The sequence below is a fragment of the Eikenella sp. NML070372 genome, assembly GCF_001648415.1.
In the GTDB taxonomy this organism is placed as follows: domain Bacteria; phylum Pseudomonadota; class Gammaproteobacteria; order Burkholderiales; family Neisseriaceae; genus Eikenella; species Eikenella exigua.
Genome location: NZ_LXSN01000005.1, coordinates 1 through 110,078 on the forward strand (window position 1 = coordinate 1; position 110,078 = coordinate 110,078).

Genomic DNA, 110,078 nt, shown 5'->3' on the forward strand with positions numbered 1-110,078 from the left:
CCGATTTGGCTATACCCTGCCCCAGGCTGCCCGAATTGTCGGGAACAACGGGCAAGGCAATGCTGCCGTGGGCGCTGGAAGTGGTGCATCTGTATAACGACTGTGCGGCACGGCATGACGGGTTGATAAAGGCATGGCCGAGGTAGCCAAAAGCACTTTGACAAAACTTTGACAGCATTGGGCTGTTTTAGCCATTATTTGGCATAGTTTAAGCAAGCGATAATATAGCAAAATCAAATAGTTAAAATAAAAATACCAGACTCATAATCCTTTGGTCGCTGGTTCGAGACCAGCCAGACCCACCAAAAATAGCCAGCAGGCTGCACGCAGTTGCAGCCTGTTTTCTATTATTGCAACAGCCTAAAAGCACGGTTTCTCCACCCTGCTGTATGGCCAAATGAGACAAATCGGCGAACCAACACAGTACCCTTCCTATTTGGAACAGCTACACAAAATAATGCTGTTCAAATTCGCAAAAAACCTGTATAGTGCGCGCTTCCTAAACTGGAAGCGTGGCAGAGTGGTTTAATGCAGCGGTCTTGAAAACCGTCGTGGGTTAGGCCCACCGTGAGTTCGAATCTCACCGCTTCCGCCAAATTGAAAAACCTTTGTTTCGCAACAAAGGTTTTTTATTGCCTTTTGCTCTCTTGCAAAAGGCTGCCTGAAAGGGCAGTTTCACGAAGTGAGTTTTAATTGCGTTGCAGCTGTGATTTCAGGTAGCTCCATTTTTATTTCAGGTGCCTTTTCCTTATTCCAACTACCTATCCAGCCCCTGTTGTACCATTTCGGCGGCAGGGCGGCGCTTTGGTGCAGTTGTTCGCGCAAGGCTTCTGCGAAGCCAAAATGAAAAAGGCTACCTGAAAATCTTGCGTTTGGTATCTTCAGGTAGCCTTTCCGGCAGACTTACTCTTCCGGATGTTCGCCGTCGGTCTTGTCGCGTTGCCCTTCGGTAATCTCGATATTGATACCGACCTCCTTGCGGATTTGCGCTTCAATTTCGGCGGCCACTTCCGGGTTTTCCTTCAGCCACACGCGAACGTTGTCTTTGCCCTGGCCGATTTTGTCGCCGTTGTAGCTGTACCACGCGCCGGATTTTTTGATGATGCCGACTTTGTCGCCCCAGTCGATCAGCTCGCCTTCGCGGCTCACGCCTTCGCCGTAGAGGATGTCGAACTCGGCCTGGCGGAACGGCGGCGCCACTTTGTTTTTAATCACTTTCACGCGGGTTTCGTTGCCCAAGATGTCGTCGCCTTTTTTAATCTGGCCGATGCGGCGGATATCGAGGCGCACGGAGGCGTAGAACTTGAGCGCGTTACCGCCGGTAGTGGTTTCTGGGCTGCCAAACATCACGCCGATCTTCATGCGGATTTGGTTGATGAACACCACCAAAGTGTTGGTTTTCTTAATGTGGCCGGTGAGCTTGCGCAAGGCTTGGCTCATCAGGCGGGCTTGCAGGCCCACGTGGCTGTCGCCCATTTCGCCTTCGATTTCCGCTTTCGGCACCAGCGCGGCCACGGAGTCGATCACCACCATGTCCACACCGCCGGAGCGCACCAGCATATCGCAGATTTCCAGCGCCTGCTCGCCCGTGTCCGGCTGCGACACCATCAACTCTTCCACCTTCACGCCCAGCTTGCGCGCGTAAATAGGGTCGAACGCGTTTTCCGCATCGATAAAGGCACACACGCCGCCGTTTTTCTGACATTGCGCGATGGTTTCCAAACACAGCGTGGTTTTACCAGAAGATTCCGGGCCGAAGATTTCCACAATACGCCCGCGCGGCAAACCGCCCACGCCCAGCGCCAAATCCACGCCCAAAGAGCCGGTGGAAATCACTTCCAAGTTTTCATCCTGATGGCTGCCGTCCATCTTCATGATGGCGCCTTTGCCGAAATTCTTTTCAATCTGCGCCAGCGCGGCGGCCAGAGCCTTTTTCTTATCGTCTTCAGGAGTAGACGCTTTATCTGCCTTGTTTTTTGCTTCTGCCATAATCAATCCCTGTTTCTGAAGTGTGAATAAATCTAGCGGATTATCGCACAAAGCACAGCCGCTGTGTTTGCCGGAAAGCGGTTGAAACTTGAGCGCCCCGCCCGATGCTGGCAATATAGCACCATTTGATCCACACATTGCAGACACCCAACATGACCCAATCCGATGCCCAACACGAACAACACCCGCGCAGCATCAAATCTTTCGTTTTGCGCCAAGGCCACATGACCCCCGCCCAACAGCGCGCCATCGATGAAAACTGGCCGCGCTTCGGCTTGGATTTCCAACACGCGCCTATTGATTTAAACGCCGCCTTCGGCCGGGAAGCCCCGAAAATCCTCGAAATCGGCTTCGGCATGGGCACCGCCACCGCCGAAATCGCCCAAAGGCTACCTGAAAAAGATTTTCTCGCCATCGATGTGCACGGCCCCGGCGTGGGAAATTTGTGCAAACTCATGGCCGAGCAGGATATTGCCAATATCCGCGTGATGCGCCACGATGCCGTGGAAGTGGTGGAAACCATGCTGCCCGATGCCTGCTTGAGCGGCATCCACATCTTCTTCCCTGACCCTTGGCACAAAAAACGCCACCACAAACGCCGCCTGATTCAAGCCCCCTTCGTGGCCAAACTGCTGCCCAAACTCAAAAGCGGCGGCTACATCCACCTCGCCACCGACTGGGAAGAATACGCCGTGCAGATGCTTGAAGTGCTGAGCAGTTTCCCCGAGCTGCAAAACACCGCCGAAGCCTACGCCCTCACTCCCGCCTACCGCCCCGAAACCAAATTTGAAGCACGCGGCAAACGGCTCGGGCATGGTGTGTGGGATTTGGTGTTTAAAAAACGCTGATGAGTGGGTTTCAGGTAGCCTTTGGTTTACCATAGCTAAAACCCTTACTCTCTTCATACCGCGTTGGCTTGGCTTTCCGTATTACTCATACTGCCTGCGGTTCGCCGCCTGGTATAAAAAAATAATTGTTTCAGCTATAATCTTGCGCCCACACACTAGCATTTGCATACCCAACTCAAAAAAAGCTACCTGAAAACGAATGAAGTAAGTTTCAGGTAATTTCTTACCATACCCTCAAATCTTCCCCAACCATGCCCTTCACCCTTGCTCACCCCGTTGCCATGCTGCCCTTTGCCCGCCACCGCCGCGTTCACTTCCCGGCCATGGTTATTGGCAGCCTCGCACCGGATTTTGTGTATTTCCTGCACGGCCGCGCAGTGCCGGGCGGGCATGGTTTGGCCAATCTGCTGTGGCCGAACCTGCCGCTGTGTTTCGCCATCTACGCGCTCTATCTCGCCTTATGGCACCACACTTTGCGCAACTTCCTGCCCAACTGCCCCAACGCGGCCTACAGGCTACCTGAAAATACCATAGCCGCCGCACCGCAAAAACGCCGCCAAATGGCGGCCGTGCTGTTTGCCTTTATGGGCAGCGCCCTGTTCGGCATGGCCACCCATCTGTTTTTGGATACCTTCACCCACCCGACCGGCTGGTTTGTGCAGCATTTTGCCCCGCTGCAGCAGCTGGTGCTCGCCCTGCCAGCCTATAAGTGGCTGCAATATGGCGGCGCGGTGTGCTCGGCTTGGGCGGCTGCCTGCTGTTTGCGCTCTATACCGCCCGCCGTCGGCCGCACCGTTCAGCCAAAACCGCGCAGCAGAAAAGCCTCTTCATGGGCAGGCTGCACCCTGCTGACGCTCTCCGGCTGGGCACTTTGGCAAACTGCTGGCCCATGCCGCTACGCAAACAATCCGCCTCATCGACTGCGGCGTGCTCAGATTATCACTGCTCTGCACGGCGCTTTGCTTTCAGGTATCGCTAACGCACTTCTCTTCTCTTACTGCGTTGGCTCGCCTTGCTGTACTTTTGTACTGTCTGCGGCTCATGGCCTGGTAGGAGAAGATGTTGCTTCAGCTATAGCCTGAATGGAGTTGAGAGGGGCGGGATGTTTGTTTGACGCTGGAGCCTGTTCCATAAGTTTGGCTGCATGCAGGCGCTTTATAGTACAGTGCGGCCACTTTTTTATCTGTTGGGTAATGATGAATATGAAAGAAGTTTCGTGGTTCCGGCTGTGGCCGTATGCTTTGCTGGCTGCTTTGGTGGTGGTGGTGGATCAGTGGAGCAAATTGTGGGTGTTGGATCATATCGTGTTCAACTGGCGCGAACCGGTTATCGAGGGGTTTTTCGATCTGACACATGTGTACAACCCCGGTGCGGCGTTTAGTTTCCTGGCCGGTGCCTCAGGCTGGCAGAAATATTTGTTTGCCGGCTTGGCGGCGGTGGTTACGCTGTATTTGGCATTGGGTATCCGTTCTGGGAAATTCGGCCGTTTGGGTGATGTGGCAGCAGCGATGATTATCGGCGGCGCCATCGGTAATGTCATCGACCGCATCAACTACGGGCATGTAATCGATTTCTTGTTGTTTTATTGGAATAATCGCTACTATCCGGCGTTTAATGTGGCCGATAGTTTTATCTGTATTGGCGCAGTATTGTTCGTAATTGACGGTTTCTGTCAGGGCAGGCGAGATCAAGCTACCTAAAGATAGCAACAGACACACACAGAGGAAAAACATGGTGAAAACCATTATGCTGGCCAATCCGCGCGGTTTTTGCGCAGGAGTGGACCGTGCCATCAGTATTGTGGAACGGGCATTGGAGCTGTTTGGTGCGCCGGTTTATGTGCGGCATGAAGTGGTGCACAATAAATTCGTGGTGGACAATTTGCGCGCCAAAGGGGCGATTTTCGTGGAGGAGTTGGAGGAAGTACCGCCCGGCGCTACACTGATTTATTCGGCGCACGGCGTATCCAAGGCGGTGCAGCAGGAGGCGGCGGAGCGTGGTTTCCGTGTGTTTGATGCCACTTGTCCGCTGGTAACCAAGGTGCACCGTGAAGTGGCGCGATTGGACGAGCACGGCTACCAAATCATCATGATCGGCCATGCTGGCCATTCGGAAGTGGAAGGCACGATGGGGCAGCTGCCGCCTGGCAGTATGCTTTTGGTGGAAACGGCGGCGGATGTGGCCGATTTGGAAGTACACAACCCCGATAAGCTGGCGCACGTGAGCCAAACCACGCTGTCGATTGACGAAACCAAGGAAATCATCGATGCGCTGCGGGCGCGCTTTCCCAATATCCGAAGCCCGCACAAGGAAGACATCTGCTATGCTACCACCAACCGTCAAGAGGCGGTGAAGCAGCTGGCGGCGGCCAGCGATGTGGTGGTGGTGGTAGGCTCGCCCAATTCTTCCAACAGCAATCGTTTGCGCGAAGTGGCCGCGCAGCATGGCGTGGATGCCTATATGGCGGATAATGCAGGCTACCTGAAAAAGGAATGGTTCACCGGCAAAGAGCGGGTGGGGATTACTGCTGGGGCCTCTGCACCAGAGGTGCTGGTGCGAGAGGTAGTGGATACCGTGCACAGTTGGGGCTATGAAACGGTGCAGGAAAGGGAGGGCAAGAAAGAGAGCATCGTGTTTGTGCTGCCCAAAGAACTGCGTGGGTGAGTGTGGACAGATTGGGCAGCAGGTAATGCCGGAATGTATGTGTTCTCGGGAAAACAGATACTCTGGTTTTGGCTGTATTGAGGTAAGGGCAGATTTAAGCAACCAGTATGGCAAAGGTTGCCCGAAAATGGGTTTTAGATAGCCCTTTGTTTGGCTTGTGTTGTAAAAGATTTATAGCCAAATGCATTGATTTCTTTATACGGCGTAGACCTACCTTGCCGCACTCTTGTACTGTCTGTGGCTTGCTGCTTTGTATGAAAAATGTACTTTAGCCATATACTACGAATCATGCAGGCAAAAAGCAGGCTACCTGAAAAATCAAGCAGCCTAAAAGAACAGCTAGAGAGTAACTTTACTGGGTGCAGATGCTTTCGATAGCCTGCGGGATATCGCCGGCACAAGCCCAAATCAATTGACCCTGCGACTGCATTGGCAGCAGGAGAACCGCACGTTCGGCAGTGCTGCCGGCAGGAATAGCAGTAATCGCGCCTTGACTAAGAGTGATACTCTGCCAGAACTCCTCCTGACCAGCAGGAACGTCGATTGCTTCATTGATTTCATTCAAGCGGGTACCTTTGGCCAGGCGGGTTTCCACCCATACTTTCGCCATATTCAGTGCTTCAACGGCTTTCGGATCGGTGATGGTGGGGGCAGCAGGCACTTGCGGGGCGGTTGCGCCCATACCGCTTTCATTGGCCGGTTCGGCCAAGCCGACAATGGATTTTGCCTGCTTGATGATTTCCGGGTTTATATAGGCATATACGCCGCCACCCACTAGAATCAGAGCCAACAGAAGGCCGACTGAACGCAATGCGCCGCCGCCATTCCTGCCGCTGCGTTTGCTGCGGGATTTGTTGTTACGGGATAATTTTCTCACTGCTGTAGCCATTTATTTGGTGTCCTAATAATTGTTGGATAGTTTAGATGGGTAGAAAAAGAAATTTCGATGGTGGATAAGCATAAAGCGTGCCAAAGTTTGATGTTGGATTAAGTTTGGCGTGATGAATTTTCATTTTGATTATTATTTGTTGTTATATATAGAAATTTATTTATAGAGAATATGCGGATTAGTGATGGGGAAGAGGCTACCTGAAAACGCAGCGCAGTGAAGTTTCTGCGAAGCTAAAATTTCAGGTAGCCTTTAACGGCAAACGGCAGGCAAGAAAAAGCACCCTCAGGCGAGGGTGCTTTTGCATGGCGTTGGGACAATTACATCATACCCATTCCGCCCATGCCTCCCATTCCGCCCATGTCCGGAGCGGCGGGCTTGTCTTCCGGAATGTCGGCTACCATGCATTCGGTGGTCAGCATCAGGCCAGCGATGGAAGCGGCGTTTTGCAGCGCAAAGCGGGTAACTTTGGCCGGATCGATTACGCCCATTTCCAGCATGTCGCCATAGCTATCGTTACCGGCGTTATAGCCGAAGTTACCGCTGCCTTCCAGCACTTTGTTCACCACCACGCTCGGCTCGCCGCCGGCGTTGGCTACGATTTGGCGCAGCGGAGACTCAACCGCACGCAATACGATTTGCACGCCGGCTTCTTGGTCGGCATTGGCGGTTTCCACCGATTTCAATGCCGCACGCGCACGCAACAGGGCTACGCCGCCGCCGGCCACCACGCCTTCTTCAACGGCGGCACGGGTAGCGTGCAGCGCGTCATCCACGCGGTCTTTTTTCTCTTTCATTTCCACTTCGGTGGCCGCACCCACTTTGATTACGGCCACGCCGCCGGCCAGTTTGGCCACGCGCTCTTGCAGTTTTTCCTTGTCGTACTCGCTGGTGGCGGTGTCAATCTGGGTGCGGATTTCGACCACACGGGCTTCTACGGCGGATTTGTCGCCCAAACCATCGATGATGGTGGTGTTTTCTTTGCCCACTTCGATGCGTTTGGCTTGGCCCAAATCTTCCAGCGTGGCTTTTTCCAAAGACAAGCCCACTTCTTCGGCGATCACAGTGCCGCCGGTGAGGATGGCGATGTCTTGCAGCATGGCTTTGCGGCGGTCGCCGAAGCCCGGGGCTTTCACAGCCACGGTTTTCAGGATGCCGCGAATGTTGTTCACCACCAACGTGGCTAAGGCTTCGCCTTCCACATCTTCAGCGATAATCAGCAGCGGACGGCTGGTTTTGGCCACTTGCTCCAGCACGGGCAGCAGGTCTCGGATATTGCTGATTTTCTTGTCAAACAGCAGAACAAACGGGCTGTCCAGCTCGGCCAGTTGTTTTTCCGGGTTGTTGACGAAATAGGGGGAGAGGTAGCCGCGGTCGAACTGCATGCCTTTTACCACTTCCACTTCGTTTTCCAGCGATTTGCCGTCTTCCACGGTAATCACGCCTTCTTTGCCCACTTCGTTCATGGCTTGGGCGATGATGTTGCCGATGGATTCGTCGGAGTTGGCGGAAATAGAAGCCACTTGGGCGATTTCCTTGGATTTCTCCGGCACGGGCTTGGCAATGTTCTGCAATTCTTTTACCAAAGCGGAAACGGCTTTATCGATACCACGTTTCAGATCGGTCGGGTTCATGCCGGCGGTAACGTATTTCATACCTTCGGCCACGATGGCTTGTGCCAACACAGTAGCGGTAGTGGTACCGTCGCCGGCCACATCGTTGGTTTTGGAGGCGACTTCTTTCACCATCTGTGCGCCCATGTTTTCAAACTTGTCTTTCAGTTCGATTTCCTTGGCCACGGTAACGCCATCTTTGGTGATGTGCGGGCCGCCGAAAGTGCGGTCCAACACCACATTACGGCCTTTCGGGCCGAGTGTTATTTTCACGGCGTTAGACAAAATGTTTACGCCGTTTACCATCTTCTGGCGGACTTCATTGCCAAATTGTACATCTTTTGCTGCCATATGTATGACTCCTAAAATAAAAAATCAGAAATTATTATCTTGACGAGCTTGCTTATTCCACGATGCCGAAAATGTCTTCTTCGCGCATCACTAGCAACTCTTCGCCGTCTGCTTTCACGGTTTGGCCGCTGTATTTGCCGAAAATCACGCGGTCGCCCACTTTCACATCCAGCTTACGGCGCCCGCCGTCTTTGGTGAGCTTGCCGGCGCCCACGGCCACTACTTCGCCCATATCGGGTTTTTCAGCGGCAGAGCCGGGCAAAACAATGCCGGAAGCGGTTTTTTCTTCGGCTTCCAGGCGTTTGATAACCACACGGTCGTGCAACGGACGAATTTTCATAAATCTTCTCTCCAGAATTGAATTTGATGATTTGTTGCTACCCGATTGAGGGTAAACAGAAATATGCCGGGCAGGGCACGGCACACCACTTGTGCGGGCTTGAAGATAAGGCTGGTGACGTTGAATTCAAGAGTGGGGTGGGAAAAATATTTGGCTGAAGGAGGAGAGGATGGCAGAGAGCAAACTCTGCATGTCCCCCCCCCCCGGCCACAGCTACCCCATCCACATCGGCTTTCGCCTGCTTGATAATCTGGCCGAACACATCCGCCCACACATTAGCAGCAAAGCCGCCATCATCAGCAACCAGACCGTTGCCCCGCTCTACCTTGCTCCTGTTGAAGCCGCCTGCCGACAACTCGGCATCAGTACCTGCAGCATCATCCTGCCCGACGGCGAACAATACAAAAATAACGAATCCCTCCAGCAAATCTACACTGGATTGTTGCAGCACCATGCCGACCGCCGTACCACCATCCTCGCCCTCGGCGGCGGCGTAATCGGCGACCTTGCAGGCTTTGCTGCTGCCACCTATCAGCGTGGTGTCCCCTTTATCCAAATCCAAGATATCTGCCTAGATACACAAATTCGGAGGTGAACATTGAGTTCAACTGTTGAAATTACTGAGCTGTATTTCGCCGCCCTGTGCGAGCAGGCAAAGAAGGAAAAATCCACATCGCCGAAGGCTGGGTCACGGCAGCCTTATACGAACAATTTTCACAGCAATACAGCTTTACTCTATACAACAGGAACGTGTGCGCGTGGCGGTACATGCTTTTGCCGGTTGAGAGCAGCTGATTGTTGCCAACGACATCGTGGCCTTTATCCCTCCGGTAGTAGTAGGCTGAATATTTGATTTGAATGAATAAGCAATAGAAAGCCAAGCCCTGCACCAACAGTTTTAATAAGGGGCTGTACTAGATTAGCCCTAAATTCCACACCACTTCCGCAGCGTTTTAAGCTGCCGGGATGGTGTGCCGAAGTTAAGCCGGAATTCGCATTCTTTCAAGAATAGCAGGAAAGATTTGCGGTCGATTCCGTTGTATTTGCGTAAGGCGCGTTTTGCCTGATTCCAAAAATTTTCGATGCCGTTGATGTGGTTCTGACGGTCTGCAAACGCTTTGGCATGATTGATGCGGTGATAGATAAAACCACTCACATCCAGTCTGTCGTAGCTGCTTAGGCTGTCCGTGTAAATGATGCTGTCAGGGATAATTTTTTATTTGATGACAGGCAGTAAAGTTTCATACTTGTCGTTATCTGCAACCACCGTATAGGCCTTATCATGCTGTTTCAGAATACCGGAGACGACCACTTTGCCTGCCGCCACGCGACCGCGCCTACCCTTACGCCGTCTGCCAAAATAACTTTCGTCCAACTCAACTGGGCTATCAAAAATCTCATTAGTAGCCAGTGCCAGATGATGGCTGATGACTTAGCGGATTTTGCGGTAGAACAGGGCTGCCGAATTGGGATGGATACCTAAAATATCGGCAGTGGCACGGGCAGTAACTTCCAGTACAAAAAACGGATCAGTTCTTTCTGTACTTTTTCTTTAATTTGCAGTGTGTTATCTTCATACTCTGAGGGTAACATAGATTGCTAATCTAGTACGGTCCCCTTGAATAAATGAGCAATGCGGCGCTTTCCTCAGCTTCGAAGACTGGATACGCCGTCAAAACGACGGGTAGCGCGTGAATTATTTGGTGTACGGCGTGTATGAAGAATTGGCGTGCTGCCAAGGGCAGGCTGTGATTGAAGAGGCCAAACGCTGCTTTGGCTTGGAAGCAGCCGTGTGCGTGTACCACTACAGGTGGCTGGAAGTGGGTGGCATGGCGGTGTGGGTGGGTGTAACCACCTGCCACCACGATATGGCCTTCGCCGGCTGCCGCTACGTTATCGACATGGTGAAAGCCGAAGAGCTGATTTGGGAATAGGAATTCTATAAGCGTCCAAGTTGTTGTCTCATGATTTGGATAACCAAACGGCGGGTGGCGAACGACAACAGGTCAAATAGCGGGTTGCAGTCATAAACAAGCTACTTGAAATTTCATGTAGCCTTTTGCCTTGTGTGGTTTTTTAGCCAATCGCATCCGCCACGCGGATTTTGGAGCGGTCGATAATTGAGGCAGGCCAGTAAAATCTGTAAACTATAGCAGAATAGGGCGGCAGGTTTGGAATAATTGCCCACATCCTTTCGCCCTGTGCCGTTTCAGTCTGGCCGTCGGCGCGTTTTTTGCCGAATTTAATTTAAAACCGAATGGTTGTCGTGTCCCAATGGCCTATTGTAGTGCCAACCTGGCATTGGCAGCATTCGGTTTTCAGGAAAAACACCATGCGAGGCTATCAACTCAACCCCAACCAACCCGTAGGCGGTATTATTGCGGAGGATGCTGACCAGCAAATCGTGCAGCTCAACCTGCAAAAAGGCAATGAAGTGCCACCCTATTCGGCTGAAGCCATCATTACCATCACCGTCCTCTCTGGCGCGGTGTGCCTGAAAACCGAGCAGGGGCAGATTGATTTGCAGCCGATGACCCTGGCGCGGCTTGAACCGCAGGAAACCCATGCCCTCGTGGCTTTGGAGGATAATACCTCCGTACTCGTGGTGAAACAGCTGTGCTACCATGCCCTGTTAAACCAAAAACTGCGTTTTGGCCGCTGCTGCGTTTAACCCTAATCCTTCCCCCCATATCAGCAGCCTGCTGGTATGGAATTATTTTAAAACTATAGCTTTACAACACAACTCTTGGAGATGAACCATCATGATTAAAGGCATTCAAATTACCCAATCCGCCCAACACCCCGCCCTGGTGCGCTCTTTCTGGCTGTTGGACGACGAAACCCAGCAGGCTCGTTGCCTGTGCAGCAAGGACGAGCATTTCGCTGCCGACCAAATCGTTGCCCTGAGCGATTTGGGCGATGTAACCTACCAAGAAGTGGCTGTAGACAGCTACATGCGCCCGAAAGTGGAAGGCGGCCAGCACCTAAACGTGAACGTGATGAGCCGCGAAATGCTGGAAGACGCAGCTGCCAACCCCGATAAATACCCGCAGCTCACTATCCGCGTGTCTGGCTATGCCGTGCGCTTCAACTCCCTCACTCCCGAGCAGCAGCGCGATGTGATTACCCGCACCTTCACGCAGCATATGTAAGCTGGAAACAATACAGCCCCGCCATCTAAAATGGCGGGGCTGGTTTCTTTTGTGCGTGAGAGAAAATAGTTTTTGGGTTTTATAGCGAATCAAGTTTAAAGCAGAACAAGGCGGTGGGCTGCAGATAGTGAGAGCAGCACAGCAGGGTGAGCCAACGCAGTATTGGTTTTGATTCATCCGCTATCAAAAAGGTTTCAGCTAGCCCGATCAGGCAACAGGAAGGTTACCTGAAATTCAAAATCGTTTGATTATATTGAAGATATTTCTTTCAAGTGGCCTCATGCAGTCGAAACTTTAAGCTCCGGCTTATTTTTTCTCTTTCTCCGGCCGCACCCAGCCGGAGATAGTGGTTTGACGAACGCGAGTGAGGGTGAGTTCTCCTTCGGGGCAGTTGCGGGTGAGCGTGCTGCCGGCGCCGGTGGTGGCGCGGTGGCCGATGGTGAGCGGGGCAACCAGCATATTGCCGGAGCCGATGCGCACTTCGTCACCGATAACGGTTTGGTGTTTGTGCACGCCGTCGTAGTTGCAGGTGATGGTGCCCGCGCCGATGTTGCTGCGGCTGCCGATTCGCGCGTCGCCGAGGTAGGTGAGGTGGTTGGCTTTGCTGCCGCGGCCGATGGTGCTGTTTTTCACTTCCACGAAGTTGCCGATGTGCACTTCGTCAGCCAAATCGGCATTGGGGCGCAGGCGGGCGAAGGGGCCGATGCGGGCGCTGCTGCCGATGCGGCAGTTTTCGAGGTGCGAGAAGGGCTCGATAACCGTGTTGTCGCCGATTACGGCGTTTTTAATCACGCAGTTGGCACCGATGGATACATTGTTGCCGAATTGGTTTTCGCCTTCCAGCACCACGTTCACATCAATCACCACGTCTTGGCCGTGCCGAAGGCTGCCGCGCAGGTCGAAGCGGGCCGGGTCGCGCAGGGTGAGGCCGGCTTGGAGCAGGCTTTGTGTCTGTTCGCGTTGGAAGATGCGCTCGAGTTCGGCGAGCTGGATTTTATTGTTCACCCCGGCGGCAAGGTAGGAGGAGGCTACCTGAACGGGATGCACGGCCACGCCGTCGGCGCGGGCAAGGGCGATGACGTCGGTGAGGTAGTATTCGCCTTGAGCATTGTTGCTGGAGAGGCTGCCCAGCCAGCGGGCAAGGTGGGCGTTGGGCAAAACGAAAATGCCGGTGTTGGTTTCGCGGATGGCTTTTTGCTCGGGCGAGGCGTCTTTTTCTTCCACAATGGCGGCCACTTGGCCGTTGGCCTCGCGGATGATGCGGCCCAGCCCGAAGGGGTTGGGCAGGATGTCGGTGAGCAGGCCGATTTCGCTGCCTGCGGCTTGCAGCAAATCTTCCAGGGTGGCGCGGTTAATCAGCGGCACGTCGCCGTAGAGCACGAGGGTGCGGCCTGTGTTGCCAAGGTGCGGCAGGGCGGTTTGCACGGCGTGGCCGGTGCCGAGCTGTTCGGTTTGCTCCACCCAGCGGACACCTTCGAGCCGCACTTGCTCACGCACCTGCTCTTTGCCGTGGCCGATCACCACATTGATGCTTTGCGGGCTGAGGCTTTGCGCGGTATCGATAACGCGCTCGAGCATAGTTTTGCCGCCGATGCGGTGCAGCACTTTGGGCAGTGAGGAATACATGCGCGTGCCTTTGCCGGCGGCGAGGATGACGATATGGAGTGGCTGGTGCATGGGCGGGCTTTCTAGAAACGATTTCTTTGAAATGATGGTTTTCAGGTAGCCTGCGTGGGGCTACCTGAAAAAGAAGGATTCAAACTGCCGATATTAATGGCTGCTTGGCGCTTCGGGCACGCTGTCGCCGCTCCAGGTGGTGCGCGGCACGCTGTGTTGGTGTTGCTCGCGGGTAACAGGCACGGGCACGGGGCGGTATTCGTTGTAGCGTTGGTCGCGGGCGAAGGTGCCGTCTTGGTATACCACGGGCGTGCCGGGGGCATAACGCTGGCGCAGGCCGGTTTTGCCTTGTTGGTCTTGGTAGGTTTCCCAAGCGCAGGCGGAAAGGGCGATGAGGGCGAGCAGTAGAACGGCGGGGCGCATGGCTTTATCCTTTTTCTGTTGTGAGACGGGTGTTGCTTTTGATGCCAATTATAACGCGAACGGCCGGGGCTGGCTGTTGGTTTTTAGGCTTTGAGGGAGGTAGGAAGTTGGGGCCGGCTGTGTGTCCGTTGTGTTTTCAGGTAGCCTTTGGTTGGTGTAGGGTGGTTGCCGGTGTTGAGGCTACCTGAAAGATTGGCCAATATATCGGCTTAATGGTGTAGAGTAGCGGGAGGCAATCGTGCCGTTCAAACAATGGGAGAAAATCATGAAGCGTTTGGGTTTGATGTTGGCCGCTTGTGCGGCGATGAGTGGGGCATATGCTGCTCCGGCATGGGATACGGGCTATGCCTATGGGGCAAACCATTGTTATGGTTTCCACGCGCCAGCAGGCTGGACGCAGGATAACCGGCTGCTGGCCGATAAGGGCGTGCCGATGGTGTTTCTGCCGCAAGACGGCAGGCTGCGTGCGGCGCGGGTGATGATTTATGCGGGCAGCATCGGCCGCAAGCCGAACGAGAACTTTACTGCAGCCGTACGCGGGCAGGTGAATGATGTGGTGGCGCAATATGCCCAATCGAATGAGCGCATACGGCCGGCCATGCTGCGCCGTATCCGTGCCCGCGACGGGGTGAGCGGTGAGCTGTGGCGGTTTACCGGCTACAGCAACGGCGGGCAGGAGCTGGTGGCTTATCTGCCGGGCAGCCGTTCGGTGAATTATTTTGTGGCACAAATCCCCGCGCAGGCAGATGCGGCGGCTGTGGAAACCGCTATCCTGGCTTTGGCTGCCAGCTACCACGAGCGGCCGTCGTGCCCGCCATGCCGTGGCGAAGGATGTGCATCGGAGTGATGATAAGCAAGAGGCTACCTGAAAACGAGCTTTGTGAGTTTTCAGGTAGCCTCTTGCTTTGTCTGGCATAAATTCTAATCGCTGCTTTTGCTTTGCGGTTTGAGCCGGTAGGCGCAGATGATGGTGAGGATGCCTACTGCCAGGGCAAAGCTCATGCTCAGGTGGATGCCGTTGAGCATGGCCTGCTGCGGGCTGTTGCCGCTGGAGAGGCGCTCGCCGATGTTGGTGGTGCCCACGAAGAAGGCTGCGCCGATGGCGCCGGCGATGGGATTGATGGTGGTGATGATGGCGGCGCCGTGCGGGTTGAGGTGTTTGGGCAGGGCGTTGAGGCCGTGGGTTTCGCCAGTGATGCAGGCGGATACGGATACGGCCATCAGGGCAAACATGGCGGAGAGGGCGGTGGTTTGGGTGTCGATTTTCAGGTAGCCCCACAATACGGCCAGGGCGGCGGTGAGCATAATGGTGGCGGGCAGTACCACGAAGCGGCCGCCTTTTTTATCCAGCAGTTTGCCAAACAGCGGGGCAGCCAAGGCCTGGGCGATGCTGGCGGGCATGAGGATGAGGCCGGTGGCGGTGCCGGAGAGCAGCAGCACTTGCTGAGTGTAGATGGGAATCATCAATTCGAAGCCGAGGAAGAGGAAGCCGGCGCAGGCAAGGATGGCGAGGCAGAGGCTGAATTGGCGGTATTGCAGGGCGCGCAGGTTTAGAAGCGGCGTGGCGATGTGGAACTGGCGGCGCACAAACCAGCCGATGAGTACCACCGAGCCGGCCAAAAGCAGCACGAATTCGGCCAGGGGCAGGCTGGCGAAGTTGCTGCAGGCATACACCAAGCCGCCGATGGAGAGTAGGGCGGAGGGAATGTCGATTTTGAGTCGGGTGATGGGGCTGAGGTTGACGCTGAGGTATTTGCCCACGAGGAACATGGCCACGAGCATAAACGGCGCGGTGGCGGCGAAGATCACGCGCCAGTGGGTGTGGTCGATGATGATGCCGGAGAGGGTGGGTCCGAGCGCGGGGGCGGCGGTGAACATCATGGTGATCACGCCCATGGCCGTGCCGCGCCGGTTGGGTGGGAAGATGTTGAGGATGCCGTTGAACAACAGCGGCACGAAGAAGGCGGCGGATATGGCCTGCACTATGCGCCCGGTCAGCAACACGCCGAAATTGGGCGCGAGGGCGCAAATCAGCGAGCCGGCGAGGAAGGTGGCTTGGGTGATGAGCACCATTTTGCGGGTTTCAAACCATTGGATGACGCCGGCGGTAATCGGCGTGAATGCGCCCATCACCAGAAGAAAGCCGGTGGTGAGCCATTGGGCGGTGGTTTTATCGATGTGGAAATCGCGCATGATGGGCGTGAGCGCCACGTTGAGCAGAGTGTCGTTCAGGTAGCCGAAGAAGGCGCCGATAAAGAGCGTGGCCACGATGGTTTTGGCGGGAAAGCCGGGGCGGTCGGCGAAGTATTCGTGTTGGGTGTCGGCGGAATCGGTGTGTTGCATGGGGTGTTCTTTCTTGTTATTCGATTATGGCCAAGAGGCTACCTGAAAGCGTGAGCTTCGGCCGGACTAAACAGGCTACCTGAAATCTGAGATTGGAATGCAAGAGCCAGATTTTACATGATTTCGCCAGCTAGAGCCGGCAGCTCGCACATATCGCGGGCGATATGGTCGGCACAGGGCTGCGGCTGTGCGCGGTTGCCGAACCACACCGTGCGCAGGCCTAAAGCTTTGGCCGCTTGCAGATTGGCCGGGCTGTCGTCCACCAGCACGCATTGTGGCGGCGGCACGGCCAGCGCGGTGCACACCATATGGAAGGCTTGCGGCTGCGGCTTGTAGTGCAGGGCGAGGTCGTTCACGCCGAACAGGGCTTCAAAATGGCTGCCCAGCCGCATGGCGTCGATTAGGGCGCGCACATAAAATGCAGGGCCGTTGGAAAACACGGCTTTGCGGCCGGGTAGGGCGGCGAGCGCGGTATCGATGTGCGGCATCGGTTGCAAAGTGGCGATGAGTTCGGGCAGATGGTGGCTTTGGCGCAGGAATTCAGCGGGGCAAACCTGCGGATGGTGTTGCTGCAAACCGCCGAGCGTGGCGCCGTAACGCCGCCAATAGTGTTCACGCAAATCGGAGGCTTCGGGCAGGCTCAGGCTCAGTTCGCGTGCCATGAATTCGGTCATGCGGCAGTTGATAAGGCGGAAAATGCCCGCATCGGCACGGTGCAGGGTGTCGTCTAGGTCGAACAGCCAAACGGGCTGGGAGGGCGGCATGAGGCTACCTGAAAAATAAAAAACCGAATTATATAGCTGCAAATGAGTATTCTACTGCTTTGCCCGCTTTACCATACTTGCCACTACGGCCTGCTGCCATACCCAATTTGAATTGGTGGAACTCACACTCCCGCCATCGGGGCGGTTTGCTGCTATAATCCCACTGATTTTCACAACCAATTATCATTCAGGAGATTGCTATGGCTCTGGTATCCATGCGCCAGCTTTTAGACCACGCCGCCGAACACGGCTACGGCCTGCCCGCTTTTAATGTGAACAACTTGGAGCAGATGCGCGCCATCATGGAAGCGGCCGACCAAGTGAACGCACCCGTTATCGTGCAGGCTTCCGCCGGCGCGCGCAAATATGCCGGCGCCCCCTTCTTGCGCCACCTGATTTTGGCGGCGGTGGAAGAGTTTCCGCACATTCCCGTGGTGATGCACCAAGACCACGGCGCCTCGCCCGACGTGTGCCAGCGCTCGATTCAGCTCGGTTTCAGCTCCGTGATGATGGACGGCTCGCTCCTGGCCGACGGCAAAACCCCGTCTTCCTACGAATACAACGTGGACGTTACCCGCACAGTGGTGAACTTCTCCCATGCCTGCGGCGTGTCGGTGGAAGGCGAAATCGGCGTGTTGGGCAACTTGGAAACCGGCGAAGCGGGCGAAGAAGACGGCGTGGGCGCAGCGGGCAAATTGAGCCACGACCAAATGCTCACCAGCGTGGAAGATGCCGTGCGCTTCGTGAACGACACCGGCGTGGATGCGCTGGCGATTGCCGTGGGCACCAGCCATGGCGCCTATAAATTTACCCGTCCGCCCACAGGCGACGTGCTGCGCATCGACCGCATCAAAGAAATCCACGCCGCCCTGCCGAACACGCATATCGTGATGCACGGCTCCAGCTCTGTGCCGCAGGAATGGCTGAAAGTAATCAACGAATATGGCGGCGGCATCGGCGAAACCTATGGCGTGCCGGTGGAAGAAATTGTGGAAGGCATCAAACACGGCGTGCGCAAAGTGAATATCGACACCGACCTGCGCCTGGCCAGCACGGGGGCAATCCGCAAATTCTTAGCTGAGAACCCTGCCGAATTCGACCCGCGTAAATACCTGGCCAAAACTATTGAAGCCATGAAAGGCATCTGCCTGGCCCGCTATCAGGCCTTCGGCTGCGAAGGCATGGCCGGCAAAATCAAACCGATTTCGCTGGAAAAAATGGCCACCCGTTATGCCAAAGGCGAATTGAACCAGGTGGTGGCGAAATAGCCGCTTGGTTTAAGTGGAAAAAGCAGGCTACCTGAAAACGCTTAAAACTTTCAACTTCGTTGAAGCTGCGCTTTCAGGTAGCCTTCTCTTCAGCCCACCATGAATTTCCCCGTCCCATCCGCTATTATCGATAGAGATTAACCACTCCAACCAACTTTCTGATTTATTAACCCACCCGCTTTCGTGGGCATCGTTACCCCGCAAACCATTGCATTCGAACAGCCCTTTGCCCTGCAAAACGTCGACACGCTGCTGCGTTTTGATTTGATTACTGAAACCTATGGCACGCTCAACGCCGATAAATCCAACGCCATCCTGATTTGCCACGCCCTGTCCGGCATGCACCACGTGGCCTGCCGCCACCATCCGGACGACGAACACCCCGGTTGGTGAGGCAACATGGTCGGCCACAATAAACCGGTGGATACCAAGCTTTTTTGTGGTCGGGCCCAATAACCTGGGCAGCAGCAGCCCGTTGAGCATCAACCTCGCCACAGGCAAACCTTATGGCTCGGATTCTCCGATGGTTATCGTAAAAGACGGGTGCGCTCGCAAGCCATGCTGGCCGACCATTTCGGCATCAAGGGGCGGCAGTCTCGGCAGTATACAGACCTTGCAATTGGCAACCGACTTCCCCGAACGTGTGCGTCACGTGCCGGTGATTGCCTCTGCGCCCAAATTGTCCACTCAAAACATCGCGTTTAACGACGTGGCCCGCCAGGCCATCCTCACCGATCCCGACTTCCACGAAGGCCACTACTCCAGTCGCTAAGCCGTGCCCCGGCGCGGCCTGAAGATTGCCCGCATGATGGGGCACATCACTTATCTGGTTGAAGACGGGCTGGGCAAAAAGTTCGGCCGCCAAATGAGGAGCGGCGAGCTGCAATACGGATACGGAATTGAATTTGAAGTAGAAAGCTATCTGCGCTACCAGGGCGACAAATTCGCTGACCGCTTCGATGCCAACACCTACCTGCTCATGACCAAGGCGCTGGATTATTTCGACCCCGCCGCTGATTTCGGCTACTGGTACAACCGTTTTCAGGTAACCTTCGGCGGGCACATATGCTCGTGAGCAAGGGCATGTTTTAGTGATTGGTACGACACGCTGAACATCCATATGGTGCATCCTGGGCTATTTCGATCACCTATGCGCGAGAAACCGCATCCACGTACTGGAACGCGCAGTGACAGTTGGCAGCCAGCGTATTTCCTACCTGCCGAACCTGCTGGGTGGTTTGGTGTCTTATCGCGAGGGTCAAATGATATATTTGGTTTTATAATTCAGCCTGTTGCCTATATTAACTGGGAGATTGTTTAAACATACCTAATTCGCCATTTGTTTGATTTAAGTCAAATATATCGCACCCACAGGCAATGGTATCGCCTGTGGGCAAAACGTATAATCAAGTTAAATTTTTTAGACATTTTGTAATGTCAGGGGGGAAAGCAGTATGTTGCGCAATTTTTCAGACAAATTTTCCGGCAACGATGACAAGGGTGACTTCGAGCTGCAATGCCTGATGATGATTATCGAAGACCCGGCACGCCGCCAATGGGCGGCGCGTTTGAAAATCACCAAAAAATACGATGTTAGCAACGCCCGCACCATATTGTTGGAAAAATTCGAAAAAGGGTTTGAAAAAGAACATGATGCCCAGCTGTTTGTGTTGGACGAACTGGATGAGTTTCCGATATTCCGTGTTAAGGTGTTGGAGGGTTTCCGACAGTAATTGAGTTGTTGATTTATACAAAAGGCTACCTGAAAGCTGGATTAGGCTTTCAGGTAGCCTTTTTAGGAATGTTGAGCAAGTAGGTAAATTTTATCTTCGTGAGGGCAGGCAATACCAGGCTACCTGAAACACTGTAGCAGCTGGGTTTGCACCCATCAGCTGTACCAGTTGAGGCTACCTGAAAATGGTGCCGTCTTGGCAAAACGCATTCGGCTCCGTATAATTTATACTTTCTACGGCGGGTCTCCCCGCATGCAGGTTTGGGACAAGGGGTCAGGTGCGGAAGCAAGCAGCCCACCCTGAATTCAGCAGTGCCGGGGCTCCGGCTCGCCACCTCATATAAAAACCGCTCCGGTGTAATACCGGAGCGGTTTTGCTATATATGGCTGAATAGCTGAAGCTATTTCAGCAAGAGCTTATTTGTAAAAACGCTCAATAGAATGAATTTTAAACGCGCTTACTTGGCATTTGTCGGCCACGAATTTTTTAAATTCGGCCTGGCTCAGATAGCGCACTTCCTCGCGTGGCAGCTGCAACAAAACCTGGCGGTTTTGGTTGCTGTTGATGGCATCAGCAATGGTTACAACGTAGTTGGTGGTTTTTTTTGTCATAATTTACTCTCTTTAAAGCTGTTATTTTCTAGTGCAAACAGAATTTTTATTATCTGATAGATTGCTTTTGTGAAAATGGTAAATTATCTATTCTGATTGTGCAAGGTTCAGGAGGGTAAAGATATGCAGGGCTATGTAAATGCAGTAATGTCGGTAGGCGGCCTCAGAGGTTTACCACTTGTTTGTGGATAGTTCATCGGTCAGCTGTTGCAGAAGCTGTAAGCGGTCGGCACGGATATGGCCGGCTTCTGCAGCGGCTTTGATCGCGCAGTCAGGTTCTTGGCGGTGGCTGCAGTTGTGGAACCGGCATTGGCCGATGAAGTCGCGCATATCGGGGAAATAGTGGGGCAGGGAGGCTACCTGAAGATGGTGCAGGCCGAATTCCTGCAGGCCGGGGGAATCGATGATGTGGGCGGTTTCGTTTAGGTCGTAGAGCTGGGCGTGGGTGGTGGTGTGTTTGCCGGAGTCGAGGGCGCTGGAGATTTCGTTGGTGTGGGCGATGCTTTGGCCGAGCAGGGCATTAATCAGGGTGGATTTGCCCATACCGCTTTGGCCAAGTAGGATGCTGGTGTGCCCATTCAACACTGGCAGCAGGGCGGCGGCATCTTGCATGGCGCTAACGGGCAGCACGGGGTAGCCCAGGCCTTCATAAAACTCTAGTTTGCTGCGCCATTGTCCTGTTTCCTGCAAATCGGTTTTGTTCAACACAATCACTGCGCCGATATCGGCTGCTTCTGCCGCCAGCAGGGCGCGTTGTAGTAGCAGCTCGCTGGGTGTAGGCACAGCAGCCAGCACAATCAGCAGTTGGCTCACATTAGCGGCAATCAGCTTGGTTTTCCAAGCATCTTGCCGATAGAGCAGGCTGCGGCGCGGCAGGAAATCTTCAATCACCGCTTGCTCGGCATTCAGCGGCGTGATGTGTACTTGGTCGCCGCAGGCGAAGTCTACCCGCTTTTTGCGGGTGGTGGCCTCGAAGGTGTGACCGCCGGTGGTGCGTACAATAAAGCGGCGGCCGTAGCTGGTAATGATTTGGGCGGTGTCGGTCATGGCAGTGTGCCGGGTGGGAAAGTGTCATCATAGCAAGGATTAGCATGCTGATGCCAATTTGCCTGCTGTGCCGGGCAGAATGGCTATATAATCCAGCTTTATTTATCCCGATCAATAGGGAATCGCCACACCATGACTACCACGCCGCTTCTCGATACCATCGACTACCCGCAGGATTTGCGCCGTTTGCGTGAAGACCAGTTGCCGCAGCTGGCTGCTGAATTGCGTACCTTTCTGCTCGACAGCATCAGCAAAACCGGTGGCCATTTTGCCAGTAATCTGGGCGCGGTGGAGCTGGCTGTGGCGTTGCATTATGTGTACGATACACCTAATGACCACTTAATTTGGGATGTCGGCCATCAAAGCTATCCGCACAAAGTGCTCACCGGCCGCCGCAACCGCATGCATACCATGCGCCAATACGACGGTTTGGCCGGTTTCCCAAAACGCAGTGAATCGGAATACGACGATTTCGGCGTTGGCCATTCTTCCACCTCCATCGGCGCGGCATTGGGCATGGCGGTGGCCGACAAACTTTCAGGTAGCCCTAACCGCAGCGTGGCCGTTATCGGCGATGGAGCCATGACTGCTGGTCAAGCTTTTGAAGCACTGAACAATGCGGGCGATATGGACATCGATTTGCTGGTTATCCTCAACGACAACGAAATGTCGATTTCCCCCAACGTGGGCGCTTTCCCCAAATACCTTGCCGGCAGCCAGGCCAAAGACTGGCGCGACACCCTGCGCAGCATCAAACACAAATCCGAAAAAGTGCTCGACAAATTGCCCGGCGCGCTACACATCGCGCAGAAAGTGGAGCAGCGGCTGAAAAGTGTGCTCGACGGCTCGCGCATCCGCCCCGATTCCCTGTTTGACAACTTCGGCTTCACCTACACCGGTCCGGTGGATGGTCACGACGTGCGGCAACTGGTGGCTGTGCTCAAAGAGATGAAACAGCGCAAAGGCCCGCAGCTTTTGCATGTGCTCACGCAAAAAGGGCAGGGTTACAAACTGGCTGAAAACGATCCGGTCGGTTTTCACGCCGTGGGCAAATTCAATCCCGACCAAGGCCCGGTGAGCGGCGGCGCTGCCCCGTTGAGCTACACCCAGATTTTCGGCCAATGGGTATGCGACCAAGTCGCCGTAGATAACAAATTAGTCGCCATTACCCCCGCCATGCGCGAAGGCAGCGGATTGGTGGAATTTGAGCGACGCTTTCCCGAACGCTATTTCGATGTCGGCATTGCCGAGCAGCACGCCGTTACCTTTGCTGCCGGCCTGGCCTGCGGCGGCATCAAGCCCGTGGTGGCGGTTTACTCCACCTTCCTGCAGCGCGCCTACGACCAGCTGGTGCACGATGTGGCATTGCAAAACCTGCCGGTATTGTTCGCCATCGACCGCGCCGGTATCGTCGGCGCCGACGGCCCCACCCATGCCGGCGCCTATGATCTGAGCTTCCTGCGCTGCATTCCGAATATGGTGCTGGCTGCCCCCAGCAGCGGCGAAGAATGTCGCTTGTTGCTTTCCACCTGCTACGCGTTGGATTGCCCGACTGCCGTGCGCTACCCGCGCGGTGCCAGCGGCAGCACGGCAATCGGCAGCGGCTTGGATACCGTGCCGGTAGGCAAAGGCGTGGTGCGGCGGCAGGGCGGGGAAACCGCCGTGTTGGCTTTTGGCAGTATGGTGCAGCCAGCGTTGCAGGCAGCGGAACAGCTGGATTTAACCGTGGCCGATATGCGCTTTGTGAAGCCGTTGGACGAAGAACTGATTGCCGATTTGGCCGCCACCCACCAGCGGCTGGTGTGCATTGAAGAAAACGCCGTGCAAGGCGGAGCCGGCAGCGCGGTGTTGGAGGTGCTGGCCAAACAAGGTTGCCGCTTGCCCGTGTTGCTACTGGGCATCGAAGACATCGTTACTGGCCACGGTGACCCGACCATCCTGCTGGACGACTTGGGTTTGAGTGCTGAGAAACTGACAGCACGGATTGAAACATTTGCATAATTAGTTGGCTGAATACAGCTGAGAGCAGCTATTGTGATGGGATGAATCATAAAATGATGGTAAAAAGGCTACCTGAAAATTTCAGGTAGCCTTTAATTGCGGTTGAACAAAAAGGGTTGTAATGTATTGGTTATTGCCAAAGCACTTTACTTCCTACTATGTTGGCTTACCTTGTTGTATTCCTGTATTGTTTGTGATTAGCCACCTTGTATCAGTTTCAGTAATTCCGATAAAGCAATAACAGATAATTGTAGCAGCTATAATACATAAAACATAAATAAAAAGAACTTAACTTTGGAAACAAAGTTAAGTTCTAAGGTCATTATTTTTTGTTATTCCAAAGCCCAAAATTAACTGAACTCTTGAAATCTTGGCACGCCGTACTTTCCGTACTACGAACTCAGAAAATGCACATCCATCTCCCCGAAATCTTTCACACCAAGAAATCTAACTCTCGCTTTTGGCGATAATCTTGTAAATCTGTGAAGGGTGAATCCTCTCTCCCAAATTTTCAGTAGCCTTTTTAGCTATCTTTGTCATTCCAACCCCATCATTATTTTTGTGCAGCATCACAATATGCCGATTCCTCAAATAACGGCGATAGGATTTAAAGGCGCGGATTTTTACCATAATCCCGCCCCAGTCCGTCCGCAAATGCTCGTCGTTGTCCAAAATTTCCCACATCTTTAAAAAATTATCTACGCCGATGGTGGCGGCCACTTTTAGCAGGGTCGGATTCAGCCCGATTTGGTGCAGGTCTTTTAGCCGCGGGTCGATTTTTTCGGCAGCATAATCCGATTTTTCAAGTTCACAAAACCTGTAGGTATCTAGGTACCCACCCCCCTGGGCGGGAGGCTGCGAGGTGTCTTGCCGAGCCCCCACCCCTGCTGACCGTGCAGTTCCGTGGCTATGACTTCGCTTTTCTGTCGGTTTCATCTTCGTTTTGTCCTTGTGTTGCTGTGGCTGAACTTCGCTCTTTGGTGTTATGCGAAGTGTTGAGTTGTAGGAATCAGTTTGTTTTAGCCCGTTCTTAGGGTCAGTTTGTGGAACTGCTGGAAACACCGTCTATCATAGATTGGTGGCAAGAAAGTGGTTCAGCCACTATGAGTTGTAGGAATCAAAAGAGACCTAAAAGAGGCTTCTATGGACGTGGTAATTTCCCGAGCAGTTCTGTAACTGGCGTTTTAATTTTTGCCAGAGGATTACCGCGGTCAACATCACCTGTCAGCTTCCGGGTGGCGAGGTGGGTGTAAATCTGGGTGCTGCGTGGGTCACTGTGCCCGAGCAGTTGCTGGCGGACGCCATCCTGCACGTCGCTCTCGGCCAGCTCGGTGCCGTACAGGTGGCGCAGGGCGTGTGGGTGCAACTGGTTGGCTGGGATGCCGGCACGCAGGCCGAGGCGGCGAATCATGGCATGCAGGCCGCGGGTGGTGAAGCGGCGGCGCTCGCCGTGGTATTGGTGTTCGGGGCAATGGCGGTTGTTGGTGGTCACGAACAGCACCCGGTCGCCGTCCGGCAGGCTGCGGTCGATACTTTTCAGCTCGTCATGCTCCAGATAAATACGCAGCAGCAGGTCGGCTTCGCGCGGCACAGGCAGCAGGCGCTCTTTGCTGCCCTTTTCCAGTGTGCGCAGGCACAGGCGCGGCTCGCGGTCGATGATCTGGGTCTGCAGGTTGCTCTCGTTCAAGCCAACCACCCCAGCCACGCGCAAGCCGCAGCCGAGCAGCACGGAGATGATGGCCGCATCCCGCACGCCGGTGAAGGTCTCTAAATCCGGCGCCCAGATCAGCTTTTCGGCATTATCGAGCGTGAGGAAAGTAGGCAGCTTGCGCCCGGTTTCCGGGTAGTCGAGATTTTCCGCTGGGTTGGCGGGGATGCGGTGCACCACACTGTGCAGCCAGCGGTAAAACTCACGCAGGCAGGCAATGTATGGTCGGCGGCTGATGGGTCTGAGCTTGCTGCGGTGCAGATACGGGCCGGTGAACACCAACAAGTCGTCGGCACTGACACTTTCAGGCAGCTTGCCGTCGAGCCAAGTGTCGAAACGCTGCAGAATGTCGCGGTAGGCGGCAATGGTGCGGTCGGCTTTACCTTGGTTTTCGGCTTTGAATAATAAGAAGGCTTCGTAGACGGTTTGCATACTGTTTCGGGGAACCACTAGCAAAAACGGCCGTGATTCCGTGGATAAAGGAAAGATTACAGATAATATTATATTTAATCAGCAGCTTACAATCTACGGAAATCCACAAAAAACCCGTGGATGCACCAACAATTCCGTGGACTATTTTTTAAGCAACCCTATTTTCCGTGGACACACCATTTCCTATTTTCTCCGCTCTTTATCTCTTTATCTTTTTGAAAAAATTAAAATAAATAATGATAAACGGGCAAAACGGCGCAAAACCCATCCACATACAAAATGTCGAAACTGTGGAATATAGAAGCGAAACTGTGGATTAAAAAGCAAAACTGTGGAAGCTGATTTACAATAAATCAATCAGTTAAGTGAAAACAAGGCGAAAATCCACAAGTTTTTTTTGAAACTGCGCCAATCTTTTGGCGATAACGGCCTTTTTAGCCTGTTTTTTATGCAACAGCCCGCCAAAGCCGAAAAAGCCGAATGTAAAGAATGGTAGGAAAAGCGAAGTCATACCCTAAAAAAGAAGCGCCCGGGCTTCGGGCGCATTTGGAAGGAAGTTACCAATTACAGATGGCTAGCTCGCGGCTGGCCTTCCCCGTCTTTTCCCGGCTGATTGAATAAGCCAGTTCCAGCTCTATAGTACGGAAACCGGCAAACAGCGCGCGGATGTCGGGATGGTCGTTAATTGACAGCAGCAGGCGGCCCTGCATGGTGCGCATACGCGCAGCCAGCGCCTCATAGTCTTGCCAAGAGAACGAAGATTCGTAATCAGCCGCCTGCCAATACGGCGGATCGGCATAAAAGAAGGTGTGCGGTCGGTCATATCGGGTCAAACAGTCCTGCCACCGCTCATGCTCGATATACACCCCGCCCAGCCGTTTCTGAGCCGCCTGAATCTTATGGCGCACATTGGCCGCATTAAACGCGCGGTCGGTGGTGGCCGTGCCAAAATGCTGCTTGTGGGTTTTCCCGCCGAAAGCCGTGTGCTGCAGGAAGAAAAAGCGCGCAGCCCGCTGAATATCCGTCAGGCAGCCTGCCGGCGTAGCCTGACAAAGTGCAAAAGTATCCCGTGCCGTGAGCACACAGTCGAACTGGCGCACAAACTCATCGAAATGATGCTGCACCACCCGGTACAGGTTCACCAGCTCGCCGTTGATGTCATTCAACACCTCCGTGCGTGCTGGCTCCGGGCGCAGAAAGAACAAGGCTGCCCCGCCGGCGAAAAGCTCGACGTAGCAGCTATGTTCGGGAAATAAAGGCAGCAGCTGTTTGGCCAGCCGCCGTTTACCACCCATCCAAGGAATCAGGGGCAGCGGTTTATACGATAAAACGCCCATAAAGCGTCCTTTCATAAAAAATGACGCTCACGGGCGTTCTGGTTAATTGAATGCAGCGAGGAAACCGCAGCGGGTGCATTTAATCTGCACCACCGCCTTGCCCTGGCTGCAGCGGGCCAATAATTTACCACAGCGCGGGCAGCGGAGTTCGCGCACAAGTCTATACTGCATTGGCGTGATTCCTTCTATTGGGTTAGAATCAGGCCGCCTGATCGGGTGGCGGCCACGGGCTGATGCAGGCTCGCTCTGCTGAGGCTGGCGGAAGGCGTGTTCGCGCACACCAACCGCCGCCGTCTTATTCGTGATGGCTCTTTAAGTGAATATTCTCCTTTCATGCGTTTATTTTCTGTAACATTGCAATTTCGCGTCCGCTATCCAGCGGGCGCGTTTTGCTTGTCCGGCTGCCGGCAGTGCCTGATAGCGCGAACAGGCCGGATGGCGCTGCGGCAGGTAGTTCCACGGCTCGCCCAGGGCGCAGGGCGCCATATCATGGCGCAGCATCGGCGTAGGGCGGTCCACTTTATCCGAGCCTTTTTCATAAGTGCACCAATGCAGGCAGGATAGGCAGCTGCTCATTCCCCCAACCCCTTTACCTGTGGGCCTATAGGCAGCGGCATCCAATAGTCGGGATCAAAGCTCACTTCCACCATGTCCCAGTCATTATCATATTCCATATAAAAGAATTTCTTCCCGTTAAACTGGCAGATCCTCGCTTCACAACCGGCAGCACTGACTAAATAATCGCCTTCTTTTTCAGGCAGCCTGTATTTCACACCAATCCAGCTCCAATCTTTCAATCCATCGGCCACACCGGCCAAATAAGCATGGTTGCATTCATGTGCCGTCCGTTCCGCCTGCTCACTCCACGCCTTCCATGCAGTCTCCATCACGTCATTCAAAGCATCCGGCTCATATTTAACCAGCGCATTGAACCATATTTCAAAAACTTGGCGCGCCAAGCTGGGTATTTCCTGTTTTGCTGCATCTCTTTGAGGTTTATTTTCCATTTTCAAGGAGCCTCCTTCATGAAAGTAAACCAATGCGTCTGTGTTTGGTTTCGTTTGTGTTTCATGGTGGTATGCCCAAACAGCGGCTGTTGGTCGGTCAAAGCCAATATCTCTTTCACGGGGATTTGGTTTTCGTTCCATTTGAAAATCAGCACGCCACCGTCTTCCAACACGCGGAAACATTCGGCGAAGGCGCGGTGCAGGTCTTCGCGCCAGTCCGATCCAAGCGTACCGTATTTTTTGGCCAACCATGATTTCCGCCCGGCATGGACAAGGTGAGGTGGGTCGAGCACCACTAGCTTAAACTGACCGTCCGGGAACGGCAGCGCAGTAAAGTCGAGCTGCACGTCCGGGCGGATTTCCAAATGGCGGAGATACTGGCGGTCTTTGAGCAGATGGGTTTCGGCGCGGGCGTCACCGAACAGGCAGCGTTGGTCTTGCTTGTTAAACCACATCATGCGGCTGCCGCAGCAGGGATCTAGGATAGATGGCATTTCAGGTAGCCTCTGATTCCGCGGCGGCCTGCTCCTGCATGGCGGCATCGATATTCGCCCGCAGGCAGGGCTTTAGTTGGACGGTGTTGCCTAGTGTGATATCGATATCGTCTTGTGCGGCTAGCCAGTCGATGCGCTCGGTGTCTGGATGGGGGATGGGTTGCAGCCGGTTGGTTAGGTAGTCGTAGGTACGGCCGTCCTCTCCCGCTACAGTACAGCTTGATAGGAAGCTGCGCAGGAAAACAAACTGCTTGCCGTCTGCATCTTGTACACGGTCGCCGAATTTGAATTGATTCATCGGAATACTCCTTTTAAGCAGTTTTAATAAAAGCATCAAGGTTGACCAGCGCCACGCCGAACAGGCGGCGGAAGTCGGCCACGCGTGCGGCGGCCTGGCCGGCCACGCTTTTCAGTTGGTCGATGGCCTGCAGGTAGATTTGTTTGTGCCGGCGGGCGGCGGTGAGCGTCCACGGCCGCGCGAAATCCACCTCAGCCCACAGTAGGTTGTGCAGCTGGTGCAGCATGATCAGGCAGTTTTTCTTCAATTCCGCCTGTCCGGCGCCGGCCTGCTCGGCAGCGGCCTTCAGTGTGCCGCCGGCAAGCAACTGTTTCAGCGCGGCGGCGGTGTAGTCCGGCAGGGCGATGATGACGGCGATACAGGCCAGCTGGCCGCAGGCGGCGGCGTGGTCGTTGCATTCCACCAGCAGGGTGGCACTGGTATGCTCCATTTCGCGGTCGAAGCTGTTTACCAGCGCACTCAACCACGGGAAGCGGCGTGGCCCGTCTTGGGGGCTGGCTTCCAGCTCCTGCTGCGCCTTATCGGCGGCATCTTTGTATTTCGGACGCTCCTGCAGTAGGCACATGGTGCGGATGTGGTCGAGGAAGTGTTGGAAGTAGCGCACCCCGTCCACATCGTGCGCCTGTTTGAGCTGCAACAGATACAGATGCAGCTTGATGCGCGAATCGAGCAGGGCGGTTTCAGGCAGCTTTTGCGGGTTTTTCAGCAAGAGCAGGCGGTTTTGCGCGTGCGGCTGGCGCAAGGTACGGGCTGGCGCGCCCGGTTTGCGCGCGGCCTGCCGTTCGGCTTGGCGGCGTTGCAGGCGGTTCATGACTGTCCCTCCTCCAGCAGTTCGGCGTCTTCAAATTTGATGATGCTGCGGAAGGTGTCGTCTTCTGGCTGCTCGTCGCGTTTTACCAGATAGCGGGCTGGCTCGTATGCGTACAGGGCGGTGATGGTGGCGGTTACTCTTTCAAACCCATATGGAACCCGCACGCGGCTGCCGATCGGGAATGGCGGCTGGATTTGATGCTCTTCCGCCCATTTTTTTTCTTCGCGTAGCAGGAAGCGGTCAATATAAATGTGGTAATCCTCCAATTCCTCCACTATATCCGACGTGATGTCCCAGCCAGCGTGGTACTCTAGGTGTTTGGCCAGCTCATAGCCGTCCCAATATTCGTCGCCGCACATGGCGAGGTCATCAGCAGCGCGATTAAACGCGGCTTCATCATCCGTATCCGGTCGTAGTTTGGGGCTGTTTTTCAGCAGCTCGCAAGCGGCCTGCAGTTTGATTTCGTAATTCACGCTGGGGCGTGGTGGGTTGTATGTGATTTTCATATTGCTTTTTCCTGTGTTAAATAGCGGGTTTTAATTCGGTTCGACTTGGCCTTCGTATTCCGTGTTTTCTACAATTTCGAATTCTTTGTCATATATTTCCCTAATCCACGATGACTTAAGCAAAATGCCGCGTGAACCATCTAGCGGGATATAGCCCTCTGCCTTATTGAAAGATTCGACTAAATCATCATGCCACCAGTCTTCGCCTATCGTGTTGTAGAAACAGTAGTTGGCTAGTTTCTGCAGCCACGCCTGCAGGTGTACCTCAAACGGTGCATCGGCACTTGGGCAGCCGTGCCAAAATAAACTCATACCAATGATGTTTTTCCTTACGTCCGGCATATCGAAATCAATCGCTACTTCGATTTTGCATAAATCACCTGATTCGCCGCCCAAACAGACTTTAAAAAGCTGTTTGCCGGTGGTTTTTAATTCGCTTGCTTGCATTCTTTCTATCTCCAAATAAAGCCTGAATCCTTCAGGCGCGGTGGCGGCTAAATACCGTCTTTCATGGCCGGTTCCCACGGGGTGGCATACAGGCCGAGTTTTTCCAGTTTGGCCAGCGAGATGCCGGTCAGGTGGGCGGTGCGTTTGCCTTGTATCGAGCGCTCCACGTCTTCCAATCCCGGCACCACCACGCCGCTGGCCATCAGCTGGCGTTTGAAAATGCGCCCGGTTTTGATGGGCAGGTGGTTGAACTTGTCGCGCAGGTGGTTGGCGGTGCCGATGTGGTCCATCACGTGGTTGGGGCGCAGGAACAGCACCCAGCCGTGCTGGTGGTCGCGCTCCCATAAGAAGGGGTGGTCGTAGCGTTTGGCGTCCAGCTCGGAGAGCAGGATTTCCATAATCCACACCCACGGCAGGCGGGTGCCGTCGGTGTCCATCAGGTGGCTGTTCATTTCGGCGATGGTGTCTTCGATGAAGCCGCCCTGTTCTTGGGCGAAATCGGCATAGTCGGACAGCAAAGCCCAGGCAGTCAGCACCGCGGCGTAGTTTTCCTGCATACGGCGCGCGGTGGCGTCGGTGCTGTCGCCGCTGGCGCGGGCGGCGCAGTAGTCCGTCCATTTGCCGTGCAGGTTGCGGATGGTTTCCGGGTCGACCGAAGCGAGGTATTGCAGCCATTGCCACACCGGGAACTGCGGCAGCTTGTGCGGGATGATTTTGCCCTGCTTGGCCACGCTCAATGTGCTGCGGCAGGTTTTCGACTGCAGGCTCTCCACGTCCACCTCTTCGCCGGCCAGCAACACCGGGCTGCACATCAGATAGGGCGTGAGCGCGGCGCCAACGCGGGTGAATTCGAAGCGGTAGGTGGATTGCAGCAGGCCGTCGATGTCGGAGAGTGCGGATTTCGGCAGTTTGGAATATTCGTCCCAGCCCACCGGGTGCGAGGTGTAGGACACCGAAGCACGGCGGCGGTGGTCGGTTTTCAGCATCTGGCCGGAGAGCACCTGAAACGCCAGCGAAGCCTGCAGGCTTTCCAGCAGTTTGGATTTGCCAGAACCTTTCTCGGCCTGCATCTGGAAGTGTGGATAGAAGCCGAGCACCGCTTTCAGGTGGCAGCCCAACGCCCAAACCAGCGCAATGGCGGCGGCGTTTTCTTTGAAGGTCTCTTGATAGGCTTCCACCACCATGCGGGCGTGCTGCTGCGAGCCGCGCGGGAATACCATGTTGTGGTACAGGCACTGTTTGGCCGGTTCGGTGAAAAAGGTGTCCTGCCCTTCCATTGCCGCCAGATGCCCGTCTCGCCACGCCAGCCCCACAAAATTCACCACGTCGCGCGCCGCCAAGTCGGCACTGCGTTCCATGATGGTCAGCATGCGGGTGAACTGCGCCGGCTTCCACACCGGGCCGAGCCGTTTCCACCAGTCGAGGTTGTAGAGTTTTTCACTCTGGATGACTTCGCGGGTGAGCGTGATGCGGCGCGGTTGCTGTACCGATATGCAATACACCTCTTCCGGCTGGGTGTCGGTGCTGCCGTTGATGGTGGCAAGGTGGCCTTGGATGTTCAGGCGGCTGGTGGCGGCCAGCCGGAAGCCGCACAGATCGCCCAGCGTCTCGCTGCGCTTTTCTTCACCGGTGTCTTCGTCGGTGCTGGTTTTGAATTCGTCCACAAACTGGGTGAAGTCGTCGCTGATGCGGTAGCGCCAATACACGTTCCAGTCTTGCGCCGGCAGCATGATGCGGCGGCGGCCCTTGCCTTTTTCCACTTGATGCGCCGGCAGGCTGGGCATACCGGCAATCAACCAGCCGTCGAGCCGTTTCAGGCGTTTCAGCAGCTCCTCCGCGCCGTGCCGCTGCAGCACGTCGTTGATGTCTTCGCCTTCCTCCCAATCAATCATATCCACCATACGCGCGGCCACATCGGCGGCGGTCAGCGCGTCGTAGAGCCGGTAGGCGGCATCCATGCCGGGGCGTTTGCCGGTTTTCGGGTTCACGGCGTCGGTGTGGTCCAGCGCAATCAGCGCCCGTTTACCGCGCAGCAGCGACCAATCGATGTTGTCCACATTGGCCACGCCACGGATGGCCATCGCCGCCACACGCGGATGATGGGCAAAGGCGGTCTCCACCGATAAGGCATTGATGGGTGATTCCACGATGTATACCGTACCGGCGGCAGCCAACCGGCGCGGGTCGCTGGTCCAGTAGTGGCCGCTTTTTTCGCCCTGGCATTGGGTTTTCACATTGCCGTTGAGCTCGGCGTCGGCATAGCGCAAATCCACTGCCACACACACGCCGTTGCGGTCGTACACCATGAAGGCGGCGGCGGGGCCGCCGTAGCCGGGCGAACCGGCGGCGACTTTGGGCGATGTCCAGGTATTCCAACCGGCGGTGCGGCGGCTGATGGCTGCCTGAATCACGTCTTGGGCAATCCCGCGGCCGGCGAGGTAATCGAACAGCGGCTCGGGCATGGCCAGGCATTTCTGCGCAATGAAACCGGCCTTGGTCAGCTGGCGCGGTGTTTGGTTTTCCGGCGCCGGTTTGGGCAGTCCGAACCAGTTACCGAGCAGGGTGGCGGCACTCATCGGATCGTTGGCGAAGCCGCCGTAGATTAAGAGGTCGATGGTGCTGCCGCCTTCGTTGGTGGCATGGTCTTTCCAGCCTTGGCCGTATTTGCCCTGCTTGTGCAGGCTCAGGCTGTGGTGTTTGTCCGGGCGGTTGGGGGAGCGGTAGTTGCCGTGGCTGCCGTCGCGCTCCAGCCCCATTTTCTCGGCCACTTGGTGGATGTCGAGCATCTTCAGCTGCTCGAACCACTGGCTCATGGCAGGCGATTGGCTCATGACTGCACCACCTTATGCACATAGTCGTTGCTGATGCCCAATCGCAGCCCGTCCGGCAGGCTGAACACCGTGGCGGCGTACTCCGGCAGCGGTGCGCTGAGGAAACTGCGCTCGGCAATGCCCAGCGAGAGCAGCAGCGGCGGCACAAACAGGTCGGCATCGAATCCGGCCGGGGTGTCGGTCTCCACGTCCAGCACACTCCAAATTTCGTGCCACGGCACGGGGCAAACCAAAGGCAGGTTTTTCAGGCAGCCTGAAATCATAATTTCCGGCACCGCCACCACCATGCCCGGGATGGCGGCCACCACATGGTCGAAGCAGCGGTGCGGTGTGGCAAAACGGGCGAGAATGGGAAGGGGATACATGCTTATTCTTTCGGCAGGAGGTAGATATCGAAGCCGGGGCCGTCGCCCTCTTCGGTGTAGATACGCCGGCAGAGGCCGTCGTTCCGGCTCACCATGCCAACCAGCAGGCTGTGCTTTTTGCACAGATCATCAATACCGATAGCCTGCAGCAATTCGTCATACGTCCAATCGCGGTCTTGTGCCAACACCACCAAGGTTGGCGCATCTTCAATAGCCATAGCTAGATGACACAGCATGTTTTTTTCCGTAAATGCTTGCCGGAGTATGTCCATCACCCAAACCAGCTTCAATGCGGTTGCTACCCTCCTGTTGAGTCGGTTCTGTTGGGCTTGAGCGCACTCCAGAATCTGCCGTGTTAGGTCGCCAAAGTAGGGATGGATGGCGGCGCGGTTCATTTTTCGCCCTCCTGCAAATCCTGCTCGCGCATCCGCTCCGCCCAGGCATCCACCTGCCACAGCGCCGCTTCGTAGCTTTCGGCGTAGAACCATTGGGTGTAATAACAGCCCCACGAATAGATCACGCCGCCGCCAGCACCTCTCTTACTCACCGGCGTTGCGGCCTGCACCAACCAGCCCATCAGGCCGTTTTCGTACAACAGGCTGAACACTTCATCGTGGTCTGGATAAGCACCGTCTTCAATGGCATCGAGCATACCGAGGAAATCTGCCCGCCCGGCCTGTTCTGCCAACATCTGCCGTACCCGCTCTTCAGGGAGCTCATCATCGATAAATTGGGCGAAGTCATCGCAGATGTGTTCGGCCTGTGCCGCGATGTGAATAACGCGTTCGATGCCGTAGCTTTTCTCTTCACTCATCGTGCGGGATAAATCCTGATTGAAAGTAGTGATACCCAGCGCCTCTTCGTCCAGCTCCGGCAAATCAGGCATGGCCTTCAGTTCGTCCAAATAGCATTGCGCTGCGGCCACCGCTTCGGAATAGGTTTCAAATTCTCCGTCTAGCTGTATTCCTCGCAGGAACGGCGCGAAATACGAACTATTGAAATCAAAGCCTCGGCTCATCTGCTGCCCTCCCGGCTCGCCTTTGCGCAGCCACGCCTGCTTTTCCGGCAGGGAGGCGGTTTGAAAGAAACGTTTTTGGGCTTGGTTGAAATACATGGTTTAGTTCTCCGTGTGAGGGGGTGTTGAATTTTCAGGTAGCTTGAATGGCGGCTGCTTATTCGGTGGGTTCATAAACCACGCCGCGCATTACCTCATAGTCATTCATCTCTTCGTAATGCTTGGCCAGCTCGGCGGCTTCGGCCTCGGCTCGCAGTTCGGCGGCCTGCAGCAGTTGCCGGGTTGGGTAGTCGGCGGGCGGATTTTGCGGTTGCAGATAATGGTCTTGCGCGTCCAAGCTGGGGGCGGCCAGCAGGGCGACAGCTAAAAATAAGATGGTTTTCATGCTGCGGTTCTCCGTTGGTATTCGCGGCGCAGTTGCGCCAGCGTGATGCGGGGCTGCCGGCCTTGGTCGGCGGCGTTCATGGCCTCGGCCACTTCTTCGCGGCTGGCCTCGGTGTAGATCGACGTGCTGTTAATGTTGCGGTGGCCCAGCGCCGACTTCACCACGCGCAGCGGCTCGCGGGCGCTGCTGTGCCGCAGCAGGTTCATGGCGGCGGTGTGGCGGAAGTAGTGCGGGGTGATGTCGAGATGCGCGAGCCCGGCTTCTTTCGCCCAGGCTTTCACCCGCTGCTGCAGGTTGCGCGCGCTCATCGGGGTTTGGTCGTTGCGCCCGGCCACCAGATAGTGTTCGGCATCGGTGCTTTCGCGGATGGCGAGCAAGCTGCTCAGGTCTCGGCGCAGGGTTTTGGTTAGGTACACGCTGTGGTCGCGTTTGCCGCCTTTGCGGTTGGCGGCGGGAATGTAGAGGTAGTTGGTATCCAGCGCGGCATACACGTCGCCCACGGTAACCAGCAGGAATTCGCCGATGCGCAGCCCGCTGGCAATCAGCGCGGAAACAATATGGAAATCGCGCTGCGCCTTTTCTTCACGGTATTGCCCGATGGTGGCCAGCAGCTTGCCTTGCTCGGCTTCGGTCAGATAATGGTTCATGCTTGTTCTCCTACCGGCAGGGTCAGCATCAGGGGCTGGCTGCCGCTTAAACTGAAAATAATCTCTGGTTGTCCGTCTTTGATAATTTCCAAGCGGCACAGGATGCCGCCTGTTTCAAACTGATTGGTCTTCCGCGCGGGGAACCGGTCTTTGCCGATTTCTATGTATAGCTGCCCGTTTTCACGCGGCAGGCTGAGGGTGGTGATGTGGTTCGCTCCGGCCAAAATCATTTGAAGGCCCGGCTGAATGGCGATTTCTTTCATGGCATTCCTTTGATTCTTCGTTACGGGGTGCCGGCACTGCGGCGAGAAACTCCTCACCGAATAAGTCGGCCAGCAGCTCGGCGGAAACGGAAAGCTGCCCGCCTTGAGCGTTATCGCAAACAAGCCGAATGCCATGCTTCTGCAGGAAGTCAGGTGCTTCTTCTTTCATTCACAATCACCACCATGTTTTTAAATCGCCGCCGCAGTGCCACGATGGCAGCCACCCATTGCCTGCATTCCAAATCGTAGGCGCTGTATTCCTCTTCGCTTACCTGTCCGTCCGCCAGCGCCTCGGCCATTACCGTATGCGCGCGGCCGCCTTGAACATAAACCTGATTCACCATATCCAGCAGCGCGTCGTCGCCCATCTGCTCCATTTGCGGCAGCGGGAATACCGCGTGGTCGAACAGCCCTGCCAGCCCATGCAGCGCGGCGGTATCGCCGGTGATGCCGAGGATGGCGATGAAGTCCTGCAGGGTCAGTTTGTGGTGGCTGCAGCCCTCGTCGTTGTTGAGCTTGTTGTAGAGCGTGCCGGGAGCCAGCCCCATCTTGGCGGCCAGCTTCGGCACGCCGTAGTGGTAGGCGCTCTGTCGGATTAACTCGAAAACATCGTTTTTAAACATGTGTGAAACCTTGTGTGTTTGTCATTTGTAGCGGATGGCGTGACGGCGGATACTGCAGTTGATGGCTTACTCTGCCTGATTGCCGGGATACAAAATATCCATCGGCGAAAGCCCAAGCAGCTCAGCCAGTTTCTGTGCAATTTCCGGGGTTGCCCGCTGCCGGCCGATTTCGATGTGGCTGATATTGGTTTGAGTACACCCAACCTGTTCCGCCACATAAGCCTGTGTGAACCCCTTTGCTTTCCTTGCCTTGAGTAATTTGCTTTCCATGTTTTTGTTTAACCCTTGGTGTTTGCTGTGTGCGAATAATAGTATCACTATTAAAATAAGTCAAATAGCAATACTAAGTTTTCTGTGTAATAGTTCAGCTATTAAAATTAAGCCTATGATTGGAAATAGAATAAAGTTGGCAAGAAAACAGCGCGGCCGTTCTCAAAAATGGCTGGCTGATGAGGTAGGCGTCCACCAAACCGGTGTCGCTCAATGGGAAACCGGGCGGACAGATCCCGCCACGGAGAACTTGTCGCGCATTGCCCAAGTGCTGGATGTGAACTTCGAATGGCTGGCTACTGGCAAAGGTGAAATGACCGGCATCGTGTATGAGCCGGCCAGTGTCGTATTGACTGAAGCCCTGCCTGAATACAACAGCTATACCGAAGAGCAACGCGAGTTCTTGCGCCTGTTCGACAAGCTGCCCAAAGGTAAGCGCGAAATCCTGCTCACGTTTATGCGGGAGTGGGTGAAGTGAAGAATTTGGAGCCGGTAGAGTTTCTGGAATATCAGGAAGCCTGCAGGTTTTTGAGTTTCATCCGCTCGCAAACTCACGAGCTGGCGCTGCGCGATTACTGCGCAGTTTTTATGATGCTGGAATATGGTTGGAAAATCAGCGAGCTGCTCAATAAAAAAGTATCTGATGCCTTACAGCTTATCGAAGAAGAGAATGTCGGGCATAAACCATTAAGGGAATGGTGTTTAGGCCGCCCGCCCGGATCTTTCCTTTTCCCCGGAAAAGATGGACGGGAGATGACGGCCAGAAATATCCAGCAGCGGCTACTTATGTGGTCTTATATCGGAGGGTTCAAACCTATCACTCCTTCTATCCTAATCAACACCCACAGGGTAGCCAAGCTAGCTGCTATGTTTACTGGGGAATATTTCGAATGGGATGGGAAATAACAAAATTACACCTTCCCACCATCCGTAATTTTCAGGCTGCCTGAAATATAAAAACCGCCGATTCAATCGGCGGTTTCTTGGTTTAGCTCGCTATTCGGCAGCCTGTTGATTCACGCGGCCATACGCCTGCCACTCGGCTGAATCGTTCCTTAATTCGTCGGCGTCTTTAGCCACCGCTGCATATCTTTCCGTGCATTCTCCGAATAGCTGCCAGCCGGCGGCAGCTGTTTCGCCATCAGGTGTGCCGGCGGCTGCAGCGGTTTGGGACAGGGCGCGGCGATGTGCGTCGGTGGTTTGGCGCACGCGGCCAAGCTCAGTATACAGATCGGCAATAGTAGTTTTCGCATGTTCTCGTTCCTTTTCGATTTCACTTTGTGCGGCAGCCAGCTGTGCCTGTTGCCGCCTCTCTTTGGCTAATACGGCCTCTGCCTGCTCTCGTGCCGCTTTTTCCTGCTCTGCTTGTAGCTTGGTCTCAGCCGCCTTGTAGCCGGCGCTGTAGCGCTGCTCGCCGTAGTAATACTCGCCGCCGATAATGGCGGCCAGCAGCAGCGCTGGCACCCAATATTTCCAATATTTAATCAAGATACCCATATCTGCTCCTTTAAGGATGTAGCCCAGGCAGATAGCGGGTTTTGCCGTTATTGCCGCGCTTGGTGGCAGTCAGAATCTGATTGCGCTCTGCCGAATGGTGGCGGCAGCCGAAATGTATCCAGCCTGCCTCGCCGCGTTCCGGGAACTCGTAAATCAATTGGTCGAAGGCAATCGCGCCCTCGTCGCGCATTTGGATAATGTCTTTCGCCAGTTGCAGGTTGCTGATGCCGGATGCATCAATATCCGCCGCACTGCCGAAACGGTGGGCGGAGGTTTTCGAGCCGCCGACGGCACGGTTCACGGCTTCGCTGCGGTAGCAGGACAGCACATAAATCCCCACTTCGCGCCCGTATTTCTTGCCCAGCCAAGCACGGATTTTTTCTAGGCGCTCGGCAGTCTTTTTGATGTTTGCCAGCTCTTGCTCGTTTGGTGTATTGCTTAAGCCTAAGCGCCTACCGGTCGCGCTATTGGTAAGTTCGCGGTAGGTAAAGTGCACTGTGATTTTGGTTTCCGGTGTCATTTCGTTTCCTTTCTAATTTCCAGGCAACCTGAAATTTTGCCGTCTAGCGGCGCGCCTTGAAGGCGGGATTATCGCGGCAGCTGTCAGCAAACTCCTCCAGCCTCTTAGCGTATACGGTGGCGGTGTGCAGCGATTGGGTCAGCAGTTCCAACGCCCTGTCTTGGCTGGTACCGGCTCTGATTTGTGCCGCCGCCAGCCGAGGGGTATCGGTTTTGGGTTTTGGTTGGCTGCACACGGTCGGGTAGCCGGCGAGATTGGTGCAGGCTGACAGCCACAACAATGCAGCAGTCAGGATTACTTTTGCCATAATCGGTTTATCCTCCTCACGTTGTTAGCGGTGGCTCGGCCGACTTTTTCAGGCGACCGGTAAGCGGTGGACGGGTGTTTGGCAGCCAGCTCTGCCCGCATCTGCGCCAACTGTCGCGTGTGGGCTAGGATTTCCGCCTGACTGCCGGCATTATCCAGTTTGGCGTTTTGCAGTGCCTTGGTCTGGCTCTGTATCAACCCATCCTGCGCCACCATAATTTTTAATAATTCGTCCCGCTCGGATACCAAGGCCGCCAATTCGGCGTTTTTCGACGCCAGTGCGTCGGCAAAACCATACCACGAATAGCCGGTAAATCCGGCTAACGTGCCACAAATCACAATGCTGGCGATGTAGCGTTTAGGGAGTCCCCGTCTCATGCTTCACCTCCTTGTTCGGGCGGCGATATGGCAGGACGTTTACTCAATATACTCAGAGCTTTGTTGGTGCTGTTCGCGCCGTAGCTGGCGCAGATGTAAGCTAGGAAGAAATCAAAATGCAGGTTGTTGGTATAAGCCTGCCAACCAATAATGCAACTACAGACCAGATGTCCTGAAAACATCACAACCTTAGATAAACTGGCAGCTTCGCTACCAAACCCCGTTAATAAACCTTTCATAGATACGCTCCCAGTCTCGCGGCAGCGGTCTCCAACTGCGCCCGCGTCGCCGCGTCCAATTCCCCCTCCGCATACACGGCGAGATACCCCGCCACGCGCCCGCCTTTTTTGACCGGGTAGCGGTATACCCGCCGCACGCCGTAGCCGTGCGCCAGCAGGTCGGTATTCAGGCTAGGGGTTTCATCCGCCGTGCCGTCGGCAAAGTAAAAACCCTGCTTCTCCGGCTGCCACACCGACACGTTGGGCTGCCCAGCGAGGATGCGCTCGACCGTGGCCTTGCCGCTCAAAATCGGCAGCCACGACAGCCCGATTTCTGACACCATGCGCTGCTCGTCCTGCTTGGTCTTCGCGAACACTAATAAACGCCCCTGATATTCGTAGGGGTTGCTGCTCGGCACGAACTTGTAGCCCAAAATGGCTTGTACGTTCTCCATTGCCACTCCATCCGCCGCGTGCTCGGCGGCTTTATCCTCTACAAACCCGTTCGGCGTTTGCACATAAGGGGTAGTCAACCCATCCTTGTGCACTCCCTCGATAACTACTCCGGCGTTTTTCTGGCTGAACCGGTCGATCAGCGCGATGGGGTCGGCTTTCCACAGTATCAACACCGTGACCCCGGCGAGAAACAACAGCAAACCGCGCCGAAAACCGACCTGCTTGAGGAAATCGACAATGGTTTGGTATTTATCCTGTTCCGGCATTTCATTCTCCGTTTTCAGGCAGCGCCGCCCGTAGGTATCCGGCCAGCGCGGCCGGGCTGTAGTGCTCGGGTTCAGCCAACCCCAAAGCTGCCGCGCACCACTCGCTGCAAAACCATTTGTGTTGGTCGTCACGCCAGTGGGTAATCACGCCAACGGCACCCAGCCAGTCGTAGCGCTGCCCGTGCGTGGCGGCGTAGTGCTTGAGCGTGTCCGTATAAGCGTTACTTTGGAGAACAGGGATTAAGTCCCATTTATCCGCCGGCAGCGGCATGGGTTTGGTGCGCACGCCGCCGTCGCGGATACTGGACGAGTAGCAGGCGTATTGCACTGCACCGGTTTCATTTTTTTCAGACAGCCTAACGGCCAATTCGCAATGGCTGTATAGGCTTTTGGTGAGCGTGCGGATCAGCCAATCGCAAAGGCGGGCGGCGGCCACTTTTGGGTGGTACCACGAACCGTCTCTGCGCCCGCGGTATAAAGCCAAATAAATCGGTTGCGTGTTCATTTGGCAGCCTCTTCCAATTCGGCGGCCGCCTGCTCAAAAGTCTGCGTCCAGCCTCCGCTGTAATCATATTCGAGTGGGTGTTCAGCCTGCTCCATCACCGCTTTGTGGCGCTCAGCATTTTTATAGTCGGCCTGCTCGTCTAGCAGCAACTTAATAGATAACTCGTCCAGCAACTCCTTGGTCATGATGACAAAGCTGTTGTCCATCGTTTTCCAAGACAGGTTTTCGGGTAGTGTTTTCAGGGTGCGCATAAAGGTGTACTGCTGGCGGCTCTCGTCGTTGTTGTGGAACCACTTATCAACGGATTTAATGTACACCCCGCCGCGTAGGTTTTCGTGGCGTTTGATCTTGATGCGCTCCCACATTTCCGCCTGCTGCTCGGCCTTAAGCCGGGCGGCGCACTCGGGGTCGATGTGCCACTGCTCGCCGTCCCAAGTGCTGGATGGGCAGGGCGGCTGCTCTGCCAGCACCGGCTTGCCGTCTTTGCCCGGCATAATCACTTGTCCGCCAGACTGCCCCGCCAGCAGTGCGGCGTGCTGCTCGGCGCTAATCGCCACCGCATCTTCAGGTAGCCTGCTGTGTATTTGGTCGTCGTAAAAACCGCCGGTGGATTGTGAGTAATACAGTGTCATGAGTTATCTCCCGTTATTTGCCGATGGCACGCCATAAAAAGCCCTGGAAATCATTGGCCGCCGCACCTTGAGCCCATGTGTTAAGCATGGCGCTAAAGCCGGTGGCCGTTATCTCTCCCGCGCCGATGGTTAAGTCAGTGCCCACCGAGCCCGACCGGCCGCTGCTTTTGACGGTGATTTGCACGTTGTAGCACTCGGAGGTAAACGCAATCGGAAACACCACTTTCACCGGCCCTTCTCCCTGCCAGCCCGTCAACACCTCGCCCCATTGGTCGATGAGGCCGTTGGCCTGTTTGGTGTAGCCGTTGGTGCTGGCTTGGTGCGGCATGGCGGCGGCGAGCTGCTGCTTAACCGCTTCGCCCAAGTCGCTGATTTCGGCGGCGCGGTGGGTATGGTTTCTGTCGGCCTTGTCCTGCAACTGTGCGGCCAGCGTGGAGGCATCCAGCGCTCCGGCATTGGTTACTTTGCCGTAAGCCTTAATCCACATCACCACATCATCTAGGCTGTCTTTGGCCTTGATGCACAGCACCATGCCGATGTATTTCGGCGTGTTGTCCTGATAATAGGGCTGGGGCGTGTATTGGTCGGTGTAGGCGTGGTCGTAAGTGATGGGGACAGCGTGTTTTTGGTGGTATTTGCCGCTGCCGGCCTGCACATGCTCCTGCCCAAACATATCTGTGCCGTTGTTTTTGCCCTCGCCGCCGCCCAGTTGTCCGTAGATGACAAACATCGGGTCGCCCGCTTTGATTTGATTGGGGTAATACTTATCCACCGGCAGGCGTTTGAGCAGCAGGTCGTCGTTGCCGTAGGCCACAAGCCCCAAAACATGATGATGGTCGCCTACTGTCCACGGGTATTGCTGGCCGATTTGGCCGCTGCTGCCCACGTTGCGCACAAAGTAATCATCTACCGGCTTGACGTTGGCAATGCTGCCGTATTGCGCCACCAGTTTGCGGTAGAGCTCTGGATAGGCGGACTGGGTAACTCTAGTGGCAATCTCGTCGTATTTAATCCAGCCGTCCGGGATGTCGCCAAACGGGAAATAGGCGGTCATGCCGATGTCGGAGCGCGTGAGGTTGGGCAGCTTGTTGCCGCCCAATACGCGGTACAGGTCGGGATAGGTGGCCTGGGCAAAGGTGCTGCCGTCGGCCTTTAAAAAGCCTTCTTGGCTGGTAATCGCGCGCGGAAAGCCGATTACCGCGCCAACGGGCAGGCCTTTGCCGCCGGCTTGCTCGTCGATGATTTTGCGTAATGCGGTCAGCATTTGGTTGTACTGGCTCGGGTCTACCGTCAGCCCGGCCGCCTCGATTACCGCGCAAATCTCTTCCTGCGTGTGGTCGAACCACGCCGCCCCGGGAATGGTTGGCAGCAGGCCGCCTGCAGGGTTGCCGCTTTGGAATCCGTGTTTGCCCGCGCCGAATTTGTCGCGCTGGGCGCGCTTTTCTAGGTCTGCCCGTTTCATGGTCTCATCCTATGTATTTGAAAATCAGTTGGGTATGCGCCTGTTTTTCTCGGTTCAGTACGCACTCGATATGCGTATTCCCCCAAGTAGCCAGCGGCTCTTCGCAGTGGCTCTGACAGGTGGCTTCGATATATTGCTTGTCGGCCTTGAGCGATATCGACCAAGTAAACAGCCAGTCGGGGTGGTCGAATACCGCAAATTCACAGTCACTCTCGCAGGTGTGCAGAGTGAACCGTTCTATTTGAGCTTCACTCTGTCCCAATCTCTCCAGAATCGCTAAATAGCGGGTACGTCTTGCGCCGCCGGTATCCACCAATTTGTTGTAAACCGCCTGCCGCCGTTCGGCGACGGATTGGATGCCTACCGTGCAGCGGTCGGGCAGGTTCAGGCTGTGTTCGTATTCCACCAACAGCAGCGTAGCCAACCTAGGATCAATCTCCTGCCAGAGCGTGGTATCTAAATCGTCCACCGCCTCCAGTTCGCGGGCGGTTTTTTGTAGCAGCTCAGCCGGTTCATCTGCCTGTGGGTCGAGCGCGATGCCGGGCGGCAGCAATTTGCCTAATGCGTTCAGGTAGCCCATTCGATTTGCCCCAAACTAACCAACTCTCCTACTGCCGGCGTGATATCGCCGGCGGGCAGTAGCAGCTGGTGGTCGTATTCGCCGGCTGCGTTGGATATGGCCTGCGTGAGGTGGCTGCGCGGGATGGCGTGGCCACGTGCCGGCAGTTCCAAATCGCCGGCCGCGTCATAAGCCACAGGGGAAGCGTTGGCATCCAACACTCGGCTCAATTCCACTTTCACCGCCGCCCGCACTTCCGGCGTATCCGGTGTAATCTTGATTTTGAAATTCACCGGCTTGGGCAGTGGTGATACCACATGGATTTCGCCGTTCGGCAGCGCACTGTGCTCCAAATGCTTCTGCACTTCGGCCAGTTCGGCGGCATCGGGGAAGATGTTGCTGTCGTGGTCGCGCACCACATACACGGTTACCGTGCCCAGCCCGCTCAATTTTGGCGCCGGCCACACACGGGTGATGCCGGGAACTTCCTTCGCCCAGCGTATCCAATCGGCTAATTTGCCCACCTGTCCGCCGAGGTTGCGGCTTTCCACCACCCTGCGGCGGAGCTCGGGCAGGCTCTCGATGTCCGAGCCGCCGCTTAAATAAGCAACGGTGGCAGTGTTCTCAATGCCGGCTATCGGGTTGGCGAAACGCAACATGGCGCCGTTGTCGGTATTGCCGGCTGCACCGGGCTGGGTGGCGCACACCCGCAGCGTGGTACTGCCGCCGCTATCGGTAATCACCCCCTCCACCACGGCAAACTGCACCGAATCACTGCGGTTGAACAGGGTGCCTTGCGGGATTTCGATCCCGCCCGCGCCGCGCACCACCACCCTGCCCACCGCAGGCACGGCCGCACGGCGTTTGCTGCCTTGCAGCCATAACCCAACGTGCAGGTTTTCCAGCACATCGTCATCGCAGGTTTGCGGGAACATCTGGCGGGTGCGCCAGTCGATATGCTCGTGGATGCCGTGCACCGCTGCGGCCAGCGCCCGCGCAAACGGGGTGAACAGGTTGCGGCGCAGCGCCGGTGAAGCGTTGGCGCGCGGCAGCTCGGTTTCCAGCCGTCGATTTAATTCAGGCAGGCTTTCTTTATCGTAGGGCATGGCGCACTTCCAAATTCAGCGTGGTATCGTCGATTTTTACCTGTAGTCCAAGTACGGTAGGTCGTGGGGTATATGCGGTGATGGATACGCGGCGGGCTACGCCGTCCTGCGTCAGCCAGGCCAGGGCAGTTCTGGCGTAGTCCTCCGCCAACCGTAGGGTTTCGTGGATTTCCTTACTGCGCTGCAGCTCCCACAGGCGGCTGCCCCAGCGGTCGTTTTCGGCGAGGCTGTCACCCCACCATCCGCGCCCCGGGCTGCCGTCGGCTTCAATGCCGCGTGCATCGCAAAACAAGCTCAGCACCACCGCACAAACTAATTCGTCTTCCAGCTGATTAAACGGGATGCCCAGGTTCAAATCCAGTACCAGTTTTGTCATTTAACCGGTCCTCCGGTGTTATCTCCGCCGCTCTGCACGCCGCTGTGGGCATGGTCTTCCAGTTTCACGCCGTCGGCGCTCACCGAATCCGCGGTTACGGTGTCCACATTAAAACCGCCTTCCATATGGCTGCCTGCCGTAGCGCTCATATTCAGCTCGCCGCCAGCCTTCTGCTCAACGTTTCCGGCAGCCTGCGTAGAAACATTGCCGCTGGCCTCGATGGAAAAATCCTTGCATTTCAGCGTTACGTTGCCTTGCTCGTCCATCTTGAACAGCTGCCCGAATTGGGCATACATCGCGCTCTCGCCGGATTTCAAAGTCGGCGAATACTGCGGATGCTCGCAGGCCACAACGATCATGTGGTCGCGGCTGCCGCCCACCGCCACCGCCACCAAGGTGGAACCGGCGGGCGGATGGCCGCTGTGGCCGTAGTTCTGCACCCGCTCCACCTCATCGCGGGTTTCGCCTTCCAGCAGGCTGATCTGCATCATCTGCAGGCCGCTGGTGCGCAGCAGGTTAAGTACGCCGCGCGCTACCAGCAGCCGGATTTTTTGCAGGGGATTCATTGCGCTTCCTTCTACCGCGGCGCTTACCGTGGCCGCGGCCTTGTTTTTGTCTCGGTTGTTCGGCCAGCTGGTCGTAAGCATTTGGGTCGGCCAGCTGCAGTTTGGCAATCGTGCCTTCCTGGTCGTTCAGGATGTATTCGATTTCGGAGATCACCATCTCCTCGTTGTCTTTATGGATGCGCGCCGCCTGCACCTGCACGCGCAGGCCGGGGAGCCATAAGTCGCCCTGGTCGCCGGCCTGCCGCCAGCTCTGCACGGTTATTTCCGCACGGTCTGCCTTGCCTTCGCGCATAGTGGCTTCGTGCTTGGCGCGCGCCGCCGGGCTCTGGCTTTGGTCTTCCGCTAGAATCAGCAGCGGCCGGTAGCGCTTCACTGTGGCATCGGTAGCGTTGCCTTTGCCGTCGTGCTTGCCGCGCCCTTGCGATTTCACGATGTATTCGCTGTATTGCTCGCTCTCATCCTGCGTGCTCTCCGCGCTCAGGATGTTCTGCCCTTCCACTAGCGCCGTTCCGGCCGGCGTTTGGTCGGGCAGGTCGATAACCAGGCATCCGCTGCCGTTGGTCCACATCATCAGCGCTTTCATACGCAGCAGGCGTTGCAGCGCATCCTGCACCGTTTCGCTGTCTTCCAGCGCGAAGCTGGCAATGGTTTCGTTTGCCGCTTTCTCGCCGCGCGCGCCGATAAACACTTCAATCCCGAACGGCCGGCACAGGTCGGCGGCAATTTGTTTCAGGCTGGCGCTTTTCCATTGCCCACTTTTATGGATGGCCGAGCAGTCGGTCAGGTCGGCAGTTTTATCCCGTCCTTCCACCGAAAACCATGTATCGGTGGCACTGTAGCCCTGCCGCGTGCGGTTCACATAACCGGTCACCACCGCCACCCCGTCAATTTTCACCACGCAGCTGTCGCCAGTTTGAATCGGACGTACCTCCAACTGCCCGGGCCATCGCTCGGTAACCGTTAAACTAAAACTGCCGCTCATCTGCTCGATGCCGCGCTGGATGGATATCTCCGTCCAGCCGCCAAAAATCTGGTTATTGACCCATAACTCACATTTATTCGCCATCGCGTAGCACCTCGACCCGACCCGCTGGCACAAACAGCGGGTGGCGCACATGGTTGCGCGCCACGACGTCTTCATACGCCTCAATGCTGCCGTTGACACGGTATGCCACCAGTAGTGCAGGCAGGTTATCCAGTGTTTCTACCACCGCCAGCTCGCGGATAGTGGGTAGCCTTGCCTGGGCGGTGCGTACCACTTGTGCCTGCACCGCATCCAGCGCGCGGAACAGCCGCCCGCTGGCCTGCTGCATTTCGTTATGCAGTGCGGAGAGGGCTAGGTCGCGATCAGACAGCAATTCGCTTTGGCTGGCGTAATCATGACTACCAATGCCGCGCGCCTGTTCCAACACCAACGTGCGGCGTACTGCATCAGCCAAGCTGGGCGGCATCGGCGGCAAGTCCGTTTGGTTGCGCGGGGAATAGGGCAGTGTCCACTGCGGTCGCGCGCTAATTTGTGGCTCGCGCCCGCGCAGCGTATCCAGCATTGCCCGGTCTCTATCCGGGCGGCTGGTTACCTGGAAAGCCGGCATCTCGGCCAAATTACCCGCACTCTGGCTTTTGTCTGCCTGCCATGAGCTGCCTGTATCCCGCTGGAACGGGGCGGCAATCTTACGGATCAGTCCGGCTACGCGGTAATACAGCTCTATCGGCTTAGCCAACAAACCACGGCCGCCGGAAGTCAGCCTCTCTACCCCCGCCAAACCGCGCTCGAGCGGCGTCAGGTAATATTCAAACCCTTTCATCAGCTCGTCTGCCCGCTGAGCCGCCACGTCCAGCCAACCGTCGATATCGCGCAGCCATTCCGCTTCAAACTTCATCCCTACCTGTGATAGCGCATCATCTACCAAGCCGGATAGCAGGCCGCCGGCGTCTTCCTGCACGTCCGGCTCGTTGTTTTCGCCCGCCTCCACAAACGACAGCCGGAAATCAAACCGCCCGCCCTCAGCACGCGGATAAGTTACCGACTGCTGCCCGTCGTGCTGCACAAACACGCTGCCATACCACGGATGAATCAGCGTGCCGGGTCCTTCGCTTTCCAGCGCATCCACCAGCGCGTCATATTCGGGCTGCGTCAGCACAAAGGCATGCACAGAGAAGCGTCGCACCTCGCGTCCCAAGTCTTCGGCGAACGGCAAATCCCGATACGGATACTGGTGCAGCACATTGCGCCGCCCGAATTGGCCTTCCGTTTCGTCTACCTTAAACGGTACGCCCTTAAACGATGCTTCACGTAACGCCATTACTGCGCTCCTGTATTGGTTCGGCCCACATTCAACTTGGTCTGCGGCGTACCGACTGCCGTGGTGGATACGTTCAGGGTGGCCGGCGCACTCACCATCACCTTAATTTCCCCACCTATTTTCGCCGCCGAGATGCTCTGTGCGGCAGCATCCCCGGATGCTTTCACCGCTTCCGCGGCCTGCTGTGATGTGCCGTCCAGCACCGCCTGGCTACGCTGCCGCTCGGCCTCCATCTGCCGGTTGATTTCCAGTGCCTCGATTGCCTCTTTATTGCCGTGCCATGCCTGAAAACGCGCCACCAATTCGCCGATCACGTTCTCATCGCTATGTTCACGCGCATACTGGGCATCCTCATTCCCAAACCAAGACAGTACCGTTGCTACCGTCTGCCCCACCGCACTATCGAACTTCTGCCCGGTTTCGGTTTGCAGATAGGTTTCGCGGGCTGCCGTGCCGACCGCCCAACCTGCGCTGAATGCGGTTACCGCCGCGGCGGCGATGTTGGCCGCCTGGGCGAATTTACCCAGCGCACCGGCGGCCCCGGCCGCTTCGCCACCCAAACCACCCAAGCCACCCAACCCGGGTAGTGCGCCGCCACCAAAACCGCCACCCGGCATATTCACCACAAATACCGGCTGCACCCCGGCCGCATGCTCCATCGCTTTAGCGGTAGCCAAATTACCGCCGATCCCGAGCAGGCCGCCACCACCACGCAGGCCGCGCGTCAACCTGATAGCCATTCCGCCCAGCAATGCGGCCGATAAGGCACCACCGCCGATTTTCAGCATCGATTCCCCACTCAAACCCAAGCCGCCCTGTTCTTTCGAATCCATCATGAAGCCGACCACGTTGGTGAATGCGTTATCCAACGGCCGCATCACGCCGTCTTCGATTGCTTCATGGAACGCGCCTTTCAGGCGGTTGGCTTGGGTCACGGCATTGTCCATTGCCGTGCCGAGGTCGCGGTCTACTGTGCCGGTAGCGTTGCGTAGCTGGCGGTTGAACTCGTCGATTTTGTCTAATGTGCCGTCATCCATCGCCTTGCGCAGACCGCGCTGGGTGTCTAAGTCCATCTTGCCGAAAGCGGACGTGATGAACTGGTTGCGCTGTGCATCGGTGGTCAGCTTGTCATAGGCCGTTTTCATGTCGCGGATAACGGCCAACGGGTCGCGCCGTGCGCCTTTGGCATCGAAGAAGCTCACGCCAGTGGCTTTTTCCGCCTGCTGAATATATTTACCGTTGGTAAAGATTCGCAGAGTGCTATCCACCAAGGTCGCTAGGCGTTCGGCCTGCGGTTCGGATTGCGACAATGCCTCAGTCAATGCCAAGGTCTGATCCAGCGTAAAGTTGGCATCCTTGGCGCGGCCGCCCACGCGGGCGAAGATATCCGGCAGGTTTTCCAGCTCGGCATTACCCAAGCGCCCGGCCACCACCATCCTATCCAACAGCCCTTCCACCGCCGCCTTGTCGGTAATGTCAATGCCGAACTGCTCACGCGCCACACCCAGTGCCTTACCCAGTTGGTCGGCATTGGTTTTGGCTACCTGTAATGTTTTGGATACCGGCTCGGCCGCACCGCGGATGGCGGTGATGTCCAACCCTGCAGCCTGCAGGCTTTCTGCCAACTCTTTCTGGTCGGTGAGTAGTGTGCCGTAGCGTTTTTGATTGTCGTAGGCTTCGCTGCGCCACGATTCCATTTCCGCGCGGCTGGCGCCGAGGTTTACCTGTAGGCGGCGCATATCGCGCTCGAATTGAGCGGTATCTACCGCCAGCTTGATACCGCCCACGGTAACGCCGATACCGGCCAATATCCCTTTCAGGCTGCCCAGTGTGCCCTTCACCCGCTCGAATTCGCCGCGGATGCCGGCAGAGAAGCGGCGCGTGCCTGCAGCGGCTGTATTCATGCCGCGCAGGTAGCCTTGCGCATCCGCGCCGATGACTACTTTCAACTCTTCCCTGCTCATTTATCTTTCCCGGTTAAGATTTCGATATAAAACTGGAAGCGGGCTACCGGCAGGTTCAAAATATCCTGCTCGCGCCAGCCGGTCTTCATGGCGATGAGGAACACGCAGCGCCAGAAGTTTTTCGGCCGCCCGCTTATTCTTCCCCCTCGTCGCCCTCCTCCAGCTGGGTAAGGGCATCAGAGAGCCGTGCCACATCGACCGGTTTCAACTCTTTCATCATGCCCATCGTCACTTCGCCGTCGAATCCTTCCAGCTTTTCGATCAGGCGCGAAATCAGCGCCACCTTGAAGGCATACTGCCGATACACCGGCGCGTTCACTTCCGCGGCGATATAGTCCGCCACCGTCGGTTCGCGCAGCACCACATCCTTCAGCCGCTGCTCGTTGACTTTGAATCCAAGTTTTAAGGTTACAAGTTGGGTACGCATAAGAATCTCCTGTGTTGTCATAAAGGGAAATACATCAATGGCAGGCTACATTTTCAGGTAGCCTGCCATGACAAAACAGGGGCATTTTGGGCAAAAGAAAACGCCCCCGCAGGGCGTTATGCACAGGATAGATAAACGTTAATGAGCCGCTCGGTTTCGGATAGAAAAATATCCTTGGTTATCCACATCAATAGAAATAGAACCGCGGTCGATGACGGCCATTGGCGCTTGCGGAATATATGGGTAGAGCCCGGCCCGCTCCATCAACAAGCCGGGTACATCTTCGTTTGAAGCGACTAGCTTACCCACTATCCCATTAAAAATTTCGACACATCGCCCGTCAGGTGCCCACCCAGCAGAATTCCCGTCGGTAGAGTATTCCATACAATGCCCGGATAAAACGCGCACATCTTGCTGATTATCCCCAACCGCCTCCAACATATTGCTCTCGTCCATTCCTATAATTTGCCAGCGGCGGCGTTTAAACCCATCCCCGCTTTTATCAACCGTAGGCTTATTGACTGGCAATCCAACAGTCAGCTCATCCGAGTTAAGTTTATCAGTGGTGAATTCAAACGCTGTTTCCGGCGGCCTGATCTCGGATGAAGCGTGAGAAGCCACAGCGGGCTGCTCAACTGCCGATGTGTCTTGCCCGCCGCAGGCAGACAGGAAAACAGCGAGCATTAAAACAGAATAAGTCTTCAGCATAATTGCTCCATAAATAACGAAAAGCGAAGTCATTATACCCGTGCACAATAAAGCCGCCCACGCGGGGCGGCTGCTTGCTTCACACACAACACACACAGGAGGGAAATCTATACGCGCTCGGCTTCCTGCCCGCCGATGGTTACGTCCACTTCGTGGCCGGAAAGCTCTACCGCATCCACCACCGAAGCATTGCGGATCAGGTAACGCTGGCCGCTGTCGGTTTCGAAGGTGGCGGTAAAATTGCGCCAACGCTGCACGGCGGTGATGTCCAAATCGCCGGTGTGTACGATTTTGGCTTTAATTTCGGCAGCCTGCAATTCTTTTGTGGCCGCGCCCACTACCCCGGTGACCGCGGTCACCATCTCGGCCACCGGGCCGCCCGGTTTCAGGGTGGCGCCTTCTTTCGATTGTAGGCGCTGGCCGTTCACGCGCACATAGCATAATCCGGTTACATTACTCATAACTTATTCCTTATAAACGATATTGCACAACCGCAGCGAAGGTGCGGAACTGGTTCACCAAATTCGGCGGCAGCACTGCGTTCACACGGTCCGGGTCGGTTTTGCTGCGCAATACCAGTCGGTTTTTCTTGCTGGTATCCACATCTTCCACGATACCCATTTCTTCCAAATCACGCTCCAGCGCGGTGATTTCGTCGCTGATCATCTGCGGGGTTACAAATTTCTGCCCCGGTCCGATATTGGTGCCGTCGTTCACCAACTTGTGGCGCGGGAAGCGCAGGGCGATGCGGGCGCGCACCTGATAACGGTAGTAATCCACCGTCCACTTCGCTTCCAAACTGCTCAGGCTGGTATCGTCCAAGCCCAGCGCATTCTGCTGGTAGTAGGTAACCACCCGCTCTAAATACACTTCGCCGGCCGCGTTTACCGTGGTGGTGGAAATACCGTCTCGCACCAGCAAGGTGCGCTCGCCGTAATTGAAACGGTCTTGCAGGCGCGGTGCACGCACCCCGGGCACCTTCACCGCCTTCAGCGGCAGGGCCGGGTCTTGGTTGCCGTAGTATTGGCAGGTCAGTCCGAAGCAGGTGGCGCGTACCGGCGCCCAAGTCGGGCAGCCTTTCAAGCCCCAGCCGCTGCCGTGCGCACTGTTGCGCTTGTTGCCGAAGGTAGTCAGCTCGGCATGGGTGCCGTTTAACGCGTTGAACACATGGCCTGTCTTCATGTTCATACCGCCCCAGCGCCCATTCATGTCGGCTTCAATTTTGGCAAGGTTGTTCTGGTCGGTATAAGGGCTGATGATGGTATAGAACCATTGCTCGTCCACCGCCGCCAGCGCGGCGGCCACATCCGGCGCGCCGCTGCCGCCGGCCAACGCCCCCACGCCGTTGCTGCCCCCGGAAATAGTGACGGTGATGCCGCGCGGCAGGCGGTCGTCGTCGAAATACTGCCACGCCACTTCCATGCCGTTGCCGGTTTCGCCTTTATTGCGCGCCGTCAGCGTAACCACTTTGTCTTCCACCGCGCTGCTGACGGGCAGGTCGGTACGGGCGGCCAGCACTGTATTGATTTTTTTTGCGATGGCGGCGGCATCCTCGCCACTGGCCACCACCACCTGCACCTGCTCGCCGGCGATATACAGGTTCAATACCCGGCTTTCAATCGCCTGGCCGGCCACGGTAATGGTGGCGCTGGCGGCCACGCCAGTATCTTCGAGCGCGATGGCGGACACATCCAAAAAGCCAACTTCATCAAACACAGCCTGCATACCCAACGCCATGCGGTGCAGCATTGAACCGCGTCCGAACTGTACCTCCGCATCCTGTGCGCTGGTGATGCGGCGTGGCGTGAGCAGCGGGGTGGTGCCGCTATCCAGTTTTTGCCCCATCAATAACACTTTACGCTCTACTGCCACGGGCCCTTCCAATGCACGGGAGGGATCGATTTCCAAGAAGATCCCGCCAAGCGGGGTATCGGAAGGAATCGTATCAAATACAATATTATCAGCCATTTTTATTTGCCTTTCGCTTTCGCTTCAGTTACCTCAATCAAATCCCCGTCGGACAGACGGCGGCGGTAATAGGCCGTTAGAGGCAACAATTGGCCTTCCGCGTCCACATAGCCCATACCGTCTTCCAGCCGAACCAACAGCCCGTCTTTCGGTTTTAAATATTTCTGTTCCATCACTTCAGCTCCACATTTGTTTTCACATCTGGCTGGCTGGTTGATTCGTCGCCATCCAACCACTTATGATGCTCGACCGCGCTTTCGTGCGGCTCAATATCAATTTTCACATCCACGCCGGAGAGCCGGCTGATGGCCTGCTCAACCTGCGGCGGATACATCGCTTCCGGCACATCGCCGCCGCCGAAATCCCAATCCAGGCAAGCTTCGTTCAACGGTCCGTAATCCGCCCGCAACAGAAACCAACCGAACGGCGGTTTGCTCTGCGCCGAAAACTGCACCTCGCGCGCCTCGATATGCGGCAGCCCGCCGGTGTTGCGTAGATAAGCGCGTAGCCGGGCATACAAGGCGATTTCTGCTTTCTCGATTACCGCACCCAATGCCGCCTGCTCTTCCACATCGCCCGGACGTCCCGGCACTTCCAGCTGGCCGGTAATCAGCAGCCGCAGCTTGCTGCGCCAGTCGCCATCGTTCTCAATCCGCTCCAACAGCACCGTGATCACCCCGTTTTGCAGCTCGTCGCGGCGTAAGGATTCGTGGTCAATCAGCGAGCCGCGCACGATTATGCCCGGCAGCGCTTCGGCAATCCCGCTTTTCAAGCGGTCGATTTCGGCCTGAAAAATATTCATCCCAATACCTCCCGCACACCGCGCCGTACTTCATCACGGATAATTTGCACCATCCGCGGCGCCGCATCCTCAAAAGCCGGCTGCCAAAACGGATGGGCCTTGGTGCCGTGGCGCTGGATATGCTTTTGCAGCCTGAAAACCGCCCGTTCCGGCTCCGCCGCCCGACGGGTTCTCAGCCAAGCCAGCAGCGGCGCAGGTGCCGGGCGGTAACCGGCGCGGGTGCCTTTCTCCAGATGGATAGCGTAATCGGTACCTGGCAGCACTTCCCGCTCCAGCGTGCCGGTTTTCTCAACCGTGATTGCCTGAATCAGCGTGGAAAGTGCGAGGCTGTCGTTTTGTCGAAGCTTCTGCCTGGCAGTCTGCACCATCTGCAGTCCGGCTGCATCCAACCCGCGTTGCAGGTGGCGCTCCATCGCTGCCGGCGCTTGCTGCAGTGCGGCCAGCACATGGGCGTCGTTAATGCGGTAATGCATCCTCATCACAGCACCCGCCGTTCGAATTCCGCCAACAGTTCCTGATACAGGTAGGCCGGCGTGCCATTCTTCGGCACACTGCCGATACCTTCGCGCAGCTGGTAGGAGGTAGTGGCATTACGCATGGCCAGATCGCGCATGGCTTCGGCTTGCGCGCGCAGATGCAGCAAATCCAGTAGTTCCGAATCCAGTGTGCAGGCGGTATCGGTTAATACATGGTCGGCACAATATTCCAGCTCGCAGCGGTTGCCTAATATCTGAATTTGCCGGGCACTCGGTGCCGGTTGTGCCTGCAGCAACCGTCCTTGGGCGCCGGGTAGTACCCGCCATTCCGGCAGCCTCCCCGGGTAGTCGTCCGCCCAGATTGCAGTGTGGGCCTTGTAACTGCGCCCCCACCAGCAGGCAAACACCGAGTTCAGGTCTTCAGGGCAGGGATACAACGCCTGCCACGCCGCCAACTCCAACACCTCCACCTTGTGCAACGGCCGCACCGCATTCAATGCGGCCAGCGCGGTACGCAGTAGGCGGGGATAATCCTCGTCCTTAAACATACGCTTGCTGTCCAGCATGGAGCTGGTCAGCCGTTCCGCGGCGGCGGTGAGTGTAGTCATTCGGCAACCTGTTCTTGTTTGGCATCCTGTTCGGGATGTTCACTATCTTTTTCAGCATCCTGCTTAGGCGCCTCTTCAACGGCCGGCGGCTGGTTGGGCTGCTGCAAACCACCGTCCTGCTGCTGGCTCGATTCATCCAGCAGGCGTGCTGCAATCGCGCCCAACACGCCTTTGCGCTGGGCACCGGTCTGTTCCAAATCGCCGAGCCGGGTCAGATCCTCGATGCTTAAGCCGGGTATAGCATCCACCACCTGCGCCACATTGCCTTTCAACAGTTCCACCAAGGGGTCGGCAGGCTGCGAGGGTGGGGCGGGGTCGGCTTCCGGTTGTGGTAGTAAGGCTGCGTCCACCAGGCGGGTATGCCCCGGCGGGATCATTACCGCACCCACAAAAACAGCGTGCGGCTGGTCGTTGTAATAGGGAAGTTGTTTCATGCTTCATCCTTATACCCGCCCCGGTATGGGGCGGGCCTTGGGTTTTAAATCGCGTCGCGGCTGGTTTTGCTGTATACCACCACCGAAATGCTGCGGTGGCGTACCGGCTTCGGCGTGTGGATGGCGTTGTACTCTTCGCCATAGGCCACTTTCTTGCCCAGCGGCTGGCCTTGCGCATTGGTGATCTCGAACAGATCGCCGGTGCTGAACGGCTTGGCCACCGTGTAGCTGGTATTGCCGCGCACGCCCATAATGATGCGGCCGTCGCCCATATCGGTATGCGGCGCATTGGTCGAGTAGGCGGGAATGTCCTTAATCTTCATCAGATCGCCGCCGCCGGTGGTATCAGAGCCGTTGCGTTTCAAACTCACTACAAACTGCTCGGCATTGCTGATGGTGTCGTTCAACACCGGGCTCATCAGCAGGTAGTCCACATGTTCGTAACGCTGGCCGCTCATGTTTGCCTTGGCCGCACCCACTTCGCGCAGCAGGCCGTTCAGGTGTTTCTCCAGCGTGTTACCACTGGCCACATCCAAGTTGAACAGCACGATGTTGGTGGCTTGGCTGTAGGAGATTTTCACGCCGGTAGCGCCTGCCTTAGGTGCACCCAGTTGGTTCACCAGCTGGAAAATACCCTGGTTCAAGTCCACGATGCGGAAGTAGTCGCCGGCAGGTTGGGCATTGGTACCGTCGTAGGGTTTCGCTACGGTGGCGCCAATCTTGATGGTGATCGGATTTTCCGCTGCGCCCACGGCCGCGCCCTGCAGGGTCAGGCTCTGATGTGGGCGCACCACCGGGAATTTCGCGGTTTTGAAAATACCGCTGGTGGCGTTCGGCGTAACCGCCTCATCGGTAATCGCAATCGCGGCGTAGCTGTCACTGGCGCGCTGGATTTCGTTGATCAGGCGGCGGGCCACCAGCTCACGCAGAATGCGGGCATTGGTTTCGATGTTGCGACCCAGTGCGTCCCAGTTGATAACGGATGCGCGGGTGAAATGCACCACCTCGTTAGTTACCGACAGCGCCAGTTTCATTTGGTTGATGTAGGCCAAATCCATTTTTTGGCTCACGCCGGCAAAGGGGATCGGCTGGCCTTCAAACACCATGCCGTCGTTGTACACCGGCGCCAAATCGCGCTCCTCGAAAGGGATTTGCGTGGTCTGCTGGGCGCTGAAATCGGTCAGCGTCTGCACCAGCTGCAGCACGTTCAGGTCATGCAGCGACTGGCGGATTACCTCGCGCTGCACACCGTATGGCAGCTGGCTGCGGTTCATATCCATTTCGCCGCCGGCCAGCAGTTTGCGCTCGGCATTCAGCTCGCGGGCAAAGATGCGGTCGAATTCGGACAGCACCTTCTGGGCAAACGGGCTGTCTTGGTCGGTGAAATTCAGGCTGCCTGAAAGCGTGGACTGCTTCAGCTTGTCCTGATAAATCTGGCTCAATTGTTTTGCCCCTTCGTCCGGCACAGTAATGTGCGGCGAGCCGGCCACGTTGTAGCCCATTGCGGCCAGCGCGGAAGTCGCTGCCATGCGGTTGCCCATATTGATTTGGTGCTGCGCCAGCTGCTTCACCTGTGCTTCGGTGGCATGGTCGGACAGCAGCGCTTTTGCGCCTTCGGCCAATTCTTTTTTCAGCTCGTCAGACAGGCCTTCGGCCTTGCTGATTTCTTCCGCCAGCAGTTTTTCGTTGGCTTCGCGTGCCTGTGCCTGCCGCGCTTTAGCCTGCTCAGCTTCCGCCAGCTTTTTCGCCACCAGCGCCTCCAGTTCGTCTTCACTCAAGGTTTTCGCCGGAGCGGCGGCCTGTGCCGGAGCAGCAGTCGGAGCGGCGGGAGTGGCAGCCGCGGCCGGGGCGGCTGCTTTTTTGCCCTCGTCTTCGGCGGCAGCCAGGGTTTTCGCCATGCCTTCCAGTTCGGCAATCACTGCTGCGGCCTTTTCCTCGCCGGTATTTTCGTCCACCGCCGCCTCGGCCAGTTTTTTCACTTGTGCCTGTACGTTGGCGGAATAGCCGGATTCGGCCAGTTTTTTCAAAAATTCTTCTAATTTATCCATGTTCGCTCTCGCTTTTTTCATCAAATCGTCGGCCAGCTCGGCCAGAATTAGGGTATCGCCGCCGGATTCGCACGACAGCGTGATCGGATCTAGGCGCTTAATGACAGGCCGTACCGTCAATCCAGCACCCAGTAAAGTCGGGCCGTGAAACGCACCGCCCTCGTTATCTTGCCAGTTATCCGCAAATTCGGCGGAAAGATAGGTGAAACCACGCTCCCGCACCGCCTTCAGGCCGTAATCGGTCCATTCGGCCAGTGCCCGCAGGCGCGTGCCCTCCACCCTCAACTTTAGGATTTTGGCGGCAGCACCGTCGCCCGGTTTATGATTCACATCGATGTAAATCTCCTGCCCCACCACCTGATCGTCGAAGTTCTTCACCATGCTCAACAGCATCGGCGAAGTAATTTCAAAGAGCCCGTAGCGCGGGTCGGTGAACGAGCCGGTGCGGGTAATCGTAACCCATGAGGTCTGTTTGCCAGACAGCGGCGGCGTGGCCGCTGCAGACAACACACGGCGGCATCTCGGTTTCTCTCCGGATAAGCGGTAAATTCGCGGTTTCATTGAAACTCCCTCTGACAATAATGGCAGGTTAGGCTGTTTGCGCATGACAAAACAGGGGTATTTTTGGCAAAAGAAAAGCGCCCCAAAGGGCGCTAAAAGGAGATGTCGGAATAACCGGAACTAGGAGATTTTAAACTGTACCTACCAGGGCTAAGGCTTCCTGCTCACTCAGGTTGTGTACGTCAAGATTGGCTTGTATATAGCACTCGTCCCACCAGTAACCGGATTCGCTGTAATCCCACTGCCGGGTATGCCGATTGAAGAAGGCGCATTCGTAAACATTGCCGTCTTCATCCTCATCACCACGAATAATGATGTCTGGGTTACCGTCTACTTTCCAATATTGATGTTTCATCGTATCCCTGCTTTCGTTTGAATCGTACTGATGCCGGGCGGGGTCGGGATTTGCCTGCTTAATTCTACCATCTGACGCTGCAATTCGGCACGTCTTTCCGTGCTGGTGGAGATTTCCCGCGCCTCTTCGTAGAGTTTGTGCAACTCGTTATTCTTCAAATTGAAGCTCTGCTCGGTATGGAATTGCAGCTCGAATACCTGTCCATTTTTGATTATGGTCGTATTGATGCCTTTATACACTGCATTTTTACGCCAAGTATTCGACACCTTGTTGGTTTGGTAACCGCTGGCTGCCAGTTGCTCCTGCAACTGCCAATACTGGCTGACAAAACTCTCACTGTCCAACAACACCGTATATCTCAACACATCCGTGATATTAGCGGCGGCACGGGCCGGTGTTACATCACGCCTCCATGTTTTGCTTTCAATCTTGCGAATTAGGGATTCGCGGCCTTTGAAACGGTAATCCAACCCAGCCATACGTGCTTGCACGGCGGCAGCCATCCGTTGTAAGTCGCCCGTTATCACCGGCTCGATGGCGGCGGCCCGTTCCAACAACCCATCTGCTTCCGCAGCGATCTCGGTTTGTACTTTTTCCACCGTAGGGTTCAGGCTGCCGATTTCGTCCCGATACACCGCTTCGGTGTAACTGAAGGTATTCGGATGTGCCGGCCACGGGCATTCGTCCACCGGATACACGCCCTGACCCAGCCCGTATAAATCTGCTGCCGCATGCTCGTCGCAAATATCCACCCGCGGATGGCGCGGTGAAAGCATGAATCGCAGCCCAACCACATTCTCGTCCGCCCGCGCCAGCTGCTTGTAGCGCTCGCCGTGCGCGCGGTTGATTTCGGTGCGCAGCACGCGACGGAATTTCATGGCCGCATTGCCCGGATTGGCCAGCAATCCAGCTTCTAGGCGCCTAGCCACCGCACCCGCTCCGGCCTCATCCAGCGCCTGCTTCAATTCCGGTGTGATATTCAGGGTGCGCTGCAGGGCGTGTTCGGCATCCCAGCCGCGCTGCACTGCCACATCCACAACACTTTTCAGGTCGCGTGCGGCACCGGCATGGATACGCCACAGTCGCGCCGACAAGTTCAGCCCGTCCTTCTGCGGCGTATCCAGCAGGTGCCGCACCAGTAGCCGTTCTGCTTCCGGCTCACGCCGGCGGCCGCGCCAGCCCAATGCTGCTGCCGCCGCTGCGGCCAGCATGCCATCGTGCAGCAGTCTATTCTGTACCTGTTCCAGCTGCTTCAGCTCGCTATCCAGCAGGCGGTGGATTTCCGCCAATTCGGCAATGCCGATGTGCTCGTAATCGGCCACCTGCTGCCGGATGCGTTTCCCGGCGGCACGGTAGGCTGCCTGGCTGGACTGCTCCATCGCTGCCACCAGCGCCCAGGTTTCGGACAAATCAGGACGTGAATGCGGTGCGCGCGGAATATCATCCATGATTGCCCACGCTCGTCATACTCTCTCCCTTCGGTGCGTTGCCTGGCGTTACCTTCACGCTCGGCATATGTGCATCCTCTGGGTAAGGGTCGTAGTTCTTTTCATCGTTCTCACGCCGCTGTTCCACATCGGCCGGGTTGTAGCCCAGCTCCTCCCAAATCATCGACTGCGGCAATTGCAGTGCTTTCAGTTTCAGCGCCCGGTCGGTGGTCTGGTTCAGTGTTTCGGTGCGACGTTCGGCAAATGACACTCTGAAATTTTCCGTATCGGCGGGAATACCCTGCAGCAGTAAGTGCAACCGGAAGCCCTGCTGGTACACCATTGCCAGCACGTCCTGAATCTGATCCACTTCGTCGTAGTAGTCGCGCTTCAAGTCTTCCAAGATGTCGCGTGCCAGCCCGTCGGTATAGCCCGCCAGCCCTTTCGGCAAAGGGCTGCCTGAAAAAAAGCTGTCCAGCAAATACACCACATCGGCGATTTCCCCCATCGTGGCGTCGCCTTGTACCGCCTGCACCCCGCCCTTTTTGTTGCTGTAGAAGTCGGTGGTAATCTGGTCTTTGTTCGCCTCAGTATGCTGGCGGTACTCTTCCAAATCCTCCGCGCTCGCCCCTTCTAACACATGCGACAGGCGCATCGGGCTGCGGTGGTGGCGGCGGATCACTAAGTCGGTGTCCGTCAGCCGCAGTTTGCGCCAAATCTCGCGGCTGGCATCCAAAAACGGCCGGCCGAGAGAAGAAAGGTCGTCGAAGTTGTCCGGGTCTTGCCGCGCCAGTGTCAGCTGCCACAGCCCGAACACTGCTATGTCTTGACCATGTTGGAAATCGTATTGCGCATAAGCCGCCGCCACATCCTTGAAGCGGCCGTCGTTGCCCACTATTGGGCGGATGGTTTCCGCCGGCATGCGCACCGCTGCCACCACCTGCCCTTTATTATCCAGCACCCACTGCATCGGCAGGTTACCTTCCATCACCAGCCCGCGCGCATCCGATTTCAGTTTCTGTGCATTGTCCAGTTGCAGACGGCGTACGAATTCGCGCCATGCCTGCTGTACCCGCGCACTCGGGTCGGCCTGCAGCAGCACCAATCCGCCGCGGGTCACGTCGCGCGCCACCCGGTTATGGATGCGCTTTACCCGCCCGTCTTCGCGATCCATACGCCGGATATCCAACACCACTGAGCGGTAGTCGTAGTCGATAGTTTCCCAGCTGTATTCCAGCCGCTGCTGCCGCTCCGGCGTTGTCCGCACCCCGATTTCGCTGGTTATGCCGTGCGCTTCCTCACCGGTCAGCATGGCATCGGATTGGCTACGCCCGAAACGGCGCAGCAGCCTATTGATGATCCCCATTTTCGATTCGCTCCACTTTAACGATTGACCGCCAGCCTTCGATCAGTCCCGCCTCATATAACCGACGAACCATGTCGTCGTCCTCACCGAAGGCGGCAATCCATTCCGCCCGCTTACGGGCCACTTCGATTTTTTCCTGCTCAGAAAGAGGGCGGGGTGGCGGTCGGTTCAGTTTCATAATTGCCCCAGTAGTTGCTCTTGGCTGATGCGCCGCGTCAGTACCACGCCCGGCTGGTAAGCCTCAATACCGGCGGTAACCATTGCATATACCGCCGCACAGGCCGCATCAAACAAGTCGTCGCCGATTTTCGGGTTCGCCATCTTGTAGGTGTTGTAGGCAGCGTTTTTCGCCGGCGCCGATTTCACATTACCCAGTTGTCTGATAAACAGTGCAAAATCGCTGCTGTCGGCACCGATTTCATCCAATCTGCTCGGCCCCCAACTGGTATTTGCCGCGTTTTTTGTCCGTAGTGCGTCACTACCGTCGTCCACATACGGGATGGCGGCCTGCCCGTTATGAAAGGCGGTGCGCAGCAAGCTGGCCATATTGTGCTTGGTCATGCCCTCGAAACGGATCGGGGCAAATGGCCAGTGCATCCATGTCGAAGCAGTCGATTGCCCATCACCGATACTGCGTCGGTCTATATCGGTCAGACCGCGAGCAAACAGCATATCGTTCAGGTTGGTCAGCATACCCAAGCCATAGGCATCGCCCATCGCGTAATCCGGGCGGAAATACTCCCAAAAGCCGAACAGGTCACGCTGCACCACCGCATCATCAGTACCCGCCGGCCACGTTTTCACAAACGGGAAGGTAGCGAAATTCCCCACCTGCTCGCACACCACCAAGGCAGACTTGGATGCATGTGCGCTCTCGCCGTGGCCAGAATGGTCATAACCGAAACTGAGCAAACCTTTTTTGCGGTAGCGGCCGCCGGGCAGCGGGCAGGCTGCCTGCAAACCAGCCGACAAGCCCACCGCCATCGCCCGGCGGATGTATTTTTCCCAAATATGGTTCTGCGCCGAAGCGTTGATGCACAAGAACTGCCGTATCCACTCTGAATCCGGTAACTGTTCCTTCATCTCATCCACAAACGCCTGATTCAAAATCCCCAGTTCGATACCGAGATACACGTCTACCGGCGGCAATACATGGTAGCCGCCGGTATCAATCAACTGGGTCAGCACGTCCGCCCCTTTGTACACGCCGGTGATACGGATCTGCGGGTCGAAACTCACCGAACTATCCACCCCAAGGCGCCGAGCCGAACCCAGCATCGGCAGGAAGCGGGAAAATAGCCGGTCGGCCGGCATGTCGTCGATTTCTTCCAGCGAACCGATACTCAGGCCGTCACCGTCAATTTGGCTCATGATGCCGTAGCAGACGGCCTTACTGCCGTTGTGGAACTGGTAACGGGTATCGGCAATCTGTCGCCGCCCGGATTTATAGCCGATCCAACCACTCAAAATCGGGCTGCGTCGGATGGCATCGATGTGATACATCAGGTTGGTTTGGCTCTGCTGTAGGCGCGGCGCCACAATCCCTTCTTCTTGGAAAGGGGTAGTGGCCAAATATTCCAGGCAGTACATTTCTTTCACTGCAGTTTTACCGGTGCGGCGGCAGGAAAAATCCACCGTATTGCGGTGGTCGTCCATCTCCTGCATCTTCAACACCTGCATCGGGTCGAGACCGACGTTGTGCACATGCTTGTGCCACAGGGCATGCGGCTTGATGCCGGTAACCGGGTCGGGTCGGGCATAGCGCATGATTTCCTGCTCGGCGCTATGCTGTATTTGGATGCGTTGGGCGGCGGTCGTCATGCAGCCTCCGTCTGTGGAGCCAACTGCGCCAAATAGGCTGCCCATTCCTCATAGCAGTCGCGGCACACGTCCAAATATTGCAACTGCTCGTGCCCGTCCAATTTGGCGCCGCAGTCGGCACAGTATTCCGACGGCAACATCAATCCACCTTTAACCCGAAAAAACATACATAAAATACCGCGGCGAATACCAACCAACCGCAATGCGGTACCCGTTCTTTCGCCGATAGATAGGCTAAATACACGATTGCCACCTTGCTACCCAGAAACAGGGCGCTGATTGCAAACTCTTTCATGATTTATCCCCGTTCTGCTGCCGGTATTCAATCAACACCGGATCTTGTTGTAGCCGTTGGTTGGCGCGTTGTGCCAGTACCGATAAATCTTCCAGTGCTTTGGCACTGCGCTCGGAGAATTCCAAAAGCGACTGCTGGGTGGCGGCATCCTGTTTCAGGTGGCCTAATGCCTGCTCTTCCTGCTCGATGACTTTCGGTGTCATACCCATATCGGCCAGCGACAGACCGTTTTTGCTCAAGAAATCCTGCAGGCTGCGAATCAGCGGATGGGCGTGGACTTCGTAAATCACCTTCATCTCGCCGCTGGCCCGGTCGAGGTATTCGCCGATCACTACATTGCCTTCCTGATCCACCTTCCATGCCGGTGCGCGCAAAACCACCCCGTCCGCCACAATCGTCTGCAGTATCTGCTGGACGATGGCGGTGATGGCCGCCTGCATATCGGCATAAATCTCGGTCAAATACCGTGGGTCGCGCTGCTCGAACGCGGCGTGGTGCAGCATAAACAGCTGCGTCTGCTTTACACAGGCCGGCTGGCTGCGGCAGTACTCGCGATCCACGGTGCAGGTGCGGCAGGCCGGGTAGCCGTCCGGCTTGGCCGGGAAATAGGTGGCGGTGCGGGCATTCATGCCGTGCTTGAGCGCATTGAAGCGGGTCCTTCGTGTTTCCTCCGGCGTCGGGTGGCCTTCCAGATTCTTACGCACCGCCGCCTTGCCTTCCGGCGTCTTCGGACCGGTGGCATTTGCCCAGCCCTTCATCAGATTGCGGTGCCAGGCCGCCTGGGCACAGGTCTCCCCGCATTTCGGGCAGGCTGCCTGATAGGCAAACGGGTGCCACTCGCATTCAGGTGCATCCCGCACCGTCTGCGGGGCGCACTCGAAGGTGTGCTTGCAGGCGGCGCAGCGGAAAACAACGGTATCGAGGGATTGGGAAGAATGGTCGGTCATACGGGCATTAAACGACCAAAGACAAGAACAAAACAGGGGTATTTTTGGCACAGGATAGGCAGTAAAATCCACCCTACACAGGAAGGGAAATCATGAAACGAGCAATCATCTATGTGCGGGTCAGTACCACCCGCCAAGCCGACGAGGGCATTTCAATCGATGCCCAGACAGATCAATGCAAAAAGAAAGCCCAAGAGCTCGGTGCCAGCGTGCTGCAGATATTCCGCGATGAGGGTATTACCGGTACTTCGGCGGTGAAGAGGCAGGCATTTCAACGCGCGATTCATTATTGTGCGGTAAACGATGTGGACTACTTCATCGTCTGGTCCACCTCCCGTTTCGCCCGTAATAAGTTGGATGCCGCCCGCTACAAACTGCTGCTGCGTGAGAGCGGTACCCGCCTGGTATATGCATCGATGAATATCGATAGCGACACCGACGAGGGCTGGTTCACCGATTCGATTATGGAGATTATGGATGAGCAGGTATCGCGCCAAATCAGTCGCGACACCCGCCGCGCCATGTTGAAAAATGCGGAAGAAGGCTGGTTTAACGGCGGGCGTGCACCGTTCGGCTATCAAATAACCAGCCAGGGCAAACGCCGTAAACTGGTGCCGAACGATGCCGAAAAACCACTGGTGCAGGAAGCCTTCCGCCGTTTTGCGGCGGGGGAGGGCGCCATTGCCATCGCCCGCAGCTTTACTGGGCGCGGCTATACCCGGCGCGGGGCCGAATGGCAGGCCGCCAGTCTGTCGCATATGCTGAAAAACCGTGTCTACATCGGTCAGACCGTGTATAACAAACGCAGCGGCAACAAACCCAATCCGCCGGAAGAGTGGATTATTCGGCAAACCCACGAGCCGTTGGTTTCGGAAAAAGATTTCGAAGCCGTACAAAAACGCTACCGGCCGGATTATAAGCAAACCGGCAGCCCTTCCAGCCGTTTCCTATTCACCGGTTTGCTGCGGTGCGGTCACTGCGGCAAGGCCATGAGCATTGAAACTGCTACCAGTAAAACCAAACGTCGCTACAATTACTACAACTGCAGCGGCTTCAAGAAAGGTTGCAATTGCATATCGCGCCGCATATCGGCCGAAAAGCTGGATGACTACCTGCTAAATATTGTGGTCGACAAACTGCTTACCCAAGAAGTGGTCAGCGATTTTATCGGTGAGGCTTATCGGAAATACGTCGAAAAACGTACCAATAATGCCGAGCAGCGCAAACTACTGCAGCAAGAACTCACCGAACTGCGCCGCCGCCGCAATACCCTATTCGAACTGGTGGAATCAGGGCTGTCCGGTTCAGACAGCCGCTCTCTACTTGAGCGCGTGGCCGGTTATGATGAACGGGAACAAACCCTGCTCATCGAACTCGACAAGCTGGCGGGCGCGCCCGATGTTGATGCAATCCCGGAGATTGATGTCGACAGCGCATTACGCACACTGAAAACTATCCTCCTGAATACTGCAAATGAAAAAAAGCTCCGCATTTTATTGCAGAGCTTTATCAGGAAAATTGATATAAATCCCACTGAAGTGGTTATACACTACAACCCGGAACGAATTATCAATGATTCCATAGGGGTTCATAGTACGGAAAGCTGGCACGCCCAGGGGGAATCGAACCCCCGTTACCGCCGTGAAAGGGCGATGTCCTAACCGCTAGACGATGGGCGCGGATAAATTATGGCGCACCCGGAGCGATTCGAACGCCCGACCCTCTGGTTCGTAGCCAGATACTCTATCCAACTGAGCTACGGGTGCGCTGTGAAGTTTTGAATTGTATTTAGGATTAATTTCCAAGTCAAGCTATTTCGCCGAAAATATTCCCTATTCATGCACAATATTGTCTAGCTGTTTCATTCATCAGTAAAAATAAATGTTATATAAACCCTTTTTATCAACTACTTTTAAACTGTACAGCTTGGTTTCCAGGTAGCTTTCCCTAGCTTGCAGACTACCTATAACTTGGCAAATCCAACCAAACCCGCTATAACCCAGCTTCATCACCATCTACCCAATTCTGCTCCTCATGACCGAAACTTCTTCCCTCTGGCTGGCCAAACAGCTTATTGCCCGGGCCTCCATAACCCCGGATGACCACGGCTGTCAAGAGATAATTGCCGAACGTTTACGCGCCATTGGTTTTTCTATTGAACACATGCCCTTTGGCCGCACACAAAACTTATGGGCGCGGCGCGGCAGCGGTACGCCGCTATTGTGCTTTGCTGGCCATACTGACGTTGTTTCGCCCGGCTCCGCTGGAGCATGGGCATCTCCGCCGTTCCGGCCCACCGAACGCAACGGCAAACTCTACGGGCGCGGCTCGGCCGATATGAAAACCAGCATTGCCTGTTTCATCACCGCCTGCGAGCGCTTTATTGCACAGCATCCACAATTTTCAGGTAGTCTCTCCCTGCTGATTACTTCGGACGAAGAGGGTGACGGCAAAGAAGGCACCGTGCGCGTGGTTGAAACCCTGCACCAACGTGGTGAGCATATCGACTACTGCATCATCGGTGAGCCTACCGCGGAACACATCTTGGGCGATACCATCAAAAATGGCCGACGCGGCTCGCTTTCAGGTAGCCTCACCATCCACGGCAAACAAGGACACATCGCCTACCCCCACCTCGCCGCCAATCCCATTCATCTGGCCGCTCCCGCCCTGGCCGAGCTCACTGCCGAGCATTGGGACAACGGAAACGCCTACTTCCCACCCACCGGCTTCCAAATTTCCAATATCCACGCCGGCACCGGCACCACCAACGTCATCCCCAGCGAGCTATCCGTACAATTCAACTTCCGTTTCTCCTCAGAAACCGATGCCGCAAGCCTGCAACGCCGTGTAGAAGCCATATTGGATAAACATCATCTGCATTACAGCCTCCAATGGCAGATCTCTGGCCAACCCTTCCTTACCGAAGCCGGCTGCCTTACCCAAGCCGCCCAAGCCGCTATTGCCGAAGAATGCAGCATCCAAGCCGTCCTCTCCACCGGCGGCGGCACCTCAGATGGCCGTTTCCTCAAAGCCATTGCCCGCGAACTCATTGAGCTCGGCCCCGTCAACCAGAGCATCCACCAAATCGACGAACACATCGAGCTCGCCGCCATCCCCCGCCTCTCCGCCATCTACGAAAACATCCTGCGCCGCCTGCTATTAGATTGACACAGCAAGCAAAAAATTTTCAGGTAGCCTGTACGTCCGCCACAGGCTACCTGAAAATATAACGGACTAAATTTAAACCGCTACCGCGTTGGCTCGCCTTGTCCCGATTTTTGTGAATCCACTATATACCCCCATCACAGCAAAACACTTTTCAGGTAGCCTCCCCCTCATCCAAAAGGCTACCTGAAAAACAAGCAGAGCAAGTTTCGCCAAACACACCGCCTTGCCACAAAGGCAGCGTTTCCACCCCGCCCCAAACAACAAAGGCCGCCCCGCCCGCAAGCGAAACAGCCTTGACCACCTGGCGCACACCCTAAGCCGTGTGCTCAAACACCGCCCCCTTCTCCGCCACCACACTCTCCGGCGGCACCCCCTGCAATTCCGCCAGCTTGGCCGCGATCTGCGCCTGCGCCGCCGCACACAGCTCCTGCCGCGTTTTACCCTGCGGCGCAATCGGCTCCAGGAAATACAACACCGCCTCACTGCGCCGCTGCGGCAAAATCCGGCAAAACGACTGCCACAGGCTCATCTCGCCATAATAAGCCATATCGATATTCGGGCTGCCGTCCGCATTCGGATAATACGACAACACCGGCCACACCGCCTGATTGCCCACCACCGCCGTATCAAACAGCCCGCTCTTAAACGGCTTGATGCCAGTACCATCCGTGCTCGTCCCCTCCGGGAACACCACCGCGTAATCCTTCTCCGACAAAATCCGCAGCAGCACCTCCATCACCTGCTGCGAAGACTGCCGACTACCGCGCTTGATAAACACCGTGTCCACCCGCTCCACCAGCCAGCCGATCACCGGCCAGTCGCGCACCTCCTGCTTGGCCACAAAGCGCACCGCCTGCACCGAATTAATCAGGAAAATATCCAGCCACGACACATGGTTGCCCACCATAAACTGGCCGCCCTCGGCAAAAAACCGCTCCGCGCCGTGCACCGTCAGGTTCACGCCGAACACCTTCATACACTGCCGCGACCAGCGCCGAATCCGCCATTGGCGCTTCGCCTTATCCTCGCGGCCGAAAAACAAGGCTACCTGAAAGCAGCCCCACAGCAAAACGGCGGCTACCCCAAATAGCCTCACAATCAGTCTGAGCCTACGCATCAGCTAACCTTGTTTCCTGATTTATTTCACAAAATGTTTGGCATAACGCGGATCGATGTTTTTCATCGGCATCATCACCAGCATATCGGCGCTGCCGAAATCCTTGTCCCAATGCGGCTCGCCGCAAATCCACACGCCGGCGCGCAGATAGCCCTTCATCAGCGGCGGCGCCTCCACGTCCAAATCTTGCCGCAGCTGATCCAGCGGCAGCGGCACTTTCGGGAACACGCGGTATTCCTCAGGCGAATAATGCGTCTGCTTCAGCTTGCGGAACAGGCTGGCGGCATAATCCCCGCCGTCATCTACATGCACGCTGCCGCAGCCGATCATGTATTCCAGATTATGTGCTTGCATAAAACTGATCAAACCCATCCACAGCAGTGAAATCGTGCCGCCGGTACGGTAGTCTTTGTGTACGCAGGCGCGCCCCAGCTCCACGGTTTTGGGCAGGATATGGCGAATGCGGGAGAGGTCGAATTCCGAATCGGAATACCAACCGCCGGCGGCTTGGGCCGCTTCTTCGGTGATCAAGCGGTAGGTGCCGATAATGCGGCCACTGTTTTTGTCGCGCACAATCAGGTGGCGGCAGAATTCATCATAACGGTCGATATCGCGGCCGTCTTCACTGTGTATGCCGGCGCCCATCTCGCGGCCAAAGATGTCGAAACGCAGGCGTTGCGCTTCTGCCACGGCATCTGCTTCGCGGGTTACACTCACTTCAAGATTGCCGCCGTCTACCAGCAGCCATTCTTGGTTTTTTGTCTGTTGCATGGGTTGCTCCGGGGAAACGTGCCATTTCGCACAGCCTGAACTGTAAAGCCACATGGCGCAAGTGGCAAGTAAATTGTTTACACGTGCGGCGGAAATGACGAATTTTAACGAGGTTTTGTTCGACATGGGAAATGGCACGCCATAGATTGTTATAAGAATATCATCGGCCGGGTGCTTGGACTGGATTGAAGTTCGCACGTTCAGGCAGCCCTATAAATCCGTAGTACCTAACAGGCTGCTTGAAAGCCTACCTGAGCAGTCGAGATTTTTCAGGTAGCCTCCTTCATTCGCCGTAGAAACTGCGGTGGCACCTCCTTAATCAGCCATACTTTAATTTAGCCGTTAAATAAAACAAACCCTGTTGCTGCATCAGCCCGGCCTGCGCTTCCAATACCAGCGGCTTGCCGTGGCGGCTGCCCACTGGCACAGCCGTTTCCACATCGCCCGACAAGTGTACATAATGCCGGCTTAGCAGCAGCAAGCCATTGCTATTCAATGGCCTTGGCAAAACGCCGCGCGGTGCCGAGATACAGGATTTCAGGAGGCTCGGTTTTAGCGTAGGCAATGTCCACTTGTGCTGTGGAATGAATGCCCTTGCTCGGCACGGATTTTGCGGCCATGCGGCAGACAGGGAAACCCGTTTCTTCTTGTTGTTGGCCACCACCTCATGCAACAGCGGCAGGCTGATGTTGCGCCCGTGTGCCGCTATAAGTTAATAGTTCATCCACATCTGCCCAGCCTTCGCCATCCAGCGTCAAACCGATGGCTTCGGGGTGGCGGTGCAGGATATAATTGAGGAATTTGCTCACGCCGGCGTTTGATTTATCCATTATATTGCCTTTAAATCTAGTGTTTAGCCGTATTTCAAGTATTGCACTATGCACTATGATTGAAAAACTGGAAATATTATGATCCTTACCGCATTCATCAAATCATACCGGCTTGATAATCGGTTATTTCTGCAACTTAGGGTTGCCTGAAAACGAGATCAGCAAAACTAATTAACTGATTAAACAGTGTGTTAAATGCAAATCCCATCTATCCTACCATCTCAGGCACCCTGCCTGAAAATATTGTATTCGGCAGCATATCTGTTCGGTCCGTCACGATAGAACTTGAACCGGAAACGCTTTCTATGGTATAAAGCAAGTTTCGTTTCTATCTAATGTTTTTTGAAGTTTGGAGATTAACCATGGCACGAGTTTGCAAAGTAACCGGGAAGCGACCGATGTCCGGTAACAACGTATCGCACGCCAACAACAAAACCAAGCGCCGTTTTTTGCCGAATCTGCAATCGCGCCGTTTTTGGGTTGAAAGCGAAAACCGCTGGGTGCGCCTGCGCGTTTCCAACGCGGCTTTGCGTTTGATTGACAAAGTTGGTATTGATGCCGTTCTGGCTGATCTGCACGCACGCGGCGAAGCCTAATCACATTATTTAAGGAATTAGAGTCATGCGCGATAAAATTAAGCTGGAATCCAGCGCCGGCACCGGCCATTTCTACACCACCACCAAAAACAAGCGGACTACCCCCGGCAAATTCGAAATCAAGAAATTCGATCCGGTTGCCCGCAAGCACGTGGTTTACAAAGAAACCAAGCTGAAATAATCTTCAGCCACACTTTCTACCCAGACTGCATTTTCTGCTTGGCAGAGAATGCAGTTTTCTATATCTGCCCCACTAAGGGCACATCTGCCGTTAAATAGGGCAAATGCGCGTAATACCAATGCCCTGCCCGGCAAAGAGCCTGTATACTGTGCGCCGCTTTGTGCAATTCTAATGTCTGGCCAAGCTTGCATATTATATGTTTCGCTGCCGTACCAAATACGCTGTTGAAGTATATTTTGCAAATCAAGCGAACCAGCGCAGTATGAAGTAAAGTGTTTTAGCCATATATAAGGCTACCTGAAACCCTGCCAATTCCACGATTGCAGCCTGCTTCGGCAGACAGCGGAGCTAATTCCACCATGCTTTCCTTAGAAACCTGGATCGGCCTGCGCTATATGCGCGCCAAAAAACGCAACGGGCTAATGTCCGTTATCAGTATCATCTCTATTTTCGGTATTGCCACCGGAGTAACTGCTCTGATTGTAGTGCTTTCCGTGATGAACGGTTTTCAAAAAGAAATTCGCGGCCAGCTGCTGCAAGTTACCCCGCATATGCAGATGAGCTATTTGCAAGCTGATCCGGGCGATAACTGGCAAGGCTTAGCCAAGATCGCTCAAGCCAGCCCGCGTGTGCTGGGCGTGGCGCCTTATGTGAGCGGGCAGGCGCTGCTGGCCAATTCCGGCGAAGTACAGGGTGTGCAGGTAAAGGGGATCGACCCGGCCGAAGAGCCAAAAGTGTCGGAATACGGCGAAAAACTGCCCAACGAGCTGTATCAGCAGCTCAAACCCGGCCAGTTTGAAATGATTTTGGGCAAAGATATTGCCGACCGCTTAGGCGTGCAGCCGGGCGAGAAAGTTACCCTGATTTCGCCCGAAGGCAACGTTACGCCGGTGGGCATGGTGCCGCGCATGAAGCAATTCACTGTGGCCGCCACCGTTTCCACCGGCATTTTCGCCGTAGATAACAGCCTGTCCATCATCCATATTGAAGACGCCAAAACCCTGTATCGTGCAGGGGATGGCGATGTCGGCATCCAGCTGCGCCTCTCGCAGCCGGAAACCGCACCCGACGTAACCGCCACTATCGTGCCCGCCGAGCAGCGCAACCGTATCGCCGCCTTCGACTGGACCTACCAAAACCGCGACTACTTCCAAGCCGTGGAAGTGGAGAAAAAGATGATGTTCGTCATCATGTTCTTCATCAGCCTTGTCGCCTCCATCAATTTGATTTCCACCCTCATCATGACCGTAACCGAAAAACAGGCCGCCATTGCCATTTTGCGCACCCTCGGCCTGCCCCCGCGCGGCATCATGAAGATTTTCCTAGTACAGGGTACGCTCTTAGGTGTGGTCGGTACCGCTATCGGCGTAGTGCTGGGTGTAACCGTAGCGCTAAACGTAGGCGCTATTGTTGCCACCATCGAGCAGATGGCCGGCCGCAAGCTGGTTACTTCCGCCATCTATTTCATCGACTACATGCCTTCGCAAGTGAAGCTGTCTGACGTGTTGGCGATTGTTGCCATTTCCCTCGGCCTCTCCTTCGTGGCCACCCTGCTGCCCAGCTGGCGCGCATCCAAAACCCAACCCGCAGAGGCCTTGCGCTATGAATAAAGAAGCCGTTATCCAATGCCAAAACGTAGGCAAAACTTACGACGACGGCAGCCTCAAAGTGGAAGTGCTGCGCAATATCGATTTTCAGGTAGCCTCAGGCGAAGGCATCGGCATCATCGGCGCCTCCGGCAGCGGCAAATCCACCCTGCTGCACATCCTCGGTGGGCTGGACAAGCCCACCAGCGGCGAAGTGAAAATCCAAGGGCAGGGCCTAAACAGCCTCTCCCAGGTGGCCATCGGCCGGCTGCGCAACCGCCATTTGGGCTTTGTTTACCAATTCCACCACCTGCTGCCCGAGTTTTCCGCGCTGGAAAACGTGATGATGCCGCTGTTGGTGGCACGCAAAAGCCGCGCCGAAGCGCAGGCCGCCGCTGCCGAAATTTTAGAAAAAGTCGGCTTGGGCAGCCGCAAAACCCACCGACCAGGCGAACTCTCCGGCGGCGAACGCCAACGTGCCGCCATCGCCCGTGCCCTGGTAACCAAGCCCGACTGCCTGCTGGCAGACGAGCCCACCGGCAACCTCGACCGCAAAAACGCCACCCACGCGCTGGAAATGATGCTGGAGCTCAAACACGAGCTGGGTACTGCACTGATCGTGGTTACCCACGACGAACAACTGGCCAAACGCTTCGACCGTGTGCTCACCATGGACGACGGCAGTTTGCGGGCTGAATCTATCCAACAACTATCCAAGCCGCCTAGCGCATAACAAAGGCTACCTGAAAGCTCAAACTAGAAAGAGTTTGGCAATTTTCAGGTAGCCTTTGCCCATTTCCGAAAATGAAGGCATAAATCACCCTGCCCCGATAGCATTTCAGGTAGCCATTCATTTCAGATGGTATCGGGTTACCTGAAAACAGAGGTGATTTACTTGTCCAACCGTTTCAATTGTTTGGTAGCATATTTATCATCTGCTGCCGCAGCGCAGCGGTAGTAGCGGACAGCTTTTTTCAGATGGCCTGCATCTTCATACAGGACACCGAGGTTGGATAATGCAAGGATGCTACCCGCGTGGGCGGCGAGTTTGTACTATTTCTCCGCCAGTTTTTTGCTGCAGGGCACGCGCCTTTGCCGTTGTTAAAACCGAGGTTGTTACAGGCGGCAGCATCAACCTGCAAGGCGGCGCGGGCGTACCATTTGCGGGCTTTGGCGTGGTTTTGTGGCAGGCCGGGGCCTTTTTCGTATAGATAGCCGATGGCTTCCTGTGCTTCGGCATGGCCGTAGTTGGCAGCGCGGTGGTAGTGCTTTTCAGCTTTGGCAAGGTTTGGCTTGACGCCGTAGCCGTATTGGCGGGCGCGACCGAGGACGAACCAGTTGTCGGGGCAGCCTTTTTTGGCGAGTTTGCGGTAGGTGCGGCAGGCGGTGATGGCTTCGGCCAGGTCGGCGGAGAAAGAGGCGCAATGGAGGTATTCGAGCAGGGTGGCGCGGTAGAGGGATTTGGGGTTTATGATTTTCCTTTAGAGGTGTTTTCAGGTAGCCTCAAGCACAGGCTACCTGAGACGTTTGGAGGGCATTCGTTTTGATTTTACTGAATACTGCCCTGATGCCGTTCAGTTTTGTTCCTACTTTTTTTTAAGTAGCCTGCTCGGCCAACACGGCGGCGATGAGCTCTTGAGCGCCATTGTCGGCCAGTTTTTTGGCTACGGCACGGCCGAGAGCATCGGCGTATTCGCGCAGAGCTTGGGCCTCTTCACGCAGGATGACGGAGCCGTCGGAATGGCAAACGGCGGGCAGTCTATCATGAAACGGCGGCGTGTTTGTGGGCGTTTTGCGCTGCCCGCTATATAATCTGGCCATCGTTCAACCACTTCAGGCTACCTGAAAAATGAAACGCCATCCCCTGTTGATTCCGCTGTCGCAAGACCACCACCATTCGCTGGCCATGTGTGCCCGCATCTTGCGCGACCCTGCCGCCGACCATCGTGCCGATTTTGCCAAGCAGAAAGATGATTTGCTGGCGCATTTTGCCGAAGAGGAAGCGCTGTTTGCGCCGTGGTGGGATAAATTGGCACAGCCGGCCATGCAACGGCGTTTTGAGGACGAACATGCGCTGTTGCGCCAAATGCTGGCCGCGCCTCAGTTCGACAATCCCGGTTGGATGAAGACTTTTGCCGAAATCCTGCGCGGCCATGCGCGTTTTGAAGAGCGCGAACTATTTCAGGCGTTTCAGGAAATCTTGGGTGAAGAGGGAGAGGCTACCTGAAAATATTGTGTGGCTTGCCCAGTAGGGTTTCAGGTAGCCTTTTGAGTGGCTATATCATATAGAAAAACAAGAGCAAACTGCCGATATAGCAGTTTGCTCTTCGCATACAAGTACGCCTTAGGCTGTCGGCTTGTCGTGCAGCGTAGCGGCATAGTAGGTGTTTTCCAGCAGGATGGCGATAGTCATCGGACCTACGCCGCCGGGAACGGGAGTAATCATGGAGGCACGCTCTTTGGCGGTTTCAAAATCCACATCACCACAGAGTTTGCCGTCTGCTAGCCGGTTGATGCCCACATCCACCACCACGGCGCCAAGTTTAATCCAGCTGCCCTGAATCAGCCTGGCTTTGCCCGTGCCCACTACCACTACGTCGGCTTTAGAAACCTCATGCTCCAAGTTTACAGTAAAGCGGTGGCATACGGTAACAGTGGCGCCGGCCAGCAGCATTTCCAGTGCCTGCGGGCGGCCGACAATATTGGATGCTCCCACGATCACCACTTTTTTGCCGCGCAGCTCCACGCCGTAAGTTTCTAGCAGGGTCATTACTCCTTTGGGTGTGCAAGGGCGCATCAGCGGCATTTTCATGGCCAGCCGGCCGATGTTGTAGGGGTGGAGGCCATCCACGTCTTTATCCGGCTGGATGCGCTCGATAACCGACTGGCTGTTAATGTGTGCTGGCAAGGGCAGCTGCACCAAAATGCCGTCCACGGTGGGGGTGGTATTGAGTTCGTCAATCAGCTGAAGCAGTTCTTCTTCGGTAGTGGAAGCGGGCAGCTCGTAGGAACGGGAATCGAAATTAGTCTTTTCACAGGCAATTTTTTTGTTGTGCACATACACGACACTGGCAGGATCACTACCAATCAGCAAAACAGCCAAACACGGGGGGCGCAAGCCTTGTTTGCGGCGCTCGGCCACTTTGTCGGCAAGTTTCAGCAGACGTTCGTTAGCAACGGCTTTACCATCGAGAATCTGGGCCGTCATGGCTGTTCCTTTCTTCTGTCGGGGTTGAGTGGGGAAGCAAAACGGATTGGTTGAATGGCTGCCACGAATAGAAGTATCAATCTATTGATAAAAAATAAAAATAATCCATGCAGCACTATGCGCTGCAGCCAGCAACTTTGCTAAGGTTTCAACGATTGTCGATGTGATGATTATAGCATATTGCTAATAACTCTTTTGGGCTGCCAGAAGCGTTACCCGTGTGAGTTTATTGTGCATATACGTACTGGTGTTGTGAATTAGATATTCTATTAATAAATTGTTATTTAACATGAAATATTATCCATGAAAGCAAGGCGATATTTAATTTTGAATCATCTGCTTGACAAAACAAAAGCAGCGTGGGTAGAATTCTCATTTCTTATCGGGGCGTAGCGCAGTCTGGTTAGCGCATCTGCTTTGGGAGCAGAGGGTCGTGAGTTCGAATCCCACCGCCCCGACCAAAGTTCTCTGAGAAATTGTGAACGACAGGATAGCGCCCGTAGCTCAACCGGATAGAGCACCCGCCTTCTAAGCGGGCGGTTACAGGTTCGATTCCTGTCGGGCGCGCCAAAAGTTTTATGGTGGCTGTAGCTCAGTTGGTAGAGCCCCGGATTGTGATTCCGGTTGTCGTGGGTTCGAGCCCCATCAGCCACCCCAAATTGAAAACCCGCATGCTTCAGCATGCGGGTTTTCTTTGTATCCCAAACTCGTTTTAACCCCATTTGGCTCTTCTTTTTCAGGTAGCCTGCGCTAATTGTGCAAACATCGGACACACATTTAACTGCGATTATCATCGCTCCATCCAGTAAATGCTTGCTTACGCTGTATTTCGCCGATATAATGCCATATTTCTGACCCCTTGCCCGCTGTTTCCGCATGACGGCGGGCTGTATTTAGCCATAAGGAGAGAACATGCGTCATTACGAGATTGTATTTATCGTTCATCCCGACCAGAGCGAGCAAGTACCTGCCATGGTTGAACGTTACAAAACCCTGATTACCGAAACCGGCGGCTACATTCACCGCTTGGAAGACTGGGGTCGCCGCCAGTTGGCCTACCCTATCAACAAGCTGCACAAAGCACACTACGTGCTGATGAACATCGAGTGCACCCCGGCTGCCATCGAAGAACTGGAAACCGGTTTCCGCTTCAACGACGCCGTATTGCGCCACCTGACCATCAAAATGGACGAAGCTGTTACCGGAGCTTCTCCCATGATGAAGGAAGAAAAATCCAAAAACCTGCTGAATGGCCAGCCTCAGGAAGAAGTTACCACCGAAGCCTAAGTGTGAAATTTTGAACAATACTGTAAGCCTTACCGCCCGCATCAAGGATGTCGATGCCTTGCGCTACACCCCGGCCGGCATAGCCGTATTGGGATTGGTTTTAGAGCATGAATCGTGGCAAACAGAAGCAGGCGAACATTATCTCGCCCGGTTTGAACTCCAGGCGAAATTAATCGGCAAACAGGCAAAATTCTGGCAATACAAAGCAGGCAGTATGGTGGATATATCCGGATTTCTTGCGGCTTACAGCCAAAAATACCGTCGCCCCATATTGCATATACAGACAATTATTGAAAATAAAGGTTGAATTGAGATGGCTCGTCAAACATTTAAACGTAGAAAATTCTGCCGCTTTACCGCAGAAGGCATCAAACAAGTAGATTACAAATCAGTTGATTTGCTGAAAGATTTCATTTCCGAAAACGGTAAAATCATCCCTGCCCGCATTACCTGTACCAAAGCCCATTATCAGCGCCAGCTGTCTGTGGCCGTAAAACGTGCCCGTTTCCTGGCTCTGCTGCCGTACACCGACCAACACAAATAATTAACGGAGAATTTATATTATGCAAATCATTCTGTTAGAAAAAATTGGCGGCTTGGGCAATCTGGGTGATGTGGTAACCGTAAAGAATGGCTATGCCCGCAACTTCCTGATTCCGCAAGGTAAAGCCAAACGTGCTACCGAAGCTGCACTAGCCGACTTCGAGGCTCGCCGTGCCGAACTCGAGGCTCGTCAGGCTGCAATCCTGGCTGATGCACAGGCTCGTCAGGCTAAACTGGAAGGCCAATCTATCACTGTCGCCCAAAAGGCTGGCGTGGACGGACGCTTGTTCGGTTCTGTAACCAACGCCGACATTGTCGAAGCTATCCGTGCATTTGGTGTGGAAGCTGTTAAAGCCAACGTACGCCTGCCCAACGGCCCTTTCAAAGCAGTTGGTGAATACGAAGTCGAAATTGCCCTGCATGCTGATGCTGTAGCCAATATTACCGTGGTTGTTGTGCCGGCCACAGAATAAGCCCACGCTGTTATCTGCAACATCAAAAAGGCTGCCTGAATATTTCAGGTAGCCTTTATTTTATTGTTTTTACTGTATAAGGGATAAATACGTTTTTTAATGTGGCTAAAGCAATTATTTTCATAAAAGTAAAAGGCCACGCGGCATAAACAGTATGGGTAGATAAGATGGCGAAATATAGCTAAATACTTATTTCTTCATCCGATGTTGGTTCACTTTGCGGTATTCCCGTGCTGTCTGGGACTGCAGCCTTGTCTCTTTCCTGTTTGGCATGACTATAATTTATTCAGTAGAAGGGCTACCTGAAAATTTTAGTTTCGTAGAAAAATGTGCTGCGTTTCGTTTTCAGGTAGCCTTTTCTTTACCCTGCGGTTTAGGCACCGTTCAAATCGAAGCCACTGTGGCGGAGTAGGGCGTCGATGCTGGGGGCGCGGCCGCGGAAGGCTTGGAAGGATTCGGCGGCGCTGCGTGAGCCGCCCACGGCGAGGATTTCCTGCCAGAAGCGGCGGCCGCATTCGGCCACATCGCCGCTTTCTTCAAATGCGGCGTAGGCATCGGCACTGAGCACTTCGGCCCAGGCATAGCTGTAGTAGCCGGCCGAGTAGCCGCCGGCGAAGATGTGGCCGAAGCTGTTGGCGAAACGGTTGTAGGCGGGCGGTTGCACCACGGCCACTTCGCGGCGCACGCTGTCCAACACTTGAGCCCAGCCGGCAAGACGGGCGGGATCGGTTTCGCTGTAAATCAGCATGTCGAACAAGGCAAATTCCATCTGGCGCACGAGGAACATGCCGCGTTGGAAGTTTTTGGCGGCGAGCATTTTGTCGAACAATTCCTGCGACAGTGGTGTGCCGTTGTCTTCGTGTTCAGACATGCCGCGCAACACATCGTATTCCCACACGAAGTTTTCCATAAACTGGCTGGGCAGCTCCACAGCATCCCATTCCACGCCGTTGATGCCGCTCACTCCCAGCTCGTCCACTTGGGTGAGCAGATGGTGTAGGCCGTGGCCGGTTTCGTGGAAAAGGGTGAGGATTTCGTCGTGGGAGAGGCGGGCTTCTTTGCCTGCTGCGGGCGGGGTGAAGTTGCACACCAGATAGGCGGTGGGGCTTTGCAGCCGGCCGTCGGGCAGGCGGCGGCGGCCTTTATAGTCGTTCATCCATGCGCCGCCGCGTTTGCCTTCTCGGGCGTACAAATCCATATATACGCCGCCGATGTGCGCGCCGTTTTGCGAGAGCTCGAAATAGCGCATATCGGGGTGCCACACGGGCACGGTTTTTTCGGTGAAATCCACGCCGTAGAGCCGTTTGATTTGGGCGAACAGGCCGAGGAGCACTTTGCCTACGGGGAAGTATTTTTTCACTTCAGTTTCGCTGAACGAATATTTGGCCTGGCGCAGTTTTTCGGAGGCGTAGGCCAAATCCCAGGGCTGCGGGTTTTCAATGGCGAGGGTGTCGCGGGCGAAGGCCTGCACGACGGCAAAGTCTTGTTCGGCGAAGGGCTTGGCGCGTTTGGCCAAATCGCGCAGGAAGTCCAGCACTTGCGCGGGCGAATCGGCCATTTTGGTGGCCAGCGAAAGCTCGGCGAAGTTGGCGTAGCCCAGCAGCTTGGCTTCTTGCAGGGTGATTTCCAGACGACGGGTGATGTTGGGGCTGTTGTCGAAACGGCCTTCGTTGGAAAGTTCGCTGGCGCGGGTAACGTAGGCGCGGTATACCTCTTCGCGCAGTTCGCGGTTGTCGGCGTATTGCATCACGGCGAGGTAGTGCGGCATTTGCAGGCCGATTTTGTAGCCGCTTTTGCCTTCGGCCTGTGCGGCGGCGGCAAACATGGCCATGGCGTCTTCAGGTAGCCCGGAGAGCGGCTCGGCCTTGTCGAAATAGAGGGCGAAGGCATCGGTGGCATCGAGCACGTTTTGAGAGAATTTGGCGGCCAGCTGGGCGCCTTCGGTTTGCAGGGTGGCGAATTCGGCCTGTTTTTCGGGCGGCAGCTCGGCGCCGCTGAGCACGAAGTCGCGCAGGTCGTGGTTGAGCTTGGTTTGCTGCGCGGGGCTTAGGGCGGCGAATTCGGGGGAGCTTTTGATGGTTTTGAAGCGCTGGTAGAGCTCGATGTCTTGGCCGATTTCGGTGAAGAATACGGTGATTTCCGGCATCAGCTCGTTATACACGGCGCGCAGTTCGGGGGTGTCGGCCACGGAGTTGAGGTGCGATACCACGCCCCAGATGCGGCCGACGCGCTCGGTGATGTCGGTGAGTTTTTCCACGGTGTTGCCCCAAGTGGCTTCGCTTTGAGCCTTAACGGCGGCAATGCTGGCCCGGGCTTCAGCGAGGGCGGATTCGAGGGCAGGGCGGATGTGGGCAGTTTGGATTTGGTCGAAACGCGGCTCTTCGCCGAGTTGGAACAGGGGATTCACGGGTTTTCCTTTTGATGATGGGGGATGATACGGGCAAATAGGGGCGGGGCGGGTTTTCACAAGGGCAGGGGCAGGGTTAATTGGTGTTTTCAGGTAGCAGTCTGGGTTTGAATCGGCCTAAGGCTACCTGAAAATGAACATCTGGCTGTTGCGGGATAGGGCGGTTTGAGTTTATTGCGCTTAGCCATGCGGTTTCAGGTAGCCTGCGGAAGGGCTGTGTGGCAGATAGCTCAATGGGATGTTTGGTGTGCTTTCAGCAGCCGGTAAAACAGTTCTACTGCTTGGGCGTGCTGCTGTGCGGAAATCGGCTGGGATAGGAAATCCGGCCAACCGATATCGGCGGGGCCGAAGCCGCAGACGTAGGCCAGGATCATGTTGGCAAAGCCGGCGGTGGATTCGGCATAGCCCGGTTGTTGGCAACGAAATCGTGGAAGGGGCGGAGGGTGCCGGGTTCGTCGATATGGTGGCAGCGGGTGGCCGTGGTGTAGCCGCTGATGAAGTTCATCAGGCTGGGAAGCGTGGGCGGATTGATATACATACCGAGCCGGTTTTGCATTTGGAAAAGCAGGGCGGAAAGGGTGTGGGGAAAAGGCATGGTGCGGATTGGGGCTACCTGAAAAGTGGGCAGGATTATAGCCAAAGTACATTTTCACTTCCTGCCGCATGAACCTGCCTCGCGGTGCTGTTGGTGCTGCCTTCGGTTCAGTAGAAAAATCATGGCTTTGGTTATGGCTAAAGTGCCGGTTTCAGGTAGCCTCAAATTTTCAGGTAGCCTTGGTTGCGGCAAATCCGGATAAAAACTGCCGGCTTTTCTATGATAGGTGTGGAAGGGTCGGCAGGGCAGGCTACCTGAAAACGTAATCGGGCAGCCGGATTATTTGCTATCGGCAGGGGCGGAAGCGGCTTCTGCGGTAGCTTGGGCCGGTGTTGCCGCTGCGGCCGGGGCGGCTTCGGTGTATTGCTTGAGGCCGCCGCCGAGGGCTTTATAAAGGTCGGCCAGGTTTTCCAGCATAGAAAGCTGGGTGGCGAGCACGGCGGCATCGGCGGAGTAGCTGCTGCGTTCGGCATCGAGCACTTCCAGCGAGCTGGACACGCCGTGGCGGTAGCGCAGATTAATCAGGCGCAGGCGGTCGTTGTAGGCTTTTTGGGTTTGCACGCGGGCATCGTATTGCTGTTGCAGGGTTTCGCGCGCCACCAGGGCGTTGGATACGTCTTGGAAGGCGGACTGCACGGCTTTTTCATACGCGGCCACGGCCGATTGCTGGCGCAGTTTGGCCACATCCAGGCTGGCACGCAGGCTGCCCCAGTTGAAAATCGGTACTTTGATGGTGGGGGAGAATACCCAGGTGCGGTTTATGCCGTCGAACAGGCGGTTCATTTCGGTGCTGCCGGTGCCGATGCTGCTGGTGATGCTGATGCTGGGGAAGAAGGCGGCACGGGCGGCGCCGATATTGGCATTGGCCTGGCGTAGGTTGTACTCGGCAGCGCGGATATCGGGGCGGTTTTGCAGCAGGTCGGAGGAGAGGCCGGCGGGCAGTTGGGTGATGCGGAACTGTTTGTTCAGCGGCAGGCCGGCGGGCAGGTTGTTGGGCACGGGTTGGTTGATCAGCACGGCCAGGGCGTTGTGTGCCTGCTCGCGGGCGCGCATGGCGGCGGCGTAGTCGGCTTTGGCCGATTCAATCAGGGCTTCCATTTCGCGCAGGTTGACGGCGGAAATCACGCCGGCGTTATGCTGAATTTGGTTGAGCCGGTAGGTTTGCTCGCGGGTTTGCAGCACCCGCTGGGCGAGCTTCATGGATTCTTCGGCGTAGCGTTCGTTGAAATAGGCTTTGGCCACGGCGGAAACCAGCGCGAGGTGGGCGGAATCACGCGCGGCCGCGCTGCTGAAATAACCTTGCAGTGCGGCTTGGTTGTTGCTGCGGGCTTTGCCGAACAGGTCGAGCTCGTAGGAGGCGATGCCGAGGCCGACGTTGTAGGATTCGGCAATGTAGGAGCGGCCGGTGGCGCTCAAATCTTGCGCCACGCGGGCACGTTGGCCGGTGCCGCTGGCGTTGATGCCGGGCAGGGAGGCGGCGCGGGTAATAGCGTATTGGGCGCGTACTGCTTCGGCATTCAGGGCGGCCATGCGCAGGTCGGGGTTGTTTTGCAGCGCCAGGGTAATCAGGGATTTAAGGCGCGGGTCGGCAAAGTAGTCTTCCCAGCCGGTGTCGGCGGCACGGCTGCTTTGGCCGGCGGCGGTGTCGTAGCGGAAGCTGGCGGGCACGTTTACTTCAGGCTGCTGATAGCGCGGCGCGAGGGTGCAGGCGGAGAGCAGCAGGCTGAAGGCGAGGCTGCCGGCAATCGGTTTTAAAACGGTTGTTCTCATGTGCTTTGTCCTTATGGTTTTCAGGTAGCCTCCAATGTGGCAGAGGCTACCTGAGAACGTTTTACTGGTCGTTATGCAGGTCGCGTTTCTCTTCTTCGCTCAGCCCTTGTTCGGCGACAGAAACGTAGAATTCGGCCTGCTCGGGGCTGATGTTGGTGTGGGCGGCGGCCATTTCGGTTTCATGTTGTGACGGTTTAAACAGCTTGCGTACCAACACGTAGAACAGCGGTACCAGAAATACCGACAGCAGTGTGCCGACAGACATACCCCAGAATACGGCGGTACCGATGGCGCGTTGGCTGGCAGAGCTGGCGCCGGAAGCGACATACAGCGGCACCACGCCCAAGATGAAAGCGAAGGAAGTCATCAGAATCGGGCGGAAACGCAGGTGGGCGGCGGCCAAGGCTGATTCCATCGCGCTCTTACCCTGCGCTTGCAGGTCTTTGGCAAATTCGATAATCAGAATCGCGTTTTTCGCGCTCAAGCCGACTACAGTAATCATACCGACCATGAAGTAGATGTCGTTGAAGAACACCTCCCGGATGCCGAATATACCGTTGAACAGATTGCGGCCGAACACGCCCAGCACCACGCCGAGGAAGCCCAAGGGGGCAACCAGCAGCACGGCAGCGGGAATCGACCAGCTTTCATATAGGGCGGCCAACACGAGGAAGGTGGCCAGCAATACGAAGCCGTAGAGCATGGTGCGCTGGGAAGAGCCGCTGGCCTGTTCGCGCGATTCGCCCGCCCACTCCACGCTGTAGCCGTCCATTTGCGATACGATGCGTTCTACTTCGGCTATAGCGTCGCCGCTGGCGAAACCGGGTTTGACCGCGCCGCTAATCGACATGGCGGGATAGCCGTTGAAACGAGTGCTCTGCTCCATGCCGGCTTCCCACGAGGCACTGACTACGGTGGAAAGCGGCACGGCCACGCCTTGACTGTTGGGCACGGTCATGGCCAAAATTTGCTCGGCCTGCATACGGGCCTGGGGCACGGCTTGCACATACACTTTTTGCAGGCGGCCGTTGTTGGGGAAGTCGTTTACATACGCTCCGCCCAGAGCCGTACCCAAGGTGCTGCGGATAGAAGCCATGCTGATGCCTTGTGCGGCAGCAGCGGCGCGGTCGATGGTAAGTTTGAGCTGCGGCGCATCTTCCAAGCCGGCGGCACGGGTGTCGCCAAATATCGGGTTTTTACGCATTTCGGCAATCAATTTATTGCGTGCCGCCAGCAGGGCTTGATGGCCTTGGCTGTTGCGGTCTTGCAGGTAGAATTCCAGGCCGCCGTTACCCAGCTCGCGGATGGGCGGTGGATTCACGGCGATAGCGAAACCGTCGCGGATTAGGCCGCTGGACATGAAGGTACCAGTCAGTTTCCGAGTGATGCTGGCCGCATCTTCACCTGCGCCTTTGCGTTCATCCCAATTTTTCAGGATCACAAAGCCCATGGCCATGTTCTGACCGCTACCTGAAAAGCTGAAGCCGGATACGGTGAATATATCTTTCACGCCGGGCGTGCCCTTGGCAATCTGTTCCACGGCCAGTAGGGTTTGGTCGGTACGCTCTTTGGTGGCGCCGGCCGGCAGCTGGATGCTGACCATCAGGTTGCCTTGGTCTTCCGACGGTAGGAAGGAGGACGGGATACGGGTGTAGAGCAGGCCGGCGGCAGCCACCAGAGCCAAGTACACAATCAGCATACGGCCGGCACGGTGTAGCAGGGCGGCCACCCAGCCTTCGTAGCGCTTGTTGCCAGCAGTGAATTTGCGGTTGAACCAGCCGAAGAAGCCGGTTTTTTCCTCGTGATGCCCTTTCCCAATCGGTTTGAGCAGCGAGGCGCACAAGGCTGGCGTGAGTGACAGAGCAAGGAAGGCTGAGAAAGCGATAGAGAGCACCATAGTGATGGCAAACTGCTGGTAGATTTTGCCGGTGGCGCCGCTGAACATGGCCAGCGGTACGAACACGGAAATCAACACGGCGGTAATGCCGACCACGGCGCCGGAAATCTGCCCCATAGCTTTATGCGTGGCTTCACGCGGCGGCAGGCCTTCTTCCGACATGATGCGTTCCACGTTTTCCACCACCACAATGGCATCATCCACCACAATACCGATTACCAGCACCATGGCAAACATGGTCAGCACGTTGATCGACATGCCGAAATAATAAATGCCGGCAAAGCCGCCCAAGAGCGAAATCGGTACCACAATGGTGGGGATCAGGGTATAGCGGATGTTTTGCAGGAACACGAACATCACGATAAACACCAACACCATGGCTTCCACCAAGGTGTGCACCACTTGTTCGATGGAGATTTCTACGAAGGTGGAGGTATCGTACGGAGCGCTCCAGCTAACATCACTGGGGAAATATTGCGCCAATTTGGCCATACGTTCTTTTACCAGCGCGGCAGTGGCGGTGGCGTTGCCGCTATTGGACAACATCACGGCCATGCCGACGTTTGGCTTGCCGTTGAGGCGGGTACTGGCAGAGTAGTCTTCCGAACCTAGCTCGATTTTGGCCACATCGCGCAGATAAACATTGGCACCATCTGTGGTGCTGCGCAGGATGATGTTGCCGAATTCTTCCGGTGTGCTGAGTTGGCCTTCGGCGGTGATGGTGGCAGTGATGGTTTGCCCCTGCACTGATGGTAGAGAGCCGAGCGAGCCAGCGGAAATTTGCACGTTTTGTGCGCTGATGGCGGCGGAAACGTCGGCAAAGGAGAGGTTGAAGTTTTGCAATTTCTGCGGGTCTACCCAGATACGCATGGCGCGTTCGGCAGCAAACAGGCGCACTGCACCCACACCTTCAACACGTTGCAATTCTGGCACGATATTGCGTTTGGCGTAATCGGCCATTTCTTCCAAATCTTGCGTTTGCGAAGAGAGCGCCACCACCATCAGAAAGTTGGATCGAGATTTGGATATGCGTACACCGTATTGCTGCACGGTGGCAGGCAGGCTGGACAAGACTTCATTCAGCTTGTTGTTTACTTCCAGCTGTGCCACGTCTTCATCGGTGTCGGGCGTGAAGGTGAGGGTAACGCTACCTGAACCGCTGGAGTCGGCAGAGGTAGACATATAATCCAAGCCTTCCACGCCATTCATATTGCGCTCGATCACTGCCAATACACTGTCTTCCATCACTTGGGCGGAAGCACCGGGGTAGGTGGCGGTGAGGTTGAATGTAGGCGCGGCAACAGACGGGTATTGCGATACTGGCAGTTTTCGGATGGCCAGCACACCCGCCAAAATAATAAAGATGGAGATAACCCATGCGAACACGGGTCGGTCAATAAAAAATTTAGCCATTTACGTACGCCCCTTTATTTGGCTTGGGAAGCAGATTGGGCGGCCGGAGCGGAGGCTGCTGTGCCGGATAGGACGGGAGCAGAAGTGCTGTTTGGCTTGATCGGGGCGGCAGCTGTGCCAGATTGTTGCGGCTGTGAGGCTTGCCATTCCTGGGTTTTCACTTTTTGCGCCCCCATCATGCCGGCAATCATGGTGCCGTCTATGGCTACTTTGTCGCCGTCTTTCAGCCCGCCGGTAATAATCCAATTGTTGCCGCTTTGGCCGGCAATGGTTACTTCCTGTTGGCGCATTGAGCCATCGGACGCTACGATTACCACGGTATTTTTGGCGCCACGGGTAACGGCGCGTTGCGGAATGAGGTAGGCGCTGTTGGCTTGTGCCTGCGGCAGGCGTACGCGCACATACAGACCGGGTAGCAGGATATTGTCGTCGTTCGGCACTTCCACACGCAGGGAAACCTGGCCGGTGGTTTCGTTTACCGTCGGGTCGGTAAACAGCAGGCGGCCTTTTTGCGGGTATTCGCTGCCGTCTTCCAAAATAATGGTTACTTCCACTGCGCCGTTTACCGCGCTCATCTGGCCTTCGGCAATCTGGCGGCGCAGTTTCATCACATCCAGCGCAGACTGGGTAACGTTCACATACATCGGATTGGTTTGCTGGATGGTGGCCAGCACGGTAGCACCACCGGCAGTGAGCAATGCCCCTTCAGATACGTTGGAGCGGCCGATATAGCCGGAAATCGGCGCGGTGATGCGAGCGTGGTTCACATTTACCTGCGCCGAGCGGATGGCGGCGCGGGCGGCATTCACATTGGCCACGGCAGAGCGTTGTGCGGCCACGGCAGCATCGTATTCCTGTTTGCTGATGGCATCAGCAGCTACCAAGGGCTGGTAGCGTGCCAAATCGGCATTGGCTTTAGCCTGAGCGGCTTCGGCGGCAGCTAGCTGGGCGCGTGCACTGGCAAGGCCGGCTGAGTAGCTGGCGTCGTCCAGTTGATACAGCGCCTGGCCGGCTTGCACATAACTGCCTTCTTGGAACAGGCGGCGTTTGATGATGCCGCTTACCTGCGGGCGCACTTCGGCAGAGCGGAATGATTCCAAACGGCCGGGCAGTTCGGTGTTGATGGTGGTGTCTTCTGCCTTCACGGTAAGCACGCTTACTACTAATTCCAGCTCACCCTGCCGCTGTGGCTCGCTTTTGCCGCAAGCAGACAGCGCTAATACGGAAGTCACGACGATTGCACTCAGCCTGAAGCTCGTTTTCCCTGATATGCTGAAATATGTCATTATGATGATGGCCTTGTTAAGTTGATGTCTAATTTAATGAATTATGGCCGCTTGAAGCCTATGGGGGGGGCGGAAGCAGCCGCTAGAGAATAAAAATAATATTTTACATACATTATTGTATGTTGTCTATGGCTATTCAAATGAAGAAATGCTAATATACTAAAAAGCAACATTATTGCGCGGGCGAGCCGATAGGAAGCTTGAAAGCCTGCTCTAAACATGACAGAATTTAATAATAAATAAACCAGTGAATATTCTGGAATAGTGATGAGAAAAACGAAAATTGAAGCGCAGAAAACACGCAACTACCTACTTAAGGCAGCATTGGATACATTCTATATAAGAGGGGTCAGCCGTTCATCTCTAAACGAAATCGCTCAAACTGCCGGCGTAACGCGTGGCGCGCTGTATTGGCATTTCAAAAATAAAGAAGATTTATTTGAAGGTCTGTTTCAAAAAGTATTTGTCGAATTATCTAGCAAGTTGGCGTACGATATAGAAACCCAATCGCCGGATATTTGGGAAAGTTTTGAAGTAGCCACCATTAATCTGTTTCAAAAGCTGGAAACCGATGAAACCGTAAGAAAGTTTTGCAACATCATTCATTTGAAATGCGAATACACTGAGCAAAACCACTCTGTGGTGAAAATCATGCGCAGCTATCAGGATATGTGGCAGCGCCAGCTCACTGATGTGCTAACCCTGAGCCTGCAACAGAAAAAGCTGCCGGAAGATTTGAATATTAATTTGGCAGTGATATTTATGATGTCGGTGATTAGCGGGCTGATGAGCATTTGGATGAATATGCCCGAGCAATTCAGCATCGGCAAAACCGCGCCGCAGATCATCCGCACCGCTATGGGTGCATTGCAGCATGCGCCGGCTTTGTGTATCCAATCTTCCAAACCCCTGCCGCTGAGTATGCGGCAACATAAGGCCTAAGATTTCCATACCTTATACAGGCTACCTGAAAACCGTCTGCCGAAAGATGCAGGGATTTTCAGGTAGCCTGAAGCCGTTTTATAGCAGGATTTTTGCAGGCAAGGCAGCCGCATATGCTAATGCTGCAAAGCAGTCTGGTTTGCTGCAATCCGCTATACAGGCTACCTGAAAACCATCTGCATAACCGGCCCGGCAGGTTTCAGGTAGCCTAAAGCCGTTTATAGTGAATTAAATTTAAACCAGTACAGCGTTGCCTCGCCTAGCCGTACTATTTGTACTGTCTGCGGCTCGCCGCCTTGTCCTGATTTTTGTTAATTCACTATATTACCGTTCTAGGTTCTCAAAATCCGCCATATGAAAACCTTGTCTCTCAAATTAATCCTCTCCCTGCTGCTCATCGGCGCGGCGGCGGGCCTTACCGGCATTGTGCTGACGCTGCTGCTGCACACGGTGCAGCATTTGGCGTTTGGTTATCCGCTGAATGCAGAGTTGTCGTACCGCGTGATGGTGGAGGAGAGCTCGCCGATGCGGCGCTTGATGGTGCTGCTGTTGTGCGGCGGCCTAGTGGGGGTGGGCTGGGTGATGTTGCACCGGCTAGCCTCGCCTTTGGTATCGATTAAAACGGCGGTGGCGAACGGGCAGAGAATGCCTTTGGCGGCCACGCTGATTCATGCGCTGCTGCAGATTGTTACCGTGGGCTTGGGCTCGCCGCTGGGGCGTGAAGTGGCGCCGCGTGAAATCAGTGCGGCGCTGGCGGAGCGTTGGGCGGCATCGCGAGGTTTGGATGAGGAAGAGCGCAAAATCCTGCTGGCCTGTGCTTCTGGTGCGGGTTTGGCGGCGGTGTACAACGTGCCGTTGGCGGCGGCGGTGTTTGCTTTGGAAACCTTGTTGTTGTCGTGGTCGCGCGAGCGGCTGCTGGCGGCGCTGTTGGCTTGCGGTACGGCGGTGTTGGTGGTACGCGCGGCGTTGGGTGATGTGATTCAGTATCCGTTGCTGAATTTCCCGTTGCCGGATGAGTGGTTTAATGCTTGGGCACTGGCGGCTGCGCCTTTGCTGGCGCTAGGCGTGTGGGCATTTGAACGGAGTATGGACAGGCTACCTGAAATTCCGCGACGTAAACCGGTGATGGTATGGGTGGCGTTGCTGTCATTTACGCTGATCGGGCTAATGGCTTGGTATTTTCCAGAGATTATGGGTAATGGTAAGGCTGGTAATCAGTTGAGTTTTCAGGCTACTTTGGGCTGGCGGCAGGCTTTTGGCCTGCTGGCGGCGAAGTGGGCGGCGCTGTTACTGGCCACGCTGGCCGGGGCTTATGGTGGTCGGATTACGCCTTCAATGATGCTGGGTGGGCTGATTGCGTTTTTAGTAGCTTGCGCTTGGAATGTTTGGCTGCCTGGGGTAGACATAGGCGCTGCGGCATTTGTGGGGGCAACAGTATTTTTGGGTGTGGCACAGAAAATGCCAATTACTGCATTGGTATTTATGTTGGAATTGTCGCGCCAGTCACCCGCGCTGTGGCTGCCGCTGTGTTTGTGTTTGATGCTGACTTTGCTGGTGTATCGGGCATTACCGATGAAGCAGGCGATTTGAGGGTGGGGCGGATTGAAAGGCTACCTGAAAATAAAACGGCGGTATTGCCATGTCGCTGCTGATTTCTTCCAGCTGCCATAAGCAGGCATAACAAAAGGCTACCTGAAGTTTCAGGTAGCCTTTACTGTGCTGAATAAGCTTAGCGGATATTGGCCTGTTGATAGAGGCGAGCAATTTCCTGTTCGATCAGCAAGTTTTGCAAATCTTGCTGGATTTGTGGTTTCAGTTGGGCAAACGGCGGTACGCGCACGGGGCGTTTGGCTTCCATATAGAAGATGGCGAAAATGCCGTTGCTTTCCACCGGGGTTTCGGTGAATTTACCCTGGCCGAGCGATTTTACGGCGTTATACACCATAGGCGCGCCTTCTTCTAAATCTTTCAGCGGGGTGAAAGTGGGGCTGATGCCGCCATTGGCACGGCTTGGCGTGTCGATGGTGTATTGGCGGGCCACATCGGTGAAGCGGCGGCCGCGTCGGAGGTCGGCCACGGCTTTTTGGGCGTTATCGCGGTTGTTGAGGATGATTTCGCCGAGTTTTACTTCCTGCGTGCCGCGATAGCGGTTGGTGATTTCCTGATAGGCCTGCTGCACTTGGGCTTCGGTTACAGGGTTGGAACGCAGGATGTGTGCCACCAGGGCTTGGGCGGTTACGTTGCCTTCAAAAGTTTCCCAATCTTGGCGGAAGGTGGGCTTGCGGTCTTCGCCACTGGTGCGGGCATCGGTGCGGGCACGCTCGATGATTTGTTTGAATTCGGGGCTTTCGTTTAGGCGCAGGCGGCGCGACTCTTGAATCATCAGTTCGCGGGTAACGAGGCGGCGGGCGATGTTTTCGCGCAGCTCTGGGGAGTCGGTTACCTGGCCGTTGCTCTGTTCGTTAATAATCCTTACCTGTTGGTCGATTACGGTGCTGTCAATGCGGGTATTGTTTACGGTTACAACGGTTTGGGCAGCTAGCGGGGAGACAGCCAAAACGGTAGTCAGTAGTAGTGCGAGTGAAGTTTGTTTCATGTTGTTGTCCTTAAATTCAAGATAGTTATAGCCGGATTATAAAGGATTTTGCGGCGCGCATTCTCCGGTGTTTGTGCGCGGATGATCAGGGCGTGGATTTAGGCAGGGTATAAATCGTGCAATATCTGCTGGACTGTGTGTTGGTTGTCGGTGTGGCAGATGTGTAATGGCTCTCGTTGGCCAGTTCGAGCAGGCTGTGAGAAAACGGTTTCCAGGGCGCTGGAGAATGATTTGTGTGCTCATGCAGGCAGTACTTTCTTAAACGGACGGATGAGGATTTCGGCATATACGCCGGCTTCCACATAGGGGTCTTGCCCAGCCCATTCTTCAGCTTCGTCTAAAGAGGCGAAGTCGGCTACGATGAGGCTACCTGAAAAGCCGGTTTCGCCCTCAGGCAGGGGACATGGTCCAGCCAAAACCAGCCGGCCGGCTTTGGCCAGCTTTTCTAGCCTGGCCAAATGCGCGCTGCGGACAGCTAGTCTGGCTTTGGTGGAATCGGCCACGTCGGAGGCCATCAGCATGAACAACATAATTCGGTTTCTCTTGATAAATTTGGAAATCGGGCAAAGGCGTTTGCTGCAACGAAATCTGTGGATAGTTTTGCCCGGCTGCCGTCAAACTTTGCATCATCTTGTAAGCTGGCAGTTTGCAAGTGGTGCGATTTAGGTGTTTATCTTAAAGCAAATGCGGAAATTCTGCACTTAAATATCGCAAAGCTGAGGATTGGGAGGATGCGTTGGCAACAGTGCAAACACACCAGAAAGGCGAAAGATTGAAAGACTGGATTTTTGTTAAATAATTAAAAATGTTTCATTCCTGTATAGAAAATCGGGCCAAATAGCAGAAATGGCTTGGCATAAATAGGAAATAAACGATATGATACCTAAGTTTAGAGATTTTAATCCGTTGCACAACTGCCGTGCTCAGGCTGGAATTTTGCTTATTTGGCTCTGTATTTTTCTGTTGGTTCAGACGGTTAGCAGTGCATTACTTTAGGTTGTTAAGGGGGATTTGATGTTTTGTAAGCAGTATAAAATGAAACTGATCGCGGCTTCGCTGGGTTTGGTAGCCTCTGTCGGTGCCCATGCCGCTTTGGGCGTTTTGCAGGTTCAGTCGCGTTTGGACGAGCCGTTTTCCGCCACAGTGGTGGTAACGGGCGACGAGGCACGTGCTTTGGCTTCGGCCAAGCCCACCATCAATGGTGCCAATCTGCAAGCCACGGTATCGCGCCGAAGCAGCGACCGTGCCGTTATCCATTTGCATTCCAGCACGCCAATTAAAGAGCCGGTGATGACTTTCTGGCTGGGCGTAGGTAATCAAAACCACCAATATACCGCCATTTTGGATCCCCGCGATTATCAATCTGCCCCCAGCAGCTCTCGTTCGCGCCACGAACGCCGTGCTGAAGCTGCACCGAGCCGCCGCCATCCTGCCGAAACCAGACGGCACCGCCGTGCTACCGACCGTCGCGAAGCACCAGTGCAGATTCAGGGAGAAAGCTATCAGATTAAAGATGGCGAATTGCTGGTGGACATTGCCCAGCGTGTTAAGCCGTCCGGCATGACTTTGCGTCAAACCATCAACGCCTTGGTGGCCGCCAACCCACGCGCCTTCCGCAACGGAAACCCTGATTTGATGTATCGTGGTGCCACCCTCACCATTCCCGATGGCGAAACCCTGCGCCGTTTGGCACACAACCCACCACGCCGCGTAAGCGACCGCGCACAGGAAGAGCGCCCGGCAGTTGACACCGCTCCAGCACGCCAGCTGCCGTCGGTGGAAACTCAGTCGGCCGCACCCACTCCGCCGATTACTCCCCCTGCACCGCCTGTTGAGCCGGCTCAACCCCAGCCGCAACAACCTGCCCAGCCGCCAGTTCAGCAATTGCCTCAAGAGCAGCCTGCTGTTCCGCCCATGGCCAGCGATGTAGTCCCCGAGATGCCGGCTTCTGCCGTGCTGCCCGATATGGGTGCCAGCTTGCCTGAGCAGGCTTCCGATATGATGGTGTCCGAGCCGGTGGAAGAAATGCCGCCGCCCGTGGTTGCCCCGCCGGTGGTGGAAACCCCGCCGATGGAGGAAGAGGGCATGGACATCACTCAGATGGCACTCTACGGTGGTGGTGGATTGTTGGTGTTGGGTGGTTTGGCGTATCTCCTGATGAACCGCCGTCGCAAAATGGCCGCACCTGCCCGCGGTGACGATCATGCAGACGATGACGGCCTCTATTTTGAGAGTGTTACCGACCATTCCGGCAGCTTTTCTGCCGCTCCGGCCGCTCCTGCCGCAGCGCAGCCTGCACCGGTGAGTGAACAGGATTTGGGTTTGGACTTGAGCCACTTGGACGAACAGCAGCAGCTGGGCAGTACTCCCAGTACTGGAGACGCGGCCCGGCAGGCCGAAGCCGATGAGTGGAGTTGGCTGCAGTCCGAACAACCTGCTGCAGCACCTGCTGCCCCGGCTGCACCCGCTGCTGCTGGATCTGCCGCTTCGGATGACGATTGGCTGAACTTTGCTACCGAAGAGCCTACTGCTTTCGCTGCCCCGGCGGCTCAAGCACCTGTGCAGCAAGCGCCCGAGCCACAGGCTGAACCGGTTGCCCCTGAAGAGCTGGATTGGGTGTTGGATGAAACTCCTGCTGCCGTTGAAGTGGTAGAGCCTGCCCAGCCGGCAGCATCGGAAATGGACAATACCATTTCCTTTGATGTATCAAGTTTGGATACTGAAGGCATAAGCAGTGTAGCTGAAGAAGCTGCCGCTGCATCCAATGTAATGGATTCGGACTTTGACAGCACTCCGGCCGCCCCGGCTCAAGCTGCTCCGGTAGAAGTTAGCCAGCCCGCTTCGGCATATACTGAGCCGGTTAGCGCCGGCCCGCTGCCGAAAGAGGCGCTGGAAGCCAAATTGGAACTGGCTAAAATGTATCTGGAAATCGACGATGCCAACACTGCCCGTCAGACTCTGATGGAACTGATTAACGAATCAGAAGGCAGCAGCATTCAGGCTGAGGCGCAGCAATTGTTGAACGACATCGGCCAGTAATCCAGCCAGCCACAGCAACCCGGGCAGTTCCGCCCGGGTTTTTCTATACGAGGCAGCTTTTGCCAGCGTTGTTTCCGTTTTCAGGTAGCCTTCTCAAGCGGTATTGAGGCTACCTGAAAAGAGTAGGCTGGCTTCGACTCACAGCGATTTGCCAGATGGCAGGCGTAATACTGCCGTACACAAACACTCCGCTGGCGTAATCACGCCAACCTGCCCAGTGGTGCCGCTATTCCATTTTCAGGTAGCCTTTCCCAATATGCAGGCTACCTGAAAACATGGCTGCAACGAAGCTATAGTGAACTACAATTAAGAATGCTGCTGCGTTGGCTTGCTTTGCTGCACTGTCGTTGCTATCTGCGGCTTGCTGCCCTGTCTCATTCTTAGATTTTAAGCCACTAAAAAACCAATTAATTTGAAAAATATGAATCCATCTCCCATCAAACGACGTGTCTTATTCGTCAGCTACGACGGCAGCCGTTTTTTCGGCTGGCAGAAGCAGGCAGACGGCATTGCCACCGTGCAAAGCGCCTTGGAAGCTGCTTTGAGCGAGTTGGCGCAGGAGCGCATCAGCGTGGTAACGGCCGGGCGCACCGATACCGGCGTGCACGCTACCGCGCAGGTGGTGCATTTCGATTCTGCCGCGCGGCGGCCGGATCAGGCCTGGGTGCGCGGCGTGAACGCGCTATTGCCCAAGGGCGTGGCCGTGTGGCGGGTGCAGGATGTGGCGCCGGAGTTTCATGCCCGTTTCGATGCCTGCGGGCGGCGTTATCGTTATCTGTTGCAGTCGGCGCCGGTGCGCTCGCCGTTGTTGGTGGGGCGTGCGGGGTGGGCACATTATGCCTTGGATATGGATGCTATGCGCCAAGCTGCCGCGCTTTTGGTGGGCGAGCACGATTTTTCCAGCTTCCGCGCTGCCGAATGCCAGGCCAAATCGCCGGTGAAAACCTTGTATCGTGTAGCTTTGTGCGGCATGCCGGAATTGATGGCGGTGGATTTCTACGGCAATGCCTTTCTGCACCACATGGTGCGCAACCTGATGGGCGCGCTGGTGTATGTGGGGTGCGGTAAGTTGAGTGTGGACGGTTTTGCCGGGCTGCTGGCCGCCCGCAGCCGCAAGCTCGCACCGCCCACTTTTATGCCCGACGGGCTGTATCTCACCGGTATCGACTATCCGCCGCAATTCGGCGTGGCCACGCCGCCGCCGCCCGCCTGGCTGTTTCCCGATTGGTGAGGAGAATCAGATGGTTTTAACTTTAATGTTTCGCGAATATTGCAGCCTGTGCCACCAAATGCGCTTCACCCAGCAGCCGTATCAGGCGGCATATGGTTTTGAGTTGCAGGTGTTTGATGTGGATGAAGATCCGGAGCAGGAAGCGCATTATAACGAGCGCGTGCAGGTGTTGCAGCATGAGGGGCGAGGAAATCTGCCATTGGCATTTCGATGAAGCCAAATTGCTGGCGGTGCTGCAAAATGCAAAGGCTACCTGAAGGGAAAACCCGGGCAACGTAGCTGCTGCCGTGCGGCAAACCGGTGCTGCTTGGCTGGATGTGTCCAGCGGGGTGGAGCAGGCTCCAGGGGTGAAGAGTAGGGAACTGATGGAGCGCTTTGTGCGGCTGGCGCGCGAGGCATGATTGATAAGTGATGCGGGCAATGAAAAGGCTACCTGAAAATTTTTCAGGTAGCCTTTTCATAGTAGCGATCACTTCTGGTAAATGCCGTACTCGTAGCCGGAGCAGAAAGTATTGCCTGTTTTTGTCTGCACATCGATATAGCTACATTTATCGTAGCCGTGTACAGCTTCGCAGGCTCGCACAGCCCGAACGATAGCTTGTTGGCTATCCGGGTGTTTGCCTACGAAGATGTCGGAAGGCTTGTTCGGGCCGTTGTCGGGATAGGCAAACATGGCGCAGGTGTTGGCAAAGGTGGCCACGAGATGGCAGGTATGGCCACGTCCGCATTGTCGGGTGGTTTCCGCCACTGCTTCGGCTTCAGTTCGGTAGCCGCCGGCATACATCACCCGACGGTTTGGAATCTCATAGGCAATCGCCATCCAATACGGTGTGGCGCGGAAACGGGAGATACGTGATTGCACCTGTGCTTCGCGCCGCTGCCAAGCGTCCACTTCGGCAGCGGAAGGACTGCGCGGAGCAGCTCGCTGATTATTCTGCTGCTGTTGGTAATACATACCGAGTTCGTTTTGCTGCCGCTGGAACTCTTGTTGCTGAATTTGCGCCGGCGTGGGTTGTGCCAAAACCAAGCCAGCGCTGCCCAACATCAGCACCGCCAATGTACCTGCCGCCGTATTCATCATCGTTGTTTTTTTCATCTTGCCGCTCCTATTTTAAAAAGAGGAAAGGGTATTGCCGATAATCGGATTGTAACAAAAAACAAGATATTGTAAACATCTATCCCGCTGCTTGAAGGCTACCTGAAAACCATAATATGGTTTTCAGGTAGCCTTTTCGTGTATGGCGATTGGGGATGGCATTGCCGGCTTGGTTTCTATCGTAGCCGTAAGTTGGGCATGGATGCCCGGCCTACCTTTTATTGGGTTACGCCTGCGGCTATACCATCGTCAGCGCGGCAGGATTTTTTTGGCGGCTTCCACGCCCCAGTAAACGGCTTCCTCCATCACGGAGTAGCTGCTCAGGTCGCTGTGGGCGAAGGTGAGGCGGGAGTGGTGCTGACGCAGTTGGAGCAGGGTTGGTTGGGTGAGGTAGCCGGGGGCGGGGGAGCTCATGCCGTGGCCGCGTATGCCGATGTCTACGGAGGCGACGTGTTGCCAGAAGCGGCTGCCGTAGATTGGGACGAGGTCTTGGGCGGCGTGGGCGAGCAACTCTTCTTCGCCTGCTTTGAGCAGCCAGCGGCGGATGCTTTGCGGGCTGTCGTGGTTGAGGGCGGTGTAGGCGGTGAAGATGGTGTGCTCGGGTTTGGCGGTGCGGATAAGCTGGTTGGTGGACACGACGTAGCCGAGGCCTTGTGTGCCGTGCACCACGTTGTCCCACGCCAATTCGCTGCGCTGCGCTTCGCGGGGGAAGCCGTTGAGCACGAAATTGCTCACCAGCCAGGGGGCGTAGGCGGGCAGGTCGGGCGAGAAGCCGTAGCGCTGGGGCTGGGCGATGATGCGGGCGGCAATCATCAGGGGCATGGCGCAGATAACGTTTTGGGCGCGGATGAGGGCGGTGCGGCCGCTTTGGTTGTGGCGCAGGATAACGGCAACGTCTTCATCGGTTTCGCTGATTTGCAGGGCGGAGGCGTTGACGGCGGCGGGTTGGGAAAAGGTAAGCTCGGCGGTTTCAGGTAGCCTGTCGATATTTTGCAGGCTGATATGGCGGCGGATGGCTTCGGAAAGGTGGGCGAGGCCTTCGGGCCAGGTGAGCACGGCTTCGTTGGTGTGGCCGCGGGCGGCGAAGTAGTGCAGGCCGGCGAATGCGGATACTTGGGCGATGCCTTGACCGTAGTCGTCGCGGCAGCAGTAGTCGAGATACCAGAGCAGGCTGGGGGAGCGGTAGTTTTCTTTTTCGAGCCAGGCAGCGAAGGTGGTTTGGTCGAGGCGGCGCCATGCTTCGTCGGCGGAGGAATGGGCGATGGGGATGGCGAAGATTTTGCGCCCGTCGCGGCCGCGGGCGCGGCGCAGGGTTTCGATGAGGGCGTGGAAGCGGCGGCTGTCGGCATCTTCTTGCGGCAGCAAGGAATATTGCCAGCGGTTTTGGTAATACAGGCGCTCGGCGGGGGCATAAACCAAATCGGTTTCGCGATACAGGGGCTCGGGCCGGTCGATGCCGTCGAGCAGGATGCCGAGGTCGGATAAGAGTTGGCGCACATACACGCTTTCCTGCGAGGGCAGGGCTAAATAGTGCGCGCCGGAGGGGGCAGAAAGGCTACCTGAAACATAGGCGGCATTGTTGCCGTTGCGCTCGATGCCTTCGGCGAGGAGGAAGTTGCGCTGCCCGTGTTTGGCCAAATGCCAGGCGGCGGAGAGGGCGGCGGCGCCGCTGCCGAGGATAAGGGTGTGGCAGCGGTGTTCGGATTGGGGGGCAAGGGAAACTTGGCCGTTGCGCAGCTCGTGGCCGAACGGCAGGCCGATGCGGCGGATGCGCACGGGAGGCAGGCGGTGGAGGTATTGATGGCCTAGGCGGGAGGCTGCGGCTGCGGCGGTGAGGGCGGCGGCGCTGCCGAACAGTTGGCGGCGGGTGAGTTTCATGTTTCAGGTAGCCTTGGGGGGTAGGCCGGTGGCGGGCAGAAGTCTGATAGTTTATATGTTTTCAGGTAGCCTTTATCAATTAGGGCTACCTGAAAAACAAGATGCGGAGCAATGCTATTCGGCAGATTGATTTTGCTGTTTGCTGTGTTCGGCTTGCCGTTTCTGGCGCATTTCCTGCAGCTTGGCGTGGAAAAATTGGCGGCGGCGGCGTTTGCGCTGCCAGAAGTAGAACAGCACCAGTGCGCCGATGCCGATGATCACATAAAGGATGTGCTGGAACTGGTGGGCTTTCATGAGCAGCCAGTCTTTGTTCGCGGCGCCGTAGTGGCCGAGATACACCCAGGCGGGCACGGAAATCAGGGAGGCGAGGCCGTCCATAATCAGCCAGCGCCAAAACGAGATTCGGCCGCTCATGCCGGCAGTGATGAAGATGGGGGTGCGCAGGCCGGGCAGGAAACGGGCCACGAATAATACCCAGCTGCCGTGTTTGTCGAACTTTTCCTGCACCTGAAGATAGCGTTGCGGCGGCATCAGGCGTTGGACGAAGCGGGCTTTGAGGATGCGGTCGCCGTAGAAATGGCCGAGCAGGAACATCATGCCGTCGCCGGTGAGCACGCCGATCATGCCCACCACCACCATGATGTGCGCGTTGCTGTGGCCGAGGCCGGAAATCACGCCGCCGGCAATCAGGGTGATGTCTTCGGGGATGGGGATGCCGAAACCGCAGGCAACCAACACCACGAATACGGCGGCGTAGCCGTATTGGGTGAACAGGGCTTCTAGAATATCCAGCATGGTTGTGGGTGTTCCTGTTAGTTGCTGTTATTTTTGACGGATGCTTGCGGCAATGCGTTCGGCGCAGTGCTGGGCAAGCTTGGTGTCGCGCGCTTCCACCATCACGCGCACCACGGGCTCGGTGCCGGAGGCGCGCAATACCACGCGGCCGTGCCCGGCCAGTTCGGCTTCCACGGCCTGCAGCTCGGCGGTGGAGGCGGTTTGCCAATCCTGCCCTTTGCTGATACGCACGTTAATCATGGTTTGCGGGAAGGGCAGCCAATCTACGGCGGCGGCCAAATCCTGATCCAGCGTTTGCAGCGCGGCCAGCACTTGCAGTGCGGCAATGGTGCCGTCGCCGGTGTTGTGTTTGTCGAGGCAGAGGATGTGGCCGCTGGCTTCGCCGCCCAGCTGCCAGCCGCGTTGGTGCAGCTGTTCCAGCACATAGCGGTCGCCCACTTTGGCACGGTAGAATTCGATCTTGAGCTGCGCCAAGGCCAGCTCCATCGCCATATTGGTCATCACCGTGCCGACTACGCCGCCAACCAGCAAACCGGCTTTATGGCGGGCGCGGGCAATCACGTAAATCAGCGAATCGCCGTCGTACACTTTGCCTTGTTTGTCCACCATCATCAGGCGGTCGCCGTCGCCATCGAGCGCAATACCATAGTCAGCCTCGTTCTGCAGCACGGCGGCTTGCAGGGTTTTGGTGTAGGTGGCGCCGCATTTATGGTTGATATTGAAACCGTTGGGCTGATTGCCGATTTCGATCACGTCTGCACCCAGCTCGTGGAACACTTTAGGCGCCACGTGATAACCGGCGCCGTTGGCGGTGTCCACCACCAGCTTCAGCCCGCGTAAGTCCATATTGGCGGGGAAGGTGGATTTGCAAAATTCGATGTAGCGGTCGTCTGCGCCGCTCACGCGTTTGGCACGGCCGAGGTGGTCGGAGGAAACAGTGTGCATTTCCTGCTCCAGCTGCTGTTCGATTTCCTGCTCGATTTCATCGGAAAGCTTCATGCCGTCTTCGGTGAAGAATTTGATGCCATTGTCGGCATAGTGGTTGTGGGAGGCGGAAATCATCACGCCGGCAGAGAGACGCAGCGCGCGGGTAAGATAGGCCACGCCCGGGGTGGGCAGCGGACCGGTTTGGATAACATTCACGCCGGCAGCGGTAAAACCGGCCACCAGCGCGGTTTCCAACATATAGCCGGAGATGCGGGTGTCTTTGCCGATGAGCACGGTGGGTTTGATTTCATCGTCGTGCTGGGTCAGCACTTGGCCGGCGGCGTAGGCCAGTTTCAATACGAAATCGGGCGTAATCGGAAATTTGCCCACTTCGCCGCGCACACCGTCTGTGCCGAAATATTTTTTTGCCATCGCGAAATCCTTTGTAGTAGCCGCTTGCAGGCCGAATGAGTGAATTGTAAAGCAGCACTCCTTCTTATGCTAGCATTGAGGCGGTTAAATCGGGCAAACCTACGGCGCAAAAGGCATTTGAATGGCGGCAATCAGTAGGCGGCAAAGCATTCGGCAATGAAGTTTATATCCAGCCCAAAGGCTACCTGAAAAATTTGAGCGGCGCAGAAACTCGCGCTATATTTTGATTCGTTGAAGTTTTGCTTTCAGGTAGCCTTTGCCTGAATGGTGCATGTGTTACAGCGAAGCAGGCTAAGGCGGGATTATTGCCTGTTTAGAACGGCTATATATAGATTATGCCAGCGATGGCCGCTATAATCGGGTCTTTCAAACCGTTCAAGCACAGAAGGAAAAACCATGGCAGACTTCAATAAAATTCTTGACGCCGGCGATGTAGACGGCGGCATCATCAATGTAGTGGTGGAAATTCCGCAAGGCTCCAACCAGAAAATTGAATGGGACCGCAAAATCGGCGCAATGAAACTCGACCGCATCGAACCGCAGATTTTCGCCAAACCCACCAACTACGGCTTCATCCCGCAAACCCTCGATGAAGACGGCGACGAACTCGACGCCCTGATTATTACCGATCTGCCGCTGCCCACCGACATCTACATGGAAGCCAGAGTGATCGGCGTGATGAAATTTGTAGATGACGGCGAAGTGGACGACAAAGTAGTGGTGGTGCCTGCCGACGACCGCCACAACGGCAATGCCATCAAGACTTTGGCTGATTTGCCGCCGCAGCTGATCAAGCAAATCGAATTCCACTTCAACCACTATAAAGACCTGAAAAAACCCGGCAGCACCAAAGTTGGCCACTGGGGCGACATTGAAGAAGCCAAAGCCGTTATCCGCGAATCACAAGCCCGTTGGAAAGCACAATAACCGTGTGCTAGAGGCTGGCTGAAGAGGCTACCTGAAAAATAGAAACCCGTTGTTCTGAATAAGAGAACAGCGGGTTTTTGTTTTTTCAGGCAGCCTGATTTGGTGAAGGATGGTTGCTTATTTATCCTTTTCCAAGTCCCCGGACAAAGTGATCAATAAGTCACGGAGCTGCTGATACTCTCGAAAAGATAGGTTTTTTATTGCCGTGGTTTCTATGTTTAAGTGCGAAGGGACGGCTTTTTTTATCAGATTTTCACCCCTGGGCAACAAATTGATTAACCAGCTTCGCCTGTCTTCTGGGTTTAAAATCCGCTGTACTAAGCCTTTTTTCTCTAGTTTATTGATTCTATTGGTTAGTCCGCCAGATGAAATCAATACTAGATCTTGTATCTGTTTTGGTGTCAATGTCTGGTTTGGCTCTCGTAACAATGCTGCCAATACATCGAATTCGCCAACTGTTAGTTTATAGTTGGCCAAGTTTTCATCTACTAATTGAGAAATAATCGAACCAATCCGAATAATCCTGCCGATGATTTCTGTACCTGAGGTATCTAGGCGGTGGTCAAATTTCTTCCAGTGGTCGGTTATATAGTCAACAACATCAATTACTTCTTTTGATTCTGCTTGAGTCATTATTTACCCCAATATTCGGTTATCTAATAAAATCATATATTAATACAAAGATTTATCCAAAATGCAAGATTGCAAGCCATCGAGGTGAAAATAGGAATTATATCAAATAAAATTTGATATATATCAAATTTTATCAAGGTTTTCTTTAAAAGTCCTTATGCTGGATTGCGGCGTATTATTATTTCATATAAAATATTTTCATGCAAAGATATTTCATATGAAACTTTATTGGCTGTATGGCTTTAAAGTAATCTTTGCATAGGAAACATATAACTATTTCATACGCTTTAAAAAGGATTAAACTATGAAAACCGCTATCCGAAGTGCGATGCTTACATTCAAAAAAGACCCATTTTTTCATGAAATGGATGAATGCTTGGTATATGAATCTGATGCTGTAATTGTGATGGAAGGAGGGAAAATTACCCAAGTTGGCCGTGCACAAGATATTTTGCCTGAGTTGGATGGCGTGGAAGTAAAACGCTACACCGACAGCGTCATCATCCCCGGCTTTATCGATTCGCACGTCCACTACCCGCAAACCGAAATCATCGGTGCCTATGGCGAACAGCTCTTAGACTGGCTAAACAACTACACCTTCATCGCCGAGCAGGGGTTCAAAAATAAAGAACACGCCAGTGAAGTGGCAAAAGTATTTTTGAAAGAGCAGTTTAGAAATGGTGTTACTTCCTCTACTGTTTATTGCACAGTATTCCCGCAATCGGTAGATGCCATCTTTGAAGAAGCGGAAAAATACGATATGCGGATTATGGCGGGTAAGGTTTGCATGGATAGGAATGCACCGGAAGCATTATTGGATACACCGCAGCGTGCCTATGATGAATCTTCTTCCCTAATTAAAAAATGGCATAACAAGGGGCGTGCCGAATATGTGATTACCCCCCGTTTTGTGCCTACTTCTACACCAGAACAGATGGAAATGATGCAGGCGTTAGCTGCGGAAAATCCGGATATGCTCATTCAATCGCATGTTTCTGAAAATGTGAATGAGGTGGCTTGGGTGAAAGATTTATGTCCGAAAGCCAAAGACTATACAGATGCTTATGCACAATACGGATTGGTTAGGCCGAGGGCGATTTATGGTCATGGAATCCACTTAACTGATCGGGAATTAAGTGTATTTAGTGAGACTGGTGCTGCTGTTGCACACTGCCCAACTTCTAATTTCTTCTTAGGGTCAGGTTGCTTAAACGTGAAAAAACTGCGGGATAAAAACCGTCCTGTCCACGTTGGTCTGGCAACTGACTTAGGTGCCGGCACCAGCTTCTCCATGTTGCAAACCATGAATGAAGCTTATAAAGCAGCGCAAATGAACGGTACGCCATATACCTCTCTTCATAGTTTCTACTTGGCCAGTCGTGGCACAGCCGAAGCGTTGGGTCTGCAAGATAAAATTGGCACGATTGCTGTAGGCATGGAAGCGGATTTAACGGTATTAAATTTGAAATCTACACCGATTATCGACTATCGCATGAAATATGCCAAAGATTTGGAAGAGGCGTTGTTTATCCAAATGACTTTGGGTGATGACCGCGCTATTGCTGCCACATATGTTGCAGGTAAAGAAGTCTATCGTGCCAACTGATGTGTTTCAGGTAGCCTATTAGGGGTTTCTTGAATCATTAGGCTACCTGAAAGCGATTTTTTAGTTAAATCGGATTTTTGGAGTATTGATCATGAGTAACAAAACTGAATTTCAACTCGGCGGTACAAGAGCGTGGATCGTTTGGGTTATTGCCGTATTATTTGTGGTGTGGCTGTTCAACGTGCAAACGGGATATGCCATCGTTAACGACAGCGTATCCAAAGCGCTGAATCTGAGTATTGATCAAGTCGGTTTGATTGCCGCTACCTACACTTGGACTTTCGCTATTGCGCAAATGTTCTCTGGTGCTCTGCTGGATAAGCTAGGTAGCCGGAAAATCCTAATTCCTGCCATTACTTTGGTAATTATTGGTGTGTTCCTGTTTGCTTTTGCACAGAGCTTTGAAATGCTGCTCTTGTCACAAGTTGTATTGGCTATCGGCTCTAGTGCTGGCTTTGTGGGCGCGGGCTATGTTGGCGGTGTTTGGTTCGGTATGGCTAAATTCGGCTTGATGTTCGGCTTGGTACAGCTCGTAGCCGCCTTGTCTTCCGCTTTCGGTCAAACTGGCTTCGACTTCGCCTTGGCTAATTGGGACTGGCGCACCATCATCACTGGTTTCGGTATTTTCGGTGTACTGTTGCTGGTTGCCGCTATGATGTTCGTGTGCAACCCCACCCCTGTGGAAAGCCCGAAAAGCTCTGTTGGTGAATTTGTTTCCTCTGTATTGCAATCTATTGTTGAGGTGTTGAAGAAGAGTCAGATTTGGGCCATCAGCATTCAAGGTGCAATTGTGTTTGGTACCATCCTCGCTTTGGGTGTGGTATGGGGTCCGAAATTGTTGATTGCCCATGGGATGGATCCCAGTGCCGCCAACCACGCTACTGCTTGCCTCTGGCTGGGGCTGGCTGTGGGCAGCCCATTGATCGACCGCATCTCTAATGCCACCAAATCACGTAAATTGCCAATTACGATTGCTACCATGGTGCAGATGCTTGTGTTAGCCGGTGCGATGTACATCGATGTAACTCCTACAATCGCCATGGTTTTGTACTTTATCTTCGGTTTCTGCAATGCCGGCCATATGCTGAACTTCACTGCTGCGTCAGACAACGTACCCCCGCACAGAATCGGTACTTCATCTTCTATCGTAAACGGTTCTATGTTTATCGCAGGTGGTATTTTGATGGGCTTGCCTGGTAAGATGTTGGCTGGCACTCAGGAAACATTGGCCGACTACCAAGCCGCTCTGCAACCTACCCTGATTGCATTGGCCGTCGCCTTGATTATTGCACTGCTTTGGATTAAAGAAAGTTTCCCGAAGCAGCAATAAATAGATAAATAAAATAGATTCAGGGGGATAGAGAAACTATTCCCCTGAATTTGCAAGAAAACAGCTAATTCCCTCCCTTCCTCATTATCTCAACCCAACGTTTAGTCTTTCCTGATGCCGCCTGTTTGAGTGGGCAGTAAAGTACCAATTATGGAATTTTTAAAGGAACTATTATGTTTGCCAGTAAAAAAGCGTGGCTTTGTTGGATTTTAGCCGTCAGCTATGTCATTTTGATTTTTGGCTTTCAGACAGGATATGCGGTTATTAACCCAAGAATATCTGAAACATTAGGCTTGAGTGCTACAGAGATGAGCCTGATCAGCGCAACATATACTTTTTTCTTTGCGTTCTTTCAGATATTTTCAGGTAGTATTTTGGATAAAACAGGTGTTAAACCAGCAATCCCATTGGCTTGTCTGTTTTTAACGATGGGTTTGGTGTTGTTTGTGCTGTCTAAATCGTTATTGGGGTTTGTATTAGCACAGATTTTTGTGGCATTAGGAGGCTCATTTGGCTTTATTGGCGCTGGATTTGTGGGCAGAATTTGGTTTTCCAGTGAAAAATATGGATTAATGTTCTCATGGGTTCAGTTTGTAGCATCGGTTTCAGCTTGTTTGATCCAGTTGGTATTTATTAAAGTTTTGGAGCATCTGCCATGGGGTGATGTTGTTATTGGTTTTTCTGTATTGGGTGGAATTATGATTCTATTGATGGCGATTTTGCTTGATAATCCAAAAGAATTAAATTTTCAGCCATTGCGTATCGAAACAGCCAGAACTGTTATTAAGAGTTGTATAGTTGATTTGCTTAAGACAATTCATCAAAAAAAAGTTTTATTTATTATGTTTATTGGAGCGGTTTCTTTTGGGTCGATGCTCAGTTTCAGTATCGTATGGGGTAGCCGATTGCTGCAATCTTATGGAATTGGCCAAAATCAGGCGCATTTGGCAGTAGCAATGAGCTGGTTGGGTTTGGCGATAGGCTCGCCGTTGTTCAGTTATATCAGTAATTTTTTAAGAAGTAATGCAAAAGCTCTTGGAATAGGGCTGATTGGACAAACGGTTACTTTGGCAATCTTGGTTTGTTTGCAAACTAATGCATGGCAGTCTACTCCCCTTCTTTTCTTGTTCGGTATTTTTACTGGAGCATCTATGTTGCCATTTGCAATTGCCGCATCATTGGTTGATGCCAATCATGTTGGCACATCAGCAGCACTGGTGAATGGTAGTCAATTTTTATTTGGTGCAATTTTGGTTTCTATACCAGGCTACCTATTAAATCTCTATCCAGCAGCCAGTATGAGGCAGATATTGCTTCCCGTATTCTTTATTTTATTGGCAACGACCTCTTGCTATATTTTGCTTGGGAAGAAAGCAGCCAAATAAATTAGATATGATGATGCAAACCCCTTGTGATGAATAACCAACACAAGGGGTTGTTCCATGGTGGTACTCAAATTAGACAGACTCTTACCATTACTTATCCGCAGCTGCCGCATATTCAAACCGGCCGTGGCGCAGGAAGTGAGCGGTTTGCCGGGCGACGGTGGGGTCGGTGAGCATGGCGGAGTGGTTGACGGGTAGGACGAGGTAGTCGTGGCAGTTGGCGGGACGGGTTTCGGAGAGGAGGACGGTGCCATCACTTTCGCCTTGCAAGCCGATGATTTGACCGACGCCTAGGTGATGGTTGCCGGCGATGCAGCCGAGTTCGAGCTGGGGCGGCCAGGGCGGGAGATTGCCGTCTAGACCGTTCTGGTAGGCACCGCCGATAAGTGCGGGGGCGTAGTGGTGCAGCCGGTTTGCGGTTTCGCTGCCGAGATGCGGGGTGGCGAGGGTAACGCTGCGGCCGCGTACCAGTTCGGGGTAGTCGGCGGCGAAACGGCGCAACACGAGGCCGCCGAGGCTGTGGCAGATGAAGTGCAGCGGTTCTTGGTGTTGTTGGTAGTGGCGGCGGACGGCTTCGGCGAGGCGGCGGCTATGCTGGGGCAGGGTTTGGGCGATGCTGTAGTAGCCGAAGCAGCGGCTGTGGATATTATGGCGGCGCAGTTGCCAGGCGAGCGGGAGCATCACCCAGGCGTGCATATGGATGCCGTGCAGCAGGAGGGCGCGCAGCGGGGTTTGTGGCTGGCTCATGGTGTTAGCGGCTGCCGTCGGCAAGTAGCCATTTCTGGGCTTCGGCGGCATCGTTGAAATATTTGGGATGCTGGCGGGTGAGTAGGCTGGAAATATGGGCGGAGAGGCGTATCCAGAGGTCGTTGGTGACGATGGCGATGCGGCCGAAGTCGTTGTCGTGGTTGTTGAGGAAGCGCAGTTGTTCGGTAGCCATGTCGATGGTGTAGTCGCGCAACAGGGATAGGTCGAGGAGGAGGTCGGGGCGGTGTACGCGTTGGAGGCACTCGAGGATGGCGGCTTCGATGGTTTTGAAGTCTTCAAGGGTGAATTCGTTGTAGAGGGCAACGTTGAGGCCGTAGTTTTGTTGGCGGATGGAAATCATGGCAGAACTCCTGTTGAGATGGGTTTCCCGCGAGGGGGTGGGAGTGATACCGGCACGCTGTGGGCGTTTGCTGATTATAGTGAAATTGCCGGCAAACTGCTATGGCATGGGTTTGTATTGCCGCAATGAATGCGCTGTATGCGGGCGGCAAAAAGGCTATCTGAAAGTTCACTCGGTTTGCTTTCAGGTAGCCTTTTATAGCAAGCCAACTTAATTTTCGCTGCAGCGTTGGTTCGCCTTGCCGTACTTCTGTACTGTCTTCGGCTCACCGCCTTGTATCGGAAAGTCAATTTGGCTTGCTATAGATTAAGCCGATGGTTATTTGATGTCGCTGCGGCTGGACAATACTTGGTCGATGAGGCCGTAGGCTTGGGCTTCTTCGGCCGACATGAAGTTGTCGCGGTCGGTGTCGCGTTCGAGTTCGTCCAGCGTGCGGCCGCAATGTTCGGCCAAGAGCTGGTTGAGTTTGGCTTTCAGTTTGAGCAGCTCTTTGGCGTGGATTTCGATATCGGAAGCCTGGCCGCCCAAGCCGCCGCTGATCAGGGGCTGGTGAATCATCACGCGGCTGTTGGGTAGGGCGAAGCGTTTGCCTTTGGTGCCGGCGGAAAGCAGGAACGCGCCCATGCTGGCGGCTTGGCCGAGGCACAGGGTAGACACATCGGGCTTGATGAAGTTCATGGTGTCGTAGATCGACATGCCGGCAGAAACTGAACCGCCGGGGCTGTTGATGTAGAGGAAAATATCTTTATCGGGGTTTTCGCTTTCCAAAAACAGCAGCTGCGCCACCACCAGGTTGGCAGTTTGGTCGTTTACCGGGCCCACCAGGAAGATAATCCGCTCTTTCAAGAGGCGGGAGTAAATATCGAAGGCGCGCTCGCCCCGGCCGCTCTGTTCGATAACGGTTGGTACCAGATAGTTGTTTTCGATTGTGGGATTCATGGGTTTCCTCGCGTTTATAAGGGATAATTTGGGCAAAAAGCACCTCGGCGGATACGGCCTTGGTGCTTTGTTTGCAACGAGTTTCAGGTAGCCTGAATTACTGCTGGCCCATCACTTCGTCGAAGCTCAGTTTTTTCTCGTTTACCTTGGCCTGACCCAACACATAATCTACAACATTGGCTTCTACGGCCATAGAAATCGGGCCTTCCAAGCGGCTGCGGTCAGCGAAGTACCAATCCATTACTTCTTGCGGGTCTTCGTAGCTTTCGGAGAAGGTTTGTACCACGGCTTTAACTTGGTCGTCGGTCGGCTGCAGATTGTGCTTGCCTACCAAGTCGGCCAAAATCAGGCCCAGTGCCACGCGGCGTTCGGCCTGCTCGGTAAACAGGCTGTCGGCCAAATCTACATCTTCCGGCTTCATGCCTTGGTTCACCAGGTTTTGGCGGGCATTTGCAACCATACGGGCAGTTTCTTCGCGCACCAAGGTTTTCGGCAGTTCGATAGGGGTAACGTCCAGCAGGGCTTTCATTACGTTGTCTTTGGTTTGCGCTTCTATGCGGCGGGTTACTTCGCGTTCGATGTTTTTCTTCACTTCTTCGCGCATTTTGGGCACGTCGCCGTCTTGGATGCCCAAAGCTTTGGCGAATTGTTCGTCCACTTCCGGCAGCACGGCTTCGGCTACGTTGCGCAGGGTGATGGCGAATACGGCGGTTTTGCCGGCCACTTCTTTGCCATGGTAGTCGGCAGGGAAGCTTACGCTCACGTCTTTGGTTTCGCCTTCTTTCATGCCTTGGATGCCGGCTTCAAATTCAGGCAGCATCTGGCCTTGGCCGAGAATGAAGGGGTAGTTTTGTGCGGAGCCGCCTTCGAAGGGGATACCGTCGATGGTGCCGGCAAAGTCGATGATTACGCGGTCGCCGTCTTTGGCTTCGCGTTCCACGCGGTTGAAGCGGGTACGCTGACGGCGCAGGATGTCGATGGTTTTTTCCACTTCCGCTTCGCCCACTTCGCATACCACTTTTTCGATTTCCTGGTCGGCCAAGCTGCCCACGGTGATTTCGGGGAACACTTCGAAACGGGCGTTTACTTTGAATACTTTTTCGTCGTCTTGCGCTTCAACGGCATCAAAAGCGAGCAGGCCGGCGAGACGGATGTCTTCGGAATCCACGATTTCGCCGAATTTGTGACGCAGGCTGTCGTTTAAAACCTTGTCGCGGATGCCCGCGCCATACATGGATTCAATCATGCGCAGCGGGGCTTTGCCGGGGCGGAAGCCGTCTACACGGGCACGTTTTTGAGTGGCCTGCAGGCGTTTTTGTACGGCTGCTTCGATGTCTGCCCAGGGCAGTTCCAGTTGCAGGCTGCGTTCGAGACCTTCCAGTTTTTCAATAGTTACGCTCATTCGTAAGACCTTGTTTTGGTGTTAATCAAGCCGATAGGCGGATGCCTGCTCGGAAAAGTTTGCACTTGGCCGGCATATTTTTCTGTACTGGCCGTAAACGAAAGGCGCAAGTGTACCATAACTTGATGGCACAGGCAGTGTTTGGCTGAGGAATTATGTGGCAAAACGGGTTTCAGGTAGCCTCTTTAAGTATGGGTATGAGGCTGGCCGCAAATGAGTGGGTGCCAAGAGG

The 110,078-nt window shown here is 55.2% G+C and carries 118 protein-coding genes, 6 tRNA genes, 1 other RNA gene and 7 pseudogenes; 41 read left to right on the top strand and 91 right to left on the bottom strand.

The genetic code is table 11. The features are described from left to right. The first annotated feature begins 506 nt into the window (after nucleotides 1–506). Nucleotides 507–595 (top strand) — tRNA-Ser (locus A7P97_RS06835). Nucleotides 596–903: 308 nt separating this feature from the next. On the opposite strand, the gene recA is transcribed toward A7P97_RS06835, so the two are convergent. Beyond that, entirely contained in the window at nucleotides 904–1,989 is a 1,086-nt protein-coding gene (recA, locus tag A7P97_RS06840) for a recombinase RecA (protein ID WP_067529646.1), read from the bottom strand. A gap of 152 nt (nucleotides 1,990–2,141) precedes the next feature. Between recA and trmB the strand changes: the two genes are divergently transcribed. From trmB to ispH, 4 genes are all read left to right on the top strand, one after another. Continuing rightward, entirely contained in the window at nucleotides 2,142–2,837 is a 696-nt protein-coding gene (gene trmB / locus A7P97_RS06845; RefSeq protein WP_067529648.1) for a tRNA (guanosine(46)-N7)-methyltransferase TrmB, read from the top strand. A 251-nt stretch (nucleotides 2,838–3,088) separates the two neighbouring features. Then, nucleotides 3,089–3,919, top strand: a complete 831-nt coding sequence (locus A7P97_RS06850) for a DUF4184 family protein (protein ID WP_067596334.1) — start codon at nucleotides 3,089–3,091, stop codon at nucleotides 3,917–3,919. Between the two features lie 111 nt (nucleotides 3,920–4,030). Beyond that, nucleotides 4,031–4,537, top strand: coding sequence for a signal peptidase II (gene lspA / locus A7P97_RS06855; protein WP_125080060.1), 507 nt, complete (start codon nucleotides 4,031–4,033; stop codon nucleotides 4,535–4,537). Then, on the top strand, nucleotides 4,524–5,501 hold the full coding sequence (gene ispH, locus A7P97_RS06860; protein WP_255361631.1) for a 4-hydroxy-3-methylbut-2-enyl diphosphate reductase: 978 nt from the start codon (nucleotides 4,524–4,526) through the stop codon (nucleotides 5,499–5,501). The genes lspA and ispH overlap by 14 nt, the downstream gene beginning before the upstream one ends. A 352-nt stretch (nucleotides 5,502–5,853) precedes the next feature. Here the strand turns inward: ispH and A7P97_RS06865 are convergent, their stop codons facing one another. The 3 genes from A7P97_RS06865 to groES form a co-directional block, all read right to left on the bottom strand. After that, the gene (locus A7P97_RS06865; RefSeq protein WP_067529655.1) at nucleotides 5,854–6,378 is read right to left on the bottom strand and encodes a hypothetical protein; all 525 of its coding nucleotides are present in this window, start codon (nucleotides 6,376–6,378) and stop codon (nucleotides 5,854–5,856) included. A 332-nt stretch (nucleotides 6,379–6,710) separates the two neighbouring features. Continuing rightward, on the bottom strand, nucleotides 6,711–8,354 hold the full coding sequence (gene groL / locus A7P97_RS06870) for a chaperonin GroEL (protein ID WP_067529658.1): 1,644 nt from the start codon (nucleotides 8,352–8,354) through the stop codon (nucleotides 6,711–6,713). Nucleotides 8,355–8,406: 52 nt separating this feature from the next. Further along, complete coding sequence (groES, locus tag A7P97_RS06875; protein WP_067524078.1) at nucleotides 8,407–8,694, bottom strand: co-chaperone GroES; 288 nt, start codon at nucleotides 8,692–8,694, stop codon at nucleotides 8,407–8,409. A 190-nt stretch (nucleotides 8,695–8,884) separates the two neighbouring features. On the opposite strand from groES, the pseudogene A7P97_RS06880 reads away from it, so the two are divergent. Next, nucleotides 8,885–9,253, top strand: a pseudogene (locus A7P97_RS06880) (3-dehydroquinate synthase); the annotation flags it as partial. A gap of 366 nt (nucleotides 9,254–9,619) precedes the next feature. On the opposite strand, the pseudogene A7P97_RS09735 reads toward A7P97_RS06880, so the two are convergent. Beyond that, a pseudogene (locus tag A7P97_RS09735) lies at nucleotides 9,620–10,271 on the bottom strand (IS1595 family transposase). Between the two features lie 114 nt (nucleotides 10,272–10,385). Here A7P97_RS09735 and A7P97_RS06895 point away from each other — a divergent pair. From A7P97_RS06895 to grcA, 3 genes are all read left to right on the top strand, one after another. Further along, nucleotides 10,386–10,628, top strand: coding sequence for a molybdenum cofactor biosynthesis protein MoaE (locus A7P97_RS06895; RefSeq protein ID WP_067447986.1), 243 nt, complete (start codon nucleotides 10,386–10,388; stop codon nucleotides 10,626–10,628). A gap of 398 nt (nucleotides 10,629–11,026) precedes the next feature. After that, nucleotides 11,027–11,365, top strand: a complete 339-nt coding sequence (locus A7P97_RS06900) for a hypothetical protein (RefSeq protein ID WP_067524085.1) — start codon at nucleotides 11,027–11,029, stop codon at nucleotides 11,363–11,365. Nucleotides 11,366–11,456: 91 nt separating this feature from the next. After that, complete coding sequence (gene grcA, locus A7P97_RS06905) at nucleotides 11,457–11,846, top strand: autonomous glycyl radical cofactor GrcA (protein ID WP_067524087.1); 390 nt, start codon at nucleotides 11,457–11,459, stop codon at nucleotides 11,844–11,846. A gap of 306 nt (nucleotides 11,847–12,152) precedes the next feature. Here grcA and glmU read toward each other — a convergent pair whose 3' ends face one another. After that, entirely contained in the window at nucleotides 12,153–13,523 is a 1,371-nt protein-coding gene (glmU, locus tag A7P97_RS06910) for a bifunctional UDP-N-acetylglucosamine diphosphorylase/glucosamine-1-phosphate N-acetyltransferase GlmU (protein WP_067529661.1), read from the bottom strand. Between the two features lie 93 nt (nucleotides 13,524–13,616). Further along, nucleotides 13,617–13,886, bottom strand: coding sequence for a hypothetical protein (locus A7P97_RS06915; protein ID WP_067529663.1), 270 nt, complete (start codon nucleotides 13,884–13,886; stop codon nucleotides 13,617–13,619). A gap of 238 nt (nucleotides 13,887–14,124) precedes the next feature. Between A7P97_RS06915 and A7P97_RS06920 the strand changes: the two genes are divergently transcribed. Beyond that, entirely contained in the window at nucleotides 14,125–14,733 is a 609-nt protein-coding gene (locus tag A7P97_RS06920) for a hypothetical protein (RefSeq protein ID WP_156497494.1), read from the top strand. A 74-nt stretch (nucleotides 14,734–14,807) separates the two neighbouring features. On the opposite strand, the gene A7P97_RS06925 is transcribed toward A7P97_RS06920, so the two are convergent. Next, the gene (locus A7P97_RS06925; RefSeq protein ID WP_067529667.1) at nucleotides 14,808–16,229 is read right to left on the bottom strand and encodes an MFS transporter; all 1,422 of its coding nucleotides are present in this window, start codon (nucleotides 16,227–16,229) and stop codon (nucleotides 14,808–14,810) included. Nucleotides 16,230–16,342: 113 nt separating this feature from the next. After that, a complete protein-coding gene (locus tag A7P97_RS06930) occupies nucleotides 16,343–16,993 on the bottom strand; it encodes a pyrimidine 5'-nucleotidase (protein ID WP_067529669.1) in 651 nt (216 codons plus the stop codon). 200 nt (nucleotides 16,994–17,193) lie between these two features. On the opposite strand from A7P97_RS06930, the gene fba reads away from it, so the two are divergent. The 4 genes and pseudogenes from fba (at nucleotide 17,194) to ffs (ending at nucleotide 20,329) form a co-directional block, all read left to right on the top strand. Continuing rightward, the gene (gene fba, locus A7P97_RS06935) at nucleotides 17,194–18,261 is read left to right on the top strand and encodes a class II fructose-bisphosphate aldolase (protein ID WP_067596338.1); all 1,068 of its coding nucleotides are present in this window, start codon (nucleotides 17,194–17,196) and stop codon (nucleotides 18,259–18,261) included. A 165-nt stretch (nucleotides 18,262–18,426) separates the two neighbouring features. After that, a pseudogene (locus tag A7P97_RS06940) lies at nucleotides 18,427–19,285 on the top strand (homoserine O-acetyltransferase); the annotation flags it as partial. 430 nt (nucleotides 19,286–19,715) lie between these two features. Beyond that, a complete protein-coding gene (locus tag A7P97_RS06945; protein ID WP_067529673.1) occupies nucleotides 19,716–19,994 on the top strand; it encodes a hypothetical protein in 279 nt (92 codons plus the stop codon). A gap of 237 nt (nucleotides 19,995–20,231) precedes the next feature. Next, an RNA gene (gene ffs, locus A7P97_RS06950) (signal recognition particle sRNA small type) lies at nucleotides 20,232–20,329 on the top strand. Between the two features lie 81 nt (nucleotides 20,330–20,410). Here ffs and A7P97_RS06955 read toward each other — a convergent pair. After that, the gene (locus A7P97_RS06955) at nucleotides 20,411–20,605 is read right to left on the bottom strand and encodes a hypothetical protein (protein ID WP_067529676.1); all 195 of its coding nucleotides are present in this window, start codon (nucleotides 20,603–20,605) and stop codon (nucleotides 20,411–20,413) included. 171 nt (nucleotides 20,606–20,776) lie between these two features. Continuing rightward, the gene (rsgA, locus tag A7P97_RS06960; RefSeq protein WP_067529678.1) at nucleotides 20,777–21,652 is read right to left on the bottom strand and encodes a ribosome small subunit-dependent GTPase A; all 876 of its coding nucleotides are present in this window, start codon (nucleotides 21,650–21,652) and stop codon (nucleotides 20,777–20,779) included. A gap of 132 nt (nucleotides 21,653–21,784) precedes the next feature. Between rsgA and dxs the strand changes: the two genes are divergently transcribed. Next, the gene (dxs, locus tag A7P97_RS06965) at nucleotides 21,785–23,653 is read left to right on the top strand and encodes a 1-deoxy-D-xylulose-5-phosphate synthase (RefSeq protein ID WP_067529680.1); all 1,869 of its coding nucleotides are present in this window, start codon (nucleotides 21,785–21,787) and stop codon (nucleotides 23,651–23,653) included. A 447-nt stretch (nucleotides 23,654–24,100) separates the two neighbouring features. Here the strand turns inward: dxs and A7P97_RS06970 are convergent, their stop codons facing one another. From A7P97_RS06970 to A7P97_RS07060, 20 genes are all read right to left on the bottom strand, one after another. Next, entirely contained in the window at nucleotides 24,101–24,589 is a 489-nt protein-coding gene (locus tag A7P97_RS06970) for a hypothetical protein (protein WP_067524107.1), read from the bottom strand. 205 nt (nucleotides 24,590–24,794) lie between these two features. Next, on the bottom strand, nucleotides 24,795–25,793 hold the full coding sequence (locus A7P97_RS06975) for a tyrosine-type recombinase/integrase (protein ID WP_067440801.1): 999 nt from the start codon (nucleotides 25,791–25,793) through the stop codon (nucleotides 24,795–24,797). A 557-nt stretch (nucleotides 25,794–26,350) separates the two neighbouring features. Beyond that, nucleotides 26,351–27,130 carry a DNA adenine methylase gene (locus tag A7P97_RS06980; protein WP_067440804.1) on the bottom strand — a complete coding sequence of 260 codons (780 nt, stop codon included), beginning with the start codon at nucleotides 27,128–27,130 and terminating at the stop codon, nucleotides 26,351–26,353. Between the two features lie 42 nt (nucleotides 27,131–27,172). After that, nucleotides 27,173–27,301 carry a Com family DNA-binding transcriptional regulator gene (locus A7P97_RS10165; RefSeq protein ID WP_156496225.1) on the bottom strand — a complete coding sequence of 43 codons (129 nt, stop codon included), beginning with the start codon at nucleotides 27,299–27,301 and terminating at the stop codon, nucleotides 27,173–27,175. Nucleotides 27,302–27,469: 168 nt separating this feature from the next. Next, nucleotides 27,470–27,706, bottom strand: coding sequence for a hypothetical protein (locus A7P97_RS06985; protein WP_067524109.1), 237 nt, complete (start codon nucleotides 27,704–27,706; stop codon nucleotides 27,470–27,472). Continuing rightward, entirely contained in the window at nucleotides 27,703–28,137 is a 435-nt protein-coding gene (locus A7P97_RS06990; RefSeq protein ID WP_067440810.1) for a DUF551 domain-containing protein, read from the bottom strand. The genes A7P97_RS06985 and A7P97_RS06990 overlap by 4 nt, the downstream gene beginning before the upstream one ends. Nucleotides 28,138–28,139: 2 nt before the next feature. Then, nucleotides 28,140–28,631 (bottom strand): methyltransferase domain-containing protein, encoded by a 492-nt coding sequence (locus A7P97_RS06995; protein ID WP_067440813.1) that lies wholly within the window; start codon nucleotides 28,629–28,631, stop codon nucleotides 28,140–28,142. Nucleotide 28,632: 1 nt separating this feature from the next. Further along, nucleotides 28,633–28,929 (bottom strand): hypothetical protein, encoded by a 297-nt coding sequence (locus A7P97_RS07000; protein ID WP_067524111.1) that lies wholly within the window; start codon nucleotides 28,927–28,929, stop codon nucleotides 28,633–28,635. Nucleotides 28,930–28,942: 13 nt separating this feature from the next. Continuing rightward, nucleotides 28,943–29,740, bottom strand: a complete 798-nt coding sequence (locus A7P97_RS07005) for a hypothetical protein (RefSeq protein ID WP_067524113.1) — start codon at nucleotides 29,738–29,740, stop codon at nucleotides 28,943–28,945. Beyond that, nucleotides 29,737–30,246: a hypothetical protein gene (locus A7P97_RS07010; RefSeq protein WP_067440822.1), complete on the bottom strand. Its 510-nt coding sequence runs from the start codon at nucleotides 30,244–30,246 to the stop codon at nucleotides 29,737–29,739. Before A7P97_RS07010 ends, A7P97_RS07005 begins: the two co-directional genes overlap by 4 nt. A gap of 30 nt (nucleotides 30,247–30,276) precedes the next feature. Further along, a complete protein-coding gene (locus A7P97_RS07015; RefSeq protein WP_156496227.1) occupies nucleotides 30,277–30,771 on the bottom strand; it encodes a hypothetical protein in 495 nt (164 codons plus the stop codon). Next, nucleotides 30,741–33,524, bottom strand: a complete 2,784-nt coding sequence (locus tag A7P97_RS07020) for a toprim domain-containing protein (protein ID WP_197476427.1) — start codon at nucleotides 33,522–33,524, stop codon at nucleotides 30,741–30,743. The genes A7P97_RS07015 and A7P97_RS07020 overlap by 31 nt, the downstream gene beginning before the upstream one ends. Next, nucleotides 33,521–33,889: a hypothetical protein gene (locus tag A7P97_RS07025; protein WP_064084067.1), complete on the bottom strand. Its 369-nt coding sequence runs from the start codon at nucleotides 33,887–33,889 to the stop codon at nucleotides 33,521–33,523. The genes A7P97_RS07020 and A7P97_RS07025 overlap by 4 nt, the downstream gene beginning before the upstream one ends. Before the next feature lie 2 nt (nucleotides 33,890–33,891). After that, entirely contained in the window at nucleotides 33,892–34,125 is a 234-nt protein-coding gene (locus A7P97_RS07030; protein ID WP_156496228.1) for a hypothetical protein, read from the bottom strand. Nucleotides 34,126–34,280: 155 nt separating this feature from the next. After that, the gene (locus A7P97_RS07035; protein ID WP_067440830.1) at nucleotides 34,281–35,003 is read right to left on the bottom strand and encodes a hypothetical protein; all 723 of its coding nucleotides are present in this window, start codon (nucleotides 35,001–35,003) and stop codon (nucleotides 34,281–34,283) included. 58 nt (nucleotides 35,004–35,061) lie between these two features. After that, on the bottom strand, nucleotides 35,062–35,289 hold the full coding sequence (locus A7P97_RS07040; RefSeq protein ID WP_067440833.1) for a hypothetical protein: 228 nt from the start codon (nucleotides 35,287–35,289) through the stop codon (nucleotides 35,062–35,064). Beyond that, nucleotides 35,286–35,936: a tyrosine-type recombinase/integrase gene (locus A7P97_RS07045; RefSeq protein WP_067440836.1), complete on the bottom strand. Its 651-nt coding sequence runs from the start codon at nucleotides 35,934–35,936 to the stop codon at nucleotides 35,286–35,288. The genes A7P97_RS07040 and A7P97_RS07045 overlap by 4 nt, the downstream gene beginning before the upstream one ends. Continuing rightward, nucleotides 35,933–36,199, bottom strand: a complete 267-nt coding sequence (locus A7P97_RS07050) for a hypothetical protein (protein ID WP_067440839.1) — start codon at nucleotides 36,197–36,199, stop codon at nucleotides 35,933–35,935. The genes A7P97_RS07045 and A7P97_RS07050 overlap by 4 nt, the downstream gene beginning before the upstream one ends. 149 nt (nucleotides 36,200–36,348) lie before the next feature. Then, complete coding sequence (locus A7P97_RS07055) at nucleotides 36,349–36,822, bottom strand: phage regulatory CII family protein (protein ID WP_067440842.1); 474 nt, start codon at nucleotides 36,820–36,822, stop codon at nucleotides 36,349–36,351. Between the two features lie 66 nt (nucleotides 36,823–36,888). Further along, nucleotides 36,889–37,092, bottom strand: coding sequence for a helix-turn-helix transcriptional regulator (locus tag A7P97_RS07060; RefSeq protein ID WP_064087302.1), 204 nt, complete (start codon nucleotides 37,090–37,092; stop codon nucleotides 36,889–36,891). A gap of 115 nt (nucleotides 37,093–37,207) precedes the next feature. Between A7P97_RS07060 and A7P97_RS09740 the strand changes: the two genes are divergently transcribed. Continuing rightward, a complete protein-coding gene (locus tag A7P97_RS09740) occupies nucleotides 37,208–37,570 on the top strand; it encodes a helix-turn-helix domain-containing protein (protein WP_255361153.1) in 363 nt (120 codons plus the stop codon). Next, nucleotides 37,567–37,998 carry a hypothetical protein gene (locus A7P97_RS07070; RefSeq protein ID WP_156496229.1) on the top strand — a complete coding sequence of 144 codons (432 nt, stop codon included), beginning with the start codon at nucleotides 37,567–37,569 and terminating at the stop codon, nucleotides 37,996–37,998. The genes A7P97_RS09740 and A7P97_RS07070 overlap by 4 nt, the downstream gene beginning before the upstream one ends. Before the next feature lie 90 nt (nucleotides 37,999–38,088). Here the strand turns inward: A7P97_RS07070 and A7P97_RS07075 are convergent, their stop codons facing one another. From A7P97_RS07075 to A7P97_RS07220, 33 genes are all read right to left on the bottom strand, one after another. Then, nucleotides 38,089–38,589 carry a hypothetical protein gene (locus A7P97_RS07075; protein WP_067440851.1) on the bottom strand — a complete coding sequence of 167 codons (501 nt, stop codon included), beginning with the start codon at nucleotides 38,587–38,589 and terminating at the stop codon, nucleotides 38,089–38,091. Between the two features lie 10 nt (nucleotides 38,590–38,599). Beyond that, nucleotides 38,600–39,109: a D-Ala-D-Ala carboxypeptidase family metallohydrolase gene (locus A7P97_RS07080; RefSeq protein WP_067440854.1), complete on the bottom strand. Its 510-nt coding sequence runs from the start codon at nucleotides 39,107–39,109 to the stop codon at nucleotides 38,600–38,602. Between the two features lie 43 nt (nucleotides 39,110–39,152). Continuing rightward, nucleotides 39,153–39,416, bottom strand: a complete 264-nt coding sequence (locus A7P97_RS07085; protein ID WP_067440857.1) for a hypothetical protein — start codon at nucleotides 39,414–39,416, stop codon at nucleotides 39,153–39,155. Further along, complete coding sequence (locus tag A7P97_RS07090; protein WP_067440860.1) at nucleotides 39,404–39,793, bottom strand: hypothetical protein; 390 nt, start codon at nucleotides 39,791–39,793, stop codon at nucleotides 39,404–39,406. The genes A7P97_RS07085 and A7P97_RS07090 overlap by 13 nt, the downstream gene beginning before the upstream one ends. Further along, on the bottom strand, nucleotides 39,790–40,032 hold the full coding sequence (locus A7P97_RS10170) for a hypothetical protein (RefSeq protein ID WP_156496230.1): 243 nt from the start codon (nucleotides 40,030–40,032) through the stop codon (nucleotides 39,790–39,792). Before A7P97_RS10170 ends, A7P97_RS07090 begins: the two co-directional genes overlap by 4 nt. Beyond that, nucleotides 40,029–40,733, bottom strand: a complete 705-nt coding sequence (locus tag A7P97_RS07095; RefSeq protein WP_067440863.1) for a hypothetical protein — start codon at nucleotides 40,731–40,733, stop codon at nucleotides 40,029–40,031. The genes A7P97_RS10170 and A7P97_RS07095 overlap by 4 nt, the downstream gene beginning before the upstream one ends. A 1-nt stretch (nucleotide 40,734) precedes the next feature. Next, nucleotides 40,735–41,238, bottom strand: a complete 504-nt coding sequence (locus tag A7P97_RS07100) for an enoyl-CoA hydratase (RefSeq protein WP_067524119.1) — start codon at nucleotides 41,236–41,238, stop codon at nucleotides 40,735–40,737. Then, a complete protein-coding gene (locus A7P97_RS07105; protein ID WP_067524121.1) occupies nucleotides 41,235–41,870 on the bottom strand; it encodes a DUF4376 domain-containing protein in 636 nt (211 codons plus the stop codon). Before A7P97_RS07105 ends, A7P97_RS07100 begins: the two co-directional genes overlap by 4 nt. Before the next feature lie 13 nt (nucleotides 41,871–41,883). Further along, on the bottom strand, nucleotides 41,884–43,332 hold the full coding sequence (locus A7P97_RS10755; protein ID WP_067524123.1) for a phage tail protein: 1,449 nt from the start codon (nucleotides 43,330–43,332) through the stop codon (nucleotides 41,884–41,886). A 4-nt stretch (nucleotides 43,333–43,336) separates the two neighbouring features. After that, nucleotides 43,337–43,912 carry a YmfQ family protein gene (locus tag A7P97_RS07115; protein ID WP_067524126.1) on the bottom strand — a complete coding sequence of 192 codons (576 nt, stop codon included), beginning with the start codon at nucleotides 43,910–43,912 and terminating at the stop codon, nucleotides 43,337–43,339. After that, nucleotides 43,900–44,997 carry a baseplate J/gp47 family protein gene (locus A7P97_RS07120; RefSeq protein ID WP_067524128.1) on the bottom strand — a complete coding sequence of 366 codons (1,098 nt, stop codon included), beginning with the start codon at nucleotides 44,995–44,997 and terminating at the stop codon, nucleotides 43,900–43,902. Before A7P97_RS07120 ends, A7P97_RS07115 begins: the two co-directional genes overlap by 13 nt. Then, a complete protein-coding gene (locus tag A7P97_RS07125) occupies nucleotides 44,984–45,373 on the bottom strand; it encodes a phage GP46 family protein (RefSeq protein ID WP_067524130.1) in 390 nt (129 codons plus the stop codon). The genes A7P97_RS07120 and A7P97_RS07125 overlap by 14 nt, the downstream gene beginning before the upstream one ends. Continuing rightward, entirely contained in the window at nucleotides 45,370–45,939 is a 570-nt protein-coding gene (locus A7P97_RS07130) for a phage baseplate assembly protein V (RefSeq protein ID WP_067524132.1), read from the bottom strand. Before A7P97_RS07130 ends, A7P97_RS07125 begins: the two co-directional genes overlap by 4 nt. Continuing rightward, nucleotides 45,890–47,005 (bottom strand): phage baseplate assembly protein, encoded by a 1,116-nt coding sequence (locus tag A7P97_RS10445; RefSeq protein WP_067524134.1) that lies wholly within the window; start codon nucleotides 47,003–47,005, stop codon nucleotides 45,890–45,892. Before A7P97_RS10445 ends, A7P97_RS07130 begins: the two co-directional genes overlap by 50 nt. Continuing rightward, nucleotides 46,995–48,242 carry a DNA circularization protein gene (locus A7P97_RS07140; protein ID WP_067524136.1) on the bottom strand — a complete coding sequence of 416 codons (1,248 nt, stop codon included), beginning with the start codon at nucleotides 48,240–48,242 and terminating at the stop codon, nucleotides 46,995–46,997. Before A7P97_RS07140 ends, A7P97_RS10445 begins: the two co-directional genes overlap by 11 nt. Continuing rightward, entirely contained in the window at nucleotides 48,242–50,206 is a 1,965-nt protein-coding gene (locus A7P97_RS07145) for a phage tail tape measure protein (RefSeq protein ID WP_067524138.1), read from the bottom strand. The genes A7P97_RS07140 and A7P97_RS07145 overlap by 1 nt, the downstream gene beginning before the upstream one ends. A gap of 133 nt (nucleotides 50,207–50,339) precedes the next feature. Further along, nucleotides 50,340–50,633 carry a phage tail assembly protein gene (locus A7P97_RS07150; protein WP_064087706.1) on the bottom strand — a complete coding sequence of 98 codons (294 nt, stop codon included), beginning with the start codon at nucleotides 50,631–50,633 and terminating at the stop codon, nucleotides 50,340–50,342. Nucleotides 50,634–50,771: 138 nt separating this feature from the next. Then, the gene (locus A7P97_RS07155; RefSeq protein ID WP_067524140.1) at nucleotides 50,772–51,341 is read right to left on the bottom strand and encodes a hypothetical protein; all 570 of its coding nucleotides are present in this window, start codon (nucleotides 51,339–51,341) and stop codon (nucleotides 50,772–50,774) included. Between the two features lie 107 nt (nucleotides 51,342–51,448). Then, a complete protein-coding gene (locus A7P97_RS07160; RefSeq protein WP_064084039.1) occupies nucleotides 51,449–51,802 on the bottom strand; it encodes a phage tail tube protein in 354 nt (117 codons plus the stop codon). A 10-nt stretch (nucleotides 51,803–51,812) separates the two neighbouring features. Next, on the bottom strand, nucleotides 51,813–53,309 hold the full coding sequence (locus tag A7P97_RS07165; RefSeq protein WP_064084038.1) for a phage tail sheath C-terminal domain-containing protein: 1,497 nt from the start codon (nucleotides 53,307–53,309) through the stop codon (nucleotides 51,813–51,815). Between the two features lie 2 nt (nucleotides 53,310–53,311). Beyond that, nucleotides 53,312–53,482: a DUF2635 domain-containing protein gene (locus A7P97_RS09745; RefSeq protein WP_082887633.1), complete on the bottom strand. Its 171-nt coding sequence runs from the start codon at nucleotides 53,480–53,482 to the stop codon at nucleotides 53,312–53,314. Continuing rightward, complete coding sequence (locus tag A7P97_RS07170) at nucleotides 53,482–54,111, bottom strand: hypothetical protein (protein ID WP_067524142.1); 630 nt, start codon at nucleotides 54,109–54,111, stop codon at nucleotides 53,482–53,484. Before A7P97_RS07170 ends, A7P97_RS09745 begins: the two co-directional genes overlap by 1 nt. Beyond that, nucleotides 54,108–54,590, bottom strand: a complete 483-nt coding sequence (locus A7P97_RS07175) for a hypothetical protein (protein WP_067440907.1) — start codon at nucleotides 54,588–54,590, stop codon at nucleotides 54,108–54,110. Before A7P97_RS07175 ends, A7P97_RS07170 begins: the two co-directional genes overlap by 4 nt. Then, a complete protein-coding gene (locus tag A7P97_RS07180; RefSeq protein ID WP_067524144.1) occupies nucleotides 54,590–55,195 on the bottom strand; it encodes a hypothetical protein in 606 nt (201 codons plus the stop codon). Before A7P97_RS07180 ends, A7P97_RS07175 begins: the two co-directional genes overlap by 1 nt. Further along, nucleotides 55,192–55,629, bottom strand: a complete 438-nt coding sequence (locus A7P97_RS07185; RefSeq protein ID WP_067524146.1) for a hypothetical protein — start codon at nucleotides 55,627–55,629, stop codon at nucleotides 55,192–55,194. Before A7P97_RS07185 ends, A7P97_RS07180 begins: the two co-directional genes overlap by 4 nt. 44 nt (nucleotides 55,630–55,673) lie before the next feature. After that, nucleotides 55,674–58,238, bottom strand: coding sequence for a hypothetical protein (locus tag A7P97_RS07190; protein WP_067596340.1), 2,565 nt, complete (start codon nucleotides 58,236–58,238; stop codon nucleotides 55,674–55,676). Nucleotides 58,239–58,368: 130 nt separating this feature from the next. Beyond that, nucleotides 58,369–58,593: a hypothetical protein gene (locus tag A7P97_RS07195; RefSeq protein WP_064084032.1), complete on the bottom strand. Its 225-nt coding sequence runs from the start codon at nucleotides 58,591–58,593 to the stop codon at nucleotides 58,369–58,371. Beyond that, on the bottom strand, nucleotides 58,590–60,041 hold the full coding sequence (locus A7P97_RS07200) for a hypothetical protein (protein WP_067524149.1): 1,452 nt from the start codon (nucleotides 60,039–60,041) through the stop codon (nucleotides 58,590–58,592). The genes A7P97_RS07195 and A7P97_RS07200 overlap by 4 nt, the downstream gene beginning before the upstream one ends. After that, entirely contained in the window at nucleotides 60,034–61,386 is a 1,353-nt protein-coding gene (locus A7P97_RS07205) for a hypothetical protein (RefSeq protein WP_067524151.1), read from the bottom strand. Before A7P97_RS07205 ends, A7P97_RS07200 begins: the two co-directional genes overlap by 8 nt. After that, nucleotides 61,370–61,564, bottom strand: coding sequence for a hypothetical protein (locus A7P97_RS10450; protein WP_067524152.1), 195 nt, complete (start codon nucleotides 61,562–61,564; stop codon nucleotides 61,370–61,372). Before A7P97_RS10450 ends, A7P97_RS07205 begins: the two co-directional genes overlap by 17 nt. Beyond that, complete coding sequence (locus A7P97_RS07215) at nucleotides 61,561–63,207, bottom strand: hypothetical protein (protein ID WP_067524154.1); 1,647 nt, start codon at nucleotides 63,205–63,207, stop codon at nucleotides 61,561–61,563. The genes A7P97_RS10450 and A7P97_RS07215 overlap by 4 nt, the downstream gene beginning before the upstream one ends. Then, a complete protein-coding gene (locus tag A7P97_RS10180; protein WP_156497495.1) occupies nucleotides 63,204–63,347 on the bottom strand; it encodes a hypothetical protein in 144 nt (47 codons plus the stop codon). The genes A7P97_RS07215 and A7P97_RS10180 overlap by 4 nt, the downstream gene beginning before the upstream one ends. 151 nt (nucleotides 63,348–63,498) lie before the next feature. After that, the gene (locus A7P97_RS07220; RefSeq protein ID WP_067524156.1) at nucleotides 63,499–64,449 is read right to left on the bottom strand and encodes a hypothetical protein; all 951 of its coding nucleotides are present in this window, start codon (nucleotides 64,447–64,449) and stop codon (nucleotides 63,499–63,501) included. 92 nt (nucleotides 64,450–64,541) lie between these two features. On the opposite strand from A7P97_RS07220, the pseudogene A7P97_RS11065 reads away from it, so the two are divergent. After that, nucleotides 64,542–65,558, top strand: a pseudogene (locus A7P97_RS11065) (recombinase family protein); the annotation flags it as partial. A 495-nt stretch (nucleotides 65,559–66,053) separates the two neighbouring features. On the opposite strand, the gene A7P97_RS07230 reads toward A7P97_RS11065, so the two are convergent. Further along, nucleotides 66,054–66,128: transfer RNA gene (locus A7P97_RS07230), tRNA-Glu, on the bottom strand. 10 nt (nucleotides 66,129–66,138) lie between these two features. After that, nucleotides 66,139–66,215: transfer RNA gene (locus A7P97_RS07235), tRNA-Arg, on the bottom strand. A gap of 268 nt (nucleotides 66,216–66,483) precedes the next feature. Here A7P97_RS07235 and dapE point away from each other — a divergent pair. Then, entirely contained in the window at nucleotides 66,484–67,620 is a 1,137-nt protein-coding gene (gene dapE / locus A7P97_RS07240; RefSeq protein WP_067529682.1) for a succinyl-diaminopimelate desuccinylase, read from the top strand. Between the two features lie 313 nt (nucleotides 67,621–67,933). On the opposite strand, the gene A7P97_RS07245 is transcribed toward dapE, so the two are convergent. From A7P97_RS07245 to A7P97_RS10770, 5 genes are all read right to left on the bottom strand, one after another. Further along, complete coding sequence (locus tag A7P97_RS07245; protein ID WP_067529684.1) at nucleotides 67,934–68,737, bottom strand: 1-acyl-sn-glycerol-3-phosphate acyltransferase; 804 nt, start codon at nucleotides 68,735–68,737, stop codon at nucleotides 67,934–67,936. A gap of 21 nt (nucleotides 68,738–68,758) precedes the next feature. Beyond that, nucleotides 68,759–69,508, bottom strand: a complete 750-nt coding sequence (locus tag A7P97_RS07250; RefSeq protein ID WP_067529686.1) for a GNAT family N-acetyltransferase — start codon at nucleotides 69,506–69,508, stop codon at nucleotides 68,759–68,761. 319 nt (nucleotides 69,509–69,827) lie between these two features. Then, the gene (locus A7P97_RS10765; protein ID WP_231865679.1) at nucleotides 69,828–69,989 is read right to left on the bottom strand and encodes a hypothetical protein; all 162 of its coding nucleotides are present in this window, start codon (nucleotides 69,987–69,989) and stop codon (nucleotides 69,828–69,830) included. Between the two features lie 7 nt (nucleotides 69,990–69,996). Continuing rightward, entirely contained in the window at nucleotides 69,997–70,128 is a 132-nt protein-coding gene (locus A7P97_RS10890) for a hypothetical protein (RefSeq protein ID WP_255361626.1), read from the bottom strand. A gap of 45 nt (nucleotides 70,129–70,173) precedes the next feature. Next, nucleotides 70,174–70,338 carry an RNA 2'-phosphotransferase gene (locus tag A7P97_RS10770; RefSeq protein WP_231865680.1) on the bottom strand — a complete coding sequence of 55 codons (165 nt, stop codon included), beginning with the start codon at nucleotides 70,336–70,338 and terminating at the stop codon, nucleotides 70,174–70,176. 362 nt (nucleotides 70,339–70,700) lie between these two features. Here A7P97_RS10770 and rpmB point away from each other — a divergent pair, with 362 nt between their 5' ends. From rpmB to lolD, 4 genes are all read left to right on the top strand, one after another. Continuing rightward, on the top strand, nucleotides 70,701–70,934 hold the full coding sequence (gene rpmB / locus A7P97_RS07260) for a 50S ribosomal protein L28 (RefSeq protein ID WP_067529687.1): 234 nt from the start codon (nucleotides 70,701–70,703) through the stop codon (nucleotides 70,932–70,934). A 25-nt stretch (nucleotides 70,935–70,959) separates the two neighbouring features. After that, nucleotides 70,960–71,115 (top strand): 50S ribosomal protein L33, encoded by a 156-nt coding sequence (gene rpmG, locus A7P97_RS07265; RefSeq protein WP_003822324.1) that lies wholly within the window; start codon nucleotides 70,960–70,962, stop codon nucleotides 71,113–71,115. Between the two features lie 359 nt (nucleotides 71,116–71,474). Next, nucleotides 71,475–72,725: a lipoprotein-releasing ABC transporter permease subunit gene (locus tag A7P97_RS07270; RefSeq protein ID WP_067529689.1), complete on the top strand. Its 1,251-nt coding sequence runs from the start codon at nucleotides 71,475–71,477 to the stop codon at nucleotides 72,723–72,725. Then, nucleotides 72,718–73,434, top strand: a complete 717-nt coding sequence (lolD, locus tag A7P97_RS07275; protein WP_067529691.1) for a lipoprotein-releasing ABC transporter ATP-binding protein LolD — start codon at nucleotides 72,718–72,720, stop codon at nucleotides 73,432–73,434. The genes A7P97_RS07270 and lolD overlap by 8 nt, the downstream gene beginning before the upstream one ends. A 241-nt stretch (nucleotides 73,435–73,675) precedes the next feature. On the opposite strand, the gene A7P97_RS09760 is transcribed toward lolD, so the two are convergent. After that, nucleotides 73,676–74,176, bottom strand: a complete 501-nt coding sequence (locus A7P97_RS09760; protein WP_369799507.1) for a tetratricopeptide repeat protein — start codon at nucleotides 74,174–74,176, stop codon at nucleotides 73,676–73,678. A gap of 121 nt (nucleotides 74,177–74,297) precedes the next feature. After that, nucleotides 74,298–74,450 (bottom strand): annotated as a pseudogene (locus tag A7P97_RS07285) (hydroxymethylbilane synthase); the annotation flags it as partial. Nucleotides 74,451–74,550: 100 nt separating this feature from the next. Here A7P97_RS07285 and A7P97_RS07290 point away from each other — a divergent pair. Next, nucleotides 74,551–74,928, top strand: coding sequence for a hemerythrin domain-containing protein (locus A7P97_RS07290; RefSeq protein WP_067529695.1), 378 nt, complete (start codon nucleotides 74,551–74,553; stop codon nucleotides 74,926–74,928). Nucleotides 74,929–75,045: 117 nt separating this feature from the next. Here A7P97_RS07290 and folD read toward each other — a convergent pair whose 3' ends face one another. Further along, on the bottom strand, nucleotides 75,046–75,909 hold the full coding sequence (gene folD / locus A7P97_RS07295) for a bifunctional methylenetetrahydrofolate dehydrogenase/methenyltetrahydrofolate cyclohydrolase FolD (protein WP_067529697.1): 864 nt from the start codon (nucleotides 75,907–75,909) through the stop codon (nucleotides 75,046–75,048). Nucleotides 75,910–76,292: 383 nt separating this feature from the next. On the opposite strand from folD, the gene A7P97_RS07300 reads away from it, so the two are divergent. The 7 genes from A7P97_RS07300 (at nucleotide 76,293) to rplI (ending at nucleotide 78,212) form a co-directional block, all read left to right on the top strand. Next, nucleotides 76,293–76,370, top strand: a tRNA-Pro gene (locus A7P97_RS07300). 32 nt (nucleotides 76,371–76,402) lie between these two features. Continuing rightward, nucleotides 76,403–76,479, top strand: a tRNA-Arg gene (locus A7P97_RS07305). Between the two features lie 11 nt (nucleotides 76,480–76,490). After that, nucleotides 76,491–76,566: transfer RNA gene (locus tag A7P97_RS07310), tRNA-His, on the top strand. A gap of 255 nt (nucleotides 76,567–76,821) precedes the next feature. Beyond that, nucleotides 76,822–77,196: a 30S ribosomal protein S6 gene (rpsF, locus tag A7P97_RS07315; protein ID WP_067529699.1), complete on the top strand. Its 375-nt coding sequence runs from the start codon at nucleotides 76,822–76,824 to the stop codon at nucleotides 77,194–77,196. A 10-nt stretch (nucleotides 77,197–77,206) separates the two neighbouring features. Further along, nucleotides 77,207–77,503: a primosomal replication protein N gene (gene priB / locus A7P97_RS07320; RefSeq protein WP_067441469.1), complete on the top strand. Its 297-nt coding sequence runs from the start codon at nucleotides 77,207–77,209 to the stop codon at nucleotides 77,501–77,503. Nucleotides 77,504–77,509: 6 nt separating this feature from the next. Continuing rightward, nucleotides 77,510–77,740: a 30S ribosomal protein S18 gene (gene rpsR, locus A7P97_RS07325; RefSeq protein ID WP_067441425.1), complete on the top strand. Its 231-nt coding sequence runs from the start codon at nucleotides 77,510–77,512 to the stop codon at nucleotides 77,738–77,740. A gap of 19 nt (nucleotides 77,741–77,759) precedes the next feature. After that, the gene (gene rplI / locus A7P97_RS07330) at nucleotides 77,760–78,212 is read left to right on the top strand and encodes a 50S ribosomal protein L9 (protein ID WP_067529700.1); all 453 of its coding nucleotides are present in this window, start codon (nucleotides 77,760–77,762) and stop codon (nucleotides 78,210–78,212) included. Nucleotides 78,213–78,585: 373 nt separating this feature from the next. Here the strand turns inward: rplI and A7P97_RS07335 are convergent, their stop codons facing one another. The 6 genes from A7P97_RS07335 to A7P97_RS07355 form a co-directional block, all read right to left on the bottom strand. Next, complete coding sequence (locus A7P97_RS07335) at nucleotides 78,586–80,619, bottom strand: M3 family metallopeptidase (protein ID WP_067529702.1); 2,034 nt, start codon at nucleotides 80,617–80,619, stop codon at nucleotides 78,586–78,588. 230 nt (nucleotides 80,620–80,849) lie between these two features. Beyond that, on the bottom strand, nucleotides 80,850–80,993 hold the full coding sequence (locus tag A7P97_RS10185; protein ID WP_156497496.1) for a hypothetical protein: 144 nt from the start codon (nucleotides 80,991–80,993) through the stop codon (nucleotides 80,850–80,852). After that, nucleotides 80,990–81,259 (bottom strand): hypothetical protein, encoded by a 270-nt coding sequence (locus A7P97_RS07340; protein ID WP_125080071.1) that lies wholly within the window; start codon nucleotides 81,257–81,259, stop codon nucleotides 80,990–80,992. Before A7P97_RS07340 ends, A7P97_RS10185 begins: the two co-directional genes overlap by 4 nt. A 234-nt stretch (nucleotides 81,260–81,493) precedes the next feature. Beyond that, nucleotides 81,494–82,984: an efflux transporter outer membrane subunit gene (locus A7P97_RS07345; RefSeq protein WP_067529706.1), complete on the bottom strand. Its 1,491-nt coding sequence runs from the start codon at nucleotides 82,982–82,984 to the stop codon at nucleotides 81,494–81,496. A 61-nt stretch (nucleotides 82,985–83,045) separates the two neighbouring features. Further along, nucleotides 83,046–86,294, bottom strand: coding sequence for an efflux RND transporter permease subunit (locus A7P97_RS07350; RefSeq protein ID WP_067529708.1), 3,249 nt, complete (start codon nucleotides 86,292–86,294; stop codon nucleotides 83,046–83,048). Nucleotides 86,295–86,308: 14 nt separating this feature from the next. Next, the gene (locus A7P97_RS07355) at nucleotides 86,309–87,580 is read right to left on the bottom strand and encodes an efflux RND transporter periplasmic adaptor subunit (protein ID WP_067529710.1); all 1,272 of its coding nucleotides are present in this window, start codon (nucleotides 87,578–87,580) and stop codon (nucleotides 86,309–86,311) included. Nucleotides 87,581–87,847: 267 nt separating this feature from the next. Here A7P97_RS07355 and A7P97_RS07360 point away from each other — a divergent pair, with 267 nt between their 5' ends. Next, nucleotides 87,848–88,522 (top strand): TetR family transcriptional regulator, encoded by a 675-nt coding sequence (locus A7P97_RS07360; RefSeq protein WP_067596341.1) that lies wholly within the window; start codon nucleotides 87,848–87,850, stop codon nucleotides 88,520–88,522. A gap of 354 nt (nucleotides 88,523–88,876) precedes the next feature. Then, nucleotides 88,877–90,112: a chloride channel protein gene (locus tag A7P97_RS07365; protein ID WP_067529714.1), complete on the top strand. Its 1,236-nt coding sequence runs from the start codon at nucleotides 88,877–88,879 to the stop codon at nucleotides 90,110–90,112. Nucleotides 90,113–90,251: 139 nt separating this feature from the next. Here the strand turns inward: A7P97_RS07365 and A7P97_RS07370 are convergent, their stop codons facing one another. Then, nucleotides 90,252–91,118 (bottom strand): peptidyl-prolyl cis-trans isomerase, encoded by an 867-nt coding sequence (locus A7P97_RS07370; protein ID WP_067529716.1) that lies wholly within the window; start codon nucleotides 91,116–91,118, stop codon nucleotides 90,252–90,254. A 239-nt stretch (nucleotides 91,119–91,357) separates the two neighbouring features. Next, nucleotides 91,358–91,651, bottom strand: a complete 294-nt coding sequence (locus A7P97_RS07375; RefSeq protein WP_197474148.1) for a YciI family protein — start codon at nucleotides 91,649–91,651, stop codon at nucleotides 91,358–91,360. A gap of 502 nt (nucleotides 91,652–92,153) precedes the next feature. Between A7P97_RS07375 and A7P97_RS07380 the strand changes: the two genes are divergently transcribed. From A7P97_RS07380 to A7P97_RS09770, 4 genes and pseudogenes are all read left to right on the top strand, one after another. After that, nucleotides 92,154–94,157 carry a FimV/HubP family polar landmark protein gene (locus tag A7P97_RS07380; RefSeq protein WP_067529720.1) on the top strand — a complete coding sequence of 668 codons (2,004 nt, stop codon included), beginning with the start codon at nucleotides 92,154–92,156 and terminating at the stop codon, nucleotides 94,155–94,157. 421 nt (nucleotides 94,158–94,578) lie between these two features. Next, entirely contained in the window at nucleotides 94,579–95,388 is an 810-nt protein-coding gene (truA, locus tag A7P97_RS07385) for a tRNA pseudouridine(38-40) synthase TruA (protein WP_067529723.1), read from the top strand. 10 nt (nucleotides 95,389–95,398) lie between these two features. Further along, nucleotides 95,399–95,645, top strand: a pseudogene (locus tag A7P97_RS09765) (glutaredoxin family protein). Between the two features lie 18 nt (nucleotides 95,646–95,663). Further along, nucleotides 95,664–95,789 (top strand): annotated as a pseudogene (locus tag A7P97_RS09770) (N-(5'-phosphoribosyl)anthranilate isomerase); the annotation flags it as partial. Nucleotides 95,790–95,857: 68 nt separating this feature from the next. Here A7P97_RS09770 and A7P97_RS07390 read toward each other — a convergent pair. From A7P97_RS07390 to glmM, 4 genes are all read right to left on the bottom strand, one after another. Next, complete coding sequence (locus A7P97_RS07390; protein ID WP_067529725.1) at nucleotides 95,858–96,484, bottom strand: DUF4189 domain-containing protein; 627 nt, start codon at nucleotides 96,482–96,484, stop codon at nucleotides 95,858–95,860. Nucleotides 96,485–96,733: 249 nt separating this feature from the next. Further along, the gene (locus tag A7P97_RS07395) at nucleotides 96,734–98,362 is read right to left on the bottom strand and encodes an FAD-dependent oxidoreductase (RefSeq protein WP_067596342.1); all 1,629 of its coding nucleotides are present in this window, start codon (nucleotides 98,360–98,362) and stop codon (nucleotides 96,734–96,736) included. Nucleotides 98,363–98,476: 114 nt separating this feature from the next. After that, a complete protein-coding gene (locus A7P97_RS07400) occupies nucleotides 98,477–99,157 on the bottom strand; it encodes a DedA family protein (protein ID WP_067529728.1) in 681 nt (226 codons plus the stop codon). Between the two features lie 27 nt (nucleotides 99,158–99,184). Beyond that, on the bottom strand, nucleotides 99,185–100,516 hold the full coding sequence (gene glmM, locus A7P97_RS07405; RefSeq protein ID WP_067529730.1) for a phosphoglucosamine mutase: 1,332 nt from the start codon (nucleotides 100,514–100,516) through the stop codon (nucleotides 99,185–99,187). Between the two features lie 396 nt (nucleotides 100,517–100,912). On the opposite strand from glmM, the gene A7P97_RS07410 reads away from it, so the two are divergent. Continuing rightward, nucleotides 100,913–101,443 (top strand): inorganic diphosphatase, encoded by a 531-nt coding sequence (locus tag A7P97_RS07410; RefSeq protein WP_067529732.1) that lies wholly within the window; start codon nucleotides 100,913–100,915, stop codon nucleotides 101,441–101,443. 117 nt (nucleotides 101,444–101,560) lie between these two features. Here A7P97_RS07410 and A7P97_RS07415 read toward each other — a convergent pair whose 3' ends face one another. Next, on the bottom strand, nucleotides 101,561–102,076 hold the full coding sequence (locus tag A7P97_RS07415) for a MarR family winged helix-turn-helix transcriptional regulator (RefSeq protein WP_067529734.1): 516 nt from the start codon (nucleotides 102,074–102,076) through the stop codon (nucleotides 101,561–101,563). A gap of 304 nt (nucleotides 102,077–102,380) precedes the next feature. Here A7P97_RS07415 and guaD point away from each other — a divergent pair, with 304 nt between their 5' ends. From guaD to A7P97_RS07430, 3 genes are all read left to right on the top strand, one after another. Continuing rightward, nucleotides 102,381–103,682, top strand: coding sequence for a guanine deaminase (gene guaD, locus A7P97_RS07420; protein WP_067529736.1), 1,302 nt, complete (start codon nucleotides 102,381–102,383; stop codon nucleotides 103,680–103,682). A 91-nt stretch (nucleotides 103,683–103,773) separates the two neighbouring features. Continuing rightward, complete coding sequence (locus A7P97_RS07425; protein WP_067529738.1) at nucleotides 103,774–105,012, top strand: MFS transporter; 1,239 nt, start codon at nucleotides 103,774–103,776, stop codon at nucleotides 105,010–105,012. A 173-nt stretch (nucleotides 105,013–105,185) separates the two neighbouring features. Then, a complete protein-coding gene (locus A7P97_RS07430; RefSeq protein ID WP_067529740.1) occupies nucleotides 105,186–106,397 on the top strand; it encodes a nitrate/nitrite transporter in 1,212 nt (403 codons plus the stop codon). 90 nt (nucleotides 106,398–106,487) lie between these two features. Here A7P97_RS07430 and A7P97_RS07435 read toward each other — a convergent pair whose 3' ends face one another. From A7P97_RS07435 to tig, 4 genes are all read right to left on the bottom strand, one after another. Continuing rightward, nucleotides 106,488–107,144, bottom strand: a complete 657-nt coding sequence (locus A7P97_RS07435) for an acetyltransferase (RefSeq protein ID WP_067529741.1) — start codon at nucleotides 107,142–107,144, stop codon at nucleotides 106,488–106,490. Between the two features lie 4 nt (nucleotides 107,145–107,148). After that, nucleotides 107,149–107,505 carry an STAS/SEC14 domain-containing protein gene (locus tag A7P97_RS07440; RefSeq protein ID WP_067529742.1) on the bottom strand — a complete coding sequence of 119 codons (357 nt, stop codon included), beginning with the start codon at nucleotides 107,503–107,505 and terminating at the stop codon, nucleotides 107,149–107,151. 318 nt (nucleotides 107,506–107,823) lie between these two features. Beyond that, complete coding sequence (gene clpP, locus A7P97_RS07445; RefSeq protein WP_067529743.1) at nucleotides 107,824–108,444, bottom strand: ATP-dependent Clp endopeptidase proteolytic subunit ClpP; 621 nt, start codon at nucleotides 108,442–108,444, stop codon at nucleotides 107,824–107,826. Nucleotides 108,445–108,541: 97 nt separating this feature from the next. After that, nucleotides 108,542–109,846 carry a trigger factor gene (tig, locus tag A7P97_RS07450; RefSeq protein WP_067529744.1) on the bottom strand — a complete coding sequence of 435 codons (1,305 nt, stop codon included), beginning with the start codon at nucleotides 109,844–109,846 and terminating at the stop codon, nucleotides 108,542–108,544. Between the last annotated feature and the right edge of the window lie 232 nt (nucleotides 109,847–110,078).

Coding starts and splice junctions, on each gene's coding strand:
- recA (WP_067529646.1), bottom strand. CDS start 1,989: ATGGCAGAAGCAAAAAACAAGGCAGATAAAGCGTCTACTCCTGAAGAC.
- trmB (WP_067529648.1), top strand. CDS start 2,142: ATGACCCAATCCGATGCCCAACACGAACAACACCCGCGCAGCATCAAA.
- A7P97_RS06850 (WP_067596334.1), top strand. CDS start 3,089: ATGCCCTTCACCCTTGCTCACCCCGTTGCCATGCTGCCCTTTGCCCGC.
- lspA (WP_125080060.1), top strand. CDS start 4,031: ATGATGAATATGAAAGAAGTTTCGTGGTTCCGGCTGTGGCCGTATGCT.
- groL (WP_067529658.1), bottom strand. CDS start 8,354: ATGGCAGCAAAAGATGTACAATTTGGCAATGAAGTCCGCCAGAAGATG.
- groES (WP_067524078.1), bottom strand. CDS start 8,694: ATGAAAATTCGTCCGTTGCACGACCGTGTGGTTATCAAACGCCTGGAA.
- A7P97_RS06900 (WP_067524085.1), top strand. CDS start 11,027: ATGCGAGGCTATCAACTCAACCCCAACCAACCCGTAGGCGGTATTATT.
- grcA (WP_067524087.1), top strand. CDS start 11,457: ATGATTAAAGGCATTCAAATTACCCAATCCGCCCAACACCCCGCCCTG.
- glmU (WP_067529661.1), bottom strand. CDS start 13,523: ATGCACCAGCCACTCCATATCGTCATCCTCGCCGCCGGCAAAGGCACG.
- A7P97_RS06915 (WP_067529663.1), bottom strand. CDS start 13,886: ATGCGCCCCGCCGTTCTACTGCTCGCCCTCATCGCCCTTTCCGCCTGC.
- A7P97_RS06925 (WP_067529667.1), bottom strand. CDS start 16,229: ATGCAACACACCGATTCCGCCGACACCCAACACGAATACTTCGCCGAC.
- A7P97_RS06930 (WP_067529669.1), bottom strand. CDS start 16,993: ATGCCGCCCTCCCAGCCCGTTTGGCTGTTCGACCTAGACGACACCCTG.
- fba (WP_067596338.1), top strand. CDS start 17,194: ATGGCTCTGGTATCCATGCGCCAGCTTTTAGACCACGCCGCCGAACAC.
- A7P97_RS06945 (WP_067529673.1), top strand. CDS start 19,716: ATGTTGCGCAATTTTTCAGACAAATTTTCCGGCAACGATGACAAGGGT.
- A7P97_RS06955 (WP_067529676.1), bottom strand. CDS start 20,605: ATGACAAAAAAAACCACCAACTACGTTGTAACCATTGCTGATGCCATC.
- rsgA (WP_067529678.1), bottom strand. CDS start 21,652: ATGACCGACACCGCCCAAATCATTACCAGCTACGGCCGCCGCTTTATT.
- dxs (WP_067529680.1), top strand. CDS start 21,785: ATGACTACCACGCCGCTTCTCGATACCATCGACTACCCGCAGGATTTG.
- A7P97_RS06970 (WP_067524107.1), bottom strand. CDS start 24,589: ATGAAACCGACAGAAAAGCGAAGTCATAGCCACGGAACTGCACGGTCA.
- A7P97_RS06975 (WP_067440801.1), bottom strand. CDS start 25,793: ATGCAAACCGTCTACGAAGCCTTCTTATTATTCAAAGCCGAAAACCAA.
- A7P97_RS06980 (WP_067440804.1), bottom strand. CDS start 27,130: ATGGGCGTTTTATCGTATAAACCGCTGCCCCTGATTCCTTGGATGGGT.
- A7P97_RS10165 (WP_156496225.1), bottom strand. CDS start 27,301: ATGCAGTATAGACTTGTGCGCGAACTCCGCTGCCCGCGCTGTGGTAAA.
- A7P97_RS06985 (WP_067524109.1), bottom strand. CDS start 27,706: ATGAGCAGCTGCCTATCCTGCCTGCATTGGTGCACTTATGAAAAAGGC.
- A7P97_RS06990 (WP_067440810.1), bottom strand. CDS start 28,137: ATGGAAAATAAACCTCAAAGAGATGCAGCAAAACAGGAAATACCCAGC.
- A7P97_RS06995 (WP_067440813.1), bottom strand. CDS start 28,631: ATGCCATCTATCCTAGATCCCTGCTGCGGCAGCCGCATGATGTGGTTT.
- A7P97_RS07000 (WP_067524111.1), bottom strand. CDS start 28,929: ATGAATCAATTCAAATTCGGCGACCGTGTACAAGATGCAGACGGCAAG.
- A7P97_RS07005 (WP_067524113.1), bottom strand. CDS start 29,740: ATGAACCGCCTGCAACGCCGCCAAGCCGAACGGCAGGCCGCGCGCAAA.
- A7P97_RS07010 (WP_067440822.1), bottom strand. CDS start 30,246: ATGAAAATCACATACAACCCACCACGCCCCAGCGTGAATTACGAAATC.
- A7P97_RS07020 (WP_197476427.1), bottom strand. CDS start 33,524: ATGAGCCAATCGCCTGCCATGAGCCAGTGGTTCGAGCAGCTGAAGATG.
- A7P97_RS07025 (WP_064084067.1), bottom strand. CDS start 33,889: ATGTATCCCCTTCCCATTCTCGCCCGTTTTGCCACACCGCACCGCTGC.
- A7P97_RS07030 (WP_156496228.1), bottom strand. CDS start 34,125: ATGCTGTGTCATCTAGCTATGGCTATTGAAGATGCGCCAACCTTGGTG.
- A7P97_RS07035 (WP_067440830.1), bottom strand. CDS start 35,003: ATGTATTTCAACCAAGCCCAAAAACGTTTCTTTCAAACCGCCTCCCTG.
- A7P97_RS07040 (WP_067440833.1), bottom strand. CDS start 35,289: ATGAAAACCATCTTATTTTTAGCTGTCGCCCTGCTGGCCGCCCCCAGC.
- A7P97_RS07045 (WP_067440836.1), bottom strand. CDS start 35,936: ATGAACCATTATCTGACCGAAGCCGAGCAAGGCAAGCTGCTGGCCACC.
- A7P97_RS07050 (WP_067440839.1), bottom strand. CDS start 36,199: ATGAAAGAAATCGCCATTCAGCCGGGCCTTCAAATGATTTTGGCCGGA.
- A7P97_RS07055 (WP_067440842.1), bottom strand. CDS start 36,822: ATGTTTAAAAACGATGTTTTCGAGTTAATCCGACAGAGCGCCTACCAC.
- A7P97_RS07060 (WP_064087302.1), bottom strand. CDS start 37,092: ATGGAAAGCAAATTACTCAAGGCAAGGAAAGCAAAGGGGTTCACACAG.
- A7P97_RS09740 (WP_255361153.1), top strand. CDS start 37,208: ATGATTGGAAATAGAATAAAGTTGGCAAGAAAACAGCGCGGCCGTTCT.
- A7P97_RS07075 (WP_067440851.1), bottom strand. CDS start 38,589: ATGGGTATCTTGATTAAATATTGGAAATATTGGGTGCCAGCGCTGCTG.
- A7P97_RS07080 (WP_067440854.1), bottom strand. CDS start 39,109: ATGACACCGGAAACCAAAATCACAGTGCACTTTACCTACCGCGAACTT.
- A7P97_RS07085 (WP_067440857.1), bottom strand. CDS start 39,416: ATGGCAAAAGTAATCCTGACTGCTGCATTGTTGTGGCTGTCAGCCTGC.
- A7P97_RS07090 (WP_067440860.1), bottom strand. CDS start 39,793: ATGAGACGGGGACTCCCTAAACGCTACATCGCCAGCATTGTGATTTGT.
- A7P97_RS10170 (WP_156496230.1), bottom strand. CDS start 40,032: ATGAAAGGTTTATTAACGGGGTTTGGTAGCGAAGCTGCCAGTTTATCT.
- A7P97_RS07095 (WP_067440863.1), bottom strand. CDS start 40,733: ATGCCGGAACAGGATAAATACCAAACCATTGTCGATTTCCTCAAGCAG.
- A7P97_RS07100 (WP_067524119.1), bottom strand. CDS start 41,238: ATGAACACGCAACCGATTTATTTGGCTTTATACCGCGGGCGCAGAGAC.
- A7P97_RS07105 (WP_067524121.1), bottom strand. CDS start 41,870: ATGACACTGTATTACTCACAATCCACCGGCGGTTTTTACGACGACCAA.
- A7P97_RS10755 (WP_067524123.1), bottom strand. CDS start 43,332: ATGAAACGGGCAGACCTAGAAAAGCGCGCCCAGCGCGACAAATTCGGC.
- A7P97_RS07115 (WP_067524126.1), bottom strand. CDS start 43,912: ATGGGCTACCTGAACGCATTAGGCAAATTGCTGCCGCCCGGCATCGCG.
- A7P97_RS07120 (WP_067524128.1), bottom strand. CDS start 44,997: ATGCCCTACGATAAAGAAAGCCTGCCTGAATTAAATCGACGGCTGGAA.
- A7P97_RS07125 (WP_067524130.1), bottom strand. CDS start 45,373: ATGACAAAACTGGTACTGGATTTGAACCTGGGCATCCCGTTTAATCAG.
- A7P97_RS07130 (WP_067524132.1), bottom strand. CDS start 45,939: ATGAATCCCCTGCAAAAAATCCGGCTGCTGGTAGCGCGCGGCGTACTT.
- A7P97_RS10445 (WP_067524134.1), bottom strand. CDS start 47,005: ATGGCGAATAAATGTGAGTTATGGGTCAATAACCAGATTTTTGGCGGC.
- A7P97_RS07140 (WP_067524136.1), bottom strand. CDS start 48,242: ATGGCGTTACGTGAAGCATCGTTTAAGGGCGTACCGTTTAAGGTAGAC.
- A7P97_RS07145 (WP_067524138.1), bottom strand. CDS start 50,206: ATGAGCAGGGAAGAGTTGAAAGTAGTCATCGGCGCGGATGCGCAAGGC.
- A7P97_RS07150 (WP_064087706.1), bottom strand. CDS start 50,633: ATGCGTACCCAACTTGTAACCTTAAAACTTGGATTCAAAGTCAACGAG.
- A7P97_RS07155 (WP_067524140.1), bottom strand. CDS start 51,341: ATGCTGAAGACTTATTCTGTTTTAATGCTCGCTGTTTTCCTGTCTGCC.
- A7P97_RS07160 (WP_064084039.1), bottom strand. CDS start 51,802: ATGAGTAATGTAACCGGATTATGCTATGTGCGCGTGAACGGCCAGCGC.
- A7P97_RS07165 (WP_064084038.1), bottom strand. CDS start 53,309: ATGGCTGATAATATTGTATTTGATACGATTCCTTCCGATACCCCGCTT.
- A7P97_RS09745 (WP_082887633.1), bottom strand. CDS start 53,482: ATGGAACAGAAATATTTAAAACCGAAAGACGGGCTGTTGGTTCGGCTG.
- A7P97_RS07170 (WP_067524142.1), bottom strand. CDS start 54,111: ATGAATATTTTTCAGGCCGAAATCGACCGCTTGAAAAGCGGGATTGCC.
- A7P97_RS07175 (WP_067440907.1), bottom strand. CDS start 54,590: ATGAGGATGCATTACCGCATTAACGACGCCCATGTGCTGGCCGCACTG.
- A7P97_RS07180 (WP_067524144.1), bottom strand. CDS start 55,195: ATGACTACACTCACCGCCGCCGCGGAACGGCTGACCAGCTCCATGCTG.
- A7P97_RS07185 (WP_067524146.1), bottom strand. CDS start 55,629: ATGAAACAACTTCCCTATTACAACGACCAGCCGCACGCTGTTTTTGTG.
- A7P97_RS07190 (WP_067596340.1), bottom strand. CDS start 58,238: ATGAAACCGCGAATTTACCGCTTATCCGGAGAGAAACCGAGATGCCGC.
- A7P97_RS07195 (WP_064084032.1), bottom strand. CDS start 58,593: ATGAAACATCAATATTGGAAAGTAGACGGTAACCCAGACATCATTATT.
- A7P97_RS07200 (WP_067524149.1), bottom strand. CDS start 60,041: ATGGATGATATTCCGCGCGCACCGCATTCACGTCCTGATTTGTCCGAA.
- A7P97_RS07205 (WP_067524151.1), bottom strand. CDS start 61,386: ATGGGGATCATCAATAGGCTGCTGCGCCGTTTCGGGCGTAGCCAATCC.
- A7P97_RS10450 (WP_067524152.1), bottom strand. CDS start 61,564: ATGAAACTGAACCGACCGCCACCCCGCCCTCTTTCTGAGCAGGAAAAA.
- A7P97_RS07215 (WP_067524154.1), bottom strand. CDS start 63,207: ATGACGACCGCCGCCCAACGCATCCAAATACAGCATAGCGCCGAGCAG.
- A7P97_RS10180 (WP_156497495.1), bottom strand. CDS start 63,347: ATGTTGCCGTCGGAATACTGTGCCGACTGCGGCGCCAAATTGGACGGG.
- A7P97_RS07220 (WP_067524156.1), bottom strand. CDS start 64,449: ATGACCGACCATTCTTCCCAATCCCTCGATACCGTTGTTTTCCGCTGC.
- dapE (WP_067529682.1), top strand. CDS start 66,484: ATGACCGAAACTTCTTCCCTCTGGCTGGCCAAACAGCTTATTGCCCGG.
- A7P97_RS07245 (WP_067529684.1), bottom strand. CDS start 68,737: ATGCGTAGGCTCAGACTGATTGTGAGGCTATTTGGGGTAGCCGCCGTT.
- A7P97_RS07250 (WP_067529686.1), bottom strand. CDS start 69,508: ATGCAACAGACAAAAAACCAAGAATGGCTGCTGGTAGACGGCGGCAAT.
- A7P97_RS10890 (WP_255361626.1), bottom strand. CDS start 70,128: ATGGCCGCAAAATCCGTGCCGAGCAAGGGCATTCATTCCACAGCACAA.
- A7P97_RS10770 (WP_231865680.1), bottom strand. CDS start 70,338: ATGGATAAATCAAACGCCGGCGTGAGCAAATTCCTCAATTATATCCTG.
- rpmB (WP_067529687.1), top strand. CDS start 70,701: ATGGCACGAGTTTGCAAAGTAACCGGGAAGCGACCGATGTCCGGTAAC.
- rpmG (WP_003822324.1), top strand. CDS start 70,960: ATGCGCGATAAAATTAAGCTGGAATCCAGCGCCGGCACCGGCCATTTC.
- A7P97_RS07270 (WP_067529689.1), top strand. CDS start 71,475: ATGCTTTCCTTAGAAACCTGGATCGGCCTGCGCTATATGCGCGCCAAA.
- lolD (WP_067529691.1), top strand. CDS start 72,718: ATGAATAAAGAAGCCGTTATCCAATGCCAAAACGTAGGCAAAACTTAC.
- A7P97_RS07290 (WP_067529695.1), top strand. CDS start 74,551: ATGAAACGCCATCCCCTGTTGATTCCGCTGTCGCAAGACCACCACCAT.
- folD (WP_067529697.1), bottom strand. CDS start 75,909: ATGACGGCCCAGATTCTCGATGGTAAAGCCGTTGCTAACGAACGTCTG.
- rpsF (WP_067529699.1), top strand. CDS start 76,822: ATGCGTCATTACGAGATTGTATTTATCGTTCATCCCGACCAGAGCGAG.
- rpsR (WP_067441425.1), top strand. CDS start 77,510: ATGGCTCGTCAAACATTTAAACGTAGAAAATTCTGCCGCTTTACCGCA.
- rplI (WP_067529700.1), top strand. CDS start 77,760: ATGCAAATCATTCTGTTAGAAAAAATTGGCGGCTTGGGCAATCTGGGT.
- A7P97_RS10185 (WP_156497496.1), bottom strand. CDS start 80,993: ATGATCCTGGCCTACGTCTGCGGCTTCGGCCCCGCCGATATCGGTTGG.
- A7P97_RS07345 (WP_067529706.1), bottom strand. CDS start 82,984: ATGAGAACAACCGTTTTAAAACCGATTGCCGGCAGCCTCGCCTTCAGC.
- A7P97_RS07350 (WP_067529708.1), bottom strand. CDS start 86,294: ATGGCTAAATTTTTTATTGACCGACCCGTGTTCGCATGGGTTATCTCC.
- A7P97_RS07355 (WP_067529710.1), bottom strand. CDS start 87,580: ATGACATATTTCAGCATATCAGGGAAAACGAGCTTCAGGCTGAGTGCA.
- A7P97_RS07360 (WP_067596341.1), top strand. CDS start 87,848: ATGAGAAAAACGAAAATTGAAGCGCAGAAAACACGCAACTACCTACTT.
- A7P97_RS07365 (WP_067529714.1), top strand. CDS start 88,877: ATGAAAACCTTGTCTCTCAAATTAATCCTCTCCCTGCTGCTCATCGGC.
- A7P97_RS07370 (WP_067529716.1), bottom strand. CDS start 91,118: ATGAAACAAACTTCACTCGCACTACTACTGACTACCGTTTTGGCTGTC.
- A7P97_RS07380 (WP_067529720.1), top strand. CDS start 92,154: ATGAAACTGATCGCGGCTTCGCTGGGTTTGGTAGCCTCTGTCGGTGCC.
- truA (WP_067529723.1), top strand. CDS start 94,579: ATGAATCCATCTCCCATCAAACGACGTGTCTTATTCGTCAGCTACGAC.
- A7P97_RS07390 (WP_067529725.1), bottom strand. CDS start 96,484: ATGAAAAAAACAACGATGATGAATACGGCGGCAGGTACATTGGCGGTG.
- A7P97_RS07395 (WP_067596342.1), bottom strand. CDS start 98,362: ATGAAACTCACCCGCCGCCAACTGTTCGGCAGCGCCGCCGCCCTCACC.
- A7P97_RS07400 (WP_067529728.1), bottom strand. CDS start 99,157: ATGCTGGATATTCTAGAAGCCCTGTTCACCCAATACGGCTACGCCGCC.
- glmM (WP_067529730.1), bottom strand. CDS start 100,516: ATGGCAAAAAAATATTTCGGCACAGACGGTGTGCGCGGCGAAGTGGGC.
- A7P97_RS07410 (WP_067529732.1), top strand. CDS start 100,913: ATGGCAGACTTCAATAAAATTCTTGACGCCGGCGATGTAGACGGCGGC.
- A7P97_RS07415 (WP_067529734.1), bottom strand. CDS start 102,076: ATGACTCAAGCAGAATCAAAAGAAGTAATTGATGTTGTTGACTATATA.
- guaD (WP_067529736.1), top strand. CDS start 102,381: ATGAAAACCGCTATCCGAAGTGCGATGCTTACATTCAAAAAAGACCCA.
- A7P97_RS07425 (WP_067529738.1), top strand. CDS start 103,774: ATGAGTAACAAAACTGAATTTCAACTCGGCGGTACAAGAGCGTGGATC.
- A7P97_RS07430 (WP_067529740.1), top strand. CDS start 105,186: ATGTTTGCCAGTAAAAAAGCGTGGCTTTGTTGGATTTTAGCCGTCAGC.
- A7P97_RS07435 (WP_067529741.1), bottom strand. CDS start 107,144: ATGAGCCAGCCACAAACCCCGCTGCGCGCCCTCCTGCTGCACGGCATC.
- A7P97_RS07440 (WP_067529742.1), bottom strand. CDS start 107,505: ATGATTTCCATCCGCCAACAAAACTACGGCCTCAACGTTGCCCTCTAC.
- clpP (WP_067529743.1), bottom strand. CDS start 108,444: ATGAATCCCACAATCGAAAACAACTATCTGGTACCAACCGTTATCGAA.
- tig (WP_067529744.1), bottom strand. CDS start 109,846: ATGAGCGTAACTATTGAAAAACTGGAAGGTCTCGAACGCAGCCTGCAA.